The sequence below is a fragment of the Sphingopyxis sp. PET50 genome (genome assembly GCF_025244705.1).
Taxonomy (GTDB): domain Bacteria; phylum Pseudomonadota; class Alphaproteobacteria; order Sphingomonadales; family Sphingomonadaceae; genus Sphingopyxis.
Genome location: NZ_CP104207.1, coordinates 2,026,905 through 2,138,303, shown reverse-complemented (window position 1 = coordinate 2,138,303; position 111,399 = coordinate 2,026,905). Strand labels below are relative to the sequence as shown.

The following is a 111,399-nucleotide window of genomic DNA, read 5'->3' as shown; positions in this document are numbered from 1 at the left end:
CCATTGCTGGGACTCGCGGCATGATGGCGGGCACGCTGAGGCTGACCCGGCCGAAAAGCTGGACGCGCTGGCAATCGCATCTGATCGCCCTCGCCGGGCTGGCGGCGGCGATCCTCGCCCTCTTTTATCGCGACGCTGCCGATATGGCGGGCATCTGGTGGCACAGCTCGACCTTCACCCATTGCCTGCTGATGGTGCCGATGATCGGCTGGCTGGTGTCGCAGCGGACCGCGCTGCTGCGCCCGCTGACGCCGGTTTACTGGTGGTCGGCGCTGATCTGGATGGCAGGGGCGGGGCTGGTGTGGCTCGTCGGCGAGGCCGCCGGGGTCGGGCTGTTCCGCCAGCTCGGGCTGATGCTGATGCTGCAGGGCGCGGTCGCCGCGACGCTGGGCGGGAAACTGGTGCGCGGGCTGCTCTTTCCGCTCGCCTATGCGCTGCTGCTGGTGCCGTTCGGCGAGGAACTGGTGCCGCTGCTCCAGACGCTCACCGCGCATATTTCGATGGGGCTGCTTCACCTTTCGGGGCTCGAAGCGCGGATGGAGGGCGTGTTCATCACGACGCGCGCGGGTTTCTTCGAGGTGGCGGAGGCCTGCTCGGGCGTCAATTTCCTGATCGCGATGCTCGCTTATTCGGTGTTCGCGGCGCACCTCTGTTTCCGAAGCTGGCCGCGGCGGATCGTCTTCGTCGCGAGCGCGCTCGCCACGACGATCCTCGCCAATGCGCTGCGCGCCTGGGGAACGATGGTCGCCGCCGACATCTGGGGGATCGAGGCGGCGGGCGGGATCGACCATATCTTCTATGGCTGGATCTTCTTCGGGCTCGTCATCCTGATCGTGATGCTGGTGGCGCGGCGCTGGTTCGACCGGCCGGCGAACGATGTCGCGGTCGATGTGCGGGGGCTGGATGCCGTCCCCCGGTTCGCGGGCGCGGCGAGGGCGGTGCTGCCCGCCGCCCTCGCCGTTCCGCTGCTTTTCGCCGGGTGGAGCGCGCTCGTCGGCGCGCGCTCGGCGCCGCTGCCGGCCGGGATGGAAATCGCGGTTCCCGCCGGCTGGACCGAAACGATTGGCGGGGGCACGCCCTGGGCACCGCGCTTCGACGGTGCCGACCGGCTCTCGCTGCGCCATTTCGCCGATGCCGGTGGGCGCCGCGTGGCGGTCGCGCTGGGGGGCTATGAACGGCAGGCCGAAGGGCGCGAGGTCGTCGCCTTCGGGCAGGGCGCGGTCGATCCCGACAGCGAGTGGGCGTGGAGCGCGGCGCTCCCCGCGATCGGCGGCGGCAAGACCGAGCGGCTGCTGCACCCCGGCCCGGTGCTGCGCGACGCCGCCACCTGGTACGTGGTCGATGGCGCCGCGACCGGCAGCCCGCGCGGCGCGAAACTGGCCGGGCTCAGGGCGCGCCTGTTCGGCGGCGATCCGCGCGCGCTAACGCTGATCGTGTCGAGCGAGGAAGGGCAGGGGGCGCGCCGGCGATAAAGGATTTCGTTTCCGCGTCGGGCGGAGCGCAGGCGATGGCTGACCGCGCGCTGAAACTGCGCTAGAGCCTCGCCGAATATGTGCGGCATCGCGGGCCTTTATCATCTGGACACGGCAAAGCCGGTCGATCCGGCGCGGCTGCGCGCGATGCTCCATCCGATGGCACACCGCGGCCCCGACGGCAGCGGCACCTGGACCGCGCCCGGCGTCGGCCTCGCGCACCTGCGCCTGTCGATCATCGACGTCGCGGGCAGTCCGCAGCCGATGGCGTCGGACGACGAGACGGTGACGCTGACCTACAACGGCGAAATCTATAATTTCCCCGAACTGCGCGCCGAACTGGAGGAGCGCGGGCACCGTTTCCGCACCAGCGGCGATACCGAGGTCATCATCGCGGCGTGGCGCCAATGGGGCGTCGAATGCCTCTCGCGTCTCAACGGCATGTTCGCCTTCGCGCTGCACGATCACCGGCGCCAATGCCTGTTCCTCGCCCGCGACCGGCTGGGGGTGAAGCCGCTGCACCATGCGCGGCTGTCGGACGGCTCGCTGGCCTTCGCGTCGGAACTGAAGGGGCTGCTGCGCCACCCGCTGCTGCGGCAGGAAGCGAATCTGTCGGCGGTCGAGGATTTCCTCGCACTCGGTTATGTCCCCGACGACAATTGCATCGTCGCGGGCGTGCAGAAGCTGCCCGCCGGCCATTATCTGCTGCTCGAACGCGGCAAGCCGGTGCCCGCGCCGACGCGCTGGTGGTCGCCCGATTTTTCGAAGCGCATCCGGGCGAGCGAAGGCGAGGCCGCCGAACATCTGGTCCATCTGATGCGCGCCGCCGTGATCGACCGCATGGTCGCCGACGTGCCGCTCGGGGCTTTCCTGTCGGGCGGGGTCGACAGCAGCGCCGTCGTCGCGCTGATGGCCGAGGCGAGCAGCAAGGCGGTCAAGACCTGCACAATCGGTTTCGACCAGGCGGCGCTCGACGAAACCGGATATGCACAGGCGATCGCCGAACGTTTCGCGACCGACCACCGCACCCGCACCGTGTCGTCGGGGGATTTCGATCTGGTCGACAGGATCGCCGATATGTTCGACGAACCCTTTGCCGACGCCAGCGCTTTGCCGACATACCGCGTGTGCGAACTCGCGCGCGAGGAGGTGACGGTGGCGCTGTCGGGCGACGGTGCCGACGAGGCGTTCGCGCGGCTATCGCCGGCTGGTGTTCCAGCATCAGGAAGAGAAATTGCGCGGGCTGATCCCCGCTGTGCTGCGCCGCAATCTGCTCGGCCCGCTCGCGAAGGTCTGGCCGCAGATGGACTGGGCGCCGCGCCCCCTGCGGGCGAGGGCGACGCTCGCCAGCCTGTCGAAGAGCGGCGCCGAGGGCTATGCGGAGGCCGTTGGCGTCACTGGCCCCGGCCAGCGCGCGCGGCTGTTCAACGATGCGGCGAAGACGGCTCTGGGCGATCATGTCGCGGAGGCGCGCTACTGGAAGGCGATGGCCGATGCACCCGCGCGCGAGCCGCTCGACCGGGCGCAATATGCCGATTTGATGATCTGGCTGCCCGGCGACATCCTGACCAAGACCGACCGGATGAGCATGGCCGTGAGCATCGAGGCGCGCGAGCCTCTGCTCGACTATCGCCTCGTCGAATTCGCCGCCTCGCTGCCCGCGTCGATGCGGGTGAAGGGCGGCACGGGCAAGGCGATCCTGAAGCAGGCGATGGAACGCTATCTGCCGCACGACATTCTCTACCGCCCCAAGATGGGGTTCGTGACCCCGGTATCGCACTGGTTCCGCGGCGCGCTCGTCGAGCAGGCGCGGGCGCTCGCGACCTCATCGACCCTCGCGCGTTCGGGCTGGTTCGACATGGCCGAGATCGAGCGCATCGTGTCGGCGCACCAGTCGGGGCGCCGCGACCATGGGCGGCTGATCTGGCAATTCTTCATGCTGGAAAAGTCGCTGGCGAAGCTGTTCGGGATTTAGTCGGAATTCGTGGGCGGACGTCGGCTTTGGAGCGGGGAGCGGACTGTCCTCTATGTCCATTCGTGTCGAGCGAAGTCGAGACACCCATCGGCCGCGTGCGCCTTCGGGTGTCTCGACTTCGCTCGACACGAACGGGATTCATGGGGCGGCTTGACCGCGATTGCCTTGTTTCAGCCCACCCGTTCCCCGGCGCAAGCCGGGGCCCAGATACCAAACACTGCCCACTCCTCATGGACCCCGGCTTGCGCCGGGGAACGGCAGCTCCCGCCCCAAACCGGCCAACCCGCTTGTCCATCCGGCCACCTCATCTTAACCCCTGCCTGCTAGCCTGACCCCGATGACGGTCCACCCCGCCTTTCCCGTCGATGGCACGCCTGTGCCCGCGAGTGCCGCGCCGCTGGCCGTGCGCGTCGTCGATCCGCTCGCGCTGTCGCCGCCGCTCGCCGCGGCGTGGGATGCGGTCGCCGGCGAGGCGAGCGAGCCCAATCCGTTCGTCGAACGCTGGTGCCTGCAATCGGCGCTCCACCTGCTCGACCCCGAGCGGCAGGCGCGGCTGGTGATGGTTCGGGACGGCGCCGATGGGCCGGTGATCGGCGTGATGCCGCTGGCGCCCGCGCGCCATTATGGCCGCCTGCCGCTTCGACACGTCACCGGCTGGGCGCACCCCAATCATTTCCACGGCGCGCCGCTGGTTCGCGCCGGGTTCGAAAGGCTGTTCTGGTCGATCCTGCTCGGCTGGTGCGACGCCGCGCCCTGGGCGAAGACGATGGTGCATGTGCCGCGGCTGACCGGGGATGGTCCGCTCCACCGCGCGCTCGCCGATGTCGCCCGCGCGCGGGGCGGCGATGCGGAGATTGTCCACCGTGAAGAACGCGCGCTGCTCGAAAGCGACCTGTCGCCGGCCGAATATTGGGACGCGGCGGTGCGTGCGAAGAAGCGCAAGGAACACCGTGCGGCAGGCGAACCGCCTCGCCGAACAGGGCGCCGTTGCCTTTCGGCGCTGGTCGGCGGACGAGCCGGTCGAACCCTGGACCGACGCCTTCCTCGACCTCGAGGCGCGCGGCTGGAAGGGCCGGGCCGGCTCGGCGCTCGCCAGCCACGGCGACACCGAGGCGTGGTTCCGTGCGATCCTCGCCGGCGCGGCGGCGGCCGGACGGCTCGACATGCGCGCGCTCGATCTCGACGGCCGAGCCGCTCGCGATGCTGGTCAACTTTCTTTGCCCGCCCGGCGGCTATTCGTTCAAGACCGCGTTCGACGAGGATCATGCGCGCTTCTCCCCCGGCGTATTGTTGCAACAGGCGGATCTCGATCTGCTCGGCGACAGCCGCATCCAATGGGTCGACAGCTGTGCCGCGCCCGGCCACCCGATGATCGACAGCGTGTGGCGCGAACGCCGCGCGCTCGTCTGGGTCAATGTGCCGCTGGCGGGGCGCGCCGACCGCCTGCGCTTTTCGATGCTCGCCCGGGCCGAGAAGCTGTGGCGGCGCTGGAAACCCGAACCGGAACCCGCCGCATCGGCCCACGACCGGGACCCGTCATGACCGCGCACCAAAAGATCGACACCCGCGTCTTTCCTGCCGAAACGCTCGAAACGATGGCGGCGCTCTATCCTTCGCAAGCGGGGCTGCTGCGCCACCGCTTGCCCGACCATCCGCTGCTGTCGATCGAGGCCCTCGCCGCGCTCGGCGAGCACCTGCCGGCAGGACAGGTCGAATATAATCCGGGCGATGTGCCGATCGGTATCCTGCCCGAGGACGTGCCGTCGAACGGCCTGTCGATCGGCGAGACGATTCGCACGATCGACACGAACCGCAGCTGGGCGGTGCTCAAGAATATCGAGACCGAAGAGGCGTATCGCGGCCTGCTGATGGCGCTCCTCGACGAGTTGAAGCCCGTCGTCGAACCGCGCACCGGCGCGATGCTCACCCCGCAGGGCTTCATCTTCATTTCGTCGCCCGGCTCGATCACGCCGTTCCACTTCGACCCCGAGCACAACATCCTGCTGCAACTGCGCGGCGCCAAGGTGATGAACGTCTGGCCCGCGGGCGACGAACGCTTCGCGCATCGGCGCGAGCACGAGCGCTATCATAGCGGCGGCCACCGCAACCTGCCGTGGCAAGAAAGCTATGAGGGCGGCCAGCAGCGCGTGCCGCTCGCCCCCGGCGATGCCGTGCTCATGCCGGTCATGGCGCCGCATTATGTCGCCAATGGCGACGCGCCGTCGATCTCGCTGTCGATCACCTGGCGCAGCGAGTGGAGCTATCGCGAGTCCGAGGCGCATGCCGCCAATGCCGCGCTGCGGCGCATGGGACTCGATCCCGCGATGCCGCCGCGCTGGCCGAGCTACGCCTGGGCCAAGACCGTCGGCTGGCGCGTGGCGCGGCGCTTGCGACTGGTCGGTTGACACGGCTGTTGATTTGATTTTTCCCCGCCTTATCAACAAAGGGGGTAACCGGGGGCGGGGATGATCAAGCGGATATTATCGGGATTTGCGGTGCTGGCGCTGGCGGCATTTGCGCCCGCGGCCATGGCATATGAAGCGACAGCCGGCAACCGGCGCGCCTCCCTCGAGGATTGCGACCGCCGACCTTGCGCAATTGCCCGAGTTCTCGGATGCCAAGCTGTCCCCCGACGGGCTGCGCATCCTGTTCCGCCGCCGCGCCGGCGGTGTCGAATATGTCGCCTATCGCGACGCGACGGGGGGCAAGATTTCGGGTTTCGCGGTTCCCGAACAGGTCGATCTCAACTGGAGCCGCTGGGCGGGCAACGGGCACATCCTTGCCAGCGTCGGGCGCAATACATTGTTCATGGGGGTCGAGGCCTACAAGTCGATCCTGCTGCTTCACGATGTCGCGAGCGGAGCGACCAGCGTCATCTCGCGCGAGGGGCAGGGGCTGGAGGGCGATGACATCCTGTTCGTCGATCCCGATGGGCGCTATCTGCTGCTGTCGATACAGCGCAGCATCTATGACTATCCCTCGGTGTTTCGCGTATCGTTGCCCGACGGCAAGATGTCGGAGGTGGTGCGCCCGCGCCAGCCGGTATGGGAATGGTACGCCGACGACGCGGGCATCGTGCGCGCCGGGGTCGGCTGGGAAGGCCGCAAGGTCCGCTATTATTACCGCAAGGGGACCGAGGACGACTTCAAGCTGATCGGCGCGATGCGTCCCGGCGACAAGGAGGCCTTTTTCGACATCGCCAAGGTCGTGACCGGGTCGGACGAGGGCTATGTCCTGAGCGAGGAAAAGACCGGGCGGCAGGCGCTCTACAAATTCAATTACAGCACGCGCGAGATCGGCGACCTCGTCTATGGCAGCGACGAATATGACATCGACGATTACTGGCTGACTCCCGACGGCAAGGCGCTCGAGGGCGTATCCTTCACCGACGATCGCGAGCGCGTCCTGTGGTTCGACGCCGATGCGAAGAAGCTGCAGGCTCAGATCGACCGCGCCGTTCCCAACTTGCAGGCGTGGGTCGTCTCGCGCAGCCGCGACGAAAACCGGATGCTGATCCTGGGGACCGCGCCTGACGACCCGGGCGTCTATTTCCTGCTCGACCGCAAGACGCGTGAGATGGCGGTGGTCGCCGCGCAGCTCCAGTCGCTGTCGCCCGACTTGCTCGCGGTGACCAGGGCGGTGCGCTACAAGGCGCGCGATGGAACAGAGATTCCGGCCTTTCTCACGCTCCCGAAGGGCCGCGAGGCCAAGGGCCTGCCGCTCGTCATCCTGCCGCACGGCGGCCCCTATGGCGTGCGAGACAAGCTCGATTACGATCCCGAGGTCCAGTTGCTCGCCAATCGCGGCTATGCGGTGCTGCAGCCCAATTATCGCGGCTCGGGCGGTTATGGCACCGCCTTCGGCGACGCCGGGATCGGCCAGATCGGGCGCGCGATGCAGGACGACCTCGACGACGGGATGGACTGGCTGGTCGCCGAGGGGATCGTCGACAAGTCGCGCGTCTGCATGGTGGGCGCCTCCTATGGCGGCTATGCCGCGCTGTGGGCGGCGATCCGCAATCCCGAACGCTATCGCTGCGCGGCAAGCTTCGCCTGGGTCGCCGACTGGGACGCGATGCTGAAATATGACCGCCGCTATCTGACCAAGAAGGCCAGCAAGAGCTGGCAGGCGCGGGTGGCCGAGCGAGGAAGCGTTCGACCTTGCCTCGGTCTCGCCGACGCAGCAGGCCGCGCGGTTGACGCGCCCGATCCTGATCGCGCATGGCGAGGACGACAGCAATGTCCCGATCAGCCAGTCGAAGAAGCTCGTCGCGGCGCTCAAGAAGGCGGGAAAGAGCGATTATGAATATGTCGCCTACAAGGACGAGGGCCATGGCTTTTCGGACCCCGCGAACCTGAAGGATTGGTTCGACCGCCTCGACGCCTTCCTCGCAAAGCACAATCCCGCCGGGTGACAGATTGCTTTCCATCGGCGGTTTTTGGCGCTATGGGCGCGCATCCTGATTATTCGAGACCCTTGAGGATTGATGGCGAAAGAAGAACTTCTGGAAATGCGCGGCCAGGTGGTCGAACTGCTTCCCAACGCGATGTTTCGCGTCCGACTGGAAAACGACCACGAGATTTTGGGCCACACGGCCTAGGCAAGATGCGCAAGAACCGCATCCGCGTCCTGGTGGGTGACGAGGTGCTCGTCGAGCTTACCCCCTATGATCTGACCAAGGGCCGGATCACCTATCGCTTCATGCCGGGTCGCGGCGGCCCCGGACCGTCCTGAACGACGCGGGAGGATCCCGCGTGAATCTGGTCCTCGCATCCTCATCGCCGCGGCGGCGCGAACTGCTCGCGCGCATCGGCCTGATCCCCGCGCGTATCGCGGCTCCCGAAATCGACGAGACCCCGCTGAAGGGCGAACTGCCGCGCGCCTATGTCGCGCGGCTCGCCGAGGGCAAGGCGCTCGCGGTCACGCGCGCTGCGGACGAGGTGGTGCTGGCGGGCGACACGACCGTCGCCGTCGGGCGCCGTATCCTGGAAAAACCGGCCGACGAGGCCGATCTGCGCCGGATGCTCGGCTTGTTGTCGGGGCGGCGGCACCATGTCTGGTCGGGCATATGCGTGGTCGGGACCGACGGGCGCCCGCGCGTGCGGACCGTCGATACCATCGTCGCCTTCAAGGTGCTCAGCGCCGCCGAGGTCGACTGGTATGTCGCGAGCGGCGAGGGCATGGGCAAGGCGGGCGGCTACGCGATCCAGGGCCGGGCGGAGAGCTTCGTCCGCTTCCTGTCGGGCAGCCATTCGAACGTGGTCGGCCTGCCGCTGTTCGAAACGCGCGGCCTGCTGAGCAGCGCGGGCGTTCCGCTTGGCTGAGTGGCTCTACGAAGCCGGCATCGGCGAAGCGCGCGCCGCGCTGGTCGAGAACGGCCAAATCGTCGAAGCGCGGATCGAACGCGAGGGCGAGCGGCCGCGGGCTAGGCGCCGTCATCGCCGCGAAACTGGTCGAAGCCCGGAAAGGCGGGGGCGGCGCAGTCGTCGCGCTCGATGCGCCGGGCGAACCGCAGGCGAGCCTGGCGGAGGCTCCGGCAGCCACGCCGGTCGGCGCGCGGCTGACCGTCGAGATCACGCGCATGGCGCTGCGCGAACGCGGGCGCGACAAGCCGGCGCGGGCGCGGCTGGCCGAACCCGGCGCGGTGGCAGGCGCCGGGCCCGATCTGCGCGCGCGCATCGCGGCGAGCGGCATCCCGGTGAGCGATCTTCACGCGGCCTAGCCCCGACCGGCTGGAGGCGGCGGGCTGGTCCGAAATGATCGACCATGTCCGTACCGGCCATTGGCCCTTTCCCGGCGGCGCGCTCTGGGTGGACGCCACTCCGGCGATGCTGCTGATCGACATCGACGGCGAGGGTGACGCGATGACGCTCGCAAAGGCCGGCGCGCGCGCCGCGGTCCATGTCGTTCGCTGCTGCGATGTCGGCGGGTCGATCGGGGTCGATTTTCCGTCGTTGCCGGGCCGCGCCGAGCGGCAGGCGATCGACGCGCTCGTGGACGCGCTGCTGCCCCAGCCGTTCGAGCGCACGGCCGTTAACGGATTCGGTTTCCTGCAGATCATCCGCCGCCGCGAGCGTCCGTCGCTGATCGAGCAGGTCCGCTTCGACCCGGTCGCCACCGACGCCGCGCTGCTGCTGCGTCAGGCCGAGCGCGCAACGGGGACGGGGACGCTGCGGCTGACCGCGCGACCCGCGGTGGCGGAGCATATTGCGGCGCGCCCTGCGTGGACCCATATGCTGCAGACCCGCACCGGACGTCCGGTCGAAATCACGGCCGACGCGGCCATCAAAGGAACGGGCCATGCCCAGTAAATCCTCCGTCAAGGCGCGCGCCTGTCCGCTCTGCGGCAAGCCGCGCGCCGACGCGTTCAAACCCTTTTGCAGCCGCGGCTGCCGCGATCGCGACCTGCTCAGCTGGTTCGGCGAGGGCTATCGCGTGCCGGCCGATCAGCCCGCCGACGGCACCGCCGACCAGGATAATTTCACCGACGAGTAGCGTGCGAAAAGGGCGCAACAAAGGTGCTGGACAGGACGCCGCACCCTGCCTATAGCCGCCGCTCGCCAGCGGGCCGGTCGGCCCCGCCAAGGCCGTGCCTGGGTAGCTCAGTTGGTAGAGCATGCGACTGAAAATCGCAGTGTCGGCGGTTCGATCCCGTCCCCAGGCACCATAAACTTCCGTAAATCCAAGGTTAGGCGACCGTAACAGCGCGTGTGCGCCACTAGCGCATCCCTTTTGGTGCACCTGTCGCGATATTTCCTACGGTCGAACAGCGCGCCATCGCCGGGCGCGAGGGACGGGGGAGCGTCTCCACATCAAATTACGTGAAATCTGAATCACTCCGTATCCCCGAGCGAAGACGAGGGGCTCGTTCGAGCGAAGCGAGAAACTGCTCGCTGCCTCGACTTCGCTCGGTATAGCCCCTCGTCTTCGGCCCGGAGGCCGAAGCTTATCCTGAGCGCCTGCAAGGCAGCCGAAGGGCTCGGGGAGGCGGTTCAGGTTTAACGCACGATGCTCTAATTTTCCTGGTCCGGCACGCTCCGCAACCGGGCGAGATTCCGTTGCGCGGTTTCGACGAGGAAGTCGTCGTCGCTCTGGCTCAGCCATTCCAGGAACGGGATGGCTTCTGCGTCGCCGAACGACCCCGCCGCATCGGCGGCCGCGATCAGAAAGGACCTATCGAGCGAGCCGGCAGACCGCTCGCGCTCGATGCGGCGCCGGATCGTCTCCGCCAGCGATGCGGCCTTCATTTTCATGGCGCAGTAGACGCCATACTCGGCGGCCACCGGCCGGGGGTGCGTCTCGATGATGCGGCCGACAAGGGCCATCAATCGTGCGTTCCGGCTGTTTTCCGGAATCGCTGCCAGCAAGAGGTGGCGCCGGTCTGCCGCGTCATCCGGATCGGCCAGCAGGGCGCGGGCCAGCTTTTGAGCCGCCGCGACCGACTCCGTGCCGCGCACCTGGTTTCGTGCCGCGATCCGGACAAGGGGGTCCGCATGGTCGAGCAGATCAACGCCAAGGGTCCCGCCGGCCTCACAGGCTCCGTAGAGCAGATAGGCGCTGCTTTTCTGCACATAGGGGTCAGGGCTTTCCGCCATGCGCTTCAACCGGTCGGCGCCGATCGCTGCGGGGTCGTTCGATGCGACGAGGACGGCAGCGGCGGCTCGCCGGATGTCGCGGTCGTCCGTATCCAGTAACGGCCAGACGGTCGCGATCGCATCCGCATCGCGGACAGCGAATGGACGCAGCGCGTGCAATTGGGCAAGCATCGCTTCGCGGTTGTTTTCCACGGCCAGTGCCGCGAGCAGATGACCCGCCATCGGCGCCGCTTCGGTCGCATAGGTCGCATAGTTGCGGGCATAGGTCGCCGCCGCCGAGCGGATCGCCGGACTGTTGCATTTCAGGAAGATATTGATCGGAACCCAGACGTCGTCCGTCCAGGGCGTGGGTTCGTGCATCGCCGCCATATAGCGCAGGGATTCGCAGACATCGCGAACATCGTCGTCGTGATAGATTTCCTCGGCGCTGGGCGGATTGCTCGTGGGATGGACGCCGAAACGCCCCGTCTTCAGCCGCAGCCGCCTGGCGCCGACCCTGTCCATGTCCGCCCGATATTCGTCGTCGAACTGGAAATCCTTGTCCTGAATGTCGAAAAAATCGCCATAGGCTTTCAGTCGCCCCGCGACCTTGTCCATCAGATTGCGGTCGCGCAGGCGCGTGGCGATCCAGGTCGCGGTGGTCGATCCGGGCGGCGATCCGGACGCCAACGTCTCTGTCAACAGCGCGTAGGCCGCGCTGGTGCGCAGCAGCGCCAGATTATCGGTCTTGGGCGGATCGGGTGGCGGGTCCGCGAGCCGCTGGCGAAGCCGATCGAGACCGCGGCTCCCGAGCCGCAGCACGATGTCGGGATAGGTGTCCAGCACCTTGATGCTGTCGTCGGCCGCCTGTCTGGAACGAACGAGCGATGAAGCTGCTCCCAGGAACATGGCCGCCAGCAGGGCTTTTTGGATGACCACCGCGGCTTTCGCCCAGGGCGCCTCGGCGGCGGTTGTGGCCATATTGAGATTCAGCGCGCCGCCGACGTCGAGCGTCACCACGTCGATCAGATTGTCGAAACTCAGCCTGACGAATTCCAGCGGCGACGGATCGTTGCTGAATCCTCCGGTCCATTCGTGAAGGCGAAGGAAAACGGCTGCGAACAGGGGAATGATATAGAGCGCTGCGATGGCATTGAGCGCCAGATGATCGGGCACGGCATCCGGGTTCTCGTCGGTGTGGCGGTCGAGAATGCGGTCGCGCAGCGTTTCGCCCTTCTGCCATTCCCGGAATACCGAAACCAGAATCAGCAGTCCGACGATGGCGATCGGCAGCCACCAGGGCCGGGGGACAAGCACGACGCCCGCGACCGAGGCCGTGAGCAACGCCAGCACCATCCCCCAGCGCAGGCCGGGCGATGCCCCGCGCAGCATCAGGCGGGCGACGGGTTCGGCAACAAGATCGACGGTCTTTTCGACCAGCGACACGACGACCAGAAGAAGCTTGGCGATCCAGGTGACACCCGACCGGATGCTGGTCGCCGCTCGTCCTGCCCGCATCTCGATCCTCCTCGATTTCGCCCCGTCCCATGCCCGCAAGAGCAAAAATCCCGTGGCCCCCCGGCGACCGCGCTGCGTGCCCGGCGTTCCGGATGATATCGACTGTTGCCATAAAGTCACTAAGCCGCAGGAAAAAGGGGCGGTTTCCGCAGCATCTCGTTGACGGCCCGAACCGGGCGGCTAGAGCGGCGGGTTCCCGCTGGAGCATCCCCTCCTTTGGCTAGGCAGGCCGCGCTTCGACGGGTTGGAGAGAGAGACACCCATGACCTTGCGCAACATCCTGTTGGGCGCCACCATGTTGTGCGCCGCAACCACCCCCGCTTTCGCTTTTGCCCAGGACGCCGCGCCGGCCGACGATACCGCCGCCGATGCCGCGGCGCCCGCCGCCGACGATACCGACTATGGCAACGACATCATCGTTACCGCGTCGAAGCGCGCCCAGACGCTGCAGGACACGCCCGTCGCCGTCTCGGTGACCTCGGCGGCGCAGCTCGAGGAATCGCAGATCCGCGACCTCATTGACCTGCAGTCGTCGGTGCCCAGCCTGCGCGTGTCGCAGCTGCAGTCGAGCGCCAACACCAACTTCATCATCCGCGGTTTCGGCAACGGCGCCAACAACGCCGGCATCGAACCCTCGGTCGGCGTCTTCATCGACGGCGTCTATCGCTCGCGCTCGGCGGCCCAGATCGGCGATCTTCCGAACGTCGAGCGCATCGAAGTGCTGCGCGGCCCGCAGTCGACCCTGTTCGGCAAGAACGCATCGGCCTAGCGTCATCAGCATCGTGACGCAGAAGCCGCAATATGAATTCGGCGGCTCGATCGAGGCGACCTATGGCAACTACGACGCGATCACCGTCAAGGGCGACGTCACCGGCCCGATCGGCGACACCGTCGCCTTCTCGATCGGCGGCAACTACAACCGCCGCGACGGCTATGCGCAGGACCTGAAGCTCGGCACCGACGTCAACGACCGCAACCGCTGGGGCGTGCGTGGCCAGCTGTTGTTCGAACCGACCGACGCGCTGTCGATCCGCCTGATCGGCGACTATGACAAGATCGACGAAAATTGCTGCATCGCCGGCAACGTCATCGCGGGCCCGACCGTCGCGATCACCAACGCGCTCGTGGGCGGCCCCAGCGTCGATGCGAACAATCCCTTCTCCTACGACGTCTACAATAATTTCCTGTCGTCGAACGAGATCGAGAATTATGGCGGCTCGGCGCAGATCGACTATGACCTCGGGGCGCTCGCGCTGACCTCGATCACCGCCTATCGTCAGGTGCGCGCGCTCACCAACCAGGATTCGGACTTCACCGGCGCCGACCTGATCGGCGAGAACAGCCAGAATCTGGGCATCAATACGTTCACCCAGGAATTCCGGGTCACCTCGGACTTCGATGGCCCGATCAACTTCCTGCTCGGCGGCTATTATTTCAACGAGAAGATCAAGCAGAAGAACGACATCCGCTTCGGTGCCGATTTCCGCCCCTATGCCGGCGCGCTGATCAATCCCGCCGCGGTCCTGAGCTCGCCGAATGCGCGTGCCGCCGGAAACGCGGTGGTTGCGGGCCTCGAACAGCAGATCGGCGGCATCCTCGGCAATCCGGGGCTCTATACGGGCCAGTTCTTCCGGCAGGGCGACGGTCTCGACGAATCCTACCGGCTGAAGGACGAGGCCTTCTCGATCTTCGGGACGGTCGATTTCGAAGTCACCGACCGGCTGACGCTGACGGTCGGCGCGAACTATACGAAGGACCGCAAGCGCTTCTCGACCAATGTGATCAGCAGCGACGTCTTCTCGGGCCTCGATCTGGTCGGCATCGGGCGGACCGCCATCACCCAGCAGGGCATTGCGACGACCGTCGGCAACCTCCTGGGCCTCGGGCGCCTCGCGACCGCGGCCGAAATCGGCGCCTTCGCGCAGGCGCAGCCCGCCGCCTTCGGTCAGGTCAGCGCCGGTGCGGCGGCTTTCGCCGAGGCGAACCAGAATAATGCCGCGGTCAATCCGCTGCTGGCGCTGCGGCCGCTGCAGTTCCTGCCGCCCTTCCTGAACCTGCCCAACGCGGTCGAGCCGGGCAAGACCAACGACGGCGACCTGTCGTACAGCATCCGCGCCGCTTATGAGCTGACCGACACGGTCAATATCTATGCGACCTATGCGACGGGCTTCAAGGCCAGCTCGGTCAACCTGTCGCGCGACAGCCGCCCGCTGGCTTCGGACCTGCCGACGATCATCTCGGGCGGGCTTGGGGTAAACAACCTGGGCACCGGCTCGCGCTTTGCCGATCCCGAGGAATCGACCGTCTACGAATTCGGACTGAAGGGCCAATGGTCGGTCGCGGCCCTGAACCTCGCGGTGTTCAAGCAGTCGATCAAGGGCTTCCAGTCGAACATCTTCACCGGCACCGGCTTCGCGCTGGCGAACGCCGGCAAGCAGTCGACCTTCGGCATCGAATTCGACGGTTCGGTACGGCCGGTCGACGGGCTCAACCTGTCGCTGGCGGCGACCTATCTCGACGCCAAATACGATAGCTTCGTCAATTCGGCGTTCGGCGACATCTCGGGCACCACGCCCGCGGGCATCCCCGAACTCTCCTTCTCGGTCGGCGGCACCTACACCTACGAATTCGCCGGCGGGACAAAGGCGATCGCGCATGTCGACTATGCCTATGAAAGCCCCGTCCAGATCGTCGAAGGCCTGACCGGCCTGCCGATGAGCGTCGCGCAGAATCTGAAGCGCGAGGTCAACAGCCTGAACGCGTCCTTCACCGTCAAGCTGAACAATGGTCTGGAACTGGGTGTTTGGGGCCGCAACCTCACCAACGCGCAATATCTGACGACGATCTTCCCGGCGGTCGCCCAGGCGGGCAGCGTCTCGGGTTACCCGAGCCAGCCGCGCACCTATGGCGTGACCGGCCGTTTCAAATTCTGAACTGGGGAAGAGCGGGGGCGGCCGGTCCGCTCCCCGCTTTCGGTTCACGGCCTTCGGGCAAGAAAAAACCCGGCCTCTCCGCCGAGAGGCCGGGTTTTCTTTTCGGCGGTGCCGCCGGGGACGTTTAGAACTTCACGCCCGCCGCGATGCCGTAGCGGCGCGGTTCGAGGGTGAAGATGTTGGTATAGTTGCCCGACGACTGGTCGGTCACATACAGGCCGGTGACGCTGTTGGAGTCGAAGATGTTCTGGATGAACCCCTTCACATACCATTTGTCGTCGGCGCCGTTCAGCTGGAGCTGGGCGTTGACCTGCGCATAGCCTTTGATCTTGTTGACGTTGCCGTTGAAGATGCTGCCATAGCTGTCGCCGGTGTAGGCGAGGTCGAAGCGCGGGACGAGCGACATGTCGTTGTCGAAGTTGATCGTATACTGCGCGCCCGCCGAGAATTTATAGTTCGGCGCCTGCGGCAGCTTGTTGCCCTTCAGGTTGACCGGGATGCTGGCCGAGAAGACCTCGACCCCGCCGAAAGCCGGGCCGACGGTCGCGGCGGCGGCCTGCAGGACGCCGCAGATGCTGAACGCGCCGGTCGACTTGATCCCGCCGTCGGACGGGAAGGGCGTCGTGCCCTGCAGCCCGGCACCGCCCTGCACGCCATTGGCGGCAAAGGCCCCGGCGTTGATCAGCGCGTTGATCTGGTTGACATAGCCATTGACCCCCGCAACGCTGCCCGAGGTGGAGGCGACGGCGCAGTTCGCGGCGTTGGTGATGTCCTTGATGATCACCGCGTCTTCGCGGCCCCCGCCGAAGTCGCGCGGATTGCTGCTGAAATTATCGCCCGAGACTTCGGTGTTCAGATAGCTGAAGCCGAGGTTGACGACGAAGTTGGGGTCGGGGCGGACGATCGCTTCGGCTTCGAAGCCCCAGATATTGGCGTTGATATTGTCGTTGACCGCGGTGCGGGCGACGATCTTGCTGAGCTGCAGGTCCTTGTACTTGTAATAGAAGGCCGTCAGGTTCAACTGCAACGCGCCATTGCCGAAGGTGTTTTTCGAGCCGATTTCAAAGGCATCGACCTGTTCGGGCTTGAAGCTTTCCGGAACCGCGAAGATCGGCTGCAACGGCGGGTTGATGCCCCCCGACTTGTAGCCGCGCGAATAGGAAATATAGAGAAGATTGTCGTCGGTGACCTTGAAGTCGAGCACCGCGCGGCCGGTCAGCTTGTTGAACTTGACGCTGCGGGCCTGGATGATCTGGTTGCCCGGCGTGCCCGGATCGGCGTCGAACGATCCGACGAAGGGTGAATCGAAGACGGTGCCGCCGAGGCCGATCGGCGTCAGGAAGCTCGCCAGGGTCGACCGCGCCAGCACGCTCTTCTTGTCGTTGTTGTAGCGCAGGTCGGCGGTCAGTTTCAGCCGGTCGCTGAATTCGAAATAGGCCTCGCCGAAGATGCCATAGGATTTGATCTTCAGATCGTCGGTGTTGTTGCGGAAGAAGGGCGTCGCCAGGAAGGACGGCGGCAGGCCGTTGGCGAAGCTGTTGAAAGCGCCGAGAACGCCCGTCAGATAGTCGATCGGGAAGGCGTTCACATAATAGCTGTTCTCGGTCAGATGGTAATCGGCATAGATGCCGCCGACCAGGAAGTTGAAGGGACCGTCGAAGTCGCTGGTCAGGATCGCTTCCGTCGACCAGCTGCTGTTATACTGGTTCGAACGGTCGAACTGCAGCGAGGTCGCGTCGCAGATGCTGTTGCCGCCGAACGAGCCGAAGCCGGTTTCTTCGGGCATCGAGGTGCAGAGCGGGCCGTTCGGCCCCTGCGGCATGATCGCCGCGGCGATCGGCGCGAAATAGGCGGCCGAGCCGGGGACGAAGGCCGGAGCGGGCGCTGGCAACCCGGTGGGGATGCCGTTGGCCGCGAAGAAGGCCAGCGTGTTCAGCGCCGGCGCGTAAAGCGCGCGGTTGCCGACATTGCTGTTGTAGTCCTGCATCGAGTCGAGCTTGACCTTCTGGTACTGGCCCGAAATCTGCAGCGCCACCGGCCCGAAATTATGCTCGATCTGGCCCTGCAGCGTCAGTTCGCTGGTGAAATATTGCGGCGTGAAAGCCGTGTTCACGACGCGCGGATCGCTGGGGATCGTCGTGTTGGCATAGACGTCGGGGCCATAGAGGCTGCCGAGCGCAAAGGCGGTCGGGATGCCTTGGGTCGCCAGAAACTCCTTCGACGTCAGCGCCGCCGTGAAGGTCGCATTGCCGTTGAAGGGCGCATTGTCGCGGCGGGTGTTCAGACAGCCGAGGATGCCGGTCGGATCGCGCTGGCACTGCTGTTTCTGGATGCGCGTGCGGTTGTCGCGCTCGTGGAAATAGGAGGCCAGGAAATCGACCGTCGTGTCGGGGGTCGGCTCCCAGCGGATCGAACCGCGCACCGAATAAAGGTCGCGGTCGTCGATGCGGTTGCCGAGGAACAGGTTCTTCGTATAGCCGTCGCGGTTCAGGTAGATGCCCGCCACGCGCAGCGCCAGCGTGTCGCCGACGGGGATGTTGACCATCCCCTTGCCCTTGATCGAGTTGTAATTGCCATATTCGCCCTCGGCTGCGACTTCGAACGCGCCGAGCTTGGGCTTGGCGGTGATGACGTTGACCACGCCCGAGGTCGCGTTGCGGCCGAACAGCGTACCCTGCGGCCCGCGCAGCACCTCGATGCGCTCGAGGTCGAAGAATTCGGTCTCGAACAGGCGGGTCGAGAACAGCGGGTCGCCGTTCAGGTGGATCGCGGTCGCGCTGTCGCAGGTCGTGCCGACGCAAAGGTCGCCGATGCCGCGGATGGTAAAGCTGGCGCCGGTGAAGTTGGTCTTGGTGAAGGTGACGTTGGGCAGGGTCAACTGAAGATCCGACGGCGTCTTGATCTGCTGGGCCTCGAGGGCTTCGGTCGAAAAGGCGCTGACCGCGATGGGAACATCCTGCAGGCGTTCGGATTGCCGCTGCGCGGTGACGACGATCTCGCCGCCAAAGGCGTCGCGTTCGGTCTCGTCCGCCGCATCCTGCGCAAAGGCCGGCGACGCGACCGACATCGCAAGGATCGAGGTGCCGATCAGTGCCTTGAACTTCATATTTAGCCTCCCTTTTTCGGCCCGCGTCCGCGGGCCGCCCAATTGCATCGCTCCAATCGGGAGGGGATATGCCCAGACATGACTACGGGCGCCGGACCTCGTCGATCCAGCGCGAGCGCAAATATGTGTAGCCAGCCGTGCTGGGCATCGTCCTCTCCCCACCGGCGCCCGGGGACTGACGCCGGCATCTCCGATCACGACCTGCTTCGGCAGGTTCTGTAATGCGTTAAAACTGCGCTTAGTTGACGATAGCGTCAAGGGACTTGTTCAGCGATGTTTCCGGAAATTTTCTTGCTTTGTCGTGGCTGAAAAAAGCTCCGATTCCGCAACGTAAACTTGTTTCGGGACAGGAAATTCTTCGCAGGCCGGGGTTGCGTAATGGCACAATCGCGCCGAAATGTGCGACATGAAAGCAACAGTGAAAGCGGGCGGATGACGAAGGTGGAAGTGGGGCCGGACGGCAAGCCGGTGGTGCCGGACGATGTCCTCGACGCGGTCCGCACGCTGATCACCTGGGCCGGCGACGACGTCGCGCGCGAGGGGCTGATCGACACGCCGAAGCGCGTCGCGCGGGCGTGGCTCGAATATTGCCAGGGCTATGCCGAGGATCCGGCGGTCCACCTGTCGCGCACCTTCGAAGAGGTCGGCGGCTATGACGAGATCGTCATGCTGCGCGACATTCCGTTCCAGTCGCACTGCGAACATCATATGGCGCCGATCACCGGCAAGGCGTCGATCGCCTATCTGCCGCGCGACCGCGTCGTCGGCATTTCCAAGCTCGCGCGCGTGCTCAACGGCTATGCGCGTCGGCTGCAGGTGCAGGAACGGCTGACCGCCGAAGTCGCGCAATGCATCTGGGACAATCTGAAGCCGCAGGGGGTCGCGGTGGTGATCGACGCGCAGCATGGCTGCATGACCGGCCGCGGCGTGCGCACCCCCGGCGTCGGCATGGTGACGAGCGCAGCTGCTCGGCTGCTTCCTTGAGGACGACCGCAGCCGCAAGGAAGTGCTCAGCCTGATGGGTTACTAAACCGCGTCGCCCCCGCGAAGGCGACGAAGCATCAGCGCCGCCACATCCGCAGCAGCTGATACTGCACCGCTTGCAGCCGCGTGTAATTCTCCGGCGCCATCGCGCCGCCTTCGAGCGCCGCGACCTCGTTGAGTTCGTACATCAGGTTGCGGTGCGCCGCGTCGGGGATCAGGCTCTGGATGAAGGTGATCGCGACCAGCCGCTCGCCGCGCGTCACCGGCTCGACCTCGTGCAGCGTATGCGACGGATAGACGACCGCGACGCCGGGCGCCTCCCTGAAGCGCAGATCGGCATTGCCAAGCCGCACATGCAGCGCGCCGCCGTCATAATCGGCGGGATCGTTCAGGAACACGGTGCAGCTGACGTCGGTGCGCAGCTGTCCGTCGGGCAGCGGGATATAGGCGGCGTCGGGGTGCAGCCCGTAATGCATGCCCGGCGTGTAGCGCGTCAGCAGCGGCGGCGCGATGCGCGCGGGAAAGCTGAACTCCATGAAGTCGGCGTTCCGGACCATCGCGTCGAGCAGGATCTTCGACGAGCGTTCATAGGCCTGCGCGTCGTGGAGCTGCAGGTTGTTCTTGATCTTCGAATGCGGGTTGCTGATCTTGCCGTCGACGAATTGCCCCGCCGCGGCGATCTCGCGCAGCGCGCGGACTTCGCCTGTGTCGAGCAGTTGGACGGTCTTGAACATCGCATTTCCTATGGGCCGTGGATCGGCAGGTTGCCGAGTGTCTTATCGCTTGCCGCGAGCGCTTCAACCCATGCGATGGCCTCGGCGATCGCGGGGCGATGATCGGCGGCCGCCTGTGCCTGCAATTGCCGGCGCAGGCCGGCGCTGTAGCCATGCTCGGGCGCCTTCGAATATTGGCGCATGATCGGGCCTGCCAGCACCGCCTCGATACGCTTCGCATCGGGCGCCAGGCCGAAATGCCGCGCCTGCGCCGTCAGGGCGGCGGCGGGATCGGCCAGCATCGCTTCGAAATCGACCCACAAATGACGCGGATCGGCCAGCGGCAGGGTGCGGGCGGCGGTCGCCATTTCGCAAAGCCAGCTCATCGCGACGCGCGTCACGGGGGGCAATTGCCACAGCCGCTCCGCGAAGTCCGGAACCAGCACCGCCAGCCGCGCCATGCGCGCGGGCGCCTGCGACAGTGTCTCGGCGAGCGATGCCTCGCCCGCAACAATGGTTTCGATGTAGCGCGGGAGGGGAACGTAAAGGAACAGCGCACGGCCTCCGGCATCGGTCAGGTCGCCGGCGATCGCCGTAATGACGCTCGATGCCTTGACCATCGCCGCCTGCCCCGGACGGAAGCTACGGCCGAGCCAGCCCGTCACCTGTCCGAGCCGCTGGCGATAGAGGTCGGGCGACCAGACCGACTCCGGCTTGTCGATCCGTTCGGCGACCTGCGCCAGCGTGCGCAGCAGCATCGGCTCGCGCAGCGGCAGCACGTCGCCAACTTCGGCGAGCAGGCGCGAGACGAGGGTCGAACCGACATGGCCGATATGAAAGATGAAATCGGGTCGCGCCGCCGCGGGGCCGAGGTCGGGCAGGGCGTCCCACTCCATCCACTCGCGCCCGATCCGGTCGGTCAGCAGCCGCTGGTCGAGAAAACTCGCGTTCCGATAATCCGCCTCGCCGAGCAGCGCGACCAGCACGCGGTCGCTCGCAAGATCGGCCATGTGCGGCAGCAGGCCCGCATCGGCGGCAAAGCGGTACTGGAACGGATCGTCGGCCATCGCTTAGCGCCATAGGAAAGGCGAGGGCCCTTGGCCAGATGGAACGCCCCCGGCATGCGTTGGTCCCGGTGCGGCGAGGGCGCGCGGAATGCGACTACAGCCTGCGGCCCGAACGCGCTTACCCGGCCATCCATTCGACCCACGCCCCATGGGCGTGCGCACGCCCCAGCATGTGCGGTTCGCCGCCGCCGGGCCAGTATCGCACCACCAGTTCGTGATGATGCAGCGTCCGGTTCGCTTCGAGCGCGACCCAGGCGAGGGGGCGCTCCGGCGCCGCGCGCGCGCCGGCGGCTTCCATCGCGGCGGTGACGCGCGCCTGCTGGTCGGCGGGCACATATTGCCAGACGATCGAATGCATCAGCAGCCTTGTCGTGCCCACCGCCTGCGGCTTCGCCAGTTCGGCCTCGACGAAATCGGCCGCGCTCATGGGGACGATGTCGGGTCTTTGCTCGGTCGCGGCGGCGATCGCGGCCTCCATGCGCTCGAAACGCACGCGATGTTCGGGCCAGATATAGGCTTTCAGGCGCAGCGCCTGCGCCGGATCGGTCAGGTCGACGGGGGCGACGTCGCAGCCCCTGGTGCCGATGATGTCGATATGATGCTGCGGCGGATGGTTGCCGCGCCATTCGGGGGCAAAGGTCATCACGCCCGGCTGTGGTCCGACCTGCACGCTAGGCCAGATCATAATGATAGCGCGCGAGCATCAGGTTGATCCCGGCGCTCGATCCGATTTCGAGGCATTGGAACTGCGGTGGCAGGCCCTGTTCGGTCAGCCACAGCATCGCGGCGATGAAGCTCGACGAGCGCCCCGCCTCGTTGGTCTGCGGCGGGCCGTCGAGCCAGGGGAGCAGCGTCGCCTCGTGGCGCCGGACCACGCCCGCGACGATCGCGGTGTCGTTGATCCCGTCGGCATCGGCATAGATAGGCGCGAGTTCGTGCGCGACGCCCGCCAGGTGCAGGGCGTGGAGGCCCCCGGCGGCGCGAAGCGGCAGCGCGTCGGCGAGGGGAGCGCCCGGCCATTCGGCGATCCGGCGGGCGAAACCGGTGGCGGGGGCATCGAGCAATGTGGCGAGCGCGGCGACGATCCGCGCGGTGACGGGGGCGTCGTTGGCGCGGCAATACAGCACCTGGTTGTAAAAGGCCGCGCGCACCGCATCGGCGCCGGTGTCGCCGAGTTCGATTGGCCGGTAACGCTCGCTCATTGCCCTTTCTCCCGTCGCCGCTTATGGGCTGGCGCGCTTATGCCCGAACCGATCATCTTTGCCATCCCCAAGGGACGCATCCTCGACGAGGCGCTGCCCTTGCTCGCGCGCGTCGGCATCGAGCCCGCGGGCGATTTCTTCGATCCGAAGAGCCGCGCCCTGATATTCGGGACCAACCAGCCGCATGTGTCGCTGATCCGCGTGCGGGCGTTCGACGTCGCGACCTTCGTCGCGCATGGTGCGGCGCAGCTCGGTATCGTCGGATCGGACGTGATCGACGAGTTCGACTATTCGGAGCTGTATGCGCCGGTCGACCTCGGCATCGGCCATTGCCGCCTGTCGCTCGCGGGGCCGCAGCGGGCAGCGCGCCGCCGGGGCTGGGCGAAAGCCATATCCGCGTCGCGACCAAATATCCCGCGACGACGCGGCGCTGGTTCGCCGCGCAGGGCATTCAGGCCGAATGCATCAAGCTCAACGGCGCGATGGAGATCGCGCCGAAGCTGGGTCTCGCCTCGCACATCGTCGATCTGGTGTCGACCGGGCGGACGCTGGTCGAAAATGCGCTCGCCGAGCAGACGGTGATCAGCGAGGTGTCGGCGCGGCTGATCGTCAACCGCGCCGCATTCAAGCTGCGCTCGGCCGAAGTCCCGGCGCTGGTCGAACGCTTCCGTCAGGCGGTGGGCGATGCGGCGGCTTGATGCCTCCGATCCCGGCTTCGCGGTCGCGTTCGATGCGCTGGTGAACGACCGGCGCGAGAGCGCATCCGATGTGTCGGCCGACGTCGCGACGATCGTCGCGCGGGTGAAGGCAGAGGGCGACGCGGCGCTCGCCGACTATACCGCGCGCTTCGACCGTTTCGATCTCGATGCCAGCGGCTGGAGCATTTCGAGGGAGGAATGCGCCGCGGCCTATGACGCGCTGGCGCCCGAACTGCGTCATGCGCTCGATCTCGCGGCGGAACGCATCCGCGCCTATCATGCGGCGCAACTGCCCGAGGACCGCGACTATCGCGATGCGACCGGCGCGCGGCTCGGCGCGCGCTGGAATGCGGTCGACGCGGCGGGGGTCTATGTGCCCGGCGGGCGCGCCGCCTATCCCTCGTCGGTGCTGATGAACATCATTCCGGCGAAGGTCGCGGGGGTGGAACGCATCGTCATGACGACCCCGACGCCGGGCGGCGAGGTCAATCCGGTGGTGATGGCCGCCGCGCATATCGGCGGGGTCGACGAAATCTGGCGCGTCGGCGGCGCGCAGGCGGTCGCGGCGCTGGCCCATGGCACGGCGCGCATCGCGCCGGTCGATGTCGTCACCGGCCCCGGCAACGCCTGGGTCGCCGAGGCGAAGCGGCAGCTTTACGGTGTCGTCGGCATCGACATGGTCGCGGGGCCGAGCGAGATCGTTGTCGTCGCGGACAACCGCAACGCGCCGCACGTGATCGCCGCCGACCTCCTGAGCCAGGCCGAACATGACCCGACGAGCCAGTCGATCCTGTTCACCGACGATTCCGCCTTCGCCGATGCGGTCTCGGCGGCGGTGGCCGGGGTCATCCCGACGCTGGCGACCGCGCGCACGATGGAGGTGAGCTGGGCCGACAATGGCGCGGTGATCGTCGTTTCCGCTCTGGCCGACGCCATTCCCTTGTGCGACCGGCTGGCGCCCGAGCATCTCGAACTCGCGGTCGACGCCGATGTCGCCGATGCGCTGTTCGCCAGGGTCCGCCACGCCGGTTCGGTGTTCTTGGGGCGGCTGACGCCCGAAGCGATCGGCGATTATGTCGCGGGGCCGAACCATGTCCTGCCGACCGGGCGCCGTGCGCGCTTTTCGAGCGGGCTGTCGGTGACGGACTTCATGAAGCGCACGAGCTTCCTCGCACTGGACGAATCGGCGCTGGGCGCTATAGGCCCCGCCGCCGTCGCGCTCGCGGGCGCAGAAGGGCTGCCCGCCCACGCGCTCAGCGTTCAGAACCGACTGGGATAGGCCGCGATGCGCCAGCCTGACTTCGACATCGAAGGATGGGCGCTGCGTTCCGGGGTCGAGGCCCACGAAAGCGCGCCGGCCTCATTCTGGATACCTGACGAGCCGACGAGGACTGGCCTGCACATCGGTGACTATGCCAAGCTGATCTTCGAAATCTCGGTCGACGATGCCGATCATCCCGTGTCGGTCGAGCGCATGTGGGTTATCGTGAGAGAGGTCGAACGCGGCCGCTATTTCGGGCTGCTCGACAACGAGCCCGATGCTATCGGCGCGAATGATGAATTCTGGGTTGGAACGGAAATCCCGTTCGGGCCCGAGCATGTGATTGATTTCCAGCCAGCCGACGAAGAGTCGATCGCGTTGGCCAGGACGGCGCCGCTGCGGTGCTGGCCGAGAGACTGAAAGACAGAATGATGAACAAACGCGCCCAATCCCGCTCCGCCGCCCGGCTTGCCGCCGTGCAGGCGCTCTATCAGCACGAGATGGAGGCGACCCCGGTCGCGCAGCTGATCCATGAATTCCACCAGCACCGCATCGGCGCGACGATCGAGGACGCCGAATATGCCGACGCCGATGTCGCCTTTTTCGACGATGTGGTGAAGGGTGCGCTGGCGCGGCTGCCCGAAATCGACGCGGCGATCGTCGCGCGGCTCGCGAGCGGCTGGCCGATGGAGCGGCTCGACCGCACGATGAAGGCGATCCTGCGCGCTGGCGCCTACGAACTGATCGCGCGCGGCGACGTGCCGGTGGGGGCGGTGGTCAGCGAATATGTCGATGTGGCCAAGGCGTTCTTCGACGCGCGCGAGGCGGGCTTCGCCAACGGCTTGCTCGACGCGATCGGCAAGGATGTGCGGAAGTAGGCACACATAAGGAGCGTATTCCCCCGCGAAGGCGGGGGCCCATCACCCGATGGTGCCAGTTCGAGCCGCCCGGTGATGGGTCCCCGCCTTCGCGGGGACACAGCTATCGGATACCGCTAATTCCGTTCGGCGATTATCGCCTTCGGGCAGGTAACAGTTCCCCGGCGAAAGCCGGGGTCCATGACAGGTGGCGCCATGCCATCTGGACCCCGGCTTTCTCAACGGGACAATCGCCATCCCGTTCGCTATCCTGCCGAAGAATTGTCGTATTACGTTAATTGGCGCTAATCAGGTGTCATGTCCGAAGCCGATTTCATCGCCCGCCTGCGCAGCCTTGCGACCGACCCCGCCGCGCGTGGGCTCGCCGATGATGCGGCCGAATGGGAAGGCCTCGTCCTCACCCACGACATGATCGTTGAGGGCATTCACTTCCTGCCCGACGACACGCCGCAGGACGTCGCATGGAAGCTCGTCGCGGTGAACCTGTCCGACCTTGCCGCCAAGGGCGCGGCGCCCATCGGCATCCTCTTGGGCTACAGCCTTGGTGACGATGCCTGGGACGCGGCGTTCGCCGATGGGCTCGACCTCGCGCTGCGGCGGTTCGGCATCCTGCTGCTCGGAGGCGATACGGTGCGCGCGCCCGAGGGGGCGCCGCGCAGCTTCGGGCTGACCGCGATCGGCCGGGCGCCCGAAGGCGGGGCGCCGTCGCGCAGCGGCGCGAAGCCGGGCGACCAGATCTGGGTGACGGGCAGCATCGGCAATGCCGGGCTGGGACTCGCGATGCGGCTGGGGCAGGTCGAGCCGAACGAGACCTGCCTCGCCGCCTATCGCCGGCCGCAGCCGCAACTGACCTTTGGGCAGGCGGTGGTACGCCATGTCCATGCGATGATGGACGTTTCCGACGGGCTGCTGATCGATGCGCAGCGCATGGCGGACGCGAGCGGGTGCGAGATCGGTATCATGCTCGAATCGATCCCGCTGTCGGCGGCGCTGCTCGCGGTGCGGCCCGACATACTCGACACGCGGCTCGCGGCGGCGACGGCGGGCGACGATTATCAGCTGCTGTTCACCGCGGACCCCGGCGCCTCGGCGGCGATCCGCGAGATTTCGGCGGGGCTGAACGTCGCGGTGACGCCGATCGGCCATGCCGGGGTGGGCGCGGGAATCCAGCTCACTCACCGGGCGCAGCGCATCGCGCTGCCGCCGCGTCTCGGTTTCATGCACTGACCCGAAACCGACCGGAAATTGCCGAATAAGCGGGGTTGCGCCGGTCTTTCTTTCTTCCCATAACGCGGCGTCCAATTTGGGGCGGTCGCATCAGGGGAGAGAGCGAACCGGCATCAATAAGTCGGACGTTCGACTGTTATCCTTCGCGTCGCCCTTCTCAATGGGGAAGGAACAGACACGCATGAATCCGGTTTTGATCGCGATAGCGTGCGGCCTGCTGGCCGTGCTCTATGGCTTCGTTACCTCCCGGCAGGTGCTCGGCGCCTCGGCCGGTAACGCGAAGATGCAGGAAATCGCCGGCGCCATCCAGGAAGGCGCCAAGGCCTATCTGGGCCGCCAATATCGCACCATCGCCATCGTCGGCGTCGTCGTCGCCATCCTCGTGTGGTGGTTTCTCGGCGAGGTTTCGGCCGTGGGCTTCCTGATCGGCGCCATCCTGTCGGGCGTCGCGGGCTTCGTCGGCATGAACATCTCGGTGAAAGCGAACGTCCGTACCGCGGCGGCGGCGCAGACGGGCCTGCAGGCGGGCCTGACCATGGCGTTCCGCGCCGGCGCGATCACCGGCATGCTGGTGGCGGGCTTGGCCTTGCTCGCGATCGCGGTCTTCTTCTGGTATCTGACCGGACCCGGCGGCTACACCGTCGGCGGCGACGATCGCACCGTGGTCGACGCGCTCGTCGCGCTCGCCTTCGGCGCCTCGCTGATCTCGATCTTCGCGCGTCTCGGCGGCGGCATCTTCACCAAGGCCGCCGACGTCGGCGCCGACCTGGTCGGCAAGGTCGAGGCGGGCATTCCCGAGGACGATCCGCGCAACCCCGCGGTGATCGCCGACAATGTGGGCGACAACGTCGGCGACTGCGCCGGCATGGCCGCCGACCTCTTCGAAACCTATGTCGTCACCGTCGGCGCCACCATGGTGCTGATCGCGCTGCTGCTGAAGGGTACGGGCGCGCTGCTCGTTCCGCTGATGAGCCTGCCGCTGCTGATCGGCGGCGTGTGCATCATCACCTCGATCATCGGCACCTATTTCGTCCGCCTCGGCTCGTCGAACAATGTGATGGGCGCGATGTACAAGGGCTTCCTCGTCACCGCGATCCTGTCGATCCCGGCGATCTGGTTCTCGACCCAATATGCGCTCGGCGACTTGACTGCGACAATCGCCGAACTGGGAGGAAAGGCCTTCAACGGTTGGGACCTCTTCTACTGCTCGCTGCTCGGTCTCGTGATCACCGGGCTGATCATCTGGATCACCGAATATTACACCGGCACCAACTATCGCCCGGTGCGCAGCATCGCGAAGGCTTCGGAAACGGGCCATGGCACCAACGTGATCCAGGGTCTGGCGATCAGCCTCGAATCGACCGCGCTGCCGACTCTCGTCATCTGCGCGGGCATCATCATCGCCTATCAACTCGCGGGCATCATCGGCATCGCTTTTGGCGCCACCGCGATGCTGGCGCTGGCGGGCATGGTCGTCGCGCTCGACGCTTATGGTCCGGTCACCGACAACGCCGGCGGCATCGCCGAAATGGCGGGCCTCGACGACAGCGTGCGCGAAAAGACCGACCTGCTCGACGCCGTGGGCAACACGACCAAGGCGGTGACCAAGGGCTATGCCATCGGCTCGGCGGGTCTGGCGGCGCTGGTGCTGTTTGGCACCTATACCGCCGACATCACCGAATATTCGGCGAAGCTCGGGCTCGACGCGCCGCTGACCTTCTCGCTCTCGTCGCCCTATGTCATCGTCGGGCTGCTGCTCGGCGCGCTGCTGCCCTACCTCTTCGGGGCGCTTGGCATGACCGCGGTCGGCAAGGCGGCGGGCGACGTGGTGAAGGACGTGCGCGACCAGTTCGCGACCAACAAGGGCATCATGGACGGCACCAGCCGCCCCGACTATGCCCGCACCGTCGACCTCGTCACCAAGGCGGCGATCAAGGAGATGATCGTGCCCAGCCTGCTGCCGGTGCTGGCGCCGATCGCCGTCTATTTCGTCATCCTGTGGGTGGCGGGGCTAGCCGAAGCGCTGGAGGCGCTCGGTGCGCTGCTGCTCGGCGTGATCGTCGGCGGGCTGTTCGTCGCCATCTCGATGACCTCGGGCGGCGGCGCCTGGGACAATGCCAAGAAGTATATCGAGGACGGCAATCACGGCGGCAAGGGCAGCGAGGCGCACAAGGCGGCCGTCACCGGCGACACCGTCGGCGATCCGTACAAGGATACCGCGGGTCCGGCGGTCAACCCGATGATCAAGATCACCAACATCGTGGCGATCCTGCTCCTTGCGGCGCTGGCGCACGGCGCGGCGTAAGCCGCACCGCCCTCGCGGGCGACGAAGGGCCCCGCCGGAGCAATCCGGCGGGGCCTTTTGGTTTCAATTTCAACTTATCCCGGTTGCCATCGGCCTGCCGCCTTTCTAGGCTGCGGCGGCAGAGGGAAGGTGCGGGCAATCGGTCCGGATGCCAGTGGGTTGCGCCGTTCGTCAGGGCGCGAGAACGGAGACGAGGATGATCAAGAAGATGTTTGCCGCAGCTTTGCTGGCGTCGGCGATGGGCTGGCCGGTGGCTGCGGCCGCGCAGGCGAGCGATATCGTCGTGACGGCGCAAAAGGGGCGCGTCGATACCGCCGTGTTCGGCAAAAGGCCGTTCATGCGCGACCCGCGCCTGTCGCCCGACGGCACGAAGATCGCGGTGATGATGAGCCGCGATGGCATCGACAATCTGGGTTATATCGACCTCACCAAGCCGGGCAGCGCGCCGACGATGATCGCTAAGGCCGAGGAATATCGCGAGGCGGGCGACCGCACCATGGGCGGCTGGCGCTGGGTCGGCAACCGCACGCTGATCGTCACTTTGCTGTCGCGCGAAAATATCTTCGGCCAGCGGTCGGACCTCCGCCGACTCGCCGCCTATGATCTCGAAAGCGGCAAGTTGACGCCGATCGCCTGGACCGACGCCGGTGGCGACGGCGGCACGATCCTGTACGTCAACGACGAAAAGGAGACGATGCTGATCCAGCGCAGCGTGTTCAAGGACGGCAGCTTCTCGCCGGGGCCAGAAGTCATCGAAGTCGATGTGCGCACGGGCAAATACAAGTCGGTGCAGCGCCCCAATGTCGAAGTCAGCACCTGGCTGGTCGACGGCAAGGGCGTCATTCGCGGCGGGCTGGGCCAGGACGACAAGGGCAACCAGCGGCTGATGTACCGTTCGGACGCCAGCGGCACGCTGAAGACCGTGTCGAACGCCAAGGACCCGACCTTCACCCAGTCGCAGATCGTGCCCGAGATTTTCCTCGACGAACCCGACATGGCCTATGCGACGAGCAACAAGGACAATCTGCGCCGCGTCTACAAGGTCAACATGAAGACGATGGAAATCGTCGGCGCGCCGATTTTCCAGCTCAGTCGCTATGACGTCGATGGCCTTGTCGCCAACGAGACGGAAAACGACATGCTGGGCGTCGCCTTCACGACCGACAAGGAACGCCGCAAGTGGATGGATCCGCGCCTGGCACAGGTCCAGAAATTCTTCGACGAAGATTTCGGCGAAGGCAATGCGATGATCACGTCGACCAATGACGGCGACACCAAGCTGATCGTCCGCGTCGGCGAAACGAGCGATCCGGGCGGCTATTATCTGTACGACACCGAAAGCGGCAAGATGCAGCTTCTCGGCTGGGTCCACCCGATCCTGCAGGGTGCCAAGATGAACCCCACCGACACCGTCCGCTACAAGGCGTCGGACGGCATGGAGATCGAGGCGGTCGTCACCTATCCGCGCCACCGCAAGGAGCGCAAGAACCTGCCCGTCGTGGTGATGCCGCATGGCGGCCCCTATGGCATCCGGGACGAGGAAGGCTTCGGCTTCTTCCCCTGGCACCAGGCGGTCGCCGAACTCGGCTATGTCGTCATCCAGCCCAATTATCGCGGCTCCGGCGGCTACGGAAAGGAGTTCGTCAAGGAAGGGCGCAAGCCCGACGGCTATGGCAACCGGATGCAGGACGACCTCAACGATGCGGTCACCTGGTTTGCTGGGCAGGGCCTGATCGATCCCAAGCGCGCGTGCATCATGGGATGGTCCTATGGCGGCTATGCGACCGCACGCGGGGCGCAGCGCGACGGCAATCTGTGGAAATGCGCGATCGCCGGTGCGGGCGTCTATGACTTCCCGATGATGAAGTCATACGACACCAACACCTTCGGCAGCTTCGGCGCCAATTTCCAGGCAACTGCCGCCGACCTGATCTCGATCTCCTCGGCGCGCAACACCGATGGAAAATGGGCGCCGATCCTGATCGTCGCGGGTTTGCGCGATGCGCGTATTCCGATCGAACAATCGCGCACTCTGGTGTCGCGCCTCAAGGGATCGGGCAAGAAGGAAGGCGTCGATTTCCGTTATGTCGAACAGCCGAAGGGCACGCACAACCTGCCTTATGAGGATGTGCATACCGAATGGCTGGTCGAGACCGAAAAGTGGCTCGAGCGGTTCAACCCCGCCTATATCGACAGCGACCCCGACAAGCCGGTGCCGGTGGTCGTCACGGTCGATACGAAATAAGCGCTTCGCCCAGGGGCGAGATGGCGGGCCGCGGGGGCTATCCCTCGCGGCCCGCTTTCATTTGCGTGGCATAGCCTGCCTGGACCATCGCGCTCATCCGGTCGAACAGCGCGTCGGGATCGCCGCGGCGCAGCGCGGGGATGGCGGCTTCGGCGCCCTCGGCGACCACGAGTTCGCGCGTTCCCGCCGCGACGGCGTCCAAAATCTGCGCCGCCGCGAAATCGGGCGACAGGCCATTGTCGATCGCCTTGTCGCTTGCCCCCCGCACGCTGCCGTCGGCGCTCAGCGCGTTGCGGCTGACATTGGTCGCGATCGATCCGGGCGCGACGACGAGGACTTTCAGGCCCAGATGCTCATTTTCGGCGCGGATGCTGTCGTGGTAGCCGATCAGCCCGTGCTTGGCGGCACAATAGGCGCTGCGCAGCGGCACGCCGGCGATCCCCGCGACGCTCGAGATGGCGACGATCTGTCCGCCGCCCGCCGCGACCATGCGCGGCAAAAGCTGCTGGGTGAGGGCGATGGGGGCGAGCAGGTCGACATCGACGATTTTCCGATAGACCGAAAAATCGGTCTCGATCGCCAGGCTGCGCTGCGAGATGCCGGCATTGTTGACAAGGCCGTCGATGCGTCCGCACCAGTTCCACGCCTCCTCGGCCATCGCCGAGCAGCACGGCATAATCGGTTGCCTCGAAGGGCAGGATCATCGTGCCGGGCCCGCAATCCTTCGCCACGGCTTCGAGAGCGGCGACATTGCGGCCCGACAGGATCAGCCGCGCGCCGCGCGCCGCGAGCGCCCGCGCCAGCGCTGCGCCGATGCCCGAGGAGGCGCCCGTCACCCACCAGACTTGATCCTGCATTCCGCTCTCCCACATATGATTCCGTTGCAGCCTGAAACGGTTCAAAAGGGCCGTCAAGGCGCTCACTCCCGCATTTCCGCCAAGGGGTGGCAATTTTATTGCGACTCTGTTATAATATATATCAACACGCCGACATTCTGCCTCTTCCCGTCGCTGGGCTGGGGCACATTCGGCGTTTCCGATGGAGCCATATCCCTTGCCACTCTGACTGGCTAGCGCCGCCGAAATGCTTCGATCCACCTCCAGAGGGAGGGCCGGATGCACTGGCTTTGACGCGCTTTCCTGTCCCGGCAAGGCACAGAAAGGAAATTGCATGTCCGCAAACACCCTCCTCTTCGAAGTCGGTGACTATGTCGTTTATCCCAAGCATGGCGTGGGGCGCGTCATCGAGCTGCAGAAGTCGGAAATCGCCGGCATGCAGCTCGAACTTTATGTCCTGCGCTTCGAAAAGGAAAAAATGACCCTGCGCGTCCCGACCAACAAGGCCGAGGGCGTGGGCATGCGCAAGCTGTCGTCCGACAAGACGCTGAAGGAAGCGCTGCAGGTGCTGACCACCAAGCCGAAGGTCAAGCGCACCATGTGGTCGCGCCGCGCGCAGGAATATGAAGCGAAGATCAATTCGGGCGACCTGGTGTCGATCGCCGAAGTGACCCGCGACCTGTTCCGCGCCGACGACCAGCCCGAGCAGAGCTATTCGGAACGCCAGATCTTCGAAGCCGCCTCGAGCCGCCTCGCGCGCGAACTGGGCGCGATGGAGGAAAGCGACGAAAAGACGGCGCAGGCGAAGATCCTGCAGATCCTGAACGAGCATGCGCCGAAATATTATGTGGAGAAAGTGAGCTAGGGCTGAGACTCATTCAGAGCCAGAAGGCCAAGGTAGTGACCAGCGCGACGGCTGACAGGAAGTTGGCCGCGAGCTTGTCGTAGCGTGTGGCGATCCGACGGAAGTCTTTGATCCGGCAGAAGGCATTTTCGATGAGGTGCCGGCTACGGTAGCGGTGCTGATCGTATCGGATGGCTCGCTTGCGGTTGCGGCGACCCGGAATGACGGGGCTGGTGCCATTCTCGCGCAAGGACGTCCGCAGCCGGTTTGCGTCGTAGCCCTTGTCGCCGAGCAGGTAGCGCATCGGTCCGGCGCGTTCGAGCAGTGCCGGTGCAGCCTTCACATCGCTGACATTGCCCGCCGTCAGCATAAGGGCATAGGGGCGGCCGAGAACGTCGGTCAGGGCATGGATCTTGGTTGTCCAGCCGCCGCGAGAACGACCGATCGCCTGCGTCTGGCGCCCCCTTTTCCACCAAAGGCCGAGCGCTGGGCTTTGATGTAGGTGCTATCGATCGCCGTGCTCTTCGTCACCGCACCCGCCCCTGCCAAGGCATCGAGCAACTTCGTCCAGAACCCCCGCCGCGACCAGCGGTTGAAGCGGTTGTAGACCGTCGTCGATGGTCCATCGTCTGCCGGACAGTCGCACCACCGGCAGCCGGATTTCAGTACATGAAGGATGCCCGAAATCACCCGCCGGTCATCGACCCGTCGCGCACCAGGCTGGTTCCGGGGCAAGTACGGCTCGATCGCCAGCCAAGCTTCGTCCGACAACCAGAATAAAGAACGCGACATCGTGAAGGGCCTCCCGCTGCGGTGAAGGCCCTTTGAATCAATACATACAAGCAATTTCAAGAGGATGATTGGGTTTTAACCCTAGGTTGTGGTGACGATTTAATCATTTGAGCCACAGCATGATGCTGGCGAGTTTGACGAAGCCGAGGAAGTTGGCGGCGAGCTTGTCGTATCGGGTGGCGATGCGGCCCGAAGGCGGCGCTCTTCCTTCTTGCTCGCTGCGCTCGCTACCCACCCCTAACCCCTCCCTAAAAGGGAGGGGAATGTCTTTGAGCCACCCCGAAACGAACATCCGCCTCCGGTTTTCGGGTCCGATCCCGTCAGGGATATCGTGCGCTCACGAAATACAGCCCGTCCGGCGGCGCGTTCAGCCCCAGTGCCTGCCGGTCCGCGGCGTCGAGCGCCGCCTTCAGGTCGCGCGCCGACCATTTGCCCTCGCCGACCAGCGCGAGACAGCCGACCATCGACCGCACCTGATGATGCAGGAAGCTGCGCGCGGCGGCCTCGACGATGATTTCCTCCCCATGGCGGCTGACGGTCAGCTTATCGAGGGTCTTCACCGGGCTCTGCGACTGGCAGTTGACCGAGCGGAAGGTGGTGAAGTCATGAAGGCCGAGGAGCAGTTGCGCCGCGTCGTGCATCGCGCCGGCATCGAGCGGGCGGGCGAATTGCCAGGCCAGCCCCTTGTCCCAGGTCAGCGGCGCGCGGCGGTTGACGATGCGATACTCATAGCGGCGCCCGATGCAGGCGAAGCGCGAATGCCAGTCGTCGCTCACCTCTTCGCACGCGATGATCGCGATCGGGGCGGGACGGAGCTGCGCGTTGATCGCCTCCATCAGGCGGAAGGGCGTCAGCGGCTTTTCGATATCGACATGGCCGCGCATCGCGATGGCATGGACCCCGGCGTCGGTGCGCCCGGCGCTGAACACCGCCGCTTCCTCGCCGGTAATGCGCGTGACCGCTTCCTCGATCGTCTGCTGCACGCTCGGCCCGTGCGCCTGCCGCTGCCAGCCCATATAGGGACGGCCGTCATATTCGATGGTCAGGGCAAATCTTGTCATCGCCGCCCCTTAGCCGTTCGCATCGAGCGAAGTCGAGATGCCGGTAGGCCTCGCGCAACTTCGGGTGTCTCGACTTCGGCCAAGGGCCGAAGTTTATCCTGAGCGCCTGCAAGGCAGTCGAAGGGCTCGACACGAACGGAAGTCAGGCGAGGCGCGTGCCCTTTGGTATCGCCCGCCCGCGCAGCAGTTCGGCGGCGTCCATCGCGGGCTTGCCCGCGCGCTGGACGCGCGTCGCGCGGATCGCGCCGGGGTTGCAGGCGATGGTCAGGGCATCGTCGAGCGTGACGCCGGGCTTGGCGCCGGCGACGGTGTCGGCGGGAGGAACGACCTCGGCGGCGAGCAATTTATAGCGTTCGCCGTCGAGTTCGAAGAAGGCGCCGGGCATCGGGTTGAAGGCGCGGATCTGGCGTTCGACCTGCACCGCGCTGGTCAGGAAGTCGAGGCGTGCCTCGCTCTTGTCGATCTTGGCCGCGTAAGTGACGCCCTCGTCGGGCTGGGCGTGCGGCGCGAAGGCGTGGAGGTCGCTCAGCACCCTGACCATCATCAGCGCGCCCATTTCGGCGAGTTCGTCGGTCAGCATCCCGGCACTCTTGCCCGCGACTGGGGTGCGTTCGACCAGCCGCATCGCGCCGGTGTCGAGCCCCGCGTCCATCTGCATGATCGTCACGCCCGTCTCCACATCCCCCGCCAGGATCGCGCGCTGCACCGGCGCCGCGCCGCGCCAGCGCGGCAGGATCGAACCATGGACGTTGAGGCAGCCCTCGCGTGGCGCGTCGAGTACCGCTTGCGGCAGGATCAGGCCGTACGCCGCGACCACCGCGACATCGAGGTCGAGCGCGGCGAAAGCGGCCTGTTCGTCGGTGCCCTTGAGGCTCCCTGGCGTGCGGACGGGCAGGTCATGGTCTTCGGCCCAATTGTGGACGGCGCTTTGCTGCAGCTTCTTGCCGCGCTGCGCGGGGCGGGGGGCTGGGTGTAGACGGCCGCGATCTCGTGCCCCGCGGCATGAAGCGCGGCGAGCGTCGGCACCGCAAAGGGCGGCGTTCCCATGAAGGCGATACGCATGGCTGCGCGCTTTGGCGGAGGATGTGGCGCGGCGCAAGACCGACGCTTCCCACTTTCGTCACCCCGGACTTGATCCGGGGTTTATACCCTTGGAACAAGGAGCGACCCTGTTCCCCGGCGAAAGCCGGGGTCCACGAGGAATGGCGCTGCCCCATCTGGACCCCGGCTTTCGCCGGGGAACACCTACTTGTCGGAAAGGAATAACCACCGACTTGATCCGGGGTGACGAGGGAGGGATATTGTGCACCGATTGCACACTCACTACCACCACCCCATGGCGTCCACCGAAATCGAAGCACTCGTCCAGCAACTCGCGCGGCTCCCCGGCCTCGGTCCGCGGTCGGCGCGGCGGGCGGTGCTGCACCTGATGAAGAAGCGCGAGAGCAGCTTCGCGCCGTTGCTCGCGGCGCTGCAGACGGTGTCCGAACGGCTCGTCACCTGCGGCATTTGCGGCAATGTCGATACGCGGGACCCGTGCGCGATCTGCGCCGACCCGCGCCGCGACGCCCGCAGCCTGTGCGTCGTCGAGGAGGTGTCGGACCTGTGGGCACTCGACAAGTCGCGGCTCTTCCCCGGCAAATATCATGTCCTCGGCGGACGGCTGTCGGCGCTCGAAGGCGTGCGTCCACAGGATCTCAGCATCGACGCCCTCGTCGCACGCGTCGCGGCGGGCGGCATCGACGAGGTGGTGCTCGCGATGAACGCGACGCTGGAAGGGCAGACGACGGCGCATTATCTCGCCGAGCGGCTGGAGGGCTATCCGGTGCGGCTGACGCAGCTGGCGCATGGTTTGCCCGTGGGGGGCGAACTCGACTATCTCGACGAGGGGACGCTGGCGCAGGCGCTCAGGGCGCGACGGCCGGTGGGGTGATATCTCCCGTAACGCAGAAACGGACGTCACGTTTATTGAAAATGTCTGTTTCGAATAGCGTCGTCCCCGGTTGATCATTGTTAGGATAAGCTGGCGGCATACTGGCATTGCTCGGGTAACCCTTTCCGTCGAAGGGCAAGGCGGCACGATGCGGCATCGCCCCGCCGCCTGAAATATGAACGCTGAGGTCGTGCCAGCCGTTATGCGTCGTTTCGAGAACTTCGATGGGCGGCCAGCCGAGAGAAATGTCGCCGACAAGTTCGAATTTATCTCCGATCGGCGTTAACACCATCAATCCGCACCCACCGGTTCCGCAATTGCAGGAGTCGATCACATAGATGATCCGTTCCATTCGGCCATCATTGTCGAGGTCGTAGAAGGCTTCTTCGAATTCAGGAACTTTGGGTGATTTTGCGGCCAGCAAGTCATAGGCATTGCGATAGGCCCCGGAACCGGGTTCGGGTTTGGCGGCTGAGCGTGGTCTTCTTCTCGGGAGCGTTGGGTGCGCCGCATGCGCTTAACATTACAAAGGACAGGGTGAGCAGGGGGACAAGAGCGTGACGCATGGGCTGGACCATAGGCTCGGTCGCGCTTTACTCCTAGTAGCCCCTTGACCCAAGTCATCGGTGACCATACCTCGCACCCATGGCCCTTTTACCCATCATAGAAACCCCCGATCCACGGCTGCGCGTCATTTCGAAGCCCGTCGAGACCTTCGACGCCGAGCTCAAGACGCTGATCGCCGACATGTTCGAGACGATGTACGACGCCCCCGGCATCGGGCTGGCCGCGATCCAGGTCGGGGTGCCGAAGCGCATCCTGGTGATCGACCTGCAGGAGCCCGATCCCGAGGACGAGGAGGGCAAGAAGGTCATCCGCAACCCGCGCGTTTTCATCAATCCCGTTTTTTCGGACGAGAGCGAGGAGCATAGCGTCTATCAGGAGGGCTGCCTGTCGGTCCCCGAGCAATATGCCGATGTGACGCGGCCCGCCGAGGTCACCGTCGACTGGCAGGACGCGGACGGCAACAGGCACCGCGAGCGCATGACCGGGCTGATGGCGACGTGCATCCAGCACGAGCACGACCACCTGGAGGGCATTCTCTTCATCGACCATCTGTCGCGGCTGAAGCGCGAGATGGTGCTGAAGAAGCTCGCGAAGCTGCGCAAGGCGGCCTGATCTTCTCAGCCCCTGCCCCTTGCGGGGAGGGGTTGGAGAGGGGGTATCGCGCACTTGTGCGCGAAGAGAATCCTTTTCCGCCTCGACGTTTTCGAGATTCTTATGCGGCGCAGACGCGCCGGGCACCCCCCCCTTTATCCCATCCCGTAAAGGGAGGGGAGGTGCAGCTTAGCCGGCGGCCTTCGCCACGCCCACCATCGCGGGACGCAGCAGGCGGTCCTTCATCATGTAGCCCGCCTGCATTTCCTGTACGATCGTTCCCGGCTCCTTGTCGCTCGGGATTTCGAGCATCGCCTGATGCTGGTTCGGGTCGAGCGGCAGGCCGACCGCCGCGATGCGGGTGATGCCGTGGCGTTCGAACACGCTCAGCAGTTCGCGCTCGGTGGCTTCGAGGCCGGTGAGGAGCGGCTTGATGCCCTCATCCTCGCGCTGTTCGGGGGTCAGCGCGGCGAGCGCGCGGCCGAGATTGTCGGCGACCGACAATATGTCGCGCGCGAATTTGGTCGCGGCATAGGCGTGCGCGTCGGCGACCTCCTTTTCGGCGCGGCGGCGGACGTTCTGCGTCTCGGCGCGGGCGTAGAGCAGGTCCTGCTGCACCGCCGCGAGTTGTTCGGCGAGCTTGGCCGCCTCGTCGGTCTCACCCGGCGTGGTTTCGGTCGCATCGGCCTCGGCCGCGACATTTTCGGGGGTCAGCGCCTCGTCGGCGGGCGTGTCATTCTCGATATTCGTCATAAACCTATCGTATCAGTCTGGAGAGGGATTGAGCGGTGAAATCCACCATGGGCACGATGCGGGCATAGTTCAAGCGCGTCGGGCCGATCACGCCCACCACGCCGACCACGCGTCCGTCGGCGCCGCGGTAGGGCGCCGCTATCACGGACGAGCCCGAAAGCGAGAATAATTTATTCTCCGACCCGATGAAAATTCGCGTCGCGCTGCCCTCGCGCGCGCTGTCGAGCAGCTGCGCGATATCCTGCTTGGTTTCGAGTTCGTCGAGCAATTGCCGCACGCGGTCGAGGTCGCCCACCGCGCTGTCGTCGAGCAGATTCGCCTGGCCGCGCACGATCAGCACCGGTCGGTCGGCGCCGTCGGAGGACCAGATGGCGAGCCCGCGCGACACCAGGTCCTGCGCGGCGCGGTCGATCGCGATGCGTTCGGCCTCGATCTCGCGGCGGACGCGCTCCATGGCGTCGCTTAGCGTCAGGCCCGACAGGGTGGCGCTGATATAATTGCCCGCCTCGACGAGCGCCGACGGGGCGAGGCCCGGCGGAATGTCGATGACGCGGTTCTCGACCGACCCGTCGCCCGCGACGAGCACCACGAGCGACTGGCTGGCCGACAGCGGCACGAAGGCGAGCTGTTTGAGCACCCGCTCATGCTTGGGCACGAGGATAAGCCCGGCGCAGGCCGACAGGCCCGACAGCGCGGCGGTCGCCTGCGCCAGCGCGCTTTCGATCGGCCCGCTCTCGGACAGGCTCGCCTCGATCTGCGCGCGGTCCTCCGCCGAAGGTTCGGCGACCTGCATCATGCCGTCGACGAAGAGGCGGAGGCCCTGTTCGGTCGGCAGGCGGCCGGCGCTGGTATGCGGGCTGGCGAGCAGGCCGAACTCTTCCAGATCCTGCATGACATTGCGGATCGAGGCCGAGCGAGAGGTTGAGCGCGGCGAGCTTCGACAGCGTGCGCGAGCCGACCGGCTGGCCGGTTTCGAGATAGGCGTCGACCACGAGCCGGAACACATCGCGTGCGCGCGTCGTCAGTTCGGTGATCGGCGGGGTGGTCATGGGCAAGATTTAGGGATGCAAGGGGGTGGGGGCAAGCATCGCTGCTATTGGTTCGCACAAAGCCACGAAGCCACAAAGATGGTGATGGCTGCAACGCGGCATTCTCCTTCGACATCGCCTCTGGGCCCGAGCGATGAGGAGAGTATGCCCTGCCGGTCCCGACCCTCTTTGTGTCTTTGTGGCTTTGTGCGAGACTGCTCTGGTCTCACACGAAGGTGCAAAGGCTCGAAGAATGGCGCGAAGGAATCTGGATGCCCCCTTTTGCCGGAATAGTGAAAAGTGGTGCAATTTGGGTGTGTCGTGCCTAGCCTCCTTGCCGGGGAGAACAGCATGACCGCACGCCCGCTCGACCGCGACGATCCGCTCGACGATTTCGATCATCGCGACATCGTCCTGCTCGGCCGCAAGCATCGCGTTTACACGATGGGCAGCGGCCCCGCGGTGATCGTGATGACCGAAATGCCCGGCATCAGCCCGCATGTGACGCGCTTCGCGCGCTGGGTCCGCGATGCGGGCTTCACCGTCTATATGCCGCACATCTTCGGAAAGGACGGCGCCGTGCCGCGGATGCCCGGCGCGCTGTTCACGATCCTTGGCGGCTGCGTCAGCCGCCAGTTCCGCGCCTTTCAGGCCAATGAAAGCTCGCCCGCGACGCAGTGGCTGCGCGCGCTCGCGGCGCAGGCGCACAAGGAATGCGGCGGCAAGGGCGTCGGCGCGATCGGCATGTGCTTCACCGGCAATTTCGCGCTGTCGATGATGCTCGAACCCGCCGTGCTGGCGCCGGTGCTGGCGCAGCCGTCGCTGCCGCTGAACGATCCCGCGGGCATGCATATCGCCCCCGACGAACTCGCCGCGGTGAAGGCGCGGATGGAGGCCGAGGACCTGACCGTGCTCGCCTATCGTTTCGAGGGCGACAAATATTGCAAGGCCGCGCGCTTCGCCGCCTACGAAGACGCGCTCGGCGACCGCTTCATCGGCAAGGTGCTGCCCGACGCGGCGGCGAACCCCGACAGCCCTATGAAGAACCCGCACAGCGTGGTGACGATCCACCTGATCGACGAGGCGGGGCAGCCGACGGTCGAGGCGCGCGACGAAATCCTCGATTTCTTTCGGACGCGGTTGTGTGATTGAACGCTATTTATGCGATCAATCGGTCAGATGGAGCGTTTCGGGTTTGAGCAGTTCGGGAAGATTCGCGGGCAGCGTCATCGCCTCGGGCATGAGGCCCACATAAGGCGCAAAGGCGGCGTCGATGAGCGCAATATTGTCGGATTGCGCTGCCCCGCAACTTTGACCTGCCCGCCGTGCCTCTCTCGCACCAAGAAATGTCAGTGCTGCCACCATATCGTCGGCGCGTTCGATAACCAGCAAGTGCGGGCCATCGTCGTCGCTGCCCGTGTCGCTGAGGGGGGCATGGTGATCGCAGCCCGGTGACAAGGTTGGCGGAAAAGCCATATCTTCAATGGTTTCCCATTGCTGTTGCCATCGGAGTTCCGAGATCTCGTTCTGGAGCAATTCCATTTGTTCCGACGTGAGCCGGATTGACGATCGTGCCACGACATCGGGAGCGTTCGGATCCGATGTCGACGAGCCATCCCCAAAATCCATGATCGGCACGCACAGGCCGTTCTGGCGGCGCTGGAGGTACCAGATCGATAGCAACGCGCCATCGCGCTCCACTGTGATCCATCGCGACAGCGGGCAATCGCCCAATCGTGCTGGCTGGCCATGGTCTATACCACCGATGTAGGTGAGTTCGGAGATGGCAGGCCTGTCATTCGCCGATCCGATTGATGTGGCCAGCGCGACGCTGATGGCGAGCAAGGTGGCGATCGTTACGGCGGCGAGAGGTCCGGAGCGCATGGCGCGATCATAACTCGCCAGTGGTCAAAGTCGATGACCTTGAAGACTCGCCAAGCGTTTCCGACACCGCTAAGCGCCGCCGAACACATCCACAGGAGAATCCCCCATGCGCCCTTCCGGCCGCGCGCCCGACCAGATGCGCCCCATCGGCATTGAGACCGAATTCACCATCCATGCCGAGGGCAGCGTGCTCGTCAGTTTCGGCAACACCAAGGTGCTGGTCACCGCCAGCGTCGACGAAAAGGTGCCGCCCTTCCTGCGCGGCAAGGGGCAGGGCTGGGTCACCGCGGAATATGGCATGCTGCCCCGCGCGACGCACACGCGCGGCAGCCGCGAGGCGGCGAAGGGCAAGCAGTCGGGACGCACGCAGGAAATCCAGCGGCTGATCGGGCGGTCCTTGCGCGCCGTCGTCGATTTCCAGAAGCTCGGCGAGCGGCAGATCGTGATCGACTGCGACGTGATCCAGGCCGACGGCGGCACGCGCACCGCGTCGATCTCGGGCGCGTGGGTCGCGCTGCGGCTCGCGGTCGACAAGCTGATCGCGTCGGGCGCGATCACCGCGGACCCGATCGAGGACCAGGTCGCGGCGATCTCGTGCGGCATCTATCAGGGCACGCCGGTGCTCGATCTCGATTATGACGAGGATTCGGTCGCCGAGGCCGACGGCAATTTCGTGCTGACCGGGCGCGGCCGGATCGTCGAAGTGCAGGCGAGCGCCGAGGGCGCGACCTATGACGAGGAAGGCCTGCTGCGCCTGCTCCGCCTCGCGCGCATCGGCTGCGCGGAGATTTTCGCGGCGCAGGCGAGGGCGGTGGGGCGATAGGTCGGGATTATTTGGTTCGCGCGAAGACGCGAAGGCGCGAAGAAGAAGATTTGGGCCGACAGGCCCATTTATTCCTCCCCGTCGCGGCTTAACGCGACGTTGGATCAGAAAGCCGCTTCGCGGGAAACGCAACATCTTCGCGCCTTCGCGTCTTCGCGTGAAACCATTATAACCCATCGTTCGCGGCCCAGATTGACGGAAGATCGACACGCATGACCCACCGCAAACTGACCCCCGGCAAGCTCGTCATCGCGAGCCACAATGCGGGCAAGGTGCGCGAGATTCGCGCGCTGCTCTTGCCCTTCGGGATCGAGCCGGTGTCGGCGGGCGATCTCGGCCTGCCCGAGCCCGAGGAGACGGGGACGACCTTTCGCGAAAATGCGCTGCTGAAAGCGCATGCGAGCGCGGCGGCGGCGGGGCTTCCCGCGCTCGCCGACGACAGCGGGCTGGAGGTCGCGGCGCTCGGCGGGCGGCCGGGGGTCTATACCGCTGACTGGGCCGAGCGGCAGTGGTTCGAGGGCAACAAGGGGCGCGACTGGTATCTGGCGATGGGCAAGGTCGAGGGGTTGCTCGCCGAGCAAGGCTCCGACGTCGACCGCAGCGCGCGCTTCGTGTGCACGCTGGCGCTGGCTTGGCCCGATGGGCATGCGGATGTTTACGAAGGTGCCGCGGAGGGTGCATTGACCTGGCCGCCGCGGGGGAAGCTGGGGTTCGGTTATGATCCTGTGTTCGTTCCGGTCGGTAACTCCTTGACTTTCGCGGAGATTGATCCGGAGGAGAAGCATCGGATCAGCCATCGGGCCGATGCTTTCGCCAAATTGGTGGCGGGGGCGTTTTAGTCCCCCTCCCGCTTGCGGGAGGGGCTAGGGGAGGGCCTGTGGCCACCACGGACCAACGAAACATGCCCTCCCGTGCCACGAGTCATGTGCCTCGTGGCACCCCCTCCCGCTTGCGGGAGGGGAGTGAACCGCTCGCCCTCTATGTCCATTGGCCGTTTTGCGTCAGCAAATGCCCCTATTGCGACTTCAACAGCCATGTGCGCGCGTCTGTCGACCAGGACGTCTGGCGCGCGGCCTTGCTGGCGGATTTGCGGCATGAGGCGGGGTTGCTGCCGGGGCGGACCGTGTCGTCGATCTTCTTCGGGGGCGGGACGCCGAGCCTGATGCCGCCGGCGACGGTGGCGGCGGTGATCGCCGAGGCGGAGGCGTTGTGGGGTCTCGCCGAAGATCGCGAGATCACGCTGGAAGCGAACCCCAATTCGGTGGAAGTTGCCGCTTTCGCCGATCTGGCGGCCGCGGGGGTCAATCGTGTTTCGATCGGGGTTCAGAGCTTCGATCCTCAAGTGCTTGAATTTCTGGGACGCGCGCATAGCGGCGACGAGGCGCGGCGCGCGATTGCGGCGGCACAAACTTATTTCCCGCGCGCCAGTTTCGACCTGATCTATGCGCGGCCGGGACAGGGGCTTGGCGCGTGGGAAAAGGAGCTGACGGAGGCGCTGGCGTTCGGGACGGGGCATTTGTCGCTGTACCAGCTGACGATCGAACCGGGGACGCGCTTCGCGACGCTGGCTGCCAAGGGCGAGCTGGTCATCCCCGATGGCGATGCGGCGGCGGATTTGTTCGACGCAACGCAGGCGCTGACGCGCGTGGCGGGGCTGCCGCGCTACGAGGTGTCGAACCATGCCCGGCCGGGCGAGGAGAGCCGGCATAATCTGACCTATTGGCGCTATGGCGATTATGCGGGCGTCGGGCCGGGGGCGCACGGGCGGCGGCTGGGGCAGGCGACCGAGCGGCACAGGAAGCCCGAGAATTTCATCGCGGCGGTGACACGCAACGGCCATGGGCTGAAGGTCGAGACCGACTTGCCCGCGCGGGAACGCGCGACCGAGGCGATGCTGATGGGGCTGCGGCTGAGCGAGGGCGTCGATCTCGCGCGCGTCGAGGCGCGGAGCGGGCTGGGGCGCGAGGCGTTCGTCGATGCGGAGGCGGTGGCGCGGCTTTCGGGCATGCGGCTGATGCGCGCCGGGGGGGATCGGCTGGTCGTGAGCGACGAGGGAATATTGCTGCTCGACTCGATCCTTTCCGAGGTGGTGCGGACGGGCTAGACTTCTCCAAAGTCCGTTCGCCCTGAGCTTGTCGAAGGGCCGTTCTTCCTTTTCGAGGCTGGAAGAAAGGACGGGGCTTCGACAAGCTCAGCCCGAACGGAATATAGATTGGCTGACGGACTGATCCGCGACTGGGATGCCCATCTGACGCACGAGCGGCGGCGGTCGGAGCATACGCGGCGCGCCTATGTCGCGACCGCCGAGCGGTTCGCGGCCTTTCTGTCGGGGCATCATGGCGGCGCGGTCGATGCCGCGATGCTGCGGCGGACGAGCGCGAACGACCTGCGCGCCTATCTGGCGACGCGGCGGGCCGAGGGGCTGGGCAATGCATCGGCGGCGCGCGAACTGTCGGCGCTGCGGGGGTTTCTGCGTTTCGTCGGCGGGGAGGGGGCGACCTTGCCGGCGCTGCGCGGACCGCGCGTCAGGAAGGGCCTGCCGCGCCCCATCGCGCCCGCCGAGGCCTTGCAGTTGGCGCACGATGTCGAGGACAATGCGCGCGAGGGCTGGATCGGCGCGCGCGATTTCGCGCTGCTGCTGCTGCTCTATGGCGCGGGGCTGCGCATCGGCGAGGCGCTGTCGCTGACCGGTGCGGCGCTGCCGCTGGGCGACGTGCTGCGGGTGACGGGCAAGAGGAACAAGACGCGCGTGGTGCCGGTCCTGCCCGCGGTCGCGGCGGCGGTGGCGCGCTATGTCGCGGCCTGTCCCTGGCCGATCGGCAAGGACACTCCGCTGTTTCTCGGCGCGCGCGGCGGGCCGCTGCAGCCCGGCGTTGTGCGCGCGAACGTGCGCTCGGCGCGGCGCGCGCTGGGACTGCCCGAGCGGACGACGCCGCACGCGCTGCGGCACAGCTTCGCGACGCATCTGCTGGCGGGCGGGGCCGATTTGCGGTCGCTGCAGGAACTGCTCGGCCATGCAAGCCTGGCGTCGACGCAGGTCTATACCGCCGTGGACGCGGCGCATCTGCTGGATATTTACCGGAATGCGCATCCGCGCGCTTGAGTTTTTTCCGAAATCCGCTCGCCCTGAGCTTGTCGAAGGGCCGTTCTTCTTTGCGACGTTGAAGAAAAGGACGGTGCTTCGACAAGCTCAGCACAAACGGGGAAGGGATCGCGTTATTTTTCCTCGCTGCCCTTCGGCTTCCACGTAACGACGCGCCACACGTAAAGCAGCACCAACGCACCGATCGCGGCCAGCGCCACCGGGCCGACGAAGGCGTCGAGGTTCGCGAACCGCCCGCCGAACCAGCTGCCCGCGCCCGCCAGCGCGGCGATCCAGATCGTCGAACCCGCGGCGGTCCAGACCAGGAACTGGAGCTGGTTCATCCGCACCATGCCCGCGGGCAGCGACACCATCGTGCGCGCGACGGGCATGAAGCGCGCGACGAAGACGATCGCGGGGCCGTATTTCAGGAACCAGCCGTGCAGCCGCTGAACCTCGGCCCAGTCGAGCGTCAGCCAGCGGCCGTGGCGGTCGATGAAGGGTTTCAGCCGCTCGTAGCCGATCCAGCGCCCGATCGCGTACCAGACCCAATTGCCCGCGGTGGTCCCGGCGACCGCGACCGCGACGAGGGTCCAGAAATCGAAGCGGCCCTGCGCGACGGCGATGCCGCCGAGGCCCATGATGACTTCGGAGGGGATGGGCGGAAAGACATTTTCGAGCAGCATCAGCACGAAGATGCCGAAATAGCCCCAGCCTTGGATCAGATCGAGAATGAAGTCGGTCATGGTTGGAGCAACGCGGCGGAGCGTCAACCGATCCGCCGTTTGATCGCGTCCCAGATCAGGCCCGCCGTATCGCTGTTGTTGAAACGGTCGATCGCGACGATGCCGGTGGGCGAGGTGACGTTGATTTCGGTCAGCCATTCGCCGCCGATCACGTCGATGCCGACGAAGATCAGCCCGCGTTCGCGCAGCGCCGGGCCGAGCGCGGCGCAGATTTCCTTTTCGCGCGGCGTCAGCTCCGCCGCTTCGGCGTAGCCGCCGACCGCGAGGTTCGAGCGGAATTCGCCTTCGCCAGGCTTGCGGTTGATCGCGCCCGCGACCTCGCCGTCGACGAGCACGATGCGCTTGTCGCCTTGGCTGACGCTGGGCAGGAACTGCTGGACCATGAAGGGTTCGGGCCAGACCTGGCCGAACAGCTCGACCAGCGCGCCGAGGTTGGTGCCCTGCTCGTCGATGCGGAACACCGCCTTGCCGCCGTTGCCGTGCAGCGGCTTGATGACGACGGCGCCGTAGCGCGACTGGAAATCCTTCGTCGCCTCGAGGCTGCGGGTGACCATGGTCGGCGGCATGAACTGCGGGAAGTCGAGCACGAAGACCTTTTCGGGCGCGTTGCGGACCGAGACGGGGTCGTTGACGACGAGCGTCTCGTCCTTGATCCGTTCGAGCAGCCAGGTGCCGGTCAGGTAACCGAGATCGAAGGGCGGGTCCTGCCGCATCAGCACCACGTCGGTATCGCGGCCGAGGTCGAGCAGTACTTCGTCGCCGAAGCTGTAATGCGCGCCGGGCTCGCGCTTCGCGTCGAGAATGCGGTGCGCCCTGGTGGTCAGCCGCCCGGCCTCCCAGGTGAGGCCGCGGACGTCGTAATGATAGAGGGTGTAGCCGCGTTCGAGTGCCTTCAGGATCAGGTGGAAGCTGCTGTCGCCGTTGATGTTGATGCCATCCATCGGGTCCATTTGCACGGCTGCGCGCAGGGTCATGTTTTGCTCCATCACGAATAAACCGTTAGCCCTGAGCTTGTCGAAGGGCTGTGCTTCCTTTCTCCGACGTCAAAGATAGGACGGTGCTTCGACAAGCTCAGCACGAACGGAAGAAGAGGCGGCTCTCCATCTGGTCAAGGCTGCCAGACGTGGACCAGATGGCGTGGCAGGCGGCCGGGCGCAAGCAGCATCACGTCGATCCGTATGGCGTCCTGCGGCCGGGCGAAGCGCGGGGACAGGATTTCGGCGGCCGCGGCGACGCGGCGCAGGCGATATTGGTCGATCGCGAGATCGAGGTCGGCGGCCTTGTCGCGCCATTTGACCTCGACGAAGGCGATGGTGCGGCCGCGGCGCGCGACCAGATCGACCTCGCCGGCGGGGACGCGGAGGCGCTGGCCCAATATCCGCCAGCCGTGGAGGCGGAGCCACCAGGCGGCGCGGCGTTCGGCCTTGCGCCCGCGCGCTTCGGCCTCGGCGCGTTTCATGCCGGGTCTTTCAGCGCAAGCGCGCGCGCGTAGATTTCGTGGCGATCGAGGCCGAAGCGTTTGGCGACCGCCTTCGCGGCCTGGGCGACCGGCTTGTCGGCCATCGCCTCGCGCAGCGCGGCGTCGAGCGTCGCGTCGTCGGCACTTTCGGGGACGGCGTCGCCGGGCGGCGCGACGACGATGACGATCTCGCCCCTGGGCGGCGCGTCGGCGTAGCGCGCGGCGAGTTCGGAGAGCGTGCCGGTGACGCATTGTTCGTAGATCTTGGTGATTTCGCGCGCGACGGCGGCGTCGCGGTCGCCGAGGCCGTCGGCGAGCGCCGCGAGCGATGCCGACAGGCGCGGGCCGCTTTCGTAGAAGACGAGCGTGGCGCGCAGCCCCGCGAATTCGGCGATGGTGCCGGCGCGCGCCTTGGCCTTGCTCGGCAGGAAGCCCGCGAAGAGGAAACGGTCGCTCGGCAGCCCCGACAGGGTGATCGCGGCGATCGCGGCGCAGGGGCCGGGCAGGGTGGTGACATGCCGCCCCGCCGCGCGGGCATCGCGCACCAGCTTGTAGCCGGGGTCGGAGATCAGCGGGGTGCCGGCGTCCGACACCAAAACGACAACTTCACCGGCCATGCGCGCAACCAGCGCGGCGCGCGCGCGTTCGTCGCTATGGTCGTGATAGGGGGTCATCGAAATCCGCAAACCCAGGTGCGCCAGCAGCTTCGCGGTCACGCGCGTGTCTTCGGCGGCGATCACGTCGGCGCGGGCGAGCGTCGCCGCGGCGCGAGCCGAAATGTCGCCAAGGTTGCCGATAGGGGTCGCGACGATATAGAGTCCGGGCAAGGGAGAATCTGAGATGGTCGAATCCGGCATGTTGCCGCAAATGGCAGAAACTGCTGCCGAGCGCCAAAATAATGCGTCGCCGCGGCGGCAGATGCTGCGGATGGCGGCGACGCTGGCGATGGCGGGGCTGCTCGCGGCGTGCCAGGTGGTGCCGAAAGCGACGGGGCCGGTCGAGGCACCGCCGCCCGAAAAGCCGCGCGGACACGATCGAACCCGGCCTGCCGACCGACACCGACCGCCACCGCGTCGCATTGCTGGTGCCGCAGACCGGCCCCAATGCCGATGTCGGCATGGCGATCGCCAATGCGACGACGCTGGCGATGCTCGACACCAAGACCGAACGCGTGCGCATCACCACCTATGACACCGCGCTCGGCGCGAGCGCGGCGGCGCGGCAGGCGATCGCCGACGGCAACAAGCTGATCCTCGGCCCGCTGCTCAGCGAAGACGTCACGCTGGTGGCGCCGATCGCGCGCGAAGCGAAGGTGCCGGTGCTCAGCTTCTCGAACGACAGCGGCATCGCGGGCAACGGCGTGTTCATCATGGGCTTCGTCCCCGGCCAAGCGGTCGATCGCGTCGTCAAATATGCGCGCGGCAAGGGACATGTCCGTTTCGGCGCGCTGGTGCCCAAGAATGTCTATGGCGACCGCTCGGCGGCGGCGCTCCGCGCCGCGGTGACGGAGGCGGGCGGCACGCTCGTCGCGGTCGAAACCTATGACCGCAGCGCGACCGCGCTGACCGGCGCCGCGCGGCGGCTGGCCAACGGCGGCGCGATGGACGCGGTACTGATCGCCGATTCGGGCAGCAACGCGATCCGCGCGGTGCCGATCATCAAGGGCACCGGCGGCAAGCAGATCCTCGGCACCGAACTGTGGAATACCGAAGCCTCGCTCGGCGGCAATGCGGCGATGCGCGGATCGTGGTTCGCCAGCGTATCCGATGGCCTCTACGGCCAGATGGCGGGCAGCTACCGGACGCGCTTCGGCAAGGCGCCGTACCGGCTCGCCAGCCTGGGCTATGATTCGGTGCTGCTGACGGTGCGCATCGCGCGCGACTGGAAACCGGGAACGGCCTTTCCGATGAACCGGCTGCTCGCCGCCGACGGTTTCGGCGGCATCGACGGTATTTTCCGGTTCGACAACCGCGGCATCGCGATCCGCGCGCTCGAGGTCAGCGAAGTGGGGGCGGGCGGTTTCCGCACGATCGACCCCGCGCCGACCAAATGGCCGCAGTGACCTGGAGCGGCCTGGCGCCGCTGACGAGGGGCGTGGCCTGACCGCCACAGTCGGGTGAAAAGCGGCTCTGCCTGCCACGGGCAGCCTTTACGAATGCGATGCGTTCCCTATATGAGCGTGGCGCGCGGCGGCTTCGATTCCGCGCGCCCATCATCAACGACCCGGAGATACAGCTATACCACCGCCCATGACCCGCCGCCCGATGGCGCCGCTGCCGCCGAAGAACGGCCCGCGATACAATGAATTCATCGCCTCGCCCAAGGTCCGCGTGATCGACGAGGAAGGCGAAAATCTGGGCGTCATGCTGACTGCTGAAGCGATCGAACAGGCGGCCTCGGTCGGCCTCGATCTGGTCGAAGTATCCCCGAACGCCGATCCGCCGGTGTGCAAGTTCCTCGACGTGGGCAAATATAAATACGAGGCCCAGAAAAAGGCGAACCTGGCGCGCAAGAGCCAGAAGACGCAGGAAATCAAAGAGATCAAGATGCGTCCGAACATCGACGATCATGATTTCGACGTGAAGATGAAGAAGGTCTTCGACTTTCTGGAGGAAGGCGACAAGGTCAAGATGACCATGCGCTTCCGCGGCCGCGAGATGAGCCACACCCAGCTCGGCCTCAACGTGCTGCAGCGCGTCGCCGAACTGACGGCCGACGTCGCGAAGATCGAGGCGCATCCGCGCACCGAAGGCCGCCAGATGCTGATGGTGATCGCGCCGAAATAGACGCGGCCTTTGGCCTGAAGAGATAGAGGGCGGTCGTTCCAGCGGAACGGCCGCCCGTTTCGTTTGGCGATCCTGTGCTTTGCAAGGATCGGCGCTGCATGACAGGTTTTTGGACGGTAGCGGGCATAGCTGACCTGATCCCCGGCGAAGGCCGGGGTCCAGAGCGTAACAACGCAACGCTAGGCTTTCTACCGCTCTGGACCCCGGCCTTCGCCGGGGAACGGGGGAAGGCTGAAACCGGGCAATCGGGTGAAACCGCCTTATAAATCCCGTTCGTGTCGAGCGAAGTCGAGACACCCCGAAGGCGTGCCTGACTGCTGGGTGTCTCGACTCCGCTCGACACGAACGGGAATAGAGGAGCGTCTGGAATCCACACCAAAACCGCCGTTGGTCGGCGGTTCAGCCTCCCCAGTCATGCGTCAGGCTGGTGCGGCCCGTCGTGCGGCCGTTTTCGTCGAAGCGGCGCTCGACCATCATCACGCGCCCGGCGCGCGAGACCGCAATCAGGGTGCTGCAGCGGGTGCCATAGACGGGGCCGGGCAGGAACAGCGCTAGGCGCGTCGCTTTCGGCAAGCGATGCCATCAGCGCGCTGAAATCGGGATCGGGCTTTTTGACCTGGCGGCGCAGCAGGCCGGCAAGGCGGTCGGCGCGCGGGCAGGGCTGGTCGACGGGTTCGTTGGCGAGCGCATGGATGCCGCGATCGAGCGCGTCGATGCGCGGCGCCGGACGGTTGCTGAGCAGGCGGACCTCGTCCCCGGCGATGGCGAACAGGTTGAAGGCGTTGAAGCGGTCGAGGTCGGCAGGGGCCGGGTCGGCGAAGCGCCCGTCGCCGCGCAGCATGTCGACGACGAGCGCGCCGCGCGAGTCCTTGGCGGGATCGGGCATGGCGCCGCGCACATTGGTCACCACGACGATGCGGCGCTGCTTGGGCTGGACGCCGAGCCACGTCCCGCCCGCCTGAAGGTCGCGGCCCGCGATGATATCGCTGCCGTCGTCCCATGCCTGCATGGCTGCGGCGGGGCGGGCGTGGAATTCGTCGCGGTTGCCGACGAGGATCAGGGGCCAGTCCTCATGGACCTGCCAGGCAAGGGCGACGACGCACATGGCGCGCATATCGGGCCTCGCGCGCGCTTTGCCAAGCCACTTGACGAACGACTTGATTGAGTATTCAATCAAGTCGTCAGGGACTCGCTTCGGGAGATGCGCGATGGCCGACGAATTTGCGACGATGGCGGAAAATCTGCGGACGAAGACGGGCAGGACGCTCGACGAATGGATCGCGGTCGCGCGGGCGAGCGGGATCGGCGCGCATATGGCGCTGGTCAAGCATCTGAAGTCGGACCATGGGCTGGGTCACGGCTATGCCAATATGATCGTCCATGCCGCCAACGCCTCCTCCTCGCTGTCGCAGGACGATGACGCGCTGGTCGCGGCGGCGTTCGACGGGGCGAAGGCGCATTGGCGCCCGCTCTACGACCGGCTGGTGGCGCTGGCGCAGGGGTTCGGCGGCGACGTCGAGCTGGCGCCCAAGAAGGGCTATGTCAGCCTGCGCCGCAAGAAACAGTTCGCGCTGCTGATGCCGTCGACCAGGGACCGGTTCGACATCGGGCTGGCGCTGAAGGGCGAGGCCCCGGCGGGCTGGCTCGAGCTGGCGGGAAGCTGGAATGCGATGGTGTCGCACCGGGTACGCATCGCGGCGGACGAGGATGCCGGCGACGATGTAACGGGCTGGCTGCGCGCCGCCTATGACCGGGCGGGCTGAGGAGAATGCCATGAACGCCGCCGACACGCGCAACCGCATCCTGATGACCGCGATGGAGCTGTTCTGGGAGAAGGGCTATCTGTCGACCTCGGTCTCCGACATATTGTCGCGCAGCCAGGTCCATTCGGGCAGCCTCTATCATTTCTTTCCCGGCAAGCAGGATGTGCTCGTCGGGGTGCTCGAACTCTATCGCGACGGGATCGAGGAGATGCTGCTCGCGCCGAACTGGGAGGGGGTCGAGGATCCGATCGAGCGCATCTTCGCGCTGCTCGCCGGATACCGCACCCACCTGATCGTCACCGACTGCACCTATGGCTGCCCGATCGGCAGCCTCGCGCTCGAAATCCACGAGCCCGACCCGGTGGTGCGCGAGCTGATGGCGGCGAATTTCTCCAACTGGTCGGCGGCGATCGCCGCGCTGTTTCGAAGCGGCCGCCGATCGCCTGCCGCCGACGACCGACCGCAAGGCGCTCGGCGAATTCGTGCTGACGGTGATGGAGGGCGCGGTCATGCAGGCGCGCACCTATCGCGACATCGGCTATTTCGACCGCAACATCGCTGTATTGCGCGACTATATCACCACGTTGCTGGCGGCGGCGAAATCTGCTATTCCGGTCTAGGTTTTCTGGGGAGGGAAGTCATGAACATTGCCGTCAAAACGCCGTGGCATCTGTGGGTGGTCGGGGTTGTATCGTTCCTGTGGAATTGCATCGGAGCATCCGACTACACCTTTACCAAGATGAAGAGCCAATGGTATCTGGTCGAGGTCGGCGGGTTCAAACCCGAACAGATTGCGTGGATCGAATCCTTCCCGCTGTGGGCGAACCTCGCCTGGGCGTGCGGCGTCTGGGGCGCGCTGCTGGGGTCGGTCCTGTTGCTGCTGCGCAGCCGCCATGCGGTCGCCGCCTTCGCCGTGTCGCTCGCGGGGCTGGTGGTCAACGGGCTGTACCAGTTCGTGGTTGCCGAACGCAGCGCGACCGAAATGCTGGGCGGCGGCGCGATCTATTTCACCCTGTTCATCGGCGTGACGGTCGTCGCGATGCTCCTCTATGCGCGCGCGATGGCCGCGAAGGGCGTGCTGCGCTGAGGGGCGGCTTTGGGGTGGGGAGCGGACATTTGAGGAATGAACCGGTTTCCCCTCCCGCCTGCGGGAGGGGAGATAAACGTCCCCTTTCGCCCGAAACCGGACCTTCGCCCCGGCTCACCGCGCCCGGATGAAGGTCCGCACATCCTCCGACAATTTATGCCGGTCCTCGTCGCGGATATACATCATGTGGCCCGCGCCATAATAGGTGTAGTGGATGCGATCCTGCGGGATGCCGGTGCGCGACAGCGCATATTCGGCGGCGAAAAAGGGCGTCGCGAAGTCGTAATAGCCCTGCGCGACGAGCACCCTGAGCCCCGAATTCTCGCGCAATGCCTGCCCGATGTACGGCGCGACGTTGAGATAGGCGTTGGTATCGCGGCCGCCGATCCGCCAGTCCCACGGCCCGACGTTGCCGATCGCCTGATATTCGCGGTCGGTCTTGAACCCCAGGCCGTCGCGCGCCCAGCTGTTGATCGCAGCGGTATAGGACGCGTCGATGCCATAGAAGCTGGGGTCGTTGTCCGGGCCTTCGCCGGCATTGTCGTAATCCTTGCCGGTGTAGCGGCTGTCGAGGCGGCCGACGGTGAGGCCGCGGTCGCGCAGCAGTTCCTTGTAGAAACGGCCGGGCGTGACGCGCAGGTCCGCCTGTTCGAGATAGGTTTCGGAAAGGCCGGTGAAGCGCGCCAGTTCGCGGCGGATCGCCGCGCGTTCCTCGCCCTGCAGCTTCTGGCCCTTGAGCAGCGCGCTGGCATAGGGGCCGATCGCCCATTGCCGCGCTTCCTCGACGAAGGCCTCGACCGACGCGGCCTGCGCCTTGCCGTGATAGAGGGCGGTCGCGGCCATCGAGGGCAGGTTGGTGATCGGCGACAGCTCGTTGCCCGGCGTGTCGGCGCCCGCCGCGAAATCGAGCACGGTCGAGATCAGGATGATGCCGTTCAAGGCGACGTCGTTATAGGTGTCGTTCATCAGCTCGTTGGCGACCGCCGCCGAACGGGTGGTGCCATAGCTTTCGCCCCCGAGATATTTGGGGCTGTTCCAGCGGCCATTGTCGTTGAGCCACAGCCGGATGACCTGGGCGACCGCCTTCGCATCCTGCGTCACGCCATAATATTTCGCCGGGTCGGTCTTGCCGATCAGGTGCGAGAAACCGGTGCCCGGCGGGTCGATGAACACCACGTCGGTGACGTCGAGCAGCGCGTCGGGATTATCGACGATGGGATAGGGCGGTGCGCCGTCGTCGGTGCCGTCGCCGGGGATGGCGACGCGCTTCGGCCCGAAGGCGCCCATCATGAGCCAGACGGTGCCCGATCCGGGACCGCCGTTGAACAGGAAGGTAACCGGGCGGCTGGGATCGCGCGGTTCCTTGACATAGGATGTGGTGACGACGGCGGCCTCGGGGGTGCCGTCGGGGTTCTTCAGGATCGTCTCGCCGATCGTCGCGGCGTAATTGATGCGCTGGCCGCCGAAGGTGCCGCCGAGCTTCGTCGTGCGGACTTGCGGGATGATCTCGGCGGGCTTTTCGGCTTTCGCCTTGTCGGCGGATGCATCCTGCGCATGGGCTGAGACCGGCGCGGCAAAGGCGAGCGCCAGGGTGATGAGCGACGGACCCGATTTCATGGATGTTTCTCCCCGGTTGGAGCGCGGACGCTAATCCGGGCGCGGGGAGGGGGCAAGGCCGCTGGTCGGCACCCGGCCGCCATTTGTCGAAGGGTCAGGCGGCCTTGGGCCGGACCGTCAATTGCAGGCCCAGCGCATCGAGTACGGCGGTCAAAGTCTGAAGCGTCGGATTGCCGTTTTCGGACAAGGCGGCGTAAAGTGCCTGACGGCCCAGCCCGGTCTGACGCGCGATTTCGGTCATCCCCTTCGAGCGGGCGACGGTACCGAGCGCGCGGGCAATATGTTTCGCGTCATTCCCTTCCATCGCCGCTTCCAGATAATATCGGATGTCCTCGGCGGTTTCGAGATAGTCGGCCGGGTCAAAGGGCAGTGTCTTCAAACCCATCATTTGCTTCCTTTGCTAGCATCTTCGCTCGCGCGATGTCGCGTGCCTGGCTATCCTTGTCTCCGCCCGACAACAGCAGAACCAACCTGTCACGTTGCCACATGAAATAGATCTCGATATCCGGGGCCGAAGGCAAAGCGCAATTCATATATGCCGTCGCCGACGGACTTCGCGTCTCCGACATGGCCAAATGCCAGCCGGTCCAGGCGATCGACGATGCGGGATTTCGCCAGCCGATCCCGCAACGTAAGAAGCCACTTGTCGAACTGCGTCGTCCGAACGATTTGAATAGCCTGTCCTTCATACAGGACAGGTGGCGGATTGTCAATTGGCTCGTCCACGGGCGATCATCCTTTCGCGGATCGCGTGCCATGGGATTTTGGCGGCTGTTACCGCCGTCAGCTAGATGGCGAGGCCTTCGACTTGTCCGAAACGGACGCGTCTAGCGCCCCCATTTCGTCTTGCTCTGCTTGCCGAACCGCCCTTTGCGCGTGCCCGGCTTGCCCTCGTTCGAGCGGCCCACGCGCGGAGCGACGTGCTCGTCGGGCGGCAGGCCCAGTTCGTCGGCCTCCAGCTTGCGGATTTCGTCGCGCAAGCGGCCGGCTTCCTCGAATTCCAGGTCCGCCGCCGCGTCGCGCATCCTCTTTTCGAGGTCCTGGATGTACGCGCGCAGGTTGTGGCCGACCATGTGCTGCGGCTTGTCCTCGCCGATGTCGATGACGACCCCGTCCTTCGACGCGACATGCGCGATGATGTCGCCGATGTTGCGCTTGATTGTCGTCGGGGTAATGCCGTGCGCCTCGTTATAGGCGCGCTGCTTTTCGCGGCGGCGGTCGGTCTCGCGCATCGCGCGTTCCATGCTGCCGGTGATGCGGTCGGCGTAGAGGATGACGCGGCCGTCGACGTTGCGCGCCGCGCGGCCGATCGTCTGGACGAGGCTGGTTTCGCTGCGCAGGAAGCCCTCCTTGTCGGCATCGAGGATCGCGACCAGCCCGCATTCGGGAATGTCGAGCCCCTCGCGCAGCAGGTTGATGCCGACGAGCACGTCGAACACGCCCAAACGCAGGTCGCGGATGATCTCGATGCGCTCCAATGTCTCGACGTCCGAGTGCATGTAGCGGACCTTCAGCCCCGCCTCGTGGAGGAATTCGGTCAGATCCTCGGCCATGCGCTTGGTCAGCGTGGTGACGAGGGTGCGATATCCCGCCGCGGCGGTCGCCTTGGCCTCCATGATCAGGTCGTCGACCTGTTCCTCGACCGGCTTGATGAATACCGGCGGGTCGATCAGGCCGGTGGGGCGGATCACCTGTTCGGCGAACACGCCCTGCGTGCGGTCCATTTCCCAGGTGCCGGGGGTCGCCGAGACGCTGACCGTCTGCGGACGCATGACGTCCCATTCGGCGAAGCGCAAGGGGCGGTTGTCGATGCACGAGGGCAGGCGGAAGCCATATTCGGCCAGCGTGATCTTGCGGCGATGGTCGCCCTTCGACATCGCGCCGATCTGCGGGATCGTCTGGTGGCTTTCGTCGACGAAGAGCAGGGCATTGTCGGGCAGATATTCGAACAGGGTCGGCGGCGGCTCGCCGGGCAGGCGGCCGGTGAGGAAGCGGCTGTAATTCTCGATCCCCGCGCAGCTTCCTGTCGCCGCGATCATTTCGAGGTCGAAATTGGTGCGCTGTTCGAGCCGCTGGGCTTCGAGCAGACGGCCTTCGGCCTCCAGCTCTTTCAGCCGCTCGGCCAGCTCGTGCCGGATCGCCTCGGTCGCCTGCTTCAGCGTCGGGCCGGGAGTCACATAGTGGCTGTTCGCATAGACGCGCACATAGTTGAGGCTCGCGATCTTCTTGCCGGTCAGCGGGTCGAATTCGGTGATCTCCTCGATCTCGTCGCCGAAGAAACTGACGCGCCACGCCATATCCTCATAATGCGAGGGGAAGATTTCCAGAGAGTCCCCCCGCACGCGGAAATTGCCGCGTGCGAACGCCTGGTCGTTGCGCTTGTACTGGAGCGCGACGAGCTTGCGGATGATCTCGCGATTGTCGGCGACCTGCCCCTTCTTGAGGTCGAAGATCATCGCCGAATAGGTCTCGACCGAGCCGATGCCGTAGAGGCACGACACCGACGCGACGATGATCACGTCGTCGCGTTCGAGCAGCGCGCGCGTCGCCGAGTGGCGCATCCGGTCGATCGCCTCGTTCACGCTCGACTCTTTTTCGATATAGGTGTCGGACCGCGGCACATAGGCCTCGGGCTGGTAATAGTCGTAATAGCTGACGAAATATTCGACCGCATTGTTCGGGAAGAAGCTCTTGAACTCGCCGTAGAGCTGCGCCGCGAGGATCTTGTTCGGGGCGAGGATCAGCGCCGGGCGCTGCAATTCCTCGATCACCTTCGCCATGGTGAAGGTCTTGCCCGACCCGGTGACGCCGAGCAGCACCTGGTCGCGCTCGCCTTCGCGCGCGGTCGAGACCAGTTCGCGGATCGCGGTCGGCTGGTCGCCCGCGGGCTCATAATCGCTGACCAGTTCGAAGGGCTTGCCGCCCTCGACCTTGTCGGGGCGCGCGGGGCGGTGCGGGACATAATCGGCCGCGGTGTCGATTTCGTCGAGCGAGGTGCGAATCTGAATTGCCATCGCCGCCAATATGGTGAGGATGCCGCCCGTCCACAATCGGACTCGGCAGGGGAGAAGCCATGAAAAAGACTCTGATGCTCGCGATCGCCAGCAGCCTCGTTCTCGCGGCATGCGGCGACAAGGCCGCCACCGACGGAAAAACCGGCAAAGCTGCGTCGAACGAACCCGCCGTCAAGCCGCAGCCGGGAAGCTGGACCTCGAAGATCGAGGTGGTCGATATCAAGGGTGAGGGCGTTCCGGCCAATGCCAAGGACCAGATGAACCAGATGTTCGCCGGCATGAGCGGCATCAGCGTCTGCCTGACCCCCGAAGCGGCGGCGAAGGAAGATATCGCCACGAAAATGTCGAACATGGGCGCGCAGGGCCGCGACTGCACGATCGATGAAGAGAATAACAGCGGCACCTCCGTCGATTTCGCCACGACCTGCAAGGGGGCTGGCGGCAATATGAAGATCGCGGCCAAGGGCACGAGCGATGCGACGGCGCAGGACGTGACGATGACGATGACCGCGCTCAAGGCCGACGGCAGCGAGGAAGGCACGATCGTCATGCGCGTGACCAGCGCGCGCAAGGGCGAGTGCGGTCCGGGTGACATCACGCCGCCCACACCTGCCGCCAAGAGCTGACCGGGCCCACAAGGTGCTGGGTTATGTGACCATGGGCACCGACGACATCGACCGGGCGCGCGGATTTTATTCCGCGCTGCTCGGGACGATCGGTGCCACCGAGCTGATGCGCAGTTCGGATACCGAAGCGAACGGTTTTACCCTCTATGGCACCGGCTGGGGCCAGCCGGGGATCGCGGTGACGCGGCCCTATGACGGCCAAGCCCACCGATCGGGGCAACGGCCACATGGCGGCGATCGCCGTCGACGAACGGACCAAGGTCGATGCGCTGCACGCCAGGGCGCTCGAACTCGGCGGGACGTGCGAGGGGCCGCCGGGCGTGCGCGGCGAGGAAGGCGCGCAGGCCTTTTATGCCGCCTATTTCCGCGATCCCGACGGCAACAAGCTTTGCGCGTTCCGGATCGGGCTCGGCCTGAGCGCCGCCTGGCTCGACCGGCGCCGGACGCCGCTGCTTGCGGGACTCGCGGCAGGGCTGGTCGCGGTCGCCGCGGCGCTGCTCGCCGGAGAGGGGCCGCCGCAGCAGGCGCTCCTCGCCGCGCGCTGGACGGCGCGGACCGCGGCGCCGGTCTTCCTTGTCGCCTATCTGGCTTCCAGCCTTTGGCGGCTGTGGCCGGGGCCGGTCACCGCGGCCTTGCTCAAGCGGCGGCGTCAATGGGGGCTCGGCTTCGCGCTCGCGCATTCGATCCATCTCGCCGCGCTGCTGGTGAACATCATCGTCTTCCGCCCGCGCCCGGTGTCGACGCTGGTCGGCGGTGGGCTGGCCTATTTGCTGATCTATCTGATGGCGCTGACGTCGAACGACGCGTCGCAGCGGCTGTTGGGGCGGTGGTGGACATGGCTGCACCGCATCGGCATCCATTATGTCTGGCTGATCTTCGTCATCAGCTACACGAGCCGCGCGATCCACGCCGACCCCGCCTATCATGTCGAAGGCCGGGTTCTGGCGCCGCTCTTCCTTGCCGCGCTGGCGCTTCGCCTCTATGCGCGGCACAAGCGATGAAGATGGCGCGCCGGACAGGGGCGCCCGATGTTTGGGCGGCAAGGGACGGATGGACTTGCCGGGCGGCGAAAAGGGTGGGGCCATTTCGCCGCCCGGCGAAGTCGCTGTGTATGAAGCCGGCAAATCATGCGATGGATGCCAGGGACCAGCTCGCACCTATCGATTCATCGGCCTCAATTCGTCTTCCCGGGCAAGGCCCGGGCCAGACGGCAACGTCATAGGGGACGTCACCACCATCACAGAATGACCGAAATGGGACAAGTCGTTGAGTTACATCGGGTCACGTAGCGGGTTGTTGCAATTCGCTAAGGAAATTTTAACCTCGTTTCGGCTTTTTGCCCGCGCTCTTGGGTCCGGCGCAATTTTATGTTATAAAACCGCCCTTTGTTGTTACCGTTACATGGAAGTAACAACGGCTGGTCGCACTCGGTTATTGGCGTATCTACCGCGCCGTGGCCCCCGCCGGGGCATTTGGGGGTAGCATGGACCGCACGAGCGTAAGCCCTGACCAGAATACCGGCCCCGATGCCGCCGAAAGCGAGATCGTCGCGGCGGAACTCGCGCGCCTGCTCGATCTCGCCGCTGTTCTTACGTTCGCCGGTGCTGACCCGGCTGCTGCAATATCTGGCCGACCATCGGTTGCAGGGCAATCGCACCGCGCCCAAGGCCTATGCCATCGCGACCGAAGCGCTGGGCCGCAGTGCCGATTTCGATCCCGCGATCGACAGCTATCCGCGTGTCATGGTCGGCCGGCTGCGCAACCTGCTCGACCGCTATTATGCCGAGACGCCATGGCTGCACCGTCTGCGGGTGCCGCAAGGCAGCTACGAGATCGTCGTACAGCATCGCACCGCGCCGCCGAGTTCCAGGACCGCCGAGGCTGCGGGGGCCGGGCATGAGGATCGTGCCGAGGCGGCTTCCGGCGGATCGGCGGCGAACGCGGGGCCGCGGACGCCGACCGCGGCGCAGACCGCCGCGCGCCGCGCCGCGCGGCATCTGGCCTTGGCTGGGCTTTGTGGCGGCGCTGATGCTCGCGGCATTCGCGGGCTGGTGGTTCGCGCGGTCGGACGGGCGCCTGCTGGGCGAGGATTTCGTCGCGATGCCGGCGATCGAGATGAGCAATGTTGCTGCCGACGACACCGGGCCGTCGCGTGCGATGGCGCGTGCGCTCGACGGCAAGCTGCGCGACGGGCTGCGGCGTTTCGAACTGGTGCAGCTGTTGTCGGCCGCGCGGCCCGGCGCCGCGGCGCGAAGCACGCCCGCCGACTATCGGCTCGACGCTTCGCTCGTCCGCACGACCGAGGGCGCCGCCGACGTCACGCTGGTGCTCAACCGCGTGTCCGACGACCGCGCGATCTGGTCGCAGCAGATCCGGCTGAGCGACGAGGATATTCCCGAGTTTCGGGGGCTCGAACCCGCGATCGCGCAGATGGCGGGCGACTATGGCGTCATCGTGCGCGACCAGTTGCAGCGCCAGCCCGACAATTATGCCCCGGGTTTCCCGTGCCTCGCGCAGTTCAACCGGCTGCGGCAGATGCGCAATCCCGAAACCGCGCGGCGTGTCGACACCTGCCTGCGCGCCTCGCTGGTCGACATGCCGGGGGACCCGGTGCCGCTGGGAGCGCTGGCTCTGCTCCGTTTCGGCGACTGGCAGCAATTGCGCGCGACCCCCAAGGGGCGGGAAGCTTTTGCCGAGGCGCAGGCGTTTGCCGGGCGCGCCTATGACGCGGCCCCCAACAGCGCGGCGGGCATATTCGCGATGGCGCGGGCGCATTTCTATGCGGGCAATTGCGAGCGCGGCGTCGCGATGGGCAATGCTGCGGTCGAGCTCAACCCCTATGATCCCGACATGGCCGGATTCATGGGGCTGTTCAAAACATCCTGCGGGCTTGCCGCCGAGGGCGAGGCGCTGCTCACGCGGTCGGTGCTGCTCGACGACTCGCACGCCGGGGTGCCCGCAGTGACTTTGGCCTTTCTGCGCTCGCAGCGCGGCGAGCAGGCCGAGGCGCTGGCGTTGCTCGACCGCATGCCGTCGCCGAGCAACCTGGAACCGCAATATATGATGGTGCGGTCGGTCGTGCTGGCGCGAATGGGCCGGTTGGACGAAGGACGCGCGCTGTGGCGCCGCCTGCTCGCCTACACCCGCCAGCCCGCGAACGCGCCGCCCGAAGTGGTGTTGCGCCAGTTCATGATCACGCCCGCCGTGATCGCGCGGGCGTCGGCGGCGCTGCGCGAATCGGGCGTCGTCGGGCCGCCGTCCGCAGCCGCCGGAGCCAGCCCCGCCAATTGACAGCGGGGGGCGCGGCGAACAGGATCGCGCGATGCTGACCCCGCTCGCCGCCCTGACGCTGGCCGCCGCGCCGCCGCCCGCTTCGGTCGCGGTGGCGTTCGACCGCGAGGGCAGGGTCGAGACGCGCGTCGTCGAGGGCATGGCGGACCGCGACGCGGGGTGGATGCTGACCGCCGACGATCCCGCGCGGATCGCCTCGATTTCCAAACTGGTCGTCGCGCTGGGGGTGATGCGGCTGGTCGAGGCGGGGGCGCTCGATCTCGACCGCGATGTGTCGGACTATCTCGGCTGGCGGCTACGCGCCCCGGGGCATCCCGACACGCCGGTGACGCTGGCGCAATTGCTCGGGCACCGCGCGGGGCTGACCGACGCTGTAGACTATGCCCTCCCGCTCGGCACCGATCTGGAGGCGGTGCTGAGGGATCCGCGGGCCTGGGACCTCGCGCGGCCGCCCGGCGGCGATTTCGCCTATGCCAATCTCAACTATCCGGTGGTCGCGGCGGTGATCGAGGCGGCGACCGGCGAGCGGTTCGACCGGGCGATGGCACGGCTGGTCTTTTCGCCGCTGACGCTCGACGCCTGCTTCAACTGGACGACATGCAGCGACGCGGCGGTGGCGCGCGCGGTGGTGCTGTATGGCGCCGACGGCGGCGTCCAGCGCGACGATCTGAAAGGGCGCCGCCCTGCCTGTCCGGTGGTGCCTGCGGCCGACGGCAGCTGCGACCTTTCCACCTATCGCCTTGGCCGGCACGGCGCGGGGTTCAGCCCGCAGGGCGGCTTGCGCATTTCCGCCAACGGCCTCGCGCGTATCGGCGTGATGCTGCTGCGCCGCGGCGACGGATTCCTGACGCCGGACAGCCTCGCGCGGCTGGAGGCGATGGCGCCGGTGCATCCCGCGAGCGGCGAGGGGACCGGCGGATTCTTCTGCGAATATGGCCTCGCGATGCACAGCACGGGCGGCCCGGCGCTCGCCGGTCCGGCGTGCCGCGACGATCTGTTCGGCGACGGGCGGCTGCGGCTCGGCCATTCGGGCGACGCCTATGGCCTGCGGTCGGGGCTGTGGTTCGACCTTGAACGCGGGCAAGGCATTGCCTATTTCACCACCCAGGTGCCGGAGGGAGAGAAGGGGGAGCGTTCGGCTTATAGTGCCGCCGAGGAACGGCTGGTCGATGCGGCGCTGCGCCGGACGGCCGATGCCAGCCCTCTTGCCAGCCCAGCCACCGCGCACTAGGGCAAATCCCAACATTCACGCCATAGTCAGAAAAAGGAATTGTGCATGAGCGATTCGGCCGAAAAGGTTAAGAAGATCGTCGTCGAACATCTGGGCGTCGAAGCCGAAAAGGTCACCGAGGAAGCGAGCTTCATCGACGATCTGGGCGCCGACAGCCTCGACATCGTCGAACTGGTGATGGCGTTCGAGGAAGAATTCGGCGTCGAAATCCCCGATGACGCGGCGGAAAAGATCGCCACCGTCAAGGACGCGATCGACTATATCGAAGCGAACAAGGGCTGACACGGCCTGTCCGGCGTTGCCGGATGCGGCGGCGACGCCGCCCATGATTTCCGGCTTCCCGGTCTCGAGCGCCTGCGCGCAGCGACCGGGAAGCTTTTTTTATGCGCGCGGCTCCTCTAGAAGCGCGCCGGGTCAAATGATGCGGCCTCCCGCGGGGACGGGGACCGACGAAAGGAATGATTATGCGCCGGGTTGTGGTGACGGGTTTGGGTTTGGTGACGCCGCTGGGCGGCGACGTCGAAACCACATGGGCCAATCTGATCGCCGGCAAATCCGGCGCGGGGACGATCACCCATTTCGACGCGTCGGACCAGAAATGCACCATCGCCTGCGAGGTGAAGCCGACGAACCATGAATATGGCTTCGACCCCGGCAAGCGCGTCGACCACAAGGTGCAGCGCCAGGTCGATCCCTTCATCATCTATGGCATCGACGCCGCCGGACAGGCGCTCGAGGATGCGGGCCTCGCCGAACTGACCGAGGAGCAGAAGCTGCGCGCCGGCGTGTCGATCGGCTCGGGCATCGGCGGCCTGCCGGGCATCGAGAGCGAGAGCCTGTTGCTCGCTGAAAAGGGGCCGGGCCGCGTTTCGCCGCACTTCGTCCACGGCCGCCTGATCAACCTGATCTCGGGCCAGGTCAGCATCAAATATGGACTGAAGGGCCCGAACCATGCGGTCGTCACCGCCTGCTCGACCGGCGCGCATTCGATCGGCGACGCGGCGCGGATGATCCGCGACGACGATGCCGACATCATGCTTGCGGGCGGCGCCGAGGCGACGATCTGCCCGATCGGCATCGCGGGCTTCGCGCAGGCGCGCGCGCTCAACATGACCTACAACGACCGCCCCGAGCAGGCCAGCCGCCCCTATGACAAGGACCGCGACGGCTTCGTGATGGGCGAGGGCGCGGGCGTCGTCGTGCTCGAGGAATATGAGCATGCCAAGGCGCGCGGCGCCAAGATTTACGCCGAGGTCGTCGGTTACGGCCTGTCGGGCGACGCCTATCACGTCACCGCGCCCGACCCCGAAATGGACGGCGCCTATCGCTCGATGCAGGCGGCGCTCAAGAAGGCGGGCATGACCCCCGCCGACATCGACTATATCAACGCGCACGGCACCTCGACGATGGCCGACACGATCGAGCTCGGCGCGGTGAAGCGGCTGTTCGGCGACGCGATGGCCAATGTGTCGATGAGTTCGACCAAGTCGGCGATCGGCCATCTGCTCGGCGGCGCGGGCGCGGTCGAGACGATCTTCTGCATCCTCGCGATCCGCGACCAGGTGGTGCCGCCGACGCTGAACCTCGACAATCCCGACGAGGGCACCGAGGGCGCCGATCTGGTCCCCAAGGTCGCGAAGAAGCGCAAGGTCAAGGCGGCGCTGAACAACAGCTTCGGTTTCGGCGGCACCAATGCCAGCCTGATCGTCAAGGCGGTGGACTGAATCCCTTCGTCATTGCGAGCGAAGCGAAGCCATCCAGAGCGTATTTACACTGTCCTGGATGGCTTCGCTTCGCTCGCAATGACGGTTTACGGGAATGCCGTAAAACCTCTTTCCTACATTATCCCGCCATGCTTTACCCCTCGACACGACCTGCCGGAGGACCGGTGTTAAGGCGACAAAGGAGACAGTTTCGGTCGGTGCGACCGTATCTTTTGTCTCTTTAAGGCGCGGCGTTGGAGAGAATCGGGTGCATTTGTTCCGCTGGCTGACGATCGTCATCCTCGCCTTGTCGCTCGCCGCCTGCTCGGGCGGCGCGCCGAAGGATGCCGAGGTCGTGATCCCGCAGGGCGCGAGCATCGCCAGAGCGGGCGAGATTCTCGAAGAGGCCGGCATCGTCTCGGCCGCGGATTTCCGCAACGAGGCACGCTTCTTCGGCTCGAGCGACCCCATCAAGCCCGGCGAGTACCGGATCGAAAAGGGGATGGATGCCGGCGACATCCTGAAACTCTTCCAGTCGGGCAAGACGATCCAGCGGCTGGTGATGATTCCGGAGGGCATGCCCTCGATCATGGTCTGGGACCGGCTGATGGCCGAAAAGCGGCTGACCGGCGAGATTCCCGTGCTGGCCGAGGGCAGCATCCTGCCCGACAGCTATGCCTTCACCACCGGCGAAAGCCGCGCTGCGGTCGTGAAACGGATGCAGGCGGCGATGGACAAGGCCTTCGACGAGCTGTGGAAAAAGCGCAGCCCGCGCAGCGCCGCCAGGGACCGCAACGAGGCGATCACGCTGGCGTCGATCATCGAAAAGGAAACCGGCGTCGCCGCCGAACGCCGCACCGTCGCGGGGGTCTACACCAACCGCCTCGGCGTCGGCATGAAGCTCCAAGCCGACCCCACGATCATCTACCCGATCACCAGGGGCAAGCCGCTCGGCCGCCGCATCCTGCGCTCCGAAATCCAGGCGGTGAACGACTATAATACCTATGCCATGACGGGCCTGCCCAAGGGGCCGATCGCCAACCCCGGCAAGGCCTCGATCGCCGCGGCGCTCGACCCCGAGGCGAACGACTATCTTTTCTTCGTCGCCAAGGGCGACGGCGGCCATATCTTCGCGCGCACGCTGTCGGAACATAATGCCAATGTGCAGAAATGGTATCAGCTGCGCCGTGACCGGGGCGAGATGGAATGAGGCGCTGCATGGCCCTCGCGCTCTTGCTCGGCCTGTCCGGCAGTCCGATTTCCAGTGCCAAAGATAATGACGAGCGGATATATTACGCCGTTCGCATCAATAGCGGGATGATCCTCCGGGAACCGGGCGCGAGCGATGATCGGTGCATCGACGTCTATGGCCGAACCCCCGCCATCGAGGCCATTGTCCCGGCTGACGGCGAGCGATACCGGATTGCCGGAGCGGTGCGCATCGCCGCCAAGGCGAAGGTCCATCCACCCACCTATAGCTCGATCGCCGAATTTCCCGGCATATCCTCGTCGGCCTATGTCATCGTGCGCGGAGAGCCACGGTTTCTCGAATGCAGCATCGACACCATTTATGTGCTGGACAGCGCAAGGAAGCTGGAGAAACGATGACCACCGCGAAATTGTTCCTCCATGGCGTCCCTGACAGCCCGCTGATCTGGGACCCTTTGCTCGGCGAACTCGGCCTTGGCGACACGCCGGTGGCCGTCCCCGCGCTGCCCGGCTTTACCGCGCCGCTGCCCGCCGGCTTTCCCGCCACCAAGGAAGCCTATGCCGACTGGGCGGTGCGCGAGGCCGAGGCGCTGTTCGCGGCGCACGGCCCGATCGACATCGTCGGCCACGACTGGGGCGCGCTGATCGCGCAGCGCGTCGCGATGCTGCGCCCCGACCTGATCCGCAGTTGGGCGATCTCGAACGCGGTGATCGACCCCGATTATCGCGGGCACCGGCTGGCGCGCATCTGGAACACGCCGCTACTCGGCGAAATCTTCATGGCGCTGAGCAAGCCCGCGAAGCTCGCCGAGGGGCTGGCCGCTGCGGGGATGCCCGCCGGGATCGCCGCGCAAGAGGCCGCGCAATGGGCGTCGAAGGACAAGCGCCGCGCGATCCTGAAACTCTATCGCTCGGCCAAGGGGCTGAGCTTCGCGCACGACTGGGCGCTCGACATTCCCAGGCTGCCCGCGAAGGGCGCGCTCATCTGGGGCGAAGGCGACCCCTATGTCGAATTGTCGGTCGCGCGGCGCTTCGCGGCCAACACCGGAACGCCGCTGACGGTGATCGAAGGGGCAGGACATTGGGCGATCGCGGAGCGCCCCCAACAGGTCGCGGCGGCGCTCCGGGCCTTCTGGAACGGCGCGTAAGCTCTGGATAATAATATGTCATCGCCTTATACGATTATTGTTATGCAATTTATCGATTGGCGATTTTCCGCGGGATTCGCCAGATGCATGGCGAGCGAGACAGAGTGTCCCATGGACGACGGCCATCCCCCTCCCGCTTGCCGCGCCCATCCCTTCTCGTGACAGGCGATCCGGTCATCCCCCCTCCCGGCCGGGTCTCTGGCGCCGCGCCCATCATCGTTACCGCGACGATGGGCGCGGCAGACCAGCATGTCTTCGATGCGCTGCGCGCCCGTCACTATCCGCCTGGCCGCAATCGCCTCCGCGCGCACATCACCCTCTTCCATCAACTGCCGCCGTCGTGCCTCGGCGAGCTGGACCGGCTGCTCAAGGCGATCGCCGCCGGCGCCCCGCCGCCCGCGGCGATCGGTGGCGTCATCTCGCTGGATCGCGGCGTCGCCTATCGCGTCGACAGCCCGGCGCTGCTCGCCATCCGCGAAGCCATCGCCGACTGGTTCGCGGGCTCGCTGTCGGCACAGGACCGCGGCGTGCCGCGGCTTCACATCACGGTGCAGAACAAGGTCGCGTCTGCCGCCGCCAGAGCGCTGCTCGCCGAGCTGCGCCGCGACTTCCGCGCCCGGCCGCTGGCGATCGCCGGACTCGCGGCGCATTATTACCGCGGCGGCCCCTGGGAGACCGTGGCCACACGAAATTTTCGCGGCAGAAGCTGAAGGGCGAGCGAGCATATTGACCGGGCGCCACCGCCTATCTATAGGCGCTGCTCGCCCGCAGCGGCGACCCTTTCGGGGCGGAGTAGCTCAGCCGGTTAGAGCAGCGGAATCATAATCCGCGTGTCGGGGGTTCGAGTCCCTCCTCCGCTACCACCATCCTGTCCGACAATCGACATCAAGGCCGGACAGCGCGCCATTCGCCCGGTGCCAGACCCTCCAGCGTCCAGTCGCCGATCGACCAGCGGATCAGCCGCAGCGTCGGAAGGCCGACGGCGGCGGTCATGCGGCGGACCTGGCGGTTGCGGCCTTCGGAGATCGTCAGGCGGATCCAGCTGTCGGGCACGCTCTTGCGGACGCGGATCGGCGGGTCGCGCGGCCACGGCTCCGGGTCCGCGATCCGCTCGGCGGCGGCGGGACGGGTCAGGCCATCCTTCAGCCGCACGCCCCGCCGCAGCGCCGCCAGCGCCTCCTCCGCCGCCTCGCCTTCGACCTGCACCAGATAGGTCTTCGGCATCTTGTATCTGGGGTCGGCGATCCGGGCCTGCAGCCGGCCGTCGTCGGTCAGCAGCATCAGCCCCTCGCTGTCGCGGTCGAGACGCCCCGCGGGATAGACGCCCGGCACGGCGACGAAGTCCGACAGGGTGCGCCGCGCCGATCCCGCGCCGCCGCGGTCGGTGAACTGGCTGAGCACGTCATAGGGCTTGTTGAACAGGATCAGCGCCATCGCCCGCTTTCGTAGCCCGTGCGACCGCGAAAGGCGATGGCGCGTCACCGACATGCGCCCCGGCCGCCCGCCGCTCGCGCCGCTGCCGCGCCGCGCGGGCGCGGCGTTACGGCAGCAGGTCGAAGGCGGCGGTCGCCATCACCTGGCCGTTGACGATCAGGTCGACCTGATGCCGCCCCGGATGGTGGCGGCGGGTGCTGAAATCGCGGATCGTCTGGCGGATGACCAGCGCCGCATTTTCGCCAGCGGCGAGGTCGAGCCCTTTCCATTTGAACACCTTGGCAGCGGTCTTGCCGCCCAAGCGCGCATAGTGGACGCGATAATCGACCACAAGCCGCTGGCTTTCCCTGGCCGTCGAGGCAATGTCGGCGGCGATCGCGATTTGGTCGCCGAGGCGGATCGTGGCGGGTTCGATGGAGAAGCTGCCTACCGCCACCTCCGCACCATGTCCGACGCCGATCAGCGCCAGCGCGCGCGGATCGCCTGCCTTGATGAGCGTGCGCAGCGCGTGGCGGACGATCCATCGGGTCGCCGCCTCGTCCTGCGACCAGCCGGCAAGGCGGCCCAGCAGCCAGTCGGGGCGGTCCTTCGCGATATCGTTCAGATGGTTGGCGACCGATTTGCGGACATAGACGGCAGGATCGGCCTTCAGCGCCTCCAGAATCGGCGCGCCGAGCGTCGGGTCGGCCTTGAGCGCGGGAACGCGCGCGGCCCAGGGCAGGCGCGGGCGGCAGCCTTCGCTGGCGAGGCGGCGGACATGCTCGTTCGCGTCGCGCGTCCAGTCGAGCATGACCGCAAGCGTGCGGCCGGGGTCCTGCGCGAGGAAGGGCCGGATCGCGAATTCGGCGGTGCCGTATCGCGTCAGTTCGGCGAGCGCCGCCATCGACGCGTCGAAATCGCCCAGGCCCTGGCGCGCGACATATTCGGTGACCGCGACGGCCTGAAACCCGTGGCTTAACCGCGGCCCCATCGCGCGGACGATCGGCAGCGCGGCGGCATAGTCGGCGGGCAGCGCGACCGCGAGCGCGTCGGCGATATGGCGCACGCGCTCCATGATCGAGAGCGCGTCGAGACCCCGGGTCGCGGCGGCGAGAAAGACGGGGCGGTCGAAACGCGGCGATGCGGCCGTCCCGGCGTCGGCGATCGTCGCCAGCGCCTGGGCGCCGAGTATGTCCTTCAGCAGGGCGGGGGAATTGTCGCTGGTCATGTCGGGCGCCTGCGAAGCTTATAGATACAGCGCGCGGAAAATGCGCTAGGCTTTCGCGACCATGTCCGATGGCACGCCGCGATATAAGAGATATGACAGCCCCGCCGCATGGCTGGGGCGCGGCCGCGGCGACCGCCAAGGTGCTGATGGAACAGAGCGTCGTCGGCAAGGGATCGCGGGCGCTGCTGTCGATGAACCAGCCCGGCGGCTTCAAATGCCCGAGCTGCGCCTTTCCCGACGCCGACTGCAAGAAGACGCTTGAATTCTGCGAAAACGGCGCCAAGGCACTGGCGCATGAGGCGACGAAGTTCCGCGTGACGCGCGACTTTTTCGCGCGGCATAGCGTCACCGAACTGATGGAACAGTCGGACTATTGGCTCGAGATGCAGGGCCGGCTGACCGAGCCGATGCGTTACGACGCCGCGACCGACCATTATGTGCCGGTGAGCTGGGAGGACGCCTTCGCGCTGATCGGGAAACATCTGCGTGCGCTGGGCGATCCGAACGAGGCCGAATTCTATACTTCGGGCCGCACCGCGAACGAGACCGCCTTCCTCTATTCGATCTTCGTGCGCGAGTTCGGCACCAACAATTTTCCCGACTGTTCGAACATGTGCCACGAACCGACGAGCCGCGGGCTGCCGCAGTCGATCGGAGTGGGCAAGGGCACGGTGGTGCTGGGCGACTTCGAGCATGCCGAGGCGATCTTCCTGATCGGTCATAATGCGGGCACCAACGCGCCGCGCATGATGACTCCGCTGGTCGAGGCGCGCAAGCGCGGGGTACCGATCGTCGCGGTCAACCCGATGCCCGAACGCGCGCTGATCCGCTTCACCGAGCCGCAGGACGTCGTGCAGATGGCGACCTTTGGCTCCACCGCGATCAGCAGCGAATTCGTCCATATCGCGATCGGCGGCGACCTTGCCTTCCTCAAGGGCATGATGAAGGTGCTGTTCGAGCGCGACGCGGCGGGCGAGGCGGTGCTCGACCGCGATTTCATCGCCGAACACACGACGGGGTTCGAGGCGTTGCGCGAGGATATCGTCGCGCAGCAATGGTCCGAAATCGTCGCGGTGTCGGGAATATCCGAAGAGCAGATTCGCCGCTGCGCCGAAATCTATATCCGCTCGAACGCGACGATCGTCTGCTACGGCATGGGCATCACCCAGCATCAGGAGGGATCGCGGCTCGTCCAGCAGGTCGCGAACCTGCTGTTGCTCAAGGGCAATTACGGCAAGCCCGGCGCGGGCATCTCGCCGATTCGCGGCCATTCCAACGTGCAGGGCGACCGCACCGTCGGCATCGATGAAAAACCGGGCCAAGCTTATCTCGACCGGGTACGCGAAGTCTTCGGCTTCGAGCCGCCGCGCGAACATGGCCACCATACGGTCGAATCGGTCGAGGCGATGCAGGCGGGGACGGCGAAGGTCTTCATCGGGCTCGGCGGCAATTTCGTGCGCGCGGTGCCCGATACCCAGCGCGCCTATGCCGCGATGCGCAAGCTGAAGCTGACCGTCGGAATCGCGACCAAGCTCAACCGCGGGCACCTGGTGCATGGCGAGGATGCGCTGATCCTGCCGGTGGTCGCGCGGTCCGAACGGATCGAGACGGCGAAAGGCGAGCAGTTCGTGACGATCGAGGATTCGATGTCGAACGTCACCGCCTCGCGCGGGGTGCTCGATCCGGCGAGCGAGCATCTTCTGCCGGAGACCGAGATCGTCTGCCGCATGGCGATGGCAACCTTGCCCGACAGCAAGGTCGACTGGGCGCGCTACATCGACGATTATGACGCGATCCGCGACAAGATCGCCGCCGTCTATCCCGCGCTCTACGAGGGTTTTTCGGAGCGGATCAGGAGCCCCGCCGGCTTCCATCTCGACATTCCGCCGCGCCGCCGCGTCTGGGCGACGCCGAACGGCAAGGCGAATTTCCTGATCCTGCCGGGACTGCATGCCAATGCGCCGGTCGCTGATCCGGACATGCTGCGGCTCGCGACGGTGCGCTCGCACGACCAGTTCAATACGACGGTCTACAGCTATAACGACCGCTATCGCGGGGTGTATGGCGACCGGATGGTGCTGTTCGTCAATGCCGAGGACCGCGAGGCGCGCGGTTTTGTCGCCGGTGCCCACGTGGCGCTGGAGACGTTCAGCGAGGACGGTGTTGTACGCCGCGTCGAAGGGCTGACCCTGCTCGACTACCCGATGTCGCGCGGCGCGGTGGCGGGCTATTATCCCGAACTCAATCCGCTGTTGCCGCTCGGCTACTATGACAAGATCAGCGGGACGCCCGCGGCGAAGTCGATCCCCGTGCGGATCGTCGCCGACGAGGCCGCAACCGCGTGACGCCCAAGCGGGGTTTCGCACCGGGGCGGCATATCGCACCGGTTCGTTTCCTGATTTTCGCTGCCGTACTGGTCGTCGCATCGGGCGCCGCCTGTGCGATGGGCTGCGATCCGCGCACCGCCCTGCTGCTCGGGTTCGACGCTGCGGCGTTCGTCTTTCTGGCCTCGATCGTTCCGCTGCTGTCGTCCGATGCCGCCGCGATGCGCTGCGGCGTTCGCAGGACAATGACGCGAACCGTGCCGGGCTGCTTGCCATTTCGGCGTTGCTGTCGCTGGTGATTCTCTTCACCGTCGGCGCGCTGATCGTCAGCCCCGGCACGCTCGATCGCGGCGACATCGTGCTGATCGTCGCCACGCTGACGCTCGCCTGGCTGTTCGCGAACATGGTGTTCACGCTTCACTATGCGCACCTCTTCTATCTGCAGGAGGGAAAGCACGATCGGGGCGGGCTGGAGGTGCCGGGCACGGACGAGCCCGACTATTGGGACTTCCTCTATTTCGCCTTCACGCTCGGCATGACCTTTCAGACCTCCGACGTCAGCGTGACCGGCGGGCATATGCGCCGCGTCGTGCTGGGGCATTGCATGGCGGCGTTTCTGTTCAACATGGGAATCCTGGCGTTCACCGTGAACGCGCTCGGCGGGCTATAGCTCCGCCAGCCGGGCGAGATCGGCGGCGCTGTTGACGTTCGGCGGGACGAAGTCGCTGGAGACGGCGCGCGCGTCAGCGCGGCTCCCGAAGTGCCGTACCGAATGGTTTTCCTCGCCCGTCAACAGAAGTTCCAGCTCGGCGCATAGCGATACCGGCCACAGGCCGATCACCGGCTGGCTTTCGAGATAGGCGGGGGCGGGTTCGAGCAGCGCGCGCAGGCCGTTGGGCAGGCGGACGCAGTCGACCGGGATGCAAAGCAGTTGGTCGAAGCCCGCGTCGGCGGCGTAACGCAGAGCCCCTGCGATGCCGCCGAGCGGCCCCATGCCGGGCGCCGACCAGTCGGCGATCGGGGGTTGGCCATCGAACGCGCGTCCGGCGACGACGACCGCATCGGCATGTGGGCGCAGCGCCGCCAGCGCGTGATCGAGCAGGCTCCGTCCCGCGAGCATGGCAACCGCCTTGTCCGACCCGAAGCGCGTGGATCGCCCGCCCGCCAGCACCGCGCCGAGCGTCTTCATCGGATCATGCCCTGTTCGTCGCACAGGATCAGCGCCGAATCCCGGCGCGCCAGCACGACGAGCGTCAGACCGGCCGCTGCGGCGCGCTCGGCGGCGAGGCTGGTCGGGGCCGAGATGGTGACCAGCATCGGACAGCCCGCGCGCACCGTCTTTTCGACCAGCTCGTAACTGCAGCGTGCCGACAGCAGAATGAACCCGGCGCCGGGATCGATCCCGCCCCGCGCCAGCGCGCCGATCAATTTGTCGAGGGCATTGTGCCGCCCGACATCCTCGCGCACCAGCCGGATGGCGCCATCGGGCGAACAGAAAGCGGCGGCATGGACTGCACCGGTGGCGCGGCTCAGCGACTGATGATCGGGCAGCGCCGCGAGCGCTGCCGCGATGGCGTCGCGCGTCGTCGCGATCCGCGCCGTCACGTGGGGCAGGGGACGCAGGACCTGTTCGATATTCTCGATTCCGCACAGTCCGCAGCTGCTTTCGCTTACCCGCCTGCGCGCGCGTTCGAGCGCGATTTCGGTCCGCTCGGGCGGCAGCCAGATGCGCAGCGCCACGCCGCCTTCGATCGGATGCACGTCGATGCCGCGGATCTGCGCGGGCGTTTCGACCAGCCCTTCGGCCAGCGCGAAGCCGGTCGCATAATCTTCCAGGTCGGCGGGCGTCGCCATCATCACCGCATAGCCGATACCGCCGACTTCGACCGACACCGGCGCCTCTACGGGTACGTCGCGCAGAATGTCGGTGTCGCCGGTCCCGGTCAGGTCGAGCTTGGCCGCATCGCCATCGAAACGGACTGCCCTTGCGTCATGCCCATGCCTTAGGAGCTTGCGCTGTGCACGCAAGCCTTGCGGGATCAGCCCGTGGCGGGCTCCGCCGGCAAGCCGTCCTGCATCGCGCGATAGCGGGCGATCGACTTGTCCATGTGGCGCCGCGCCGCGCGCCGCGCCGCGGCGGGATCGCCCGCTTCGATCGCATCGAAGATCGCCTGATGGTCGCGGTTGATCGTGCGCGCATATTGCTGGTGCCGCTGCCGGTCGCTGCCCTGCAGATAGAGTTTGCGCGAGGGGACGAGGCGCACGCCGAGGAATTGCGTGAAGCGCAGGAAATAATCGTTGCGCGTCGCGGCGGCGATCGCGGCGTGAAAGGCGGCGTCGGCGGCGACCGATTCATCGACATTGGCGCTGTTTTCCATCGCATCGAGCGTGTCGCGGATCGCGTCGAGATCGGCATCGGTGCGGCGGCGCGCGGCAAGGTCGGCCATTTCGGCCTCGAACCCCATGCGCATTTCGAGCAGGCGCAGCACATCCTCGATCTCGCCGAATTCGTCGGCGGCGATCTGGAAGGCACGATAGCGCGCGCCGTCGGCGACATAGGCGCCCGAACCGCGGCGCGACACGAGCAGGCCGCGCGCGGCGAGACGCGAATAGGCCTCGCGCACGACGGTGCGGCTGACGCCGAACGCCTCGGTGATCGCCTTCTCGGTCGGGAAGCGCGCGCCGGGGGCCATCTCGCCCACCTCGATCTGTTGTTCGAAACGCTGGACCAGATCGTCGGCCAGCGATGCCGCCTTCGTCACCCTCATATCGGCAGGATTATCAAAGCGCCGCCGGGCTGACTAGGGGCGGAAATCGGGGCGCTGCGCGGCGACATGGCTTTCCCATTGCTCGCGCGAGGCAAAGTCCCCGCCGCGATCCCAGGCCGCGCCGCTGTAATAGACGAAGGGTTTGCCCGGCGCGACGCGGACCAGGATCAGGTAATTGTCGGCGTCCTCGGCAAAGCCCGCGAAGGCGGCGGGATCGACGATCACGGCGGCGGCCATGCGGCCCTTCGCGCCGTCGGCGGGTCCCCACCAGCTCATGCGAGCCCCCACTTCGTCCTTCACGATATCGCCAAGCTTGCCGTCGCCCACCGGACGTTTCGACAGGCCGATGCCGACGATCAGTTGCTCGGCGCTGCTCGACGCGATGGTCGAGGACAGGCGGGTGAAATTGCTGCCGGCGGGCAGGGTGAAGCGCCGCGTTTCGCGCACCGTGCGGATGGTATCGACCGGCCAGGAATCATAATCGACGGTAAAGTCGGCGATTTCGGGGCTCGAGCACTCAGGATATGCGGGCGGACATAGTTGCGCGAGGTCCAGAGCTTGTTGTCGTACCAGATGCCGAGGCCCCCGGTACCGCGGCCGGTGCCGACATTGTAGAAATCGACGCCCTCGCCATGGTCCGCATGCTGGTCGCCGGTCCGTAGCTGGCGGTCCATGAATGGCCAGCGCACGCGCTTGCCCCACGCGTCGATGCCCGAGGAGGAGGGCGGCTCGGCCCTTTCGAGCGCGCGGCCATAGATACGAAACGCGATCCGGTCATTTTCCCACAGCAGGTCATCATGGCGATAATCGGCGATCACGACTGCGGCACGGGCCTTCTGCTCTTCGGCGGTGGCGGGGCGCAACGGCTGTTTGTCCTGCGCGGCGGCGGGCGCGGCGAGCAGCAACAGGCCGAGCAGCGCAGTGTGCATCACCAGCTCCACATCGTCCCGTCCTCGAGCCGGTTCACCGGCAGATAGGCGCGGGCATAGGGATGGGTTTCGGCGAGCGCCTCGTCGATGTCGACCCCCAGCCCCGGCGCCTCGCCGGGGTGCAGCATGCCGCCCGCAAAGCTGTAGGCGTGCGGGAAGACCGCGTCGGTTTCGGGCGTGTGGCGCATATATTCCTGGATGCCGAAATTGGGGATCGACAGCCCGAAGTGGAGCGCCGCCGCCATCGTTACCGGCGACAGGTCGGTGGCGCCGTGACAGCCGGTGCGCACCTGGTGCAGCTCGGCGAGCGCGGCGATCTGGCGCATATGGGTGATGCCGCCGGCGTGGAGCACGGTGGCGCGGATATAGTCGATCAGGCGGTTTTCGATCAGCGCCTTGCAATCCCAGACCGAACTGAAAATCTCGCCGACGGCAAGCGGCGTCGTCGTGTGCTGGCGGATCAGGCGGAAGGCATCCTGATCCTCGGCGGGGGTCGCATCCTCGATCCAGAAGGGTCGGTACGGCTCGAGGTCCTTGCCGAGCCGCGCCGCCTCGATCGGCGTCAGCCGGTGGTGGATGTCGTGGAGCAGATGGACGTCCCAGCCCAGCGCCTCGCGCGCCGCCGCAAACAATTCGGGCACGATACGAAGATATTTTTCGGTCGACCAGCGATTCTCGCTCGGCAGGTCGGCGTCGGCGGGTTCGTAGAAATAGCGGTCCTTGCTGACGCCATAGGTCGACGCCATGCCGGGCACGCCGCATTGCAGGCGGATCGCCTTGTAACCCTGTTGCCGGTAATCGAGCGCGGCCTCGATCGTGTCGGCGATCGTCTCGCCATTGGCGTGGCCATAGACCATGCACCCCGTCCGCGCCGCGCCGCCGAGCAGCTGGTAGATGGGCAGCCCCGCGACCTTGCCCTTGATGTCCCACAGCGCCATGTCGACCGCGGCGATCGCGGTCATCGTCACCGGTCCGCGCCGCCAATAGGCGCCCTTGTAGAGGAACTGCCAGATATCGTTGATCTGGTGCGCGTCGCGCCCGATCAGGCAGGGGACGACATGGTCTGCAAGATAGCTGGCGACCGCCAGCTCGCGTCCGTTGAGCGTCGCGTCGCCGACACCGGTGGTGCCGTCGTCGCAGACGATCTTCAGCGTGATGAAGTTGCGGCCCGGACAGGTGGCGATCACCCGGGCTGACACGATCTTGGGCATTCCATTCCCTTTTGAAGCGATTGCGCATCGTCGTTGAGTTGTCTGACAACATCATTGACATGTTTGCCGGAAAAGGAAAGACGTTGTCACCGGTATCATGGGCAAAGCCCGACAATTTTCCTGTGGGAGGATTTCGCCATGTCCCTGAGCCTGCTAGCGCCGCTGATGTTCGTTTCGGCGCCCGCCGTCATAGTTGAGGCGGAACCGCAGATGCCGCGCGCGTCGAAAATCATGGCCGACACCCGCCGCGTCGCCGACTGGCAGCTCGCCAATCGCAGCAATTGGGCGGCGATGCCGGCGGCGCACAAGAGCATCCGGAACCCGCGCGATTGGCAACAAGCGACCTTCTGGGTTGCGCTGACCGAATTGGCCGAGCGCGACGGGGGCTATGCCAAACCTCTGCTCGATCTTGGTCGCGAGCAGGCATGGAAGCCCGGCGACAAGCCCTTTCACGCCGACGACCAGCTGATCGCACAGGCATGGATATGGGCCGCGAAAAATGGTGGCGGAAAGGCCGCGCTTGCTCCCGCGCGCGCCTATTTCGACCATGTGCTCGCCAACCGGCCGCGCGGTCGGGCTGGAGTTCGTGCTTCCTGCGTCGGGCAAGGGAACGTCGGACTGCACCGATCGCTGGTGCTGGTGCGATGCGCTGTTCATGGCGCCACCAACGATGCTTCGCCTCGCCAAGGCGACCGGAGACAAGCGCTACGCCGATTTCGTACACGAGGAATGGAAGGCAACGACCGCCTATCTGTTCGATCCGTCGGAAAATCTCTATTTCCGCGACAGCCGGTTCTTCGACATGCGCGACGCCAAGGGCCGCAAGCTGTTCTGGAGCCGCGGCAACGGCTGGATCATGGGCGGACTCGTCCGCGTCCTGCAACTGCTCGACAGGACGGATCCACAGCGCCCCTATTATGAAAAGCTGTTCAAGGACATGGCGGCGAAGCTGGTGACGCTGCAGAAGACCGACGGCTATTGGCCTGCCTCGCTGCTCGACAGCGACCCCGGCACGCCGCCAGAGTCGAGCGGCACCGCCTTCTTCACCTATGCCTTTGCGTGGGGGGTCGGCAACGGCTTGCTCGACCGCGACGTTTATGAACCCGCCGCCGTGCGCGGCTGGGCCGCCCTGGGCCGCGCCATCCAGCCCGATGGCATGCTCGGCTGGGTGCAACAGGTCGGCGACCGGCCTGACAGCGTTTCGGCGACCGAGACGCAATTCTATGGCAGCGGGGCCTATGTGCTGGCGGGGACGGCCATGTACGACCTTGCGCGCAAACGTGGGCGGTATTGAGAGTGCGCCACCGGTCAGCGCGTGGAGAGTGCAAGGCGCCCGGACGCGGCGGGCACCAACGACGTGATGTACAAGGGCGGCTATGGCAGCATCTCCGGGGTGTCGCGCCGCGGGACGAAATATTTCTTCGGGTTCCGGGTCCGCCTGTGATCCGCCCACGCTTCCGGCCGGGCCAGCAAATCCTCCGGCTGGTTCTGGCCGTCGCCGTCGCGGCCGCCGCCGCCGCCGCCGCGCCATCAGCGGTGGCGGCTTTTTCCGGCGCCGTGTGCCGCGGTGAAGACGGCTATGCCGATGCCTTCGGCGGGCGGCGGACCTTTGCGCTCCGGCCCGACGACCTGATGGCGATCAAGGCGGCGCTGCCGGGCGATCCCGTCGTCGCGGCGGCCTATCGCGATCTGATCGCTGCGGCGGACCGCGCGCTGGCGACGAAGCCCGGCTCGGTGATGGACAAGCGCAGCATCCCGGTGTCGGGCGACCGGCACGACTATGTCAGCCTAGCGCGTTATTGGTGGCCCGATCCCGCCAACCCTGGGGGCGCCTATGTCCGCCGCGATGGGCAGACGAACCCGGAGATCGAAACCAACCGCTTCGATCGCAGCGCGCTCAGCCGCATGGCGCGCGAAACCGACACGCTGGCGCTCGCCTATCATTACAGCGGCGACGCCCGATACGCGGCACGGGCTGCGGCCGGGATCCGCGCCTGGTTCCTCGATCCGGCGACCGCGATGAACCCGCACATGAACTATGCGCAGGCGGTGCCGGGCGTCGCTGAAGGACGGCCCGAGGGCGTGCTCGATGGCGCGAGCTTCATCGCGGTGATCGACGCGGCCGGATTGCTTGCGCCCTCGGGGGCGCTGACCCCCGCCGAAGTCGCCGCGCTGGAGAGCTGGTTCTCGCGCTATGTGGACTGGATGCGCACGAGCGCGAATGGAAAGGCCGAGGCGAGGGCTGCCAATAATCATGGCATTTGGTACGATGCGCAACTGGCGCGCTTCGCGCTGTTCGCAAGACGCCCCGATGTCGCGCGCGCGGTGGTCGCGGCCTTCCCGAAGTCGCGGATCGAGAAACAGGTCGATACGTCAGGCGCCTTGCCCGCCGAGCTGACACGCACGCGCAGCTTTCATTATTCGCTCTACGCGCTGGAGGCGGCCTATGTGCTTGCCGACAGTGCGCGATGTCTCGGCGTCGATCTCTATGGCTTTGAGGGGACGAAAGGGCGGTCGCTGCGCAAGGCGACCGACTTTGTTGCCGCCTATCGCGGGCGGAGCGCCGACTGGCCGCACAAGGAGATGGGCTGGCCTGCGGACCTGCTCGACGAGCTGTTGCTCCGCGCCGACGGTATCTGGGGGCCCGGTGCCTATCCGCTCGCGGCGAGGGGGGATATCGTACTGCGTTACCGGTTGCGATAGGGGAGGGCGATGATCGCGCGTCGTTCCCTGTTGATCGCTATGCTGCTCGCCGGGCTCGGCGGCGGCGATGGCGCGTGGGGGGAGGCTCGATATCGCCGCGATCGAGCGTGCGCGGGTGATGCCGCGCGCGCTGGCGCTGCTGAGCGCCGCGCCGCGCACCATCGCCGCCATCCCCGCGCCGCGTAGCCCGGGCGGGCCGCACGATTATTATTCGGAAGGCGATTATTGGTGGCCCGATCCGGCGAACCCCGGCGGCCCCTATGTGCGCCGCGACGGCCGGTCGAACCCCGGCAAGTTCGACGGGCACCGCGACGCGCTGATCGCCTTCGGGCGGACGGTGCCGATGCTGGCGGCGGCCTGGCGGCTCAGCGGCGACGCGCGCTTCGCCGCGGCGGCGATGCGGCATCTGGAGGCGTGGTTCGTCGACCCCGCGACGCGGATGAACCCGAATTTGAACCATGCGCAGGCGATCATCGGGGTGAACGGCGGACGCGCGATCGGGGTGATCGACACGTTGCAGATCGTCGAGGTCGCGCGTGCCGCGCAATGCTTCGCCGAACGCGAAGCGCCGGGCTATGCGGCGATCCGGCCCGAGGTCGAACGCTGGTTCGCAGCCTATCTCGACTGGCTGCTCACCTCGCCCTTCGGGATTGAGGAGCGCGACCAGAAGAACAATCACGGCACCTGCTGGCTGCTCCAGGCGGCCAGCTTCGCGGCGCTGCTCGGCCGCAAGCAGGTGCTGGAGGATGCGGAAACGCGGCTGAAGACGGTTGTCATTCCGACCCAGATCGAGCCCGACGGGCGCCAGCCGCTCGAACTCGCGCGCACCAAGCCCTATGCCTATGCGCTGTTCAATCTCGATGTGCTTGCCGCGACGGCGTGGCTGCTGGGCGAGGGCGAGCTTGTAAGGTGGAAGACGCAAGACAGTCGGTCGATCGCCGCCGCGATCGACTGGATGGCACCCTATATCGCCGACAAGACGGCGTGGCCCTTGCCGCCCGACATCGAATATCGGGACGGCTTTCCGGTGCGCCAGCCGAGCCTGCTGTTCGGCGGCCTGGCGCAGGACCGAGGTGACTGGCTGGCGCTGTGGCAGCGACTCGATGCCGATCCGACGACGGCGGAGGTCGTGCGCAATTTTCCGGTGAGGCAACCTGTGCTTTGGCTGGCCGACGGAAATCTCGACCGTTTGTCAGGTCATTAGCGCAATAGCGCGCGGAAAGCGGTTGTCATACAATTCCCCCTTGACAGGGACGGTTCCAGATTCAATCATAACTGACACCGGTTACCAAGATCGGCGCACGAGAATGTGATAATCAAAACGCCACCTTTCCCGGCCACGGGATCGAGCGGCGAGGGAGGGAGATGTGACATGGCAATCCGGGCGACGCGCAATATGGATTTTCTGATCAGGCTGGCGGGCGGGGTTTCGCTCGCCGCGCTCGCGATGTCGCCTGCTTTTGCGCAGGACACGGCGGGTGCGCCGCCCGCCGAGGACGAGATCGTCGTCAGCGGTATCCGCGCCTCGCTCGAACAGGCGGCCGAGATCAAGCGCGACGCCGACCAGGTCGTCGACGTCATCACCGCGGAGGATGTCGGCAAGCTTCCCGACGCCAATGTCGCCGAGGCGCTGCAGCGCGTAACCGGTGTCCAGATCACCCGCGTCTTCGGCGAGGGCCAGTCGGTGTCGGTGCGCGGCCTGCAGCAGGTGCGTGTCGAGGTCGATGGCCGCACGCTGCTCGGCTGGTCGGCGCGCCTGTCGCCGCCCGAGAACGACCAACTCGGCCGCTCGTCGGGGCTCGACTCGGTCCCGTCCAGTCTGTTCGGCCGCCTCGAAGTCCGCAAATCGCCGCTCGCCAGCCAGGCCGAGGGGGGACTTGGCGGCACGGTCAATCTCGTCACGCCGAAGCCGCTGTCGTTCAAGAAGCCGACCGCCTCGCTGCGCGTTCAGGGCGTCTATTCGGAGAATAGCGACAAGTTCGAACCCGCGATCACGGGTTTCGCGACGACCAAATTCGCCGACGGCCGCATCGGTGTCATGCTGGCAGGCGAATATCAGAAACGCACCTCGACCACCCAGACCTTCGAGCGCAACAATTTCCTCAACCGCACCTATACCGGGACCGACGGCGGCGTCTTCCCGACCCCGGTGCTGTTGCAGTACGAGCAGTTCACCGTCGACCGCTCGCGGCTCGGGCTCAACGGCGCGATCCAGTTCGAGGTGACCCCCGAATTCACCATCACCGCCGACGCGCTCTATTCGAAACTCAAGACCGGGCGCCGCCAGGATTTCTTCTCCTTCCGCCTGCCCACCGGCAGCAATCCGGTCACCAACCGCGTCGTCGAGGACGGCATGGTCGTCGCGGGCAACGCCAATGGCACGGTCACCACCGCGGGACAGATCCGCAACGAGCCGACCGAAAGCTTCCTCTATGGTCTCAACGGCAAATATGAGGGCGACAACGGGCTGACGATCGAGGCCGACGGCTATTACAGCAAGGGGACGATCGACCAGACGATCCAGATCATCACCTTGCAGGCGGCCGCCGCGGTCCCCGGCGCCTTCGATTTTCGCGACCAGACGATCCCGTCGCTGACGCTGGGCGGCACATTCGATCCGACCAATTATGCGTCCTACAATCCGGCGGGCAACGGCGTGCGCAGCAACCGGCTGATCGGGCTGCTCGAGGAATGGACCGGCAAGCTCGACGTGCGTTACGAGACCGCGGGCGGGATCACGATTTCGGCGGGCGCACGCTACACCGACCTCCACGCGCGCTCCAACGCCTTCCGCAGCCAGGTGACGCCGACGCGCACCGAAATCGAGCCCTATCTGCAACTGATCGACATGGGCGATTTCCTGTCCGACATCGGCGGCACCTTCCCGCGCAGCTTCCTCAGCACCGCGCCGACCTTCGACTATGTCTTCACCCGCGCACAGGCGGCCGAACCCAATCCCGACCCCAACGGCCTGTCGACGCTGCTGCCGAACCTCCAGCGCGACTATGACTTCAGCGAAAAGACGCTGGCCGGCTATCTGATGGTGTCGGGCGAGGGCGAGATCGCGGGCATTCCGTACAAGGCCAACGCCGGGGTGCGCATCGCCTCGACGCGCCTGTCGGTCGACAGCTACGTCAATGTCGGGACGGTCAGCACGCTGCGCAACGACAAGAACCGCTATACCAATGTGTTGCCCAGCGCGAATATCGCCTTCAACGTCACCGACGATTTCCTCGTCCGCATGTCGGCGTCGCAGACGATGCAGCGCGCGTCGATCGCCGACCTCGCGCCATCGACCTTCTTCAACGCGACCAACCTGTCGGTGACCGGCGGCAATGTGAATCTCGAACCGCCGATCTCGACCCAGGCCGATATCAGCTTCGAATATTATACGGGCAAGAGCTCGCTGATTTCGGGCGCCTTTTTCTACAAGGACGTCAAGAATTTCATCGCCAGCTTCGTGACCACCGGGGTCGATACCACGCTCGATCCGCAGGGCCGCGAACTCGTCTTCTCGCGCCCCGAAAATCTGTCGAGCGCCAGGATCAAGGGGTTCGAGGTCGGCGTGCAGCAATTCTTCGACTTCCTGCCGTCGCCTTTCGACGGGCTCGGCATCATCGCCAACTACACCTATTCGGACTCGGAGGATGCCGCGGGTTTCCCGCTCGTTGCGGTGTCGAAGAACAGCTACAACCTCGTCGGCCTGTTCGAGAAGGGACCCGTCTCGGCGCGCATCGCCTATAATTACCGCGACGAGGCGGTGTTCGAATTTTCCGAAGGCCGCCCGAGCTTCGTCGGTTCGCGCTCGCAGCTCGACGCCCAGCTCGGTTTCGACCTCACCAAGAATTTCGCGCTGTCGCTGCAGGCACAGAATCTGATGCCCAGGAAGTCGGCGACGAGCGAATATAGTGTCAACGAGGTTGCGCTGAACAGCTATGCCCTGTCCGAACGCCGCTTCTCGGTCGGGCTGCGCGCCAAATTCTGATCCTCGGGCGCGGGGCGGCGGTCTATCCACTGGCGCCGCCCCGCTGCCGGGTCCGGCCAAGATGAGGAAATGCCTTTATGATGCCGTTTAGCCGGGACCGCTGCGCCCTCGGTCTGATGCTGTCGGTTGCCGTGACGGCGACCCTGCCCGCGCTGGCGAAGTCGCCGGTGCTCCCGAAAATCCTGTCGGATCGCGCGACGATGACCGCGAACCCGCTGCCCGATTATTCCTATGCCGGCTATGGCTTCGGCCTCATGCCGATCCCCGACGACGCGGGCACGGTGGTCGACGTCACCACCTATGGCGTGATTCCCGACGACGGGCTCGACGACAGCAAGGCCGTGCTGCGCGCGATCGAGGCTGCGAACGCGGTACAGGGGCGCGTGACGCTGCGTTTCCCCAAGGGGCGCACGCAGATCACCGAAGTGCTGCGCATCACGCGCAGCGACATCGTCCTCGACGGCGCGGGCGCCGGTCCGGGGGGCAGCGAACTGTGGTTCCCGCGCCCGCTGAAGCTCATCGACCAGAGCCATGATTATGACGAGCTGCGCGCCTATCTCGTCCGCGAGAAAAAGCAGCAGGTCGAGCCCGAGCATAATATCGACTATCTGTTCACCGAATATAGCTGGGCCGGCGGGATGATCCTGGTCGCACCCCCGGCAGTCGCCCAGTCTCCTACGACAGCAGCAGGGATGTCCGCGATCCGGTGCTGGCGAACGGTGTTTCGGGCAGGCAGTTCGGCCGCGATTTGACCGTCGAAGACGCCACGAAGCTGCACGTCGGCGATGTCGTCCAGCTGCAATGGTTTTCGGTCGATGGCCCCGACAGCAAGATATTGAAATCGCTCTATGGCGATACCGACCTGCCGATCGGCTCGCACCACTGGACCTCGCCGAACCGCCCGGTCGTCGTGCAATCGACGCGCGTCGCGGCGATCCGCGGCAAGCGCGTGACGCTGGGCGACCCGCTGCTGCATGACGTACGCACCGACCAGCCAGCGGTGGTGGCGCAATGGCAGCATCTGACCCGCGTCGGCATCCAGAATCTGCGTTTGCAATTTCCCGAGGCGCCGTCCTTCGGCCACCATCTCGAACAGGGCTATAACGGCATCTACATGACCGGCGTGTTCGACGGCTGGATCCGCAATCTCGTCATCGACCGGTCGGACAGCGGCATATTGACCGACAATGCGGCCAGCCTGACGATCGCCGATGTGACGACGACCGGCGATCGCCGCGCCCATTATTCGGTGCATGTCGGCGCGGTGCACAATGTGCTGGTCGAGGGGCTGCGGGTCGAAAATCCGGTGATCCATCCGCTCAGCGTCAATACCCGCTCGACGCGGTCGGTGTTCCTGCGCTCGGACGTGGCGCAGGACGCGGTCATCGACCAGCATAGCGGGTCGAACCACCAGAATCTGTTCGACCAGATCGTCCTGCACATCGACCCGAAACAGACGAATGGCGAATGGGCATACCAATTGTGGGTCGGCGGCGGTGCGCCCTATTGGAAGCCGGGGCACGGCCTGTACAACACGCTGTGGAACGCACGGCTGGCGATGTCCGAAACCGTGCCCGCCGACGCGACGGTGGCGATCTCCAGCGGGCTCGAAGGGCCGGGTGAGCGCATCGTCGGGCTCCACGCTAACCGCAGGATCGCCATCAGCTACACCCCCGCGTCCTATGTCGAGGCGACCGGACAGGCAGTGGAGGCGGTGCCATCGCTCTACGACTGGCAACTGGCGCGCCGCCGTCGATGACGGGCATGGACGCGGTGAGCGAATGCGAGAGGATCGCGCGGGCCTTCCTGGCGGCGCGGGCGGCGGGAACGGCGCTGGCGGCCTATCCGGGCGCAATGCCCGCGACGATGGCCGAGGCCTATGCGATCCAGGACGCCGCGATCGCGCGCGACGGACGCCGGATCGGCGGCTGGAAAGTCGGCCGGATCGCGCCGGAACTGGTCGGACATTATGGCGACAACCGGATCGCCGGGCCGATCTTCGCGGACGAGATCGCACGGGATGGCGCGGCGATGCCGGTTTATGCCGGCGGTTTCGCCGCGGCGGAGGCCGAGCTGCTGCTGCGCTTTGGTGACGTGGGCGATCGCGAGCATGATATCGACACGGTGCGGGACTGCATCACCGAGGTGCGCGTGGGCATCGAGATCGCCAGCTCGCCCTTTGCCGGCATCAACCGGCATGGCCCCGCGGTCACCGCATCGGACTATGGCAATAACAAGGGCCTCGTACTCGGCCCGCCGATCGCCGACTGGCGCGATCTTGACCTGATCGCGATGCCGGTCGAATTGCGTATCGACGGCAAACCGGTCGGCGCCGCGACTATGGAGACAATGCTCGACGGCCCCTTCGGGTCGGCCTTGTTCCTGATACGCACCTTGCGGCGGCGCCGCATCGCGATTGCGCCGGGGACCTGGGTATCGGCGGGCGCGATCACCGGGGTGCATCCCATCCGGCCGGGTGAGCGCGCCGAGGCCCTGTTCGATGGCCGTATCAGCGTCGGCTGCAGGATTACGCCCTAGCCTGCTTCGCGATCCACCTTCAACTTGACACCGGTTACCTTGACTCTTAGCAAGGTGCCATCATCATCAGCGAGGATGCCCCCGATGTTCGACAAGACCTATTACGCCACCCATCCGGTGATGATGGAGGAGGTGTCGAACGCCGAACTGCGCGACCGCTACCTGATCCGGAACCTGTTCCGCACCGGCGAGTGCGTCCTCAACTATACCCACGCCGACCGCTTCGTGATCGGCGGAGTCGCCGTCGGTTCGGCGCCGGTTACGCTGCCGGCGCAGACCGAGCCGCCATCGGCGGCCTAGCCATCCGTTCCTCGAGCGCCGCGAACTCGCGATCGTCAACGTATCGGCGGTGGAGGGCACCGTCACCGTCGACGGCGAGAGTTTCACGCTCGGCAACAAGGACTGCCTCTATGTGACGATGGGCGCGACCGACGTCGAATTTGCGGGCGAGGGCGCGCGTTATTATCTGGCGTCGTGCCCGGCGCACAAGACGTTCACGACGCGCAAGCTGGGCATTGCCGATGCCAATGCGCTCGACCGCGGCAGCCTTGCCGAGTCGAACGAGCGGACGATCTATCAGCTCGTCATTCCGGGCGTGTGCGACAGCGCGCAACTCGTCATGGGGCTGACCGTGCTCAAGGAAGGCAGCGTCTGGAACACCATGCCGCCTCACATCCACGAGCGCCGCAGCGAGATTTATTTCTATTTCGAACTCGACAATGTCGAGACCGACCGCGTGATGCACTTCATGGGCGAGGGCGGGGCAACCCGCCACATCGTGATGCAGAATGAGGAAGCGGTGATTTCGCCGCCCTGGTCGATCCATATGGGCGCGGGCACGAAGTCCTATGCCTTCATCTGGGCGATGGCGGGCGAGAACCAGGACTATACCGACATGAACGTCCTCGACATCTGCCAGCTGTCCTGATGGCGCGCCTGTTCGACCTTTCGGGCAAGGTTGCTCTCGTCACCGGCGCCAACACCGGCATCGGGCAGGGCATCGCGCTCGCGCTCGCCGGGGCGGGGGCGGATATCGCCGCCGCCGGGCGCTCGCCCGCGACCGAGACGGTCGGGAAGGTGGAGGTGCTCGGCCGCAAGGCGGCGGATTTCACCGCCGACCTGTCAAGCGTCGCGGCGGTGCAGCCGCTGGTCGATGCGGTGCTGGACGAGTTCGGCCGCATCGACATCCTCGTCAACAATGCCGGCATCATCCGCCGCGCCGACGCGGTCGATTTCACCGAAGCGGATTGGGATGCGGTGATCGACACCAATCTCAAGACGCTCTTTTTCCTCTGCCAGGCGGCCGGGCGCCACATGATCGCGCGCGGGTCGGGCAAGATCATCAACATCGCCTCGTTGCTGACCTTTCAGGGCGGCATTCGCGTGCCGAGCTATACCGCGTCGAAATCGGGCGTCGGCGGCCTCACCAAGCTGCTCGCGAACGAATGGGCGGCGAAGGGCGTGCAGGTCAATGCGATCGCGCCCGGCTATATCGCGACGAACAACACCGCCGCGCTGCAGTCGGACGAGACGCGCAACCGCCAGATCATGGAGCGCATTCCCGCGGGCCGCTGGGGTGATCCCGCCGACATCGGCGGCGCGGCGGTGTTCCTCGCCTCGGCGGCGTCGGACTATGTGCAGGGCCATATCCTCGCGGTCGACGGCGGCTGGCTCGCGCGATAATAGGATATCCGAAGGCCGTTCGTGCTGAGCTTGTCGAAGCACCGTTCTTCCTTTTGCGGCGTTGAAGAAAGAACAGCCCTTCGACAAGCTCAGGGCGAACGGAGTTGGGGATGGCGCAAGGTAGATTGGTCTTTTTCGGCGAATTGCTGATCCGCATGACCGCGCCGGGCAACGAGCTGCTGATGCAGTCGCCCGCCCTGTCGCTCCATGTCGGCGGGGCAGAGGCGAATGTCGCGGTTGGCCTCGCGCATCTCGGCCATGATTGCGCGATGGTCGGCAAGGTTCCTTCCCATGCTCTGGGCCGCGGAGCCGTGGCGGCGGTGCGCGGCGCGGGCGTCGATTGCACCGCCGTCACCCCCCATCCGGGGCGGATGGGGCTCTATTTCCTTAGCGTCGGCGCAGGGCTGCGCGCGTCCGAAATCGTCTATGACCGCGCCGGATCGAGTTTCGCGGCGAGCGGGGTGGACGATTATGACTGGGACGCGCTGCTGACCGGCGCCCGCCTGCTCCACCTGTCGGGCATCACCCCCGCGCTCGGGCCGCGCTCCGCCGAAGCCGCGCTGGCGGCGGCGCGCGCGGCGAAGCGGCTCGGCGTGCCGGTCAGCTTCGACGGCAATTACCGCGCGATGCTGTGGGAGGCGTGGGAGAGCGACCCGCGCGCGATCCTGTCCGAACTGATCGGGCTTGCCGACATTCTCTTCGGCAACCACCGCGACCTGTCGCTGGTGCTCGGCCGCGAGTTTTCGGGCGAAGGCGAGAACCGGCGGCGCGAGGCCGCCGAGGCGGGATTCACCGCATTCCCCGGCCTGAAGCTGATCGCCTCGACGGCGCGGCACGTACTGACTGCCGATCATCACCGCATCGCGGCGCGGATCGACCTGCGCGACGCCCGTCACCAGACCGCCGAGGTCGACGTCACCGGCATCGTTGATCGCATCGGCGCGGGCGACGCCTTCGCCGCCGGGGTGCTGCACGCGCATCTGACTGGCGGCGATGCATGCGCGATGGCCGAAACCGGCCTCGCGCTCACCTGCCTCAAACACAGCTTGCCCGGAGATGCGAGCCGCTTTAGCCAGGCGGATATCGACGCATTTCACGGGGGAGGGCTCGATGTCCGGCGGTGAGCCGTTCAGTCGTCGTTTGCTGCTCGGCGGGGCGGCGGGATTGGCCATGCTGTCCTATGCCGCGCCCTCATGGGCGGTCCCGGCCTCCTCGACGGTGACCGCCGCCGACGGCGCCTATCGCAGCAAGCCCCGGCAAGAGAATGCGCTGGCCTGGGCCTCGGCCTATCTCGGCATTCGCTACGCGCGCGCCGAACGGTTCCGGGCACCCGTGGCTGTGCCGGCGGCAGAGCAGCCCTATTGGGAGCAGGGGCAATTCGGTCCAGCCTGTCCGCAGGCCGGTGATCGCTATCGGCCGCAATCCGAGGACTGCCTGTTCCTCAACGTCTGGACGCCGACGACCGCGACCAAAAAGCCGCGACCGGTGATGGTCTATTTCCATGGCGGCGCCTATTCGTCGGGCAGCGTCACCGACCCGCTCAACGACGGCGCGAGGCTGGCGGCGCAGGGCGATGTCGTGGTGGTGACCGTCAATCACCGCCTCAACGCGCTCGGCTATCTCTATCTGCCCGAGCGGTTCCCGGACAGCGGCAACGCCGGACAGCTCGACCTGATCGTCGCGCTCCAATGGGTGCGGCGGAACATCGCGGCCTTCGGCGGCAATCCCGGCAACGTCACCCTGTTCGGCCAGTCGGGCGGCGGGGCGAAGATCGCGACGCTGATGGCGATGCCCGAAGCGGCGGGGCTGTTCCACAAGGCGATCACGATGAGCGGGCAGCAGGTCACCGCCTCGGGTCCGCTCAACGCGGCGAAACGCGCGCAGGCGTTCCTCGACAAGCTGGGCAAGGGCGTCGATCCCGCGACCGCACCGGTCGAGCAACTCGTCGCGGCGCTGTCGGCGACCGACCCGATCATCGGCGGCAACGTCTATATGGGGCCGGTGCTCGACATGAAGCATCTGACGCGCCACCCCTTCTGGCCCGATCCGGCGCCGCAGTCGCGGACCATCCCGATGATGCTCGGCAACACGGTGATGGAAACGCGCGCCTTCTACTCCGCCGACGGCCAGCAGCTTGCGGGGCTGACCCACGACAATCTTGCGGCGCGCATCGGTCCCGAAATGCGCGTCGATATCGACCCCGCCTGGGTCGCCTAGCCAGTTTCGCGCGCGTTATCCCGGCGCGCAGCCGCTCGAGCTGTTCCACCGCATCGTCACCGCCGCACGCAGTTGGCGCGGGCAGGTCGAGGAGGCCGAGGCGCGCGCACGGGCAGGGGCGCCAGCCTTCGTCTACCAACTCGACTATATGGACGCGAAACATGCCGACGACATCGCGCTCGTCTTCGGCACCGGCCCCGACCAGTCGACGTGCAAACGCGAGGTGAGCGCGCGGATGATGGATGCCTTTGCCCGCTTCGCGAAAACGGGCAATCCGGGCTGGCCCGCCTATGAACTAAAGCGCCGCCGCACGATGATCTTCGACGCCTATGCGCGCGTCGAGGACGATCCGCGTGCATGGGAACGCGAACTGTTCGCGCGCGTGCCCTATATCCAGCCGGGGTCATAGACGGGGTTTCGGGCGCCCGGTTTCAGCCCTGGCATCGCCCATCCCGTCGCCGGTTAGCGGCTGGGCGGCGCGACCGATTGCCGCTCGACGAAGGTGGAGGCCATGACATTCGCCTCGTCGGAGGATTTTGCACCGATATCCAGGAAATCGGGCACCAGGATGCGCGCGGCGCGCACCCCCATTTCGCGGATCGGCCAGCGCACCGTGCTGAGCGCGGGCCAGATATGCGTCGCGGTCGGGCTGTCGTCGAAGCCGATGATCGACAGGTCGGCGGGCACGGCGATGCCCTTGCCATAGGCCACGCTCATGACGCCTGCGGCCATCTCGTCGTTCGAGCAGAAGATCGCGGTCGGCGGTTCGGCGAGCGAAAGCAGCGCTTCGCCCGCTTCGATCCCCGCGGCATAGCGATAATTGCCCGGCGCCGAATAGCCGGCGGGCAGCGTTAGTCCGGCCTTGGACAAGGCTTCGTGAAATCCCCTTTCGCGCTCGGCGGCCGACCGGAAGCCGACCGGGCCGCGCACGAATCCGATCCGGCGGTGGCCGAGTTCGACCAGCTTGCCCACCGCCTCGGCCACGACTTCGCGATCGTTCGACGACACGCAGTGCCGCGCGTCGTCGAGCGGCGCCGAACCGACGCGAACATAGCGGACCCCCAGATTCTCGCACAGCGCGGCGAGATCGTCATTCTCCGAAATCGGCGGCAGCAGCATCGCGCCGATCGGCCGCTGCTTTTCCAGAAAGACGCGGACGTCGTCGAGCAGCCGGTCCGAGCCGCGGTCGACCGGCCGGACGAGCAGCGCGAGATCGCTGTCCTTGATCGCGTCGAGCACGCCCTGCTGGAAATTGAGCACCGTCTGCGCGTTCGGATTGTCGTGGAGCAGCGCGATCAGGAAGTTGCGGCGAAATGCCAGCGCCCGCGCCTGCGGGTTCGGCACGAAACCGAGCATCTTGATCGCCTGTTCGACCGCCTGGCGCGTCTTGTCGGTGATGAATTCGGACCGGTTGATGACCCGGCTGACGGTTTTTTTCGAAACAGCCGGCGAGGGCCGCGACATCGTTGATCGTCGGTTGCTTGCCGCTTTTTTCCCGCGTGCGTGGCGCCATGCGTGTTTCACTTTTCCTGTGCATGCCCGGTCGGTCCGGCACGCCTGTTTCCTGATGCGCTTCGACCGTCACAAAATCAACCGCGCTGATGGCTAACCGCTTGCCTTTGACACCGGTGTCTCCTACAGGAATTTCCGGATGAGGGAAATGACAAAGATGCTGGCAACGAGCGAACGAGAAGCCATAGCCAAGGCGTTTCTGACCGCGCGCGCGACAAAGACACCGATTACCCGCTATCCCGGCCCCATGCCGCAGGGACTGACCGATGCCTATGCGATACAGGATATGGCGATCGCGTTCGACGGGCGTCCCGTCGGCGGCTGGAAGGTCGGCCGCATCGCCGACGATCTGGTCGAGCGTTTCGGCGGCCAGCGCATCACGGGGCCGATCTTCACCGACGAGATCGTCGATGCCGCCGCAGCGGTTCGGTGCCGGCGATGCCCGTCTATGGCGGGGGCTTCGCCGCCGCCGAGGCCGAAGTGCTGCTGTGTTTCGGCGAGGTGGGCACCCGCGACTACGACATCCATTCGGTCCGCGACGCGATCACCGAGGTGCGCACCGGCATCGAGATCGCAAGCTCGCCTTTTGCCGGGATCAACATGCACGGCCCGGCGGTCACCGTGTCGGACTATGGCAACAACAAGGGCCTCGTGCTCGGCCCGCGCATCGACGGGTGGCGGGGCGCCGATCTGGTCGCGCTGCCGGTCGAATTCCGCATCGACGGCGCGTTCGTCGGCGCCGCGACGATGGAGACGATGCTCGACGGACCCTTCGGTTCGGCCCTGTTTCTGATCGACATCTTGCGCACGCGCGGCATCGCGATCCCGCCCGGCACCTGGGTGTCGGCGGGGGCGATCACCGGAGTGCATGAAATCCGCCCCGGCCAGCGTGCCGAGGCGCTGTTCGACGGAAAAATCCGCGTCAGCTGCACGATCACAGGCTAGAACGGCCGATAAGGGAGAGAATGATGGCACAGGCAATCGCGGACGACCGGACGGGGCCGCCCGTGCCCCGCGCGGGACGCTATCGCTGGCTGATCGTCGCGCTGTTGTTCGCGGCGACCACGGTCAATTATATCGACCGCACCATGCTCGGCCTGCTCGCGCCGACGCTCGGCGGCGACCTTGGCTGGACCGAGAATGACTATGGCAACATCGTCACCGCCTTTCAGGCGGCCTATGCGCTGGGCTTCCTGCTCATGGGCTGGCTGATCGACCGCTTCGGTCCCAAGGTCGGCTATGCGATCGCCATCGCGATCTGGACCGTCGGGCATGTCGCGCACGGCTTCGCCTCGTCGGTCGTTTCCTTCATGATGGCGCGCGTCGTGCTGGGCGTGGGGGAGGCGGGGCATTTCCCGTCGGTCGTGCGCGCGTCGAGCGAGTGGTTCCCGCAAAAGGAACGCTCCTATGCGATCGGCTGGGTCAACAGCGCGACGACGATCGGGGTGATCCTGACCGCGCCGACGATCGCGCTGTTCATGCGCATCCTCGGTTTCGACTGGCGCGAAACCTTTATCTTCACCGGCGCCTTCGGGGTGATCCTGCTGCTGCTCTGGCTCTGGCTCTACAGCAATCCGCGCGAAAGCGGGAAGGTGGGCGAGGCCGAACTCGCGTGGATCGAGCATGACCCGCCCGAGAAGGTCGAACGCCTCGGCTGGGGCGCGATCGTCACCAAGCGCGAGGCCTGGGCCTTTGCGATCGGCAAATTCCTGACCGATCCGGTCTGGTTCCTGATGCTCTTCTGGCTGCCCAAATATTTCAGCACCACCTATGACGTCGATCTGAAGGTCGTGCTGCTGCCGATGATCGTCATGTATCTGCTCTCCGACGTCGGCAGCATCCTCGGCGGCTGGGTGTCGTCGAAGCTGATCCAGCGCGGCCGCAGCGTCAATTTCGCGCGCAAGGCGACGATGCTCGGCGCGGGCTGCTGCGTGCTGCCGCTGCTGATCGTCACCGGGCTCGACAATATGTGGCTCGCGGTGATGCTGATCGGCATCGCGCTGGCGGGGCATCAGGCCTTCTCCTCGACGATCCTGTCGATCCCGCCCGACATGTTCCCGAAACGCGCGGTCGGTTCGGTGATCGGGCTCGGCGGCTTCATGGGCGGCGTCGGCGGCATGATCATGGCCAAGTCGACGGGGCTGGTACTCGACGCGACGAAGGGCAATTACACCCTCATCTTCGCCGCCTGCACGACGGTCTATTTCCTCGCCGTGCTGGCGATCCACCTGCTCAGCCCGCGCCTCGCGCCGGTTACCGTGGAAAGCAAGGCCTGAACCCATGCCGCGTCCGCTTGCCCTCTCCCCCGACCGCCTCTTTCCCTCCGATCCGGTGCAGCGCGCCATCGCGCGGCGGCTCTATGCGGAGGTGGCTAGGCCTGCCGATCATCAGCCCGCACGGGCACACCGATCCGGCTTGGTTCGCGGGCAACGCGCCCTTCGGCAATGCGGCCGAACTGCTGCTCCACCCCGACCATTATATATTCCGGATGCTCTATTCGCAGGGCGTCTCGCTGGGTGCGCTCGGCATCCGCAATCCGGACGCTGACCCGCGCGAGAGCTGGCGGCTGTTCGCGCAGAACTATCATCTCTTCCGCGGCACCCCGACGCGGATGTGGATGGACTGGGTGTTCGCAGAGGTGTTCGGCCTCGACGTCCGGTTCGAGGCGGAAACGTCGGACCTCTATTACGACCGCATCACCGGGGCGCTGGCGACCGACGCTTTCCGCCCGCGCGCCTTGTTCGACCGCTTCGGCATCGAGGCGATCGCGACGACCGAAAGCCCGCTCGACACGCTGGAGCATCACGGCGTCATCCGTGCCGCCAATGCTAGCGGCGAATGGGGCGGGCGCGTCATCACCGCCTATCGCCCCGACCCGGTCGTCGACCCCGAGTTCGAGGGCTTCCGCGACAACCTCAGGCGCTTCTCCGAGCTGTCGGGCGAGGATGCGTTCGGCTATGCGGGCTATCTCGCCGCGCACCGCAATCGGCGGGCCTTCTTCGCCGCGATGGGCGCGACCTCGACCGATCACGGCCATCCGACCGCCGCCACCGCCGATCTCTCCGACGCCGAGGCCGAAGCCCTCTTCGCGCGCGTCACCGGCGAGGAGGCCAGTGCCGCCGATGCCGAGCTGTTCCGCGCGCATATGCTCACCGTCATGGCGGGGATGAGCCTCGAAGATGGCCTCGTCATGCAGATACATCCCGGCGCTTTCCGCAACCACAACCCCTGGCTGTTCGAGACCTATGGCCGCGACAAGGGGGCGGATATTCCGATGGCGACGGACTATGTCCATGCGCTGCGCCCGCTGCTCGGCAAATATGGCAATGAGACCGCGCTGACGATCATCCTCTTCACGCTCGACGAGACGAGCTATGCGCGCGAACTCGCGCCGCTCGCGGGCCATTATCCGGCGCTGAGGCTCGGCCCCGCCTGGTGGTTCCACGACAGCCCCGAAGGGATGCGGCGGTTCAGAAGCCAGATGACCGAGACCGCGGGTTTCTACAATAGTGTCGGTTTCAATGACGATACGCGCGCCTTCCTGTCGATTCCCGCGCGCCACGACGTCGCGCGGCGCATCGACTGCGGCTTTCTGGCGCAGCTTGTCGCCGAACACCGGCTGGAGGAATGGGAGGCCGCCGACCTCGCCGCCGACCTCGGCTACAATCTCGCCAAGGCCGCGTACAAGCTGTGAGGCTGTCCGCGCAAACGCCGCTCCCGGCGTCGGTTCAGGCGCCGGGCTACGACCGCGATGCCCAGGCGGCGGGCATCGTCCATATCGGCATCGGCGCCTTCCACCGCGCGCATCAGGCGGTCTACACCGACGACGCGATGGGAGCGGGCGACCGCGACTGGGGCATCACCGGCGTATCGCTGCGCTCGGGCGACGTCGCGGCGCGGCTGAACCCGCAGGACGGGCTCTATACGGTGAGCGCCCGCAGCGCGGGCGGAACCCGCCTCCGTCTCGTCGGCGCCGTGCGGCGGGTGCTGGTAGCGGCGGACGATCCCCGCGCGGTGATCGACACCATCGCCGCGCCGGCGACGCAGATCGTCAGCTTCACGGTCACCGAAAAGGGCTATCTGCGCGCCGCCGATGGGTCGCTCGACCTCGACGCCGCGAAGGGCGCGTCGAGCCTCTATCGCCTTGTCGGGGCGGCGCTTGCTGCGCGCAAGGCGGCGGGCCGGTCCGGCCTGACCCTGCTCAGTTGCGACAATCTGGCGAACAATGGCGTGGTGCTGCGCCGCCTGATGCGCCAATATCTCGCGGCGGAACATCCCGGTCTCGTCGGCTGGTTCGATGCGCATTGCCGCTGCCCCGCGACGATGGTCGACCGCATCGTTCCCGCGACGACCGATGCCGATCGCGCGACCGTCGAAACGATCCTCGGCGCGCGCGACGAGGGGGCGGTGGTCACCGAAGCTTTCAGCCAGTGGGTGATCGAGGATGATTTCGTCGACCCGCGCCCGCGCTGGGAGGCGGGCGGGGCGCAATGGGTGACCGATGTCGCGCCCTATGAGACCGCCAAGCTGCGGATGCTCAACGGCGCCCATTCGGCGCTTGCCTACATCGGGCTGGGGAGGGGGCACGAATTCGTTCACCAGGCGATTGCCGACCCTGCCATCCGCCCGCTCATCGAAAGGCTGATGCGCGACGAAGCCGCGCCGACGATCGACGCCGCGCCGGGGCAGGACCTTGCCGCCTATGCCGACGCCTTGCTCGACCGCTTCGCCAACCCCGCGCTCGCTCACCGGCTGATCCAGATCGCGATGGACGGCAGCCAGAAAATCCCGCAGCGATGGCTAGAAACGCTCGCCTGGCACCAGCGGCGCGGTGCGCGCTGCCCGGTATTGCTTGCGGCGATCGACGCCTGGATCGCCTTTCTGCGCGATGACCTCCATCCGGTCGACGACCCGCTCGCCGACCGCCTGCGCGCCGTTGCAGCAGGGCCCGATGCCGTCGCCGCGCTGTTCGGTCCCCGCGGTGTCATACCCTCCCCGTGGGTCCCCCTACCAAAGTAGCTGTGCAATACGCTTGGGTTTGCGGCACAACATCCCCATAGCTGGAACACGGCAAGCGGGAGAGACGCTTTGGAGAAACGGAGAGAGGGCGAACCGACGGAGACGCCCGGGCCGCAGCCCATCGAGGCGGACGAGCGCTATCGGCGGCTCGTGGCGGGCCGGTCGCGTTTCGCCTGGACGCTCACATGCGTCATGCTGGCGATCTATTTCGGCTATATCCTGCTGATCGCCTTCGAACCGGAGATGCTCGCCCGTCCGCTCGGTTCGGGCGTCACCTCGCTCGGCATTCCGCTCGGGATCGGCGTGATCCTCGCGGGCATCCTCCTCACCGCCGTCTACGTCCGCCGCGCGAACAAGGTCTTCGACCGCGACCTCGACGCGCTACGCAAGGATTATGGGGCATGAGCCGCTGGCCCGTGACGCGCACCGCGCTGATCCTCGCCGCGCTCGGCTGGCCTGCGATCGCCGTGGCCGACGCGCTCACCGGACAGACCGAGCAGCAGGCGGCGAACTGGCCCGCGATCCTGATGTTCGCCGCCTTCGTGCTCGCGACGCTCGGCATCACGCGCTGGGCGGCGCGGCGGGTACGCAGCGCGTCCGATTTCTACACCGCGGGCGGGGGCATCACCGGCTTTCAGAACGGGCTCGCGATCGCCGGCGACTATATGTCGGCGGCGTCCTTTCTGGGCATTTCGGCGCAGATCTTCGCCGACGGTTACGACGGGCTGATCTATTCGACCGGCTTCCTCGTCGGCTGGCCGATCCTGCTTTTCCTCCTCGCCGAGCGGCTCCGCAATCTCGGCCGCTACACCTTCGCCGACGTCGCGAGCTTCCGCTTCGCGCAGACCCCTGTGCGCCTGTTCGCGGCGTTCAGCACGCTCGCGGTCGTGCTCTTCTATTTGATCGCGCAGATGGTCGGCGCGGGGCAGCTGATCAAATTGCTGTTCGGGCTGCCCTACAGCTATGCGGTGCTGATCGTCGGGGCGCTGATGACCTGTTATGTGCTGTTCGGTGGCATGATCGCGACGACCTGGGTCCAGATTATCAAGGCGGTGATGCTGCTCGGCTGCGCCAGTTTCATGGCTTTCGCGGTGCTGTGGAGCTTCGGCTTCTCGCCCGAAGCGCTGTTCGCCAAGGCGGTCGAGATCAAGACCGGCCTCGCCGCGGCAGGCGGCGCGGCGCCCGGGGAAGCGGCGGCGAAGGGCCTGTCGATCATGGGGCCGGGCGGGTTCATCAAGGACCCGCTGTCGGCGATCAGCTTCGGCATGGCGTTGATGTTCGGCACAGCGGGGCTGCCGCACATATTGATGCGCTTCTTCACCGTCCCCGATGCGAAGGAGGCGCGCAAGTCGGTGCTGTGGGCGACCGGCTGGATCGGCTATTTCTATATCCTCACCTTCATCATCGGCTTTGGCGCGATCACCTTCGTCGCCTCGAACCCCGATTATCTGATGCCCGACGGGACGCTGAAGGGCGGCGGAAACATGGCCGCGATCCATCTCGCCGCGGCGATCGGTGGCGACCTTTTCCTCGGCGTGGTCAGCGCGGTCGCCTTTGCGACGATCCTCGCGGTGGTGGCGGGGCTGACGCTGTCGGGGGCATCGGCGGTGTCGCACGATATCTACGCCTCGATCGTCAAGCGTGGAGAGGCGAACTCGGCCGACGAACTCAGGGTGTCGCGCATGACCGTGCCGGTGCTGGCAATCCTCGCGATCCTGCTCGGCATCGCGTTCGAGAAGCAGAATGTCGCTTTCATGGTAAGCCTCGCCTTCGCGCTCGCGGCGTCGGGCAATTTCCCGGTGCTGGTGATGTCGCTGCTGTGGCGTGGCTGCACGACGCGCGGCGTCGTCGTCGGCGGATTCGCGGGTGTGGCGCTGGCGCTGGTGCTGACAATCCTGTCGCCGCAGCGATATGGGAAGCCGTACTCGGTTATCCGGACGCGCCATTCCCCTATAGCTCGCCGACGCTCTTTTCGATGCCTAGCCGCCTTCCTTGCGATCTGGCTGGTTTCGCTTGCCGACGGCAGCGGGCGGGCGGCGGTCGATCGTGCGGGCTATCCGGCGCAGCGCGTCCGCGCCGAAACCGGTATCGGCGCGGCCGGCGCCTCGGCGCACTGACCCGCATGGTCCTGGCTCCAGCCGGTTCCGCCGCAGCCGGTCCGGCCGGCCGCTTCGCCGGTGTCGAGCTGGGCGGGACCAAGGTCGTCGTCACGCTCGCTGACGGTCTCGACATCGTCGAACGGCACAGTCTGCCGACGACAAACCCTGGCGACACGCTGGGCGCCGCTGTCGACATGCTCGCGGCCTGGGACGCCCAGGCTCCGCTGGCGGCGATCGGTATCGCCAGCTTCGGCCCGATCCGTCTCGATCCGGCTGCGGCGGATTATGGCACGATGCTCGCAACCACCAAGCCGGGGTGGGCCGGCGCGGGCGTCGTGGCCGCCTTCGCGTCGCGCTTTGATTGTCCGGTCGCGCTCGACACCGACGTCAACGGCGCGGGCATCGCCGAAGCCGCGCTCGGTGCCGGGCAGGGGTGCCGGACCATCGTCTATCTGACCATCGGCACCGGGGTTGGCGGAGGCGTCATTGTCGACGGTTGGCCGGCGCCGGGCCGCTTCCACCCCGAAATCGGCCATTTGCGGCTGCGCCGTGCCGATGGCGACGGTTTCGCGGGCACCTGTTCCTTCCACGGCGATTGCATCGAGGGGCTGATCAGCGGTCCGGCGCTCCGGGCGCGCTTCGGGCGCGATCCCGCGACGGTCGATCCCGTCGATCCGGCGTGGGACATGGTCGCGTCGGACCTCGCTGAATTGTTCGCCGCGCTGATGCTCACCCTGTCGCCGGACCGTATTGTCGTCGGCGGCAGCGTTGCCCTCGGCCAGCCCGATCTGGTGGCTCGGGCCACCCGCCTCGCGGGCGAAACACTGGCAACCTATATTGGCGATTATGACGTTGCGGCTTTGTCGTGTATCATCGGTCCGCCAATGCTGGGGCACGATGCTGGTCCGCTCGGTTCGATTTTGCTGGCGATTCGGGCATCGCAATGCGGGACACCCGGTGTCACAACAGGCTTGCGTTCGGCCGCCCTTCGTGATTCACGGGGGTGAGAGCATAAAATCGGGTCGGCTTCCGCCGATGGCATCGCAGCGAGCGGAGACTAGGAATGACGGGACATGGCATCCGGATGGACAATGGGGGTGGCCCGCCAGCGCGGCCCCAAGGCCCGCGGCAGCGCTGCGCGCCACCCTTAACACCTAGTTAGTCAGCTTGATTTCAACCGGTGATGTACTATTCCCGACCCGTGCAAGGCGATCCCGACAATTACCTCAGCCTGCTGTCTGCCGCGCAAATCGAAACGTTGCGGCATGTTTTCGAGCACAAAAATTCCAAGGAAATCGCGCGGCTGATGGACGTGTCGCCGCATACAGTCGACGAGCGCGTGCGGCGCTCTCTAAAAAAACTCAATGTTTCCAATCGTGTGGAGGCCGCAACGATATTGGCTCGTAACGGTGTCTTCGATGATGTTACCCCTTATCAGCCTTTGACATATCAACCGCTTCACCTTTCCGGAGAGCCGCGCGCCGACGAAGGCGAGCCGGGGCAACGTTCGGTCTGGCAGATTTTCAACATCGGTCTGCCGTTCCCGACCGCGTCCCAGCCGACCAATCGGCATGGGTTGATGGAAAGGATTATCTGGCCGATCTTGATCGCCTTCGTGACGATTTTGGCCTTTTCCGCTCTTTATTCGATCCTTGTCGGACTCGGTCGGTTGACCTGACGTTCGAACCGAATGCTGCGGGGGGAACCGGTGGCATTCTCTTACAAGGACCAAAGAAAATGCTGAATCAACGACTCTCCGGTGCGCACAAGATCGCTTCCGAACTCCACCAGGCCGAAGACGCCATCGACGAGGTGATGATCCGCATCGCCAATCTCGCCGCGACGCTGCCCACCGTGCGCCGCGACACCAATATGTCGGCGATCGTCGGCCAGGAAGCAATGGCGAAGGTCGCCCACGCGCTCGCCGCCGCCGGCGAGGTCCGCCAGCTGCTTACCGACGCGCATCTCGCGCTCACCGTGACCCAGAAGCAGGTCGGTCTCGGCACCCGCATGTTCGGTGCCGGCGTGAAACCCGCCAGCGCGTCGTTGGACGAAGGCGACAACAACAGGGGTGCCGCGGAAGTCGTTGAAATGCCGCTGGCCAAGGCGTCGTAAGAACCAAGGGAAGGTTGACGAAAGCCACATGTGGGCCGTTGCGATCTATTACGGTGTATTGCTGATCACGGTGGCCGTCGCGATGAGGCGCGGCGGCCCCCTCGAACGATGGGCGGCTTATACCGCACTGATCGCATCGGTCTGCTCCACTTTGGTGTCACCCGTTCCGGAATGGACAAATATCGAAATCAATATCTTCGTCATCGACCTCATCGTTCTGATAAGTTTCTGGTATATCGCTTTCAAAACAGAGCGTTTCTGGCCCTATTGGATCACGGGCTGGCAACTGATCGCGATTTTCGGACACCTGCAGAAGCTGATGTTTTCGGAGATATTGGCGCGTCCCTATTCGCTGCTTTCGATATATGTTTCCTACCCGATCCTGCTCGTCATCATGTACGCGGCGGGATCGACAAAAAGGACAGGTGACGTGAGGGCCGCCGCATAGCGGAGGCTCGGGGGTCCCAGCCAATGCAGCAATTTTCGAATGCCGAAATTGCCGAAATCAAGTCGCGGATCGACCAGATTCAGGAAATGCTGGCGATCGGCGGCGGCGCGCCGCCCGCGAGCGCGTCGCAGCCGGATCGTATCGACGCGCCGGTGCCGAGCCTGATCGAGCAGCTCAACTTCAGCCTCCAGATGCGGCGCACGCGCAAATCGCACTTCGGCAGCAATCAGCTGACCGGACCCGTGTGGGACATGCTGCTCGACCTGATGCTCGCGAAGACCAATGACCGCGAACTTAGCGCCAGCGATCTTGCGACCGGGGCCGGTGTGCCGCTGTCGTCGGGGCTGCGCATGATCGCGATGCTCGAACAACTGGACCTGGCGGAACGCTTCACCGACCAACGCGACCGCCGCCGTTCGATCGTGCGGCTGACCCCCAACGGCGTCGACAGCATGACGCGCTATTTCGAAAAAATCGGTCACGCGTGGGTGAGCCATCACCGTTACGCGATGTGATTCCGGGCGGCCGGTAGCGGGCGATAGCAGACAAGAGCGATCCTCCCCCAACGGGGGAGGGGGACCACCCGAAGGGTGGTGGAGGGGTACAGGAGGTCCAAGCCGCGCCAGACCTCAATGCCCTCGGTTCCGGACGAATCTGTGCTGCACGACCTCACCGGCAAGGCAAACCGCCTGTACCCCTCCACCAGCTTCGCTGGTCCCCCTCCCCGTGCCGGGGAGGATCGGCAGCATCTGCCCACCATCCCAAGCACCGGGTCAATCGAGCTCGGTGGCCTCGCGCAGCATGCGGTCGATGCGGGCCATCGCCTCGCGCTTGATCTGGCACACCCGGGCCGCGCTGACATCGAGCGTCAGGCCGATTTCCTGCAAATTCAGCTCCTCGAAGAAATAGAGCTGCAGCACCAGCTGCTCGCGTTCGGGCAACCGGGCGATGCACGCGCCGAGCGCTTCGAGCAGGTCGTCCCGCTCGCAGCGGTCGTCGGCGCCGTCACTCTCGTCGGCGAGCAGGAAGCTGCCCTCGTCGATCATCGCGTCGAGCGAGGTCGAGCGTCCGTGCGTCGCGCTGCGCTCGAACGCGAAATATTCCTCCGCCGACATGTCCAGCGCCTCGGCCATTTCGGCGGTCGTCGGCGCGCGCATCAGACGTTGCTCAAGCGCCGCGCGGACGCCCGCGATCCTTTTGCTCGCGATCATCGCCGATCGCCCGACATCGGCCTCGCGGCGCAACTGGTCGATCATGGCGCCGCGGATGCGGGTGGAAGCATAGGTGGCAAAGGCGAAACCGCGCTCCTCATAATGGCGGCTGGCCTCGATCAGCGCGATCAGCCCGACCTGCACCAGGTCGTCGAGGTCGCTCGTGCGCGCGACGCGCGAAAACACCTGCCAGGCGATCTTGCGCACCAGCGGCGCATATTCCGCGATCAGCGCCTCGACGCTGGTGCCATAGCCCTGCGGCGATGCGGCGCGCGCCGCCGCGCCGGTGAATTGCTCGGCGGGCTCAATTCTCATGATGATGATCCCTCATCTGGTCGGTGCTTTCGTCGGCAAGCCGCGGCACGTCGGCGCCGATCGTCGCAACGATCTCGGTCGCCTTGGTCGCGGGAATTTCGAGGTAGGAAATGACCGCGACGTCGGGGAATGTCGCGCGGACGAGCCGCGACAGCGCAGGGCGGCAGATCGGCGACGCGACGAGCGCGAAGCTGCGGGTCGACAACAGCAGCGGTTCGACCGCCTGGCCGATCTGCTCGACGATCTTCATCGCCATGCCATGTTCGAACGGCCAGTCGGCACCTGGATTGGCGCGCACCGCCTGGTTGAGCAGCATCTCGATCTCGGGCGTGAAGGTGACGACGGGCAGCGGCATCCGGCTCGGCACGATCGTCTGGACGATCAGCGCGCCGATGCGCTGGCGCACCGCCTCGATCAGCTCGCTCTCGCCGAGCTGCTGGCCGACGAAGGCGACCATCGCCTCGGCGATCTTGCGGAAATCGCGCAAGGGGATGCGCTCGACCAGCAGCGCCTTGCACAGGCTGGCGACGCGCGGCAGCGCATAGCCCGTGGGGGTCAGGCTGGCGGTAAGCTGCGGATAGTGGAGCTTCAGATTGTCGACCAGCGCCTGCGCATCGTCGATGCCGAACAGGTCCGAGGCGGCGGCGACGATGCTGTTGTTGAGGTGCGTCGCGACGACGGTCGCCGGATCGACGACGGTGTAGCCCGCCGCGATCGCGTCATTCTGCGACGCGCGCGGGATCCACAGGGCATCGAGCCCGAAGGTCGGATCCTTGCACGGGCGCCCCGCGACCTTGGTGACGAGATCGCCCGAATCGAGCGCCAGCATCTCGTTCGGAAACACCTCGTCCTCGCCGACGATCACCCCGGCGACCGAGATGCGGTAGACATTGCCCGGCAGCGACAAATCGTCGCTGACCTTCACGGCGGGGATGACGAAGCCGAGTTCCTTCGAAAGCTGGCGGCGGATGCCGGTGATCCGGCCCATCAGCGGCGCGCCCTTGCGTTCGTCGACCAGGCTGACGAGGGCATAGCCGATCTCGAGCTGGCACGGGCTGGATTCGCTGACGTCGGCCCAGTCGATCAGATGCGGGTCGCGCGCGGGTGCGGCGGGTTCGGGCGCCGCGGCGAGCGCAGCGGCGGCCTTGCGAAGCTGCCAGCCCATCGTCAGCGCCAGCGCCGCGGCGGGCAGGATCAGCATCTGCGGCATCGCGGGGACGAGGCCGAGAACGAAAAGGACACCGCCGACCGCAAACCAGATGTGCGGCGCGGCGAACTGGCTGCCGATCTGGCCCGACAGATTGTGGGGCGAGGTGACGCGGGTGACGATCGCGGCGGCAGCGATCGACAGCAGCAGCGCGGGGATCTGCGCGACGAGCGCATCGCCGATCGCCAGCGTGACATAGGTGCTGCCGGCTTCGGAAAAGCTGAGCCCGTGGCTGAACACGCCCAGGATCAGCCCGCCGACGATGTTGACGAACAGGATCAGCAGGCCCGCGACCGCGTCGCCCTTCACGAATTTCGACGCACCGTCCATCGAGCCATAGAAATCGGCCTCGGTCGCCACGTCCTGGCGCCGCGCCTTCGCTTCGTCGGGGGTGAGCAGCCCGGCGTTGAGGTCGGCGTCGATCGCCATCTGCTTGCCCGGCAAGGCGTCGAGGGTGAAGCGCGCCGACACTTCGGACACGCGCCCCGCGCCCTTGGTGATGACGACCATGTTGATGATCATCAGCACCACGAAGACGAACAGGCCGACGACATAGTCGCCGCCGATCAGCACCTGCCCGAAGGCCTCGATGACATGCCCCGCCGCATGGGTGCCTTCGTGCCCATGGACGAGCACGACGCGCGTCGAGGCGACGTTGAGCGCCAGCCGGAACAGGGTGGTCAGCAGAAGCACGGTCGGGAAGGCCGAAAAGTCGAGCGGCTTGGCCGCCGACAGCGCGACCATCAGCACCGCGAGGCTGATCATGATGTTGGCGACGAAGCTGATGTCGAGAACCAGCGGCGATACCGGGATCACCATCAGCGCGACGAGGATCAGCATCCCCGCCGGCAGCGCGGCGGCTCCGGCGAAACGCCCGGCATCGCGCGTCGTGAAGCCCAGCTTCATGCGGTGCCTCCCAGCGAGGCGAGGCGCTGATAGGCCTGGGCGGCGAAGCCCATCGACAGTTTCCTGGGCATCGGTTCGATATCCATCATCGGAAGCGGCGGGCGCCCGCCCTGGGTGCCGCTCGCTCTCGCCATGCGCATGCTCCAGCCGGGCGCGGGGGCGGGGCTGCAGCTGGCGCCGCCGGGCGGGAAGCCGGGGGCGTCGCCCGCGTCGAGCTTGGCGCGAAAGCGTTCGCGAATGTCGTCGAGGCTGCGCATGCTGCCGTCGCTGGCATAGAAGATCGAGCGGTTGGCGGCGGCGGCGTCGGGCAGCATCGGCGCCGCGGCCTGACCGGGATCGGCGGCCCAGGCCGACAGGAATTTGACCGCGCCGCCGCTCCCCAGGAAATGGGCGAGATACAGGTCGACGGGTTCCGCGGCGCGGCCTGTGCGGCTTTCGAGATAGGCGCGATTGTCCGACGTGAAGGCGGCGGCCATCGCGGCGGCGGCGGCGGGGTCGTCGCGCAGGTCGTAGATCTGCTGGCGCAGCGCGGGGTCGGTAACGACCAGCCGGCCCGATGCGTCGCGGCCGATCGCGTCGGCGGCCCATGCCAGCCCATGGTCGGCGCCATGGCGATCGAGCGTCGCCAGCCAGGTGGATTTGGTGAACTGATATAGGCCGCGCGCCGACGAGGTCGAAGCCTGAGCGGTTGGATTGAACCCGCTCTCCACGCGCGCGACATCGACCAGATAGTCGAAATCGATCCCGGTGCGGCCCGACGCATCCTGCACCGCCGCCATCACGGGGGATGCGGCGATGCCGAGCTGCACTGTTGTTGATCGTCGTCATGGCGTTTGGTCCCGATGCATTCGGGGAACCAAAAGCAATCATCGTGCCATTCCGACGGAATGAACGGGTTTTCGTGGTTAATTAATAGCTTAGGGCGATACCCTGCGGAGCAGTGCCGCGGATCTGGTGGTTCCTGTCAATCCGCTGACGCGTCCAGTCCTTCAGGACGTTGACCCTGATCGCCGCGGCTTCCAGCTTGCGCAGCACGCGCTCGATCAGCAGTCGCGCATGCTCTTCGCGTCCCGGCGGAACCTGGGTGTTGCGGAACAGGATCACCGCGGTTGCCAGTGCCTCGGTCGCGGCGATGATCGCTCCCGCGTCATGCCCGTCGAGCGCGGCGACCAGCGCATCGAGCTGCGCCTGCACCTCTTCCATCTGCATCTTCATGCGTCGGTGCCACGCCCGTGGAATTGCAGCATCGCGCGCGCGGTGGCGGCGGGATCGAGCCGATAGCTGCCGTCGGCGATCGCGCCGCGCAGCGCCGCGACGCGCGCGCCGTCGACCGGCACGGGCTGGCCGGCGATGCCGGCGGCGAGGGTGATGAGGCTGGCGACCGGAACCGCTTCGGCTGCCGGCCTGGCCGGTGCGGAGGTGGGTGCGGATTCGGCGGCGGCGCCTGCGAGCTTGCGCACGGCGCCGATGCGCACGACGTTGCCGACCTGCAGCCCGATCTTGCCGTCTCCCGTCATGTGCGCCTCCTTTCCATGGGCCGTCAGAAAAACGACGGCCTCTTCGAAGGGACTTAACGGACGCAAAACGGGGCGATTAAGCGGTCAGGATCAAAAAACCAAAGAAAAGGCCCGGCGGCGTCGGGAAATCGACAGCCGCCGGGCCAGGGCAGGGTAACTTTTTAAAGCCCCTCCCCTGAAGGGGAGGGCGTGATCTCTGTCAGTCCACCAGCCGCGCGCGTCCGGGGCCGGTGACGACGGCGCTGAGCATGCTTTTCGCATCGCTGCCGCGCAGCGCGATCAGGTCGCCGACGCGACCGTCCTGCGTCGCGGTGGCGGCATAGCTGATCGAAAAGCTTTCGGTGTCGATCGTGACGCGGACATTGTCGCCGCGGCGGACGACGGGGGCTGCGGCAGCGGGCTTGGCGACGAAGCCGCCCGCGGTGCTCGCGCCGGCGGGAGCCGTCATCGGCACGCGCAAGCGCCAGCCGAGCGAGGGGCAGCGGACGGCGAGCGCCTGGCTGTCGATCGCGGTCACCGTCGCCTGTTCGGGGCAGCGGGCGAGCTTGATCCGGCGGTCGATCGGCGTCGCGGTGCGGCCCATGGCGTTCGCCACCATGGCGGTCAGCACGTCGATCGTCTGCCAGTCCTCGCTGGCCTGCTGCGCCGATGCGGCGGGGACGCAGGCCACGAAAGCGGCGGCACTCATGATGATCTTGCGGTTCACGACCCATCTCCTTCGGTCCAAAATGGTCGCCCGCAGGATTGCAGGATGCGTGCCAGTCGCGCTTTGCCGCCGCTTTGGACGCGCCAGGCAGCCGGATTGTCAAAAATCTGACCCTCGTCTCGATACCGGCGTCGTCCACGTGTCGAAACCTCCGGAAAGCGGCTGAAAAGGCGGCGCAATTACGATTTGGCACGCCCATTGCATCACTCCTTGGTGTTTTCGCGCGTCTGCGCCGGTCCGCCGGTTCGAACGCCGAAAGAGGGATCCGTCGCCGGAGGGCGACAAGCGAAGGAATGGCCACGATGGCATCAGAGAAGCTCTTCGGCATCCATGCCAATGCGCTGCAGCTGCGCAGCCAGCGGATGATGCTGCTCGCGTCGAACATCGCCAACGCCGCGACGCCGAACTACAAGGCGCGCGACCTCGACTTTTCGAAAGCGCTCGATCTCGCGCGGCAGGGCGGCAGCCTTGAAGGCGCGATCGAATATCGCGTGCCCGTGCAAGCGTCGCTCGACGGCAATACCGTCGAAATGGCGACCGAACAGACCGCCTTTGCCGAAAATGCGCTCGCCTATCGCTCCAGCCTCTCTTTCCTCTCGGGCCGCGTCAACACGCTGACCCGCGCGCTGAAGGGCGAATGACGATGAACGGTTCGCTCTCGGTCTTCGACATCAGCGGCCGCGCCATGTCGGCGCAGCTGGTGCGGCTCAACACCACCGCGTCGAACCTCGCCAACGCCGGCACCGTCGCGGGCAGCGAGGCGACCGCCTATCGTTCGATGAAGCCGGTGTTCCGCACCGTCATGGACGAAGGCGGCCGCGCCACCGTCGCGGTCGACCAGGTCACCCAGACGAAAATGGCGCCGACCAGGAAGCACGACCCCAACAATCCGCTGGCCGACGCCGACGGCAATGTCTGGGAAGCCGCGGTCGATAGCGCCGCCGAGCTGATCGAGATGGTCGAGACCGCGCGCCAGTATCAGAACAATGTCCAGGTCCTCGAAACCGCCAAGGGCCTGATCAACGAAACCCTCAGGATGGGACAGTAAGATGGCCGTGAACAGCGTCACCAACACCAGCAATGTCGTGATCCAGCCCAAGGGCAGCGCGAACCAGATGGGGCAGAGCGATTTCCTGCGCCTGATGACCGCACAGCTCAGCCAGCAGGACCCGTTCAACCCGGTCGATAACCAGGCGATGGTCGCGCAGATGGCGCAATTCTCCAGCCTCGCCGGGATCACCGAGACCAACTCCACGCTTCAGCAGATTTCCGAACAGCTCACGGCGCAGACCCGGCTGCTTCAGGACATCAAGGCGGCGACCACGCCCGCCGCCGCCACCGACACCACCACGCAGGAAGGGTAACGCCATGTCTTTCTATACCTCGCTTTCGGGCCTCAAGGGCGCGCAGACCGAAATGTCGGTCGTCTCCAACAACATCGCCAACGCCGGCTCGATCGGCTTCAAGCGCAGCAAGGCGCAGTTCGGCGACATCTTCGCCGCCTCGCCGAACCAGTCGACCAAGACGGTCGCGGGGCAGGGCACGCGCCTCAACGGCATCACCCAGCAGTTCACGCAAGGCTCGTATGAAGCGAGCGAAAAGACCTTCGACATGGCGATCATCGGCGACGGCCTGTTTGTCGTGAAGGGCGAACCGCCGCGCAATCAGGTCACCTATACCCGCAACGGCGCCTTCTCGCCGCTCGAGGACGGCCGCGTGGTCGACTCGACCGGCGCGACGCTGCAGCTGCTGCCCGTCGACGCCGACGGTAACGTCACCAGCCGCGATCTTGCCTCGACGACCGATTTCGTCGTGCCGCAGCATGTCGCGGGCAATCCCGACGCCGCGGTCGTCAACGTCTCGATCGGCCTCGACGGCCTCGCCACGGCGACCTTTGCCGATGGCTCGAACCAGGTGCTCGGCAAGATCGCGATGGCGACCTTCCCCGCGATGGAGGGCTTGCGCCCCGTCGGCGACGCGCATTGGCAGGCGACCGGCGAAAGCGGCCAGCCGACGATCGACGCCGCGACCAACGGCCCGATGGGCACGATCCAGTCGGGCGCACTCGAACGCTCGAATGTCGATATCACCGAGGAACTGGTGATGCTGATCGCCGCGCAGCGCAATTTCCAGGCGAATGCCAAGGCAATCGAGGGCGCGTCGGCGCTGACCCAGACGATCATCGGCCTTCGCTGATTAGCTGCGACTAGCCGCCTGCCGGGAGCACTCCTATGGACCGCGTCATCTATACCAGCCTCACCGCGATGCGGGGCAGCATGGCCCGGCAGACGGCGATCGCCAACAATCTCGCCAACGCGCAGACGCCCGGCTTCCGAGCGGATCTGGCCGAGGCGCAGTCGCTGTGGCTGCACGGCAGCGGCGTCGGCGGCCGTGCGGTGTCGTCGGAGGAAGTGGTCGGGGCCGACATGCGCGCCGGCACGATCACCGCGACGGGCCGCGACCTCGACATCGCGATGGCCGGCGACGCGATGCTCGTCGTCCAGGCGCCCAACGGCGAGGAAGCCTATACCCGCCGCGGCGACCTTCAGCTCTCGTCGAGCGGTTTGCTGACAACGGGTGACGGCCATCCGGTGCAGGGCTCGCAGGGCCCCGTCACCATTCCGCCCGCGGATTCGATCAGGATCGACGAGCAGGGCCGCGTCTTCGTGGTGCCCGCTGGCGGCGATCCCGAAAATCCGCAGGAGGTCGACCGGCTGCGCCTCGCGACCACCACCGGCTCGGACATCGTCAAGGGGCTCGACAACCTCTTCCGCGTGAAGGGCGGCGGCATCCTGCCCGACGATCCCGAAGCGCGCGTCGTTACCCGCTCGATCGAGGGCTCGAACGTCACCGCGACGACCGCCCTCGTCGACATGATCGAGGCCAGCAAGGCCTGGGATTCGCAACTCAAGCTCATCAGCGACGCCCGCGACATGGACAGCGCGACCGCGAACCTGATGGCGCTGCCCCGTTAAGGAGATAGAATATGAGCTACGGTGCCCTGCACGTCGCGCGAACCGGTCTGGATGCCCAGGGCTTCCGGATGCAGGTGATTGCGAACAACCTCGCTAACGTGAACACCACGGGCTTCAAGCGCGACCGCGCCAATTTCGAGACGCTCGGATACCAGATCATGACGCAGGCGGGGGCGCCCTCGTCGGCCGAAAACCGCTATGCGACCGGCCTCAACCTCGGCACCGGCGTCGAACTCGCCGGCACCTCGCGCATGGATACGCAGGGCACGCTGCAGACGACGGGCAACGCGCTCGACGTCGCGATCGAGGGGGCGGGCTACTTCCAGATCCAGATGCCCGACGGGCGCATCGGCTATACCCGCGCGGGCAATTTCAACCGCTCCCCCGACGGCACGATCATCACGCCCGACGGCAAGCCGATCCAGCCGCAGATCCAGATCCCCGAGGATGCCACCGGCATCGCGATCGGCGCCGACGGCACCGTCTCGGCGACGATCGCCGGGCAGGCCGAGGCGACCGAGCTTGGCCGCATCGAAATCGCGCGCTTCGCCAACCCCTCGGGGCTGCAGGCGATCGGCGACAATATCCTGATGGAGACCGCTTCCTCGGGCGCGCCGCTGGTCGGCGCGGCGGGCGAGGAAGGCCGCGGCACGCTGCGCGGCGGGATGCTCGAGGGATCGAACGTCAATGTCGTCGAGGAACTCGTCGACATGATCGAGACCCAGCGCGCCTATGAGGTCAATTCGAAGATGATCCAGGCCACCGACGAGATGCTGAAAAATGCCACGCAAACTCTCTAAGGCCGCCTTGCTGATCCTGCTCGCCCTGCCCACCGCGGGCGAGGCGAAGAAGGAGAAGATCGCGCCCGACGCCTTTTCAGTCACCTTGCCCGATCCGGCGCCGTGCGGCGCCGGCCGGCAAATGGCTCGATCTTTCAGGGCGGCTATGTCGCGCTGACCTCGGGCGCGCGCGCCGGGCAGGTCGGCGACATCCTGACGATCCAGCTCGTCGAGCGCACCATCGCGTCCAAGAGCAACAGCGCGGGAACGACGCGCGACGGCAACATCGGCCTGACCCCGCCGACCACCGGCCCCTTGTCGCTGTTCGATCCCAGCGACGTCGCGATGGGCGGCGGGTCGCAGTTCAAGGGCAAGGGCGATGCCGCGCAGTCGAACATGCTGTCGGGCGAAGTCACCGTCACCGTCGCCGCCGTCTATCCGAACGGCACGATGCTGGTGAAGGGCGAGAAGCTCATCACGCTCAACCGTGGCGACGAACGCGTCCAGATCGCGGGACTCGTCCGCTCGGCGGATGTCAGCCCCGACAACCGCGTCCTGT

Annotated in this window: 109 protein-coding genes, 2 tRNA genes and 15 pseudogenes (2 of these 126 running past the window's edge); 81 read left to right on the top strand and 45 right to left on the bottom strand. The window is 66.3% G+C overall.

All coding sequences use genetic code 11. The features are described 5' to 3' along the window. The 3 genes and pseudogenes from N0A20_RS11305 to asnB form a co-directional block, all read left to right on the top strand. Positions 1–24, top strand: a pseudogene (locus N0A20_RS11305) (TIGR03087 family PEP-CTERM/XrtA system glycosyltransferase) (it extends 1,183 nt beyond the left edge of the window). Next, entirely contained in the window at positions 21–1,472 is a 1,452-nt protein-coding gene (gene xrtA / locus N0A20_RS11300) for an exosortase A (protein WP_260580502.1), read from the top strand. The pseudogene N0A20_RS11305 and the gene xrtA overlap by 4 nt, the downstream one beginning before the upstream one ends. A gap of 78 nt (positions 1,473–1,550) precedes the next feature. Further along, a pseudogene (gene asnB / locus N0A20_RS11295) lies at positions 1,551–3,360 on the top strand (asparagine synthase (glutamine-hydrolyzing)); the annotation flags it as partial. 391 nt (positions 3,361–3,751) lie between these two features. Here the strand turns inward: asnB and N0A20_RS20170 are convergent. Continuing rightward, positions 3,752–4,069: a hypothetical protein gene (locus N0A20_RS20170; RefSeq protein ID WP_312846531.1), complete on the bottom strand. Its 318-nt coding sequence runs from the start codon at positions 4,067–4,069 to the stop codon at positions 3,752–3,754. Between the two features lie 172 nt (positions 4,070–4,241). Between N0A20_RS20170 and N0A20_RS11285 the strand changes: the two are divergent. The 11 genes and pseudogenes from N0A20_RS11285 to N0A20_RS11235 all read left to right on the top strand — a co-directional run. Next, positions 4,242–4,583 (top strand): annotated as a pseudogene (locus N0A20_RS11285) (GNAT family N-acetyltransferase); the annotation flags it as partial. 232 nt (positions 4,584–4,815) lie between these two features. Then, entirely contained in the window at positions 4,816–4,989 is a 174-nt protein-coding gene (locus tag N0A20_RS11280) for a hypothetical protein (protein WP_260583987.1), read from the top strand. Continuing rightward, positions 4,986–5,852 (top strand): cupin-like domain-containing protein, encoded by an 867-nt coding sequence (locus N0A20_RS11275; RefSeq protein WP_260583903.1) that lies wholly within the window; start codon positions 4,986–4,988, stop codon positions 5,850–5,852. Before N0A20_RS11280 ends, N0A20_RS11275 begins: the two co-directional genes overlap by 4 nt. 130 nt (positions 5,853–5,982) lie before the next feature. Beyond that, a pseudogene (locus N0A20_RS20165) lies at positions 5,983–7,575 on the top strand (alpha/beta hydrolase family protein); the annotation flags it as partial. A gap of 67 nt (positions 7,576–7,642) precedes the next feature. Next, positions 7,643–7,861, top strand: a complete 219-nt coding sequence (locus tag N0A20_RS11265) for an alpha/beta hydrolase family protein (RefSeq protein WP_260580500.1) — start codon at positions 7,643–7,645, stop codon at positions 7,859–7,861. A gap of 72 nt (positions 7,862–7,933) precedes the next feature. Continuing rightward, positions 7,934–8,181: pseudogene (infA, locus tag N0A20_RS11260) on the top strand (translation initiation factor IF-1). Positions 8,182–8,201: 20 nt separating this feature from the next. Further along, positions 8,202–8,771: a Maf family protein gene (locus N0A20_RS11255; protein WP_260580499.1), complete on the top strand. Its 570-nt coding sequence runs from the start codon at positions 8,202–8,204 to the stop codon at positions 8,769–8,771. A gap of 257 nt (positions 8,772–9,028) precedes the next feature. Further along, positions 9,029–9,169, top strand: coding sequence for a hypothetical protein (locus N0A20_RS11250; protein ID WP_260580498.1), 141 nt, complete (start codon positions 9,029–9,031; stop codon positions 9,167–9,169). 34 nt (positions 9,170–9,203) lie between these two features. Next, entirely contained in the window at positions 9,204–9,758 is a 555-nt protein-coding gene (locus tag N0A20_RS11245) for a hypothetical protein (protein WP_260580497.1), read from the top strand. Next, the gene (locus tag N0A20_RS11240; RefSeq protein ID WP_260580496.1) at positions 9,748–9,942 is read left to right on the top strand and encodes a DNA gyrase inhibitor YacG; all 195 of its coding nucleotides are present in this window, start codon (positions 9,748–9,750) and stop codon (positions 9,940–9,942) included. Before N0A20_RS11245 ends, N0A20_RS11240 begins: the two co-directional genes overlap by 11 nt. A gap of 96 nt (positions 9,943–10,038) precedes the next feature. Beyond that, positions 10,039–10,114 (top strand) — tRNA-Phe (locus N0A20_RS11235). Between the two features lie 346 nt (positions 10,115–10,460). On the opposite strand, the gene N0A20_RS11230 is transcribed toward N0A20_RS11235, so the two are convergent. Next, the gene (locus N0A20_RS11230; protein ID WP_260580495.1) at positions 10,461–12,539 is read right to left on the bottom strand and encodes a hypothetical protein; all 2,079 of its coding nucleotides are present in this window, start codon (positions 12,537–12,539) and stop codon (positions 10,461–10,463) included. Positions 12,540–12,801: 262 nt separating this feature from the next. Here N0A20_RS11230 and N0A20_RS11225 point away from each other — a divergent pair, with 262 nt between their 5' ends. Beyond that, positions 12,802–13,308 carry a Plug domain-containing protein gene (locus N0A20_RS11225; protein WP_260580494.1) on the top strand — a complete coding sequence of 169 codons (507 nt, stop codon included), beginning with the start codon at positions 12,802–12,804 and terminating at the stop codon, positions 13,306–13,308. A gap of 13 nt (positions 13,309–13,321) precedes the next feature. Continuing rightward, positions 13,322–15,472 carry a TonB-dependent receptor gene (locus N0A20_RS11220; protein ID WP_260580493.1) on the top strand — a complete coding sequence of 717 codons (2,151 nt, stop codon included), beginning with the start codon at positions 13,322–13,324 and terminating at the stop codon, positions 15,470–15,472. Positions 15,473–15,596: 124 nt separating this feature from the next. Here the strand turns inward: N0A20_RS11220 and N0A20_RS11215 are convergent, their stop codons facing one another. After that, on the bottom strand, positions 15,597–18,578 hold the full coding sequence (locus N0A20_RS11215; protein ID WP_260580492.1) for a TonB-dependent receptor: 2,982 nt from the start codon (positions 18,576–18,578) through the stop codon (positions 15,597–15,599). A 432-nt stretch (positions 18,579–19,010) separates the two neighbouring features. On the opposite strand from N0A20_RS11215, the pseudogene folE reads away from it, so the two are divergent. Further along, a pseudogene (gene folE, locus N0A20_RS11210) lies at positions 19,011–19,608 on the top strand (GTP cyclohydrolase I FolE). Positions 19,609–19,639: 31 nt separating this feature from the next. Here the strand turns inward: folE and N0A20_RS11205 are convergent. From N0A20_RS11205 to N0A20_RS11190, 4 genes are all read right to left on the bottom strand, one after another. Next, on the bottom strand, positions 19,640–20,296 hold the full coding sequence (locus N0A20_RS11205) for a Fe2+-dependent dioxygenase (RefSeq protein WP_260580491.1): 657 nt from the start codon (positions 20,294–20,296) through the stop codon (positions 19,640–19,642). A gap of 8 nt (positions 20,297–20,304) precedes the next feature. After that, a complete protein-coding gene (locus tag N0A20_RS11200; RefSeq protein WP_260580490.1) occupies positions 20,305–21,342 on the bottom strand; it encodes a hypothetical protein in 1,038 nt (345 codons plus the stop codon). 118 nt (positions 21,343–21,460) lie between these two features. Then, positions 21,461–22,027, bottom strand: a complete 567-nt coding sequence (locus N0A20_RS11195; RefSeq protein WP_260580489.1) for a DUF2332 domain-containing protein — start codon at positions 22,025–22,027, stop codon at positions 21,461–21,463. Continuing rightward, positions 22,014–22,544: a DUF2332 domain-containing protein gene (locus N0A20_RS11190; RefSeq protein ID WP_260580488.1), complete on the bottom strand. Its 531-nt coding sequence runs from the start codon at positions 22,542–22,544 to the stop codon at positions 22,014–22,016. Before N0A20_RS11190 ends, N0A20_RS11195 begins: the two co-directional genes overlap by 14 nt. A gap of 39 nt (positions 22,545–22,583) precedes the next feature. Here N0A20_RS11190 and hisG point away from each other — a divergent pair. From hisG to N0A20_RS11155, 7 genes and pseudogenes are all read left to right on the top strand, one after another. Continuing rightward, positions 22,584–23,242: pseudogene (hisG, locus tag N0A20_RS11185) on the top strand (ATP phosphoribosyltransferase). Next, a complete protein-coding gene (gene hisD / locus N0A20_RS11180; RefSeq protein WP_260580487.1) occupies positions 23,229–24,521 on the top strand; it encodes a histidinol dehydrogenase in 1,293 nt (430 codons plus the stop codon). Before hisG ends, hisD begins: the two are co-directional and overlap by 14 nt. Positions 24,522–24,527: 6 nt before the next feature. Next, positions 24,528–24,923, top strand: coding sequence for a hypothetical protein (locus tag N0A20_RS11175; RefSeq protein ID WP_260580486.1), 396 nt, complete (start codon positions 24,528–24,530; stop codon positions 24,921–24,923). A gap of 11 nt (positions 24,924–24,934) precedes the next feature. Then, complete coding sequence (nusB, locus tag N0A20_RS11170) at positions 24,935–25,381, top strand: transcription antitermination factor NusB (protein ID WP_260580485.1); 447 nt, start codon at positions 24,935–24,937, stop codon at positions 25,379–25,381. Positions 25,382–25,678: 297 nt separating this feature from the next. Beyond that, a complete protein-coding gene (gene thiL / locus N0A20_RS11165; protein ID WP_260580484.1) occupies positions 25,679–26,608 on the top strand; it encodes a thiamine-phosphate kinase in 930 nt (309 codons plus the stop codon). A gap of 181 nt (positions 26,609–26,789) precedes the next feature. Then, positions 26,790–28,913 carry a sodium-translocating pyrophosphatase gene (locus tag N0A20_RS11160; protein ID WP_260580483.1) on the top strand — a complete coding sequence of 708 codons (2,124 nt, stop codon included), beginning with the start codon at positions 26,790–26,792 and terminating at the stop codon, positions 28,911–28,913. 196 nt (positions 28,914–29,109) lie between these two features. After that, positions 29,110–31,158 (top strand): alpha/beta hydrolase family protein, encoded by a 2,049-nt coding sequence (locus N0A20_RS11155; RefSeq protein WP_260580482.1) that lies wholly within the window; start codon positions 29,110–29,112, stop codon positions 31,156–31,158. A gap of 37 nt (positions 31,159–31,195) precedes the next feature. On the opposite strand, the gene N0A20_RS11150 is transcribed toward N0A20_RS11155, so the two are convergent. Then, positions 31,196–31,834, bottom strand: a complete 639-nt coding sequence (locus N0A20_RS11150; RefSeq protein WP_312846530.1) for an SDR family NAD(P)-dependent oxidoreductase — start codon at positions 31,832–31,834, stop codon at positions 31,196–31,198. A 94-nt stretch (positions 31,835–31,928) separates the two neighbouring features. After that, positions 31,929–32,015: pseudogene (locus N0A20_RS20160) on the bottom strand (short-chain dehydrogenase); the annotation flags it as partial. 313 nt (positions 32,016–32,328) lie between these two features. Here N0A20_RS20160 and N0A20_RS11145 point away from each other — a divergent pair. After that, a complete protein-coding gene (locus N0A20_RS11145) occupies positions 32,329–32,859 on the top strand; it encodes a CarD family transcriptional regulator (RefSeq protein ID WP_260580481.1) in 531 nt (176 codons plus the stop codon). 13 nt (positions 32,860–32,872) lie between these two features. Here the strand turns inward: N0A20_RS11145 and N0A20_RS11140 are convergent. After that, positions 32,873–33,573, bottom strand: a protein-coding gene (locus N0A20_RS11140) for an IS5 family transposase (RefSeq protein WP_260583902.1) whose coding sequence is annotated in 2 segments (ribosomal slippage) — positions 32,873–33,297 and positions 33,297–33,573 — 702 coding nt in all. Because the reading frame shifts where the segments join, the coding sequence is not laid out codon by codon here. Here N0A20_RS11140 and N0A20_RS11135 point away from each other — a divergent pair. After that, on the top strand, positions 33,515–33,655 hold the full coding sequence (locus N0A20_RS11135) for a hypothetical protein (RefSeq protein WP_234716212.1): 141 nt from the start codon (positions 33,515–33,517) through the stop codon (positions 33,653–33,655). The genes N0A20_RS11140 and N0A20_RS11135 overlap by 59 nt on opposite strands. 78 nt (positions 33,656–33,733) lie before the next feature. Here N0A20_RS11135 and N0A20_RS11130 read toward each other — a convergent pair. The 3 genes and pseudogenes from N0A20_RS11130 to fmt all read right to left on the bottom strand — a co-directional run. Then, positions 33,734–33,817: pseudogene (locus tag N0A20_RS11130) on the bottom strand (IS5/IS1182 family transposase); the annotation flags it as partial. A gap of 133 nt (positions 33,818–33,950) precedes the next feature. Next, complete coding sequence (gene truA / locus N0A20_RS11125; protein WP_260580480.1) at positions 33,951–34,691, bottom strand: tRNA pseudouridine(38-40) synthase TruA; 741 nt, start codon at positions 34,689–34,691, stop codon at positions 33,951–33,953. A 142-nt stretch (positions 34,692–34,833) separates the two neighbouring features. Continuing rightward, positions 34,834–35,753, bottom strand: a pseudogene (gene fmt / locus N0A20_RS11120) (methionyl-tRNA formyltransferase). Positions 35,754–36,027: 274 nt separating this feature from the next. Between fmt and recR the strand changes: the two are divergent. Continuing rightward, positions 36,028–36,624, top strand: a complete 597-nt coding sequence (gene recR, locus N0A20_RS11115; RefSeq protein WP_260580479.1) for a recombination mediator RecR — start codon at positions 36,028–36,030, stop codon at positions 36,622–36,624. Here recR and N0A20_RS11110 read toward each other — a convergent pair. Then, complete coding sequence (locus N0A20_RS11110; RefSeq protein ID WP_260580478.1) at positions 36,599–37,048, bottom strand: hypothetical protein; 450 nt, start codon at positions 37,046–37,048, stop codon at positions 36,599–36,601. The two genes, recR and N0A20_RS11110, sit on opposite strands and share 26 nt — an antisense overlap. 221 nt (positions 37,049–37,269) lie before the next feature. Between N0A20_RS11110 and def the strand changes: the two genes are divergently transcribed. Beyond that, complete coding sequence (gene def / locus N0A20_RS11105; RefSeq protein ID WP_260580477.1) at positions 37,270–37,803, top strand: peptide deformylase; 534 nt, start codon at positions 37,270–37,272, stop codon at positions 37,801–37,803. Between the two features lie 168 nt (positions 37,804–37,971). Here the strand turns inward: def and grpE are convergent, their stop codons facing one another. Together grpE and hrcA are read right to left on the bottom strand one after the other, a co-directional pair. Then, positions 37,972–38,535: a nucleotide exchange factor GrpE gene (gene grpE, locus N0A20_RS11100; RefSeq protein WP_260580476.1), complete on the bottom strand. Its 564-nt coding sequence runs from the start codon at positions 38,533–38,535 to the stop codon at positions 37,972–37,974. Positions 38,536–38,539: 4 nt separating this feature from the next. Continuing rightward, positions 38,540–39,584 (bottom strand): annotated as a pseudogene (hrcA, locus tag N0A20_RS11095) (heat-inducible transcriptional repressor HrcA). A gap of 330 nt (positions 39,585–39,914) precedes the next feature. Here hrcA and N0A20_RS11090 point away from each other — a divergent pair. Beyond that, positions 39,915–40,715: a dienelactone hydrolase family protein gene (locus tag N0A20_RS11090; protein WP_260580475.1), complete on the top strand. Its 801-nt coding sequence runs from the start codon at positions 39,915–39,917 to the stop codon at positions 40,713–40,715. Positions 40,716–40,730: 15 nt separating this feature from the next. On the opposite strand, the gene N0A20_RS11085 is transcribed toward N0A20_RS11090, so the two are convergent. After that, complete coding sequence (locus N0A20_RS11085; protein ID WP_260580474.1) at positions 40,731–41,408, bottom strand: hypothetical protein; 678 nt, start codon at positions 41,406–41,408, stop codon at positions 40,731–40,733. A gap of 145 nt (positions 41,409–41,553) precedes the next feature. On the opposite strand from N0A20_RS11085, the gene rph reads away from it, so the two are divergent. From rph to N0A20_RS11065, 4 genes are all read left to right on the top strand, one after another. Beyond that, complete coding sequence (rph, locus tag N0A20_RS11080; protein WP_260580473.1) at positions 41,554–42,270, top strand: ribonuclease PH; 717 nt, start codon at positions 41,554–41,556, stop codon at positions 42,268–42,270. Positions 42,271–42,482: 212 nt separating this feature from the next. Further along, a complete protein-coding gene (gene rdgB / locus N0A20_RS11075; RefSeq protein ID WP_260580472.1) occupies positions 42,483–43,109 on the top strand; it encodes an RdgB/HAM1 family non-canonical purine NTP pyrophosphatase in 627 nt (208 codons plus the stop codon). A 62-nt stretch (positions 43,110–43,171) separates the two neighbouring features. Beyond that, entirely contained in the window at positions 43,172–44,374 is a 1,203-nt protein-coding gene (gene hemW / locus N0A20_RS11070; RefSeq protein WP_260580471.1) for a radical SAM family heme chaperone HemW, read from the top strand. A 108-nt stretch (positions 44,375–44,482) separates the two neighbouring features. After that, a complete protein-coding gene (locus N0A20_RS11065) occupies positions 44,483–45,373 on the top strand; it encodes a tyrosine-type recombinase/integrase (protein WP_260580470.1) in 891 nt (296 codons plus the stop codon). 113 nt (positions 45,374–45,486) lie between these two features. On the opposite strand, the gene N0A20_RS11060 is transcribed toward N0A20_RS11065, so the two are convergent. The 4 genes from N0A20_RS11060 to rsmI form a co-directional block, all read right to left on the bottom strand. After that, a complete protein-coding gene (locus tag N0A20_RS11060; RefSeq protein WP_260580469.1) occupies positions 45,487–46,098 on the bottom strand; it encodes a DedA family protein in 612 nt (203 codons plus the stop codon). 23 nt (positions 46,099–46,121) lie between these two features. Further along, positions 46,122–47,072 (bottom strand): glutathione synthase, encoded by a 951-nt coding sequence (gene gshB, locus N0A20_RS11055; protein ID WP_260580468.1) that lies wholly within the window; start codon positions 47,070–47,072, stop codon positions 46,122–46,124. 134 nt (positions 47,073–47,206) lie between these two features. Continuing rightward, entirely contained in the window at positions 47,207–47,557 is a 351-nt protein-coding gene (locus N0A20_RS11050; protein ID WP_260580467.1) for a YraN family protein, read from the bottom strand. Then, positions 47,554–48,414, bottom strand: coding sequence for a 16S rRNA (cytidine(1402)-2'-O)-methyltransferase (rsmI, locus tag N0A20_RS11045; RefSeq protein WP_260580466.1), 861 nt, complete (start codon positions 48,412–48,414; stop codon positions 47,554–47,556). Before rsmI ends, N0A20_RS11050 begins: the two co-directional genes overlap by 4 nt. Positions 48,415–48,641: 227 nt before the next feature. Between rsmI and N0A20_RS11040 the strand changes: the two genes are divergently transcribed. Together N0A20_RS11040 and infC are read left to right on the top strand one after the other, a co-directional pair. Beyond that, positions 48,642–49,619 carry a penicillin-binding protein activator gene (locus N0A20_RS11040; RefSeq protein WP_312846529.1) on the top strand — a complete coding sequence of 326 codons (978 nt, stop codon included), beginning with the start codon at positions 48,642–48,644 and terminating at the stop codon, positions 49,617–49,619. A 187-nt stretch (positions 49,620–49,806) separates the two neighbouring features. Further along, positions 49,807–50,343 carry a translation initiation factor IF-3 gene (gene infC, locus N0A20_RS11035; RefSeq protein WP_260580465.1) on the top strand — a complete coding sequence of 179 codons (537 nt, stop codon included), beginning with the start codon at positions 49,807–49,809 and terminating at the stop codon, positions 50,341–50,343. 399 nt (positions 50,344–50,742) lie between these two features. Here the strand turns inward: infC and N0A20_RS20735 are convergent, their stop codons facing one another. Together N0A20_RS20735 and N0A20_RS11030 are read right to left on the bottom strand one after the other, a co-directional pair. After that, positions 50,743–50,916 (bottom strand): NRDE family protein, encoded by a 174-nt coding sequence (locus N0A20_RS20735; RefSeq protein WP_409574677.1) that lies wholly within the window; start codon positions 50,914–50,916, stop codon positions 50,743–50,745. 58 nt (positions 50,917–50,974) lie between these two features. Then, positions 50,975–51,448: pseudogene (locus tag N0A20_RS11030) on the bottom strand (NRDE family protein); the annotation flags it as partial. A gap of 103 nt (positions 51,449–51,551) precedes the next feature. Here N0A20_RS11030 and N0A20_RS11025 point away from each other — a divergent pair. Together N0A20_RS11025 and N0A20_RS11020 are read left to right on the top strand one after the other, a co-directional pair. Then, the gene (locus N0A20_RS11025) at positions 51,552–52,106 is read left to right on the top strand and encodes a DUF4287 domain-containing protein (protein WP_260580463.1); all 555 of its coding nucleotides are present in this window, start codon (positions 51,552–51,554) and stop codon (positions 52,104–52,106) included. A gap of 10 nt (positions 52,107–52,116) precedes the next feature. Next, entirely contained in the window at positions 52,117–53,193 is a 1,077-nt protein-coding gene (locus tag N0A20_RS11020) for a TetR/AcrR family transcriptional regulator (RefSeq protein WP_260580462.1), read from the top strand. 114 nt (positions 53,194–53,307) lie between these two features. On the opposite strand, the gene N0A20_RS11015 is transcribed toward N0A20_RS11020, so the two are convergent. The 4 genes from N0A20_RS11015 to uvrB form a co-directional block, all read right to left on the bottom strand. Continuing rightward, the gene (locus N0A20_RS11015) at positions 53,308–54,810 is read right to left on the bottom strand and encodes a S10 family peptidase (protein WP_260580461.1); all 1,503 of its coding nucleotides are present in this window, start codon (positions 54,808–54,810) and stop codon (positions 53,308–53,310) included. Between the two features lie 94 nt (positions 54,811–54,904). After that, the gene (locus N0A20_RS11010; RefSeq protein ID WP_260580460.1) at positions 54,905–55,195 is read right to left on the bottom strand and encodes an addiction module antidote protein; all 291 of its coding nucleotides are present in this window, start codon (positions 55,193–55,195) and stop codon (positions 54,905–54,907) included. Positions 55,196–55,284: 89 nt separating this feature from the next. Continuing rightward, complete coding sequence (locus N0A20_RS11005) at positions 55,285–55,536, bottom strand: type II toxin-antitoxin system RelE/ParE family toxin (RefSeq protein WP_260580459.1); 252 nt, start codon at positions 55,534–55,536, stop codon at positions 55,285–55,287. Positions 55,537–55,637: 101 nt separating this feature from the next. Next, complete coding sequence (gene uvrB, locus N0A20_RS11000) at positions 55,638–57,824, bottom strand: excinuclease ABC subunit UvrB (protein ID WP_260580458.1); 2,187 nt, start codon at positions 57,822–57,824, stop codon at positions 55,638–55,640. Positions 57,825–57,883: 59 nt separating this feature from the next. Here uvrB and N0A20_RS10995 point away from each other — a divergent pair, with 59 nt between their 5' ends. Both N0A20_RS10995 and N0A20_RS20155 read left to right on the top strand, forming a co-directional pair. Beyond that, the gene (locus N0A20_RS10995) at positions 57,884–58,450 is read left to right on the top strand and encodes a DUF3617 domain-containing protein (RefSeq protein ID WP_260580457.1); all 567 of its coding nucleotides are present in this window, start codon (positions 57,884–57,886) and stop codon (positions 58,448–58,450) included. 191 nt (positions 58,451–58,641) lie between these two features. Beyond that, a complete protein-coding gene (locus N0A20_RS20155) occupies positions 58,642–59,451 on the top strand; it encodes a VOC family protein (RefSeq protein WP_312846528.1) in 810 nt (269 codons plus the stop codon). A gap of 588 nt (positions 59,452–60,039) precedes the next feature. Here N0A20_RS20155 and N0A20_RS10985 read toward each other — a convergent pair. Further along, a complete protein-coding gene (locus tag N0A20_RS10985; RefSeq protein WP_260580456.1) occupies positions 60,040–60,297 on the bottom strand; it encodes a hypothetical protein in 258 nt (85 codons plus the stop codon). Between the two features lie 181 nt (positions 60,298–60,478). Between N0A20_RS10985 and N0A20_RS10980 the strand changes: the two genes are divergently transcribed. The 9 genes from N0A20_RS10980 to N0A20_RS10940 all read left to right on the top strand — a co-directional run bounded on the left by N0A20_RS10980 (position 60,479) and on the right by N0A20_RS10940 (position 67,895). Further along, positions 60,479–61,741, top strand: a complete 1,263-nt coding sequence (locus N0A20_RS10980; protein ID WP_260580455.1) for a M48 family metallopeptidase — start codon at positions 60,479–60,481, stop codon at positions 61,739–61,741. Between the two features lie 31 nt (positions 61,742–61,772). Beyond that, positions 61,773–62,972 (top strand): serine hydrolase domain-containing protein, encoded by a 1,200-nt coding sequence (locus N0A20_RS10975; protein ID WP_260580454.1) that lies wholly within the window; start codon positions 61,773–61,775, stop codon positions 62,970–62,972. A gap of 45 nt (positions 62,973–63,017) precedes the next feature. After that, positions 63,018–63,254 (top strand): acyl carrier protein, encoded by a 237-nt coding sequence (locus N0A20_RS10970; RefSeq protein WP_184100156.1) that lies wholly within the window; start codon positions 63,018–63,020, stop codon positions 63,252–63,254. Positions 63,255–63,436: 182 nt separating this feature from the next. Then, on the top strand, positions 63,437–64,696 hold the full coding sequence (gene fabF / locus N0A20_RS10965; RefSeq protein ID WP_260580453.1) for a beta-ketoacyl-ACP synthase II: 1,260 nt from the start codon (positions 63,437–63,439) through the stop codon (positions 64,694–64,696). Positions 64,697–64,943: 247 nt separating this feature from the next. Beyond that, entirely contained in the window at positions 64,944–65,885 is a 942-nt protein-coding gene (gene mltG, locus N0A20_RS10960) for an endolytic transglycosylase MltG (protein WP_260580452.1), read from the top strand. 8 nt (positions 65,886–65,893) lie between these two features. Continuing rightward, positions 65,894–66,283 carry a hypothetical protein gene (locus tag N0A20_RS10955; protein WP_260580451.1) on the top strand — a complete coding sequence of 130 codons (390 nt, stop codon included), beginning with the start codon at positions 65,894–65,896 and terminating at the stop codon, positions 66,281–66,283. Beyond that, on the top strand, positions 66,280–67,032 hold the full coding sequence (locus N0A20_RS10950) for an alpha/beta fold hydrolase (RefSeq protein WP_260580450.1): 753 nt from the start codon (positions 66,280–66,282) through the stop codon (positions 67,030–67,032). Before N0A20_RS10955 ends, N0A20_RS10950 begins: the two co-directional genes overlap by 4 nt. A gap of 230 nt (positions 67,033–67,262) precedes the next feature. Continuing rightward, the gene (locus N0A20_RS10945) at positions 67,263–67,742 is read left to right on the top strand and encodes a 2'-5' RNA ligase family protein (protein WP_260583901.1); all 480 of its coding nucleotides are present in this window, start codon (positions 67,263–67,265) and stop codon (positions 67,740–67,742) included. A gap of 76 nt (positions 67,743–67,818) precedes the next feature. Then, a tRNA-Met gene (locus N0A20_RS10940) sits at positions 67,819–67,895 on the top strand. 22 nt (positions 67,896–67,917) lie between these two features. On the opposite strand, the gene N0A20_RS10935 is transcribed toward N0A20_RS10940, so the two are convergent. After that, positions 67,918–68,466, bottom strand: coding sequence for a pseudouridine synthase (locus N0A20_RS10935; RefSeq protein WP_260580449.1), 549 nt, complete (start codon positions 68,464–68,466; stop codon positions 67,918–67,920). 106 nt (positions 68,467–68,572) lie between these two features. Next, positions 68,573–69,673, bottom strand: coding sequence for a DNA alkylation repair protein (locus tag N0A20_RS10930; RefSeq protein WP_260580448.1), 1,101 nt, complete (start codon positions 69,671–69,673; stop codon positions 68,573–68,575). 92 nt (positions 69,674–69,765) lie between these two features. On the opposite strand from N0A20_RS10930, the gene N0A20_RS10925 reads away from it, so the two are divergent. Genes N0A20_RS10925 through N0A20_RS10920 form a run of 3 tightly spaced genes read left to right on the top strand, consistent with a single transcriptional unit; the run spans position 69,766 to position 72,667 of the window. Continuing rightward, positions 69,766–72,018, top strand: a complete 2,253-nt coding sequence (locus N0A20_RS10925) for an FdhF/YdeP family oxidoreductase (RefSeq protein ID WP_260580447.1) — start codon at positions 69,766–69,768, stop codon at positions 72,016–72,018. Next, complete coding sequence (locus N0A20_RS20150) at positions 72,015–72,296, top strand: hypothetical protein (RefSeq protein ID WP_312846664.1); 282 nt, start codon at positions 72,015–72,017, stop codon at positions 72,294–72,296. Before N0A20_RS10925 ends, N0A20_RS20150 begins: the two co-directional genes overlap by 4 nt. Then, on the top strand, positions 72,224–72,667 hold the full coding sequence (locus N0A20_RS10920) for a DUF1345 domain-containing protein (protein ID WP_312846649.1): 444 nt from the start codon (positions 72,224–72,226) through the stop codon (positions 72,665–72,667). The genes N0A20_RS20150 and N0A20_RS10920 overlap by 73 nt, the downstream gene beginning before the upstream one ends. Here N0A20_RS10920 and N0A20_RS10915 read toward each other — a convergent pair. From N0A20_RS10915 to N0A20_RS10885, 7 genes are all read right to left on the bottom strand, one after another. Continuing rightward, positions 72,662–73,186: a molybdenum cofactor guanylyltransferase gene (locus tag N0A20_RS10915; protein WP_260580446.1), complete on the bottom strand. Its 525-nt coding sequence runs from the start codon at positions 73,184–73,186 to the stop codon at positions 72,662–72,664. The two genes, N0A20_RS10920 and N0A20_RS10915, sit on opposite strands and share 6 nt — an antisense overlap. Continuing rightward, positions 73,183–73,944, bottom strand: a complete 762-nt coding sequence (fdhD, locus tag N0A20_RS10910; RefSeq protein ID WP_260583900.1) for a formate dehydrogenase accessory sulfurtransferase FdhD — start codon at positions 73,942–73,944, stop codon at positions 73,183–73,185. The genes N0A20_RS10915 and fdhD overlap by 4 nt, the downstream gene beginning before the upstream one ends. A 92-nt stretch (positions 73,945–74,036) precedes the next feature. Continuing rightward, positions 74,037–74,765 carry a FadR/GntR family transcriptional regulator gene (locus N0A20_RS10905; RefSeq protein ID WP_260580445.1) on the bottom strand — a complete coding sequence of 243 codons (729 nt, stop codon included), beginning with the start codon at positions 74,763–74,765 and terminating at the stop codon, positions 74,037–74,039. Between the two features lie 33 nt (positions 74,766–74,798). After that, positions 74,799–75,212, bottom strand: coding sequence for a DUF4861 domain-containing protein (locus N0A20_RS10900; RefSeq protein WP_260580444.1), 414 nt, complete (start codon positions 75,210–75,212; stop codon positions 74,799–74,801). Next, positions 75,122–75,694, bottom strand: a complete 573-nt coding sequence (locus N0A20_RS10895) for a DUF4861 domain-containing protein (RefSeq protein ID WP_260580443.1) — start codon at positions 75,692–75,694, stop codon at positions 75,122–75,124. The genes N0A20_RS10900 and N0A20_RS10895 overlap by 91 nt, the downstream gene beginning before the upstream one ends. Next, entirely contained in the window at positions 75,694–76,905 is a 1,212-nt protein-coding gene (gene manD / locus N0A20_RS10890) for a D-mannonate dehydratase ManD (RefSeq protein ID WP_260580442.1), read from the bottom strand. Before manD ends, N0A20_RS10895 begins: the two co-directional genes overlap by 1 nt. A 153-nt stretch (positions 76,906–77,058) precedes the next feature. Beyond that, positions 77,059–77,454 carry a hypothetical protein gene (locus N0A20_RS10885; RefSeq protein WP_260580441.1) on the bottom strand — a complete coding sequence of 132 codons (396 nt, stop codon included), beginning with the start codon at positions 77,452–77,454 and terminating at the stop codon, positions 77,059–77,061. Between N0A20_RS10885 and N0A20_RS10880 the strand changes: the two genes are divergently transcribed. The 12 genes and pseudogenes from N0A20_RS10880 (at position 77,453) to N0A20_RS10825 (ending at position 90,440) form a co-directional block, all read left to right on the top strand. Next, entirely contained in the window at positions 77,453–78,199 is a 747-nt protein-coding gene (locus N0A20_RS10880; RefSeq protein ID WP_260580440.1) for a glycoside hydrolase family 105 protein, read from the top strand. The two genes, N0A20_RS10885 and N0A20_RS10880, sit on opposite strands and share 2 nt — an antisense overlap. 21 nt (positions 78,200–78,220) lie before the next feature. Further along, positions 78,221–78,349: a hypothetical protein gene (locus N0A20_RS10875; protein WP_260580439.1), complete on the top strand. Its 129-nt coding sequence runs from the start codon at positions 78,221–78,223 to the stop codon at positions 78,347–78,349. Beyond that, positions 78,346–79,608, top strand: coding sequence for an alginate lyase family protein (locus tag N0A20_RS10870; protein ID WP_260580438.1), 1,263 nt, complete (start codon positions 78,346–78,348; stop codon positions 79,606–79,608). The genes N0A20_RS10875 and N0A20_RS10870 overlap by 4 nt, the downstream gene beginning before the upstream one ends. Before the next feature lie 67 nt (positions 79,609–79,675). Further along, a complete protein-coding gene (locus N0A20_RS10865) occupies positions 79,676–80,812 on the top strand; it encodes an alginate lyase family protein (protein WP_260580437.1) in 1,137 nt (378 codons plus the stop codon). Between the two features lie 168 nt (positions 80,813–80,980). Next, on the top strand, positions 80,981–83,593 hold the full coding sequence (locus N0A20_RS10860) for a TonB-dependent receptor (RefSeq protein WP_260580436.1): 2,613 nt from the start codon (positions 80,981–80,983) through the stop codon (positions 83,591–83,593). A 77-nt stretch (positions 83,594–83,670) separates the two neighbouring features. Beyond that, on the top strand, positions 83,671–84,345 hold the full coding sequence (locus N0A20_RS10855; protein ID WP_260580435.1) for a glycoside hydrolase family 55 protein: 675 nt from the start codon (positions 83,671–83,673) through the stop codon (positions 84,343–84,345). After that, the gene (locus N0A20_RS10850) at positions 84,342–85,352 is read left to right on the top strand and encodes a hypothetical protein (protein ID WP_260580434.1); all 1,011 of its coding nucleotides are present in this window, start codon (positions 84,342–84,344) and stop codon (positions 85,350–85,352) included. Before N0A20_RS10855 ends, N0A20_RS10850 begins: the two co-directional genes overlap by 4 nt. Further along, positions 85,349–86,131, top strand: coding sequence for a 2-keto-4-pentenoate hydratase (locus tag N0A20_RS10845; protein WP_312846526.1), 783 nt, complete (start codon positions 85,349–85,351; stop codon positions 86,129–86,131). Before N0A20_RS10850 ends, N0A20_RS10845 begins: the two co-directional genes overlap by 4 nt. 84 nt (positions 86,132–86,215) lie before the next feature. Then, positions 86,216–87,059 (top strand): annotated as a pseudogene (gene kduI, locus N0A20_RS10840) (5-dehydro-4-deoxy-D-glucuronate isomerase). Further along, positions 87,059–87,814 carry a 2-dehydro-3-deoxy-D-gluconate 5-dehydrogenase KduD gene (gene kduD / locus N0A20_RS10835; RefSeq protein ID WP_260580433.1) on the top strand — a complete coding sequence of 252 codons (756 nt, stop codon included), beginning with the start codon at positions 87,059–87,061 and terminating at the stop codon, positions 87,812–87,814. Before kduI ends, kduD begins: the two are co-directional and overlap by 1 nt. Positions 87,815–87,924: 110 nt before the next feature. Then, on the top strand, positions 87,925–88,938 hold the full coding sequence (locus N0A20_RS10830; protein WP_260580432.1) for a sugar kinase: 1,014 nt from the start codon (positions 87,925–87,927) through the stop codon (positions 88,936–88,938). Continuing rightward, positions 88,925–90,440, top strand: a pseudogene (locus N0A20_RS10825) (carboxylesterase/lipase family protein). Before N0A20_RS10830 ends, N0A20_RS10825 begins: the two are co-directional and overlap by 14 nt. 53 nt (positions 90,441–90,493) lie before the next feature. Here the strand turns inward: N0A20_RS10825 and N0A20_RS10820 are convergent. Together N0A20_RS10820 and N0A20_RS20145 are read right to left on the bottom strand one after the other, a co-directional pair. Continuing rightward, a complete protein-coding gene (locus N0A20_RS10820; RefSeq protein ID WP_312846525.1) occupies positions 90,494–91,495 on the bottom strand; it encodes a LacI family DNA-binding transcriptional regulator in 1,002 nt (333 codons plus the stop codon). Between the two features lie 318 nt (positions 91,496–91,813). Next, positions 91,814–91,939 carry a hypothetical protein gene (locus N0A20_RS20145; RefSeq protein WP_312846524.1) on the bottom strand — a complete coding sequence of 42 codons (126 nt, stop codon included), beginning with the start codon at positions 91,937–91,939 and terminating at the stop codon, positions 91,814–91,816. A 33-nt stretch (positions 91,940–91,972) separates the two neighbouring features. Here N0A20_RS20145 and N0A20_RS10815 point away from each other — a divergent pair, with 33 nt between their 5' ends. The 11 genes and pseudogenes from N0A20_RS10815 to N0A20_RS10765 all read left to right on the top strand — a co-directional run bounded on the left by N0A20_RS10815 (position 91,973) and on the right by N0A20_RS10765 (position 101,739). Continuing rightward, positions 91,973–92,488: a hypothetical protein gene (locus N0A20_RS10815; protein WP_312846523.1), complete on the top strand. Its 516-nt coding sequence runs from the start codon at positions 91,973–91,975 to the stop codon at positions 92,486–92,488. 23 nt (positions 92,489–92,511) lie between these two features. Further along, positions 92,512–93,819: an MFS transporter gene (locus N0A20_RS10810; RefSeq protein WP_260580431.1), complete on the top strand. Its 1,308-nt coding sequence runs from the start codon at positions 92,512–92,514 to the stop codon at positions 93,817–93,819. Between the two features lie 4 nt (positions 93,820–93,823). Beyond that, a pseudogene (uxaC, locus tag N0A20_RS10805) lies at positions 93,824–95,237 on the top strand (glucuronate isomerase). Beyond that, positions 95,234–96,562, top strand: coding sequence for a mannitol dehydrogenase family protein (locus N0A20_RS10800; protein WP_260580430.1), 1,329 nt, complete (start codon positions 95,234–95,236; stop codon positions 96,560–96,562). The pseudogene uxaC and the gene N0A20_RS10800 overlap by 4 nt, the downstream one beginning before the upstream one ends. Before the next feature lie 69 nt (positions 96,563–96,631). Further along, positions 96,632–96,967, top strand: a complete 336-nt coding sequence (locus N0A20_RS10795; protein ID WP_260580429.1) for a DUF485 domain-containing protein — start codon at positions 96,632–96,634, stop codon at positions 96,965–96,967. Continuing rightward, on the top strand, positions 96,964–98,679 hold the full coding sequence (locus N0A20_RS10790) for a cation acetate symporter (protein WP_260580428.1): 1,716 nt from the start codon (positions 96,964–96,966) through the stop codon (positions 98,677–98,679). The genes N0A20_RS10795 and N0A20_RS10790 overlap by 4 nt, the downstream gene beginning before the upstream one ends. Before the next feature lie 5 nt (positions 98,680–98,684). Beyond that, complete coding sequence (locus tag N0A20_RS10785) at positions 98,685–99,668, top strand: ROK family protein (protein ID WP_260580427.1); 984 nt, start codon at positions 98,685–98,687, stop codon at positions 99,666–99,668. A gap of 176 nt (positions 99,669–99,844) precedes the next feature. Then, positions 99,845–100,339 (top strand): response regulator transcription factor, encoded by a 495-nt coding sequence (locus N0A20_RS10780; RefSeq protein ID WP_260583898.1) that lies wholly within the window; start codon positions 99,845–99,847, stop codon positions 100,337–100,339. A gap of 59 nt (positions 100,340–100,398) precedes the next feature. Then, positions 100,399–100,776 carry a hypothetical protein gene (locus N0A20_RS10775; RefSeq protein ID WP_260580426.1) on the top strand — a complete coding sequence of 126 codons (378 nt, stop codon included), beginning with the start codon at positions 100,399–100,401 and terminating at the stop codon, positions 100,774–100,776. Between the two features lie 28 nt (positions 100,777–100,804). Then, positions 100,805–101,224, top strand: a complete 420-nt coding sequence (locus tag N0A20_RS10770; protein ID WP_260580425.1) for a hypothetical protein — start codon at positions 100,805–100,807, stop codon at positions 101,222–101,224. A gap of 23 nt (positions 101,225–101,247) precedes the next feature. Continuing rightward, complete coding sequence (locus tag N0A20_RS10765) at positions 101,248–101,739, top strand: MarR family transcriptional regulator (RefSeq protein ID WP_260580424.1); 492 nt, start codon at positions 101,248–101,250, stop codon at positions 101,737–101,739. A gap of 258 nt (positions 101,740–101,997) precedes the next feature. Here N0A20_RS10765 and N0A20_RS10760 read toward each other — a convergent pair whose 3' ends face one another. The 6 genes from N0A20_RS10760 to N0A20_RS10735 all read right to left on the bottom strand — a co-directional run bounded on the left by N0A20_RS10760 (position 101,998) and on the right by N0A20_RS10735 (position 107,086). Beyond that, positions 101,998–102,750: a sigma-70 family RNA polymerase sigma factor gene (locus N0A20_RS10760; RefSeq protein WP_260580423.1), complete on the bottom strand. Its 753-nt coding sequence runs from the start codon at positions 102,748–102,750 to the stop codon at positions 101,998–102,000. Continuing rightward, on the bottom strand, positions 102,740–104,863 hold the full coding sequence (flhA, locus tag N0A20_RS10755) for a flagellar biosynthesis protein FlhA (RefSeq protein ID WP_260580422.1): 2,124 nt from the start codon (positions 104,861–104,863) through the stop codon (positions 102,740–102,742). The genes N0A20_RS10760 and flhA overlap by 11 nt, the downstream gene beginning before the upstream one ends. Then, positions 104,860–105,672, bottom strand: coding sequence for a lytic transglycosylase domain-containing protein (locus N0A20_RS10750; protein WP_260580421.1), 813 nt, complete (start codon positions 105,670–105,672; stop codon positions 104,860–104,862). Before N0A20_RS10750 ends, flhA begins: the two co-directional genes overlap by 4 nt. 100 nt (positions 105,673–105,772) lie before the next feature. Next, entirely contained in the window at positions 105,773–106,078 is a 306-nt protein-coding gene (locus N0A20_RS10745) for a hypothetical protein (protein WP_260580420.1), read from the bottom strand. Beyond that, the gene (locus tag N0A20_RS10740) at positions 106,075–106,380 is read right to left on the bottom strand and encodes a flagellar biosynthesis anti-sigma factor FlgM (RefSeq protein WP_260580419.1); all 306 of its coding nucleotides are present in this window, start codon (positions 106,378–106,380) and stop codon (positions 106,075–106,077) included. Before N0A20_RS10740 ends, N0A20_RS10745 begins: the two co-directional genes overlap by 4 nt. A 199-nt stretch (positions 106,381–106,579) precedes the next feature. Further along, the gene (locus tag N0A20_RS10735; RefSeq protein ID WP_260580418.1) at positions 106,580–107,086 is read right to left on the bottom strand and encodes a flagella basal body P-ring formation protein FlgA; all 507 of its coding nucleotides are present in this window, start codon (positions 107,084–107,086) and stop codon (positions 106,580–106,582) included. 302 nt (positions 107,087–107,388) lie between these two features. On the opposite strand from N0A20_RS10735, the gene N0A20_RS10730 reads away from it, so the two are divergent. The 7 genes from N0A20_RS10730 to N0A20_RS10700 all read left to right on the top strand — a co-directional run. Then, positions 107,389–107,727 carry a flagellar basal body protein gene (locus N0A20_RS10730; protein WP_260580417.1) on the top strand — a complete coding sequence of 113 codons (339 nt, stop codon included), beginning with the start codon at positions 107,389–107,391 and terminating at the stop codon, positions 107,725–107,727. Continuing rightward, complete coding sequence (flgC, locus tag N0A20_RS10725; protein WP_260580416.1) at positions 107,724–108,134, top strand: flagellar basal body rod protein FlgC; 411 nt, start codon at positions 107,724–107,726, stop codon at positions 108,132–108,134. The genes N0A20_RS10730 and flgC overlap by 4 nt, the downstream gene beginning before the upstream one ends. Before the next feature lies 1 nt (position 108,135). Next, complete coding sequence (locus N0A20_RS10720) at positions 108,136–108,450, top strand: flagellar hook assembly protein FlgD (protein ID WP_260580415.1); 315 nt, start codon at positions 108,136–108,138, stop codon at positions 108,448–108,450. A gap of 4 nt (positions 108,451–108,454) precedes the next feature. After that, complete coding sequence (locus N0A20_RS10715; RefSeq protein ID WP_260580414.1) at positions 108,455–109,282, top strand: flagellar hook-basal body complex protein; 828 nt, start codon at positions 108,455–108,457, stop codon at positions 109,280–109,282. A 35-nt stretch (positions 109,283–109,317) separates the two neighbouring features. Beyond that, positions 109,318–110,061 (top strand): flagellar basal body rod protein FlgF, encoded by a 744-nt coding sequence (locus tag N0A20_RS10710; RefSeq protein ID WP_260580413.1) that lies wholly within the window; start codon positions 109,318–109,320, stop codon positions 110,059–110,061. 11 nt (positions 110,062–110,072) lie between these two features. Further along, positions 110,073–110,861: a flagellar basal-body rod protein FlgG gene (gene flgG, locus N0A20_RS10705; RefSeq protein WP_260580412.1), complete on the top strand. Its 789-nt coding sequence runs from the start codon at positions 110,073–110,075 to the stop codon at positions 110,859–110,861. 102 nt (positions 110,862–110,963) lie between these two features. Next, on the top strand, positions 110,964–111,399 hold the 5' portion of the coding sequence (locus N0A20_RS10700; RefSeq protein ID WP_260580411.1) for a flagellar basal body L-ring protein FlgH. 110 nt of this gene lie beyond the right edge of the window; 436 of the gene's 546 nt are visible here — the first part of the coding sequence; its start codon is at positions 110,964–110,966; the stop codon falls past the right edge of the window.

Bases quoted from the DNA above. Each gene is read 5' to 3' on its own strand.
- N0A20_RS10895 (WP_260580443.1), bottom strand. From the start codon at position 75,694: ATGCACACTGCGCTGCTCGGCCTGTTGCTGCTCGCCGCGCCCGCCGCC.
- flgG (WP_260580412.1), top strand. From the start codon at position 110,073: ATGAGCTACGGTGCCCTGCACGTCGCGCGAACCGGTCTGGATGCCCAG.
- uvrB (WP_260580458.1), bottom strand. From the start codon at position 57,824: ATGGCAATTCAGATTCGCACCTCGCTCGACGAAATCGACACCGCGGCC.
- rdgB (WP_260580472.1), top strand. From the start codon at position 42,483: ATGACCCACCGCAAACTGACCCCCGGCAAGCTCGTCATCGCGAGCCAC.
- N0A20_RS11150 (WP_312846530.1), bottom strand. From the start codon at position 31,834: ATGCCGTGCTGCTCGGCGATGGCCGAGGAGGCGTGGAACTGGTGCGGA.
- manD (WP_260580442.1), bottom strand. From the start codon at position 76,905: ATGCCCAAGATCGTGTCAGCCCGGGTGATCGCCACCTGTCCGGGCCGC.
- N0A20_RS10995 (WP_260580457.1), top strand. From the start codon at position 57,884: ATGAAAAAGACTCTGATGCTCGCGATCGCCAGCAGCCTCGTTCTCGCG.
- N0A20_RS11280 (WP_260583987.1), top strand. From the start codon at position 4,816: ATGATCGACAGCGTGTGGCGCGAACGCCGCGCGCTCGTCTGGGTCAAT.
- N0A20_RS11245 (WP_260580497.1), top strand. From the start codon at position 9,204: ATGATCGACCATGTCCGTACCGGCCATTGGCCCTTTCCCGGCGGCGCG.
- N0A20_RS11190 (WP_260580488.1), bottom strand. From the start codon at position 22,544: ATGAGCGAGCGTTACCGGCCAATCGAACTCGGCGACACCGGCGCCGAT.
- N0A20_RS11010 (WP_260580460.1), bottom strand. From the start codon at position 55,195: ATGGGTTTGAAGACACTGCCCTTTGACCCGGCCGACTATCTCGAAACC.
- N0A20_RS11240 (WP_260580496.1), top strand. From the start codon at position 9,748: ATGCCCAGTAAATCCTCCGTCAAGGCGCGCGCCTGTCCGCTCTGCGGC.
- N0A20_RS11155 (WP_260580482.1), top strand. From the start codon at position 29,110: ATGATCAAGAAGATGTTTGCCGCAGCTTTGCTGGCGTCGGCGATGGGC.
- N0A20_RS10760 (WP_260580423.1), bottom strand. From the start codon at position 102,750: ATGAGAATTGAGCCCGCCGAGCAATTCACCGGCGCGGCGGCGCGCGCC.
- N0A20_RS10985 (WP_260580456.1), bottom strand. From the start codon at position 60,297: ATGCTGTACGACGATCTCGTAGCTGCCTTGCGGCACCCGCAGACGGTG.
- N0A20_RS10845 (WP_312846526.1), top strand. From the start codon at position 85,349: ATGACGGGCATGGACGCGGTGAGCGAATGCGAGAGGATCGCGCGGGCC.
- N0A20_RS10955 (WP_260580451.1), top strand. From the start codon at position 65,894: ATGGCCCTCGCGCTCTTGCTCGGCCTGTCCGGCAGTCCGATTTCCAGT.
- N0A20_RS10950 (WP_260580450.1), top strand. From the start codon at position 66,280: ATGACCACCGCGAAATTGTTCCTCCATGGCGTCCCTGACAGCCCGCTG.
- N0A20_RS10820 (WP_312846525.1), bottom strand. From the start codon at position 91,495: ATGTCGCGGCCCTCGCCGGCTGTTTCGAAAAAAACCGTCAGCCGGGTC.
- N0A20_RS10785 (WP_260580427.1), top strand. From the start codon at position 98,685: ATGGTCCTGGCTCCAGCCGGTTCCGCCGCAGCCGGTCCGGCCGGCCGC.
- N0A20_RS10765 (WP_260580424.1), top strand. From the start codon at position 101,248: ATGCAGCAATTTTCGAATGCCGAAATTGCCGAAATCAAGTCGCGGATC.
- N0A20_RS11050 (WP_260580467.1), bottom strand. From the start codon at position 47,557: ATGAAACGCGCCGAGGCCGAAGCGCGCGGGCGCAAGGCCGAACGCCGC.
- N0A20_RS10710 (WP_260580413.1), top strand. From the start codon at position 109,318: ATGGACCGCGTCATCTATACCAGCCTCACCGCGATGCGGGGCAGCATG.
- N0A20_RS10860 (WP_260580436.1), top strand. From the start codon at position 80,981: ATGGCAATCCGGGCGACGCGCAATATGGATTTTCTGATCAGGCTGGCG.
- N0A20_RS10715 (WP_260580414.1), top strand. From the start codon at position 108,455: ATGTCTTTCTATACCTCGCTTTCGGGCCTCAAGGGCGCGCAGACCGAA.
- rph (WP_260580473.1), top strand. From the start codon at position 41,554: ATGCGCCCTTCCGGCCGCGCGCCCGACCAGATGCGCCCCATCGGCATT.
- N0A20_RS10915 (WP_260580446.1), bottom strand. From the start codon at position 73,186: ATGAAGACGCTCGGCGCGGTGCTGGCGGGCGGGCGATCCACGCGCTTC.
- N0A20_RS11275 (WP_260583903.1), top strand. From the start codon at position 4,986: ATGACCGCGCACCAAAAGATCGACACCCGCGTCTTTCCTGCCGAAACG.
- def (WP_260580477.1), top strand. From the start codon at position 37,270: ATGGCCCTTTTACCCATCATAGAAACCCCCGATCCACGGCTGCGCGTC.
- N0A20_RS20155 (WP_312846528.1), top strand. From the start codon at position 58,642: ATGACGGCCAAGCCCACCGATCGGGGCAACGGCCACATGGCGGCGATC.
- N0A20_RS10925 (WP_260580447.1), top strand. From the start codon at position 69,766: ATGACAGCCCCGCCGCATGGCTGGGGCGCGGCCGCGGCGACCGCCAAG.
- N0A20_RS10770 (WP_260580425.1), top strand. From the start codon at position 100,805: ATGTGGGCCGTTGCGATCTATTACGGTGTATTGCTGATCACGGTGGCC.
- N0A20_RS10745 (WP_260580420.1), bottom strand. From the start codon at position 106,078: ATGAAGATGCAGATGGAAGAGGTGCAGGCGCAGCTCGATGCGCTGGTC.
- N0A20_RS10930 (WP_260580448.1), bottom strand. From the start codon at position 69,673: ATGACCAGCGACAATTCCCCCGCCCTGCTGAAGGACATACTCGGCGCC.
- recR (WP_260580479.1), top strand. From the start codon at position 36,028: ATGGCGTCCACCGAAATCGAAGCACTCGTCCAGCAACTCGCGCGGCTC.
- xrtA (WP_260580502.1), top strand. From the start codon at position 21: ATGATGGCGGGCACGCTGAGGCTGACCCGGCCGAAAAGCTGGACGCGC.
- N0A20_RS10720 (WP_260580415.1), top strand. From the start codon at position 108,136: ATGGCCGTGAACAGCGTCACCAACACCAGCAATGTCGTGATCCAGCCC.
- N0A20_RS10730 (WP_260580417.1), top strand. From the start codon at position 107,389: ATGGCATCAGAGAAGCTCTTCGGCATCCATGCCAATGCGCTGCAGCTG.
- thiL (WP_260580484.1), top strand. From the start codon at position 25,679: ATGTCCGAAGCCGATTTCATCGCCCGCCTGCGCAGCCTTGCGACCGAC.
- N0A20_RS10780 (WP_260583898.1), top strand. From the start codon at position 99,845: ATGTACTATTCCCGACCCGTGCAAGGCGATCCCGACAATTACCTCAGC.
- N0A20_RS11025 (WP_260580463.1), top strand. From the start codon at position 51,552: ATGGCCGACGAATTTGCGACGATGGCGGAAAATCTGCGGACGAAGACG.
- N0A20_RS10970 (WP_184100156.1), top strand. From the start codon at position 63,018: ATGAGCGATTCGGCCGAAAAGGTTAAGAAGATCGTCGTCGAACATCTG.
- N0A20_RS10865 (WP_260580437.1), top strand. From the start codon at position 79,676: ATGGCGCGTGGGGGGAGGCTCGATATCGCCGCGATCGAGCGTGCGCGG.
- N0A20_RS10980 (WP_260580455.1), top strand. From the start codon at position 60,479: ATGCTCGCGGCATTCGCGGGCTGGTGGTTCGCGCGGTCGGACGGGCGC.
- N0A20_RS10975 (WP_260580454.1), top strand. From the start codon at position 61,773: ATGCTGACCCCGCTCGCCGCCCTGACGCTGGCCGCCGCGCCGCCGCCC.
- N0A20_RS11230 (WP_260580495.1), bottom strand. From the start codon at position 12,539: ATGCGGGCAGGACGAGCGGCGACCAGCATCCGGTCGGGTGTCACCTGG.
- N0A20_RS20170 (WP_312846531.1), bottom strand. From the start codon at position 4,069: ATGGCGCGCGGGCGCCAGCGGCATCACGCCGATCACCGGCCCATCGGC.
- kduD (WP_260580433.1), top strand. From the start codon at position 87,059: ATGGCGCGCCTGTTCGACCTTTCGGGCAAGGTTGCTCTCGTCACCGGC.
- truA (WP_260580480.1), bottom strand. From the start codon at position 34,691: ATGACAAGATTTGCCCTGACCATCGAATATGACGGCCGTCCCTATATG.
- N0A20_RS11205 (WP_260580491.1), bottom strand. From the start codon at position 20,296: ATGTTCAAGACCGTCCAACTGCTCGACACAGGCGAAGTCCGCGCGCTG.
- fabF (WP_260580453.1), top strand. From the start codon at position 63,437: ATGCGCCGGGTTGTGGTGACGGGTTTGGGTTTGGTGACGCCGCTGGGC.
- gshB (WP_260580468.1), bottom strand. From the start codon at position 47,072: ATGACCCTGCGCGCAGCCGTGCAAATGGACCCGATGGATGGCATCAAC.
- flgC (WP_260580416.1), top strand. From the start codon at position 107,724: ATGACGATGAACGGTTCGCTCTCGGTCTTCGACATCAGCGGCCGCGCC.
- infC (WP_260580465.1), top strand. From the start codon at position 49,807: ATGACCCGCCGCCCGATGGCGCCGCTGCCGCCGAAGAACGGCCCGCGA.
- N0A20_RS11215 (WP_260580492.1), bottom strand. From the start codon at position 18,578: ATGAAGTTCAAGGCACTGATCGGCACCTCGATCCTTGCGATGTCGGTC.
- N0A20_RS11160 (WP_260580483.1), top strand. From the start codon at position 26,790: ATGAATCCGGTTTTGATCGCGATAGCGTGCGGCCTGCTGGCCGTGCTC.
- grpE (WP_260580476.1), bottom strand. From the start codon at position 38,535: ATGACGAATATCGAGAATGACACGCCCGCCGACGAGGCGCTGACCCCC.
- N0A20_RS11135 (WP_234716212.1), top strand. From the start codon at position 33,515: ATGCCCGAAATCACCCGCCGGTCATCGACCCGTCGCGCACCAGGCTGG.
- N0A20_RS10880 (WP_260580440.1), top strand. From the start codon at position 77,453: ATGTGCTCGCCAACCGGCCGCGCGGTCGGGCTGGAGTTCGTGCTTCCT.
- N0A20_RS10810 (WP_260580431.1), top strand. From the start codon at position 92,512: ATGGCACAGGCAATCGCGGACGACCGGACGGGGCCGCCCGTGCCCCGC.
- N0A20_RS11175 (WP_260580486.1), top strand. From the start codon at position 24,528: ATGCGCCAGCCTGACTTCGACATCGAAGGATGGGCGCTGCGTTCCGGG.
- N0A20_RS10830 (WP_260580432.1), top strand. From the start codon at position 87,925: ATGGCGCAAGGTAGATTGGTCTTTTTCGGCGAATTGCTGATCCGCATG.
- N0A20_RS10885 (WP_260580441.1), bottom strand. From the start codon at position 77,454: ATGGTCGAAATAGGCGCGCGCGGGAGCAAGCGCGGCCTTTCCGCCACC.
- N0A20_RS11020 (WP_260580462.1), top strand. From the start codon at position 52,117: ATGAACGCCGCCGACACGCGCAACCGCATCCTGATGACCGCGATGGAG.
- N0A20_RS11225 (WP_260580494.1), top strand. From the start codon at position 12,802: ATGACCTTGCGCAACATCCTGTTGGGCGCCACCATGTTGTGCGCCGCA.
- N0A20_RS11195 (WP_260580489.1), bottom strand. From the start codon at position 22,027: ATGATCTGGCCTAGCGTGCAGGTCGGACCACAGCCGGGCGTGATGACC.
- nusB (WP_260580485.1), top strand. From the start codon at position 24,935: ATGAACAAACGCGCCCAATCCCGCTCCGCCGCCCGGCTTGCCGCCGTG.
- hisD (WP_260580487.1), top strand. From the start codon at position 23,229: ATGCGGCGGCTTGATGCCTCCGATCCCGGCTTCGCGGTCGCGTTCGAT.
- N0A20_RS10905 (WP_260580445.1), bottom strand. From the start codon at position 74,765: ATGAGGGTGACGAAGGCGGCATCGCTGGCCGACGATCTGGTCCAGCGT.
- N0A20_RS10935 (WP_260580449.1), bottom strand. From the start codon at position 68,466: ATGGCGCTGATCCTGTTCAACAAGCCCTATGACGTGCTCAGCCAGTTC.
- rsmI (WP_260580466.1), bottom strand. From the start codon at position 48,414: ATGCCGGATTCGACCATCTCAGATTCTCCCTTGCCCGGACTCTATATC.
- N0A20_RS10945 (WP_260583901.1), top strand. From the start codon at position 67,263: ATGGGCGCGGCAGACCAGCATGTCTTCGATGCGCTGCGCGCCCGTCAC.
- N0A20_RS11060 (WP_260580469.1), bottom strand. From the start codon at position 46,098: ATGACCGACTTCATTCTCGATCTGATCCAAGGCTGGGGCTATTTCGGC.
- N0A20_RS10775 (WP_260580426.1), top strand. From the start codon at position 100,399: ATGCTGAATCAACGACTCTCCGGTGCGCACAAGATCGCTTCCGAACTC.
- N0A20_RS10740 (WP_260580419.1), bottom strand. From the start codon at position 106,380: ATGACGGGAGACGGCAAGATCGGGCTGCAGGTCGGCAACGTCGTGCGC.
- N0A20_RS10855 (WP_260580435.1), top strand. From the start codon at position 83,671: ATGATGCCGTTTAGCCGGGACCGCTGCGCCCTCGGTCTGATGCTGTCG.
- flhA (WP_260580422.1), bottom strand. From the start codon at position 104,863: ATGAAGCTGGGCTTCACGACGCGCGATGCCGGGCGTTTCGCCGGAGCC.
- N0A20_RS11090 (WP_260580475.1), top strand. From the start codon at position 39,915: ATGACCGCACGCCCGCTCGACCGCGACGATCCGCTCGACGATTTCGAT.
- N0A20_RS10790 (WP_260580428.1), top strand. From the start codon at position 96,964: ATGAGCCGCTGGCCCGTGACGCGCACCGCGCTGATCCTCGCCGCGCTC.
- N0A20_RS11145 (WP_260580481.1), top strand. From the start codon at position 32,329: ATGTCCGCAAACACCCTCCTCTTCGAAGTCGGTGACTATGTCGTTTAT.
- N0A20_RS11250 (WP_260580498.1), top strand. From the start codon at position 9,029: ATGGCGCTGCGCGAACGCGGGCGCGACAAGCCGGCGCGGGCGCGGCTG.
- hemW (WP_260580471.1), top strand. From the start codon at position 43,172: ATGCCCTCCCGTGCCACGAGTCATGTGCCTCGTGGCACCCCCTCCCGC.
- N0A20_RS11015 (WP_260580461.1), bottom strand. From the start codon at position 54,810: ATGAAATCGGGTCCGTCGCTCATCACCCTGGCGCTCGCCTTTGCCGCG.
- N0A20_RS11200 (WP_260580490.1), bottom strand. From the start codon at position 21,342: ATGGCCGACGATCCGTTCCAGTACCGCTTTGCCGCCGATGCGGGCCTG.